The organism is Enterococcus sp. 9E7_DIV0242, from assembly GCF_002140975.2.
Taxonomy (GTDB): Bacteria; Bacillota; Bacilli; order Lactobacillales; family Enterococcaceae; genus Enterococcus_L; species Enterococcus_L clewellii.
On record NZ_CP147247.1, the window covers coordinates 460,681 to 576,023 of the forward strand.

The following is a 115,343-nucleotide window of genomic DNA, read 5'->3' on the forward strand; positions in this document are numbered from 1 at the left end:
AAAAGCTGGATTTTCTCGTAAATATCTCATTCTAAATGAAGTCCTCAATGCTGTAACCCACGGCATCGGCTTTGGCTTAAGTATAGCAGGTCTTGTCGTACTACTAGTCAAGGGGGCTCATATGGGATCAGCACTGCATGTTGTTTCTTACGCCCTATACGGTTCCATGTTGATCTTACTCTTTTTATCGTCCACATTGTTTCATAGTTTGATTTTCACGAAAGCCAAAAAGGTTTTTCAGGTGTTTGATCACAGCTCCATCTTTTTGTTGATTGCGGGCAGTTACACTCCTTTTTGCTTACTTAGTGTGAATGGTTGGTTAGGCTGGACCTTGTTTGGTTTGATTTGGGCAATGGCCATTTTCGGTGTCGTTTATAAATCAGTGACATTGCATAAGCAAGACACGGTTAAAAATGCATCAACAATCATTTATATCATCATGGGCTGGCTCTGTCTGATTGCGGCAAAACCATTATATGACAGTTTGAGTTTTACTGGCTTGTCGTTACTTGTTGCCGGAGGCGTCGCATATACGCTAGGCGCACTGTTCTACAGCTTGAAAAATGTTCGTTTTATGCATGTTGTCTGGCATCTGTTTGTTATGGCAGGAGCTGCATTTATGTATTTTTCAATCTTGTTCTTCACATAAAAACGCTCATTAAAAGAGGTGTGATTTTGGTAGAAACCAAAAATCACACCTCTTTGTTTATTCACATTTGCAGAAATCAATTAGTTTTATCTTTTTTGAAGATGGTAAGTTTCAAAAAATATTGATTCAGCTTACATAATACAGAGCAACATCAGAAAACTGTCGTTCCTCTTAGCGTGATTACGTAGCTTCTTTCTTTACTAGTGAAGCCGTAGTTTGCCACTATTACTTCGCATACCCATTTGGATGCTTCTGTTGCCAGTTCCACGTATCTATACACATTTCTTCGAGCGTATACACTGGCTTCCAGTTAAGCATTTGCTCGGCTTTTTCAATAGAAGCAAAGGATTCTGCAATATCCCCCTCACGTTTCGTTGTATATTCGAAAGGAATGTCTCTTTCCGTTACTTTTTCGAAGGATCGAAGAATTTCTAGAACAGAGTATCCTTTCCCACTTCCCAGATTAATGGCCTCGAATCCAGCTATTTCATTCGGGGACTCCAATAAATAGTTCATGGCCGAAATGTGCCCTTGAGCCAAATCATCAATATGCAAATAGTCTCTGATACTAGTGCCATCAGGCGTAGGGAAATCATGGCCCAAAACATGTAGTATTGGCAGCTTTCCAAGCGCGACTTGAGTAATATAAGGGGCCAGATTATTTGGTAATCCATTCGGATCCTCACCTAAATCTCCGCTTTTATGCGCACCCAAGGGATTGAAAAATCGTAAGGCTATCAAATGCCAGCGTTGATCTGAAACGGACAGATCCTGCAAAATTTGCTCGATCATCTGTTTGCTTTTTCCATAGGTGTTGACTGGCGAACAGCCATCTACCTCTCTAATTGGCAGTATTTTGGGTTCCCCATAAACCGTAGCTGATGAACTGAAAACTAAGTTAAATACTTCATTTTCCTGCATAACAGTCAGCAAGCTCAACATAATCTCCAAATTATTTCTGTAATAAGCTAACGGGATTTTTGAAGATTCTCCTACCGATTTATATCCGGCAAAATTAATGACACCTGAAATGTCATTCTCATCGAATATCGTTCTGATCGCTTCTTTTTTAGTAAGATCGACTTCATAGTTTTTGACCTTCTTACCAGTAATAGCCTCAATAGCTTGGATCACTGCTGCATTTGAATTGCTAAAATCGTCTGCAATCACCACATCAACATCTTGTTCTAATAGCTTGACCGCCGTATGTGAACCGACATACCCTGCCCCACCGGCAATTAAAATTGCTGCCATTATTCTTGCCTCACTTCCTGTATTTTCTTGGTGCCCTTCTGAGAGAATTACTTAATTAGCCAACACATCCCTCATACAACTCATTTTATCGAGTTTCTCTAAGGACAATTAGGAGATATCTCATAGAATAATAAAGAAATTCTATTTTTGCGAACGAAATTTTTCAACGTATATCACTTTTATCAACAATATATTTGTTAAAGTATAACGTCTTTTTCGTTGCTCTATCAACTGATTGGAAAAGGAGGAGTGTTCTTTTATTTTTTATAAGCAAAAAAATGGAGGTTTCCACTTTACAAACCGAACAAACATTCGTATAATAACATTACGAACAAATGTTCGATTCTTTTGTGAGGTGATGAAAAATGAAAGCAGTACGTCGTGGCGGGTTCATATTTTTTGTTTTATTTATTGGTATTTTTCTAGGTACGTTGGGCTTAAAAGCTGCATTGCTGATCGTCGGCCCACTATTTATCATATGGTTTATGCTATGGGATGAAAAACGCTATACGCAACAACGTAGAAGACAGGAAGAACGTTATACTGTCTATCGAAAATATCAATAATTTACTTGGTTGATCACCGAGTCTGTATTGACAGACATACTACTGTTCCAGTCTAATCAGTGAAGCTTCTAACTAGTAGCCCCCTACTAAAACAGAAGTACCGAACTGTATTTTTTCAGGTGCAGCATCAATCAAATTCAAATAGAGAAGAGAGCCTGAGGTTTTATTATCTCAGGCTCTCTTCTCGTAGTATAATTTTAGAAGTAGTAGCTTAAAGGCAGCTGTTTCTATTAATAATCCATTAATGTAACGATCTCGTAATTAGCAATTTTATCTCTGCCATGTAAATCAAGCAATTCAATCAGGAAGGCACAGCCCACTACAACACCGCCCAATTCTTCAACCAGTTTTGTCGTTGCTTCAATGGTTCCACCAGTTGCAAGTAAATCATCACAAATCAGAACTCTTTGTCCAGGCAAGATGGCATCCTTATGGATAGTCAATGTATCTGTCCCATACTCTAAGTCATAAGTCACTTCAATTGTTTCACGAGGAAGCTTCCCTTTTTTACGGACTGGCGCAAAACCCACACCTAATTCATAAGCAACTGGACAGCCAACAATAAAACCTCTGGCTTCAGGTCCGACAACCATATCGATCCGTTTTTCCTTTGCATAATCGACGATTTGTTTTGTTGCTTCACGATACGCATCTCCATTCGCCATCAAGGGAGAAATATCGCGGAAAACGATGCCCTTTTCAGGATAATCCGGTATGCTGGCAATGTAATCTTTTAAGTTCATGTTATTTTTCCTCCTCGTTCAACAACCACTGTAATAGAGCCTTGCGATCGCTGTACAATAAAAATTCTTCTATTTTAATTTGCTTCAAACGTTTTTGGTAAACCGTACTTTCCGTTAACGGATGGTTTTCAGGAGCTGGTACATTCCTTAAAACGCCGTCTTCTATTGTAACAAATCCTAAATCAAAAAACACCTGAATCATAAAAATTAATAGTTTTTCTTGGATATTCAGAAATTGTGCCACTGCTTTTAATTTATAACGAATGTCAATCTTTTCCTGTTTACGGATCAAAGCATACAGCTTTGAATATTGGTCTCTTGTTCCCATCCCATTCAAATATGCTTCATCAGTAGACAGACCCATGATATAGATACGGCTGACCTCTGATCGAGTAATAAGCTGCTTCATATCTTTCATGTCATCCGGGCAGTCTACAAATACAAGCTGCTCGATTATTAACTCTTGGGTTTCAGTAAAGAATTGTTCCACTGTCGTAAAATGAATAGTGTTAGCAGTTTCGCCCTTGATTAATTTGATACTTTCCTTTTGGAAATAGACAAATATGGTTTGATCTGTTGGAATTTCTTGCTGCTGATTTGTTCTTCCACGAAGATCAAACAATTGCAATTCTTCGATCGCATAATCCTCTGCCATCAGCTGCGGCTTTTTATTCCCATTCCATTCATTGATAGATAGCTTTCCAGCAATACTACAAGGGATGTCTGAAAATTCCTTTGCCTCTTTCCCCATTTGAAAAGCAATAACATCTAAATTGGCTGAGCCATCTGTCAGCTGCAGCTTTAAATGATTTTGTGCTGCCCCTATTTGTCGAACATCAACAGCTCGTACCTGTTTATACGCAAAGCTCGGCATAGGGTTGTCTGTTCCAAACGGTGCAAGTAGCTTCAGTTGATCAATAAAGGGAATTGTTGTTGCTTCAATCGTCAACACTTCATCAATGATCAACTCCTGACCTTGAGAAAGATCCAATTGGTTTCTTTCAATGTAATCAGCTAAATGCGTACGAATCTTCTCAATATTTTCAACTGGCAAGGTCATCCCGGCAGCCATATGATGACCACCAAAGTGTGTGAATAGATCCCTGATTTCATTTAATGCCTCATAAAGATTTAAGGCTGATACGCTTCGCCCAGACCCTTTTGCTGATTCACCCGCTTCGTCGATTGTCAGAACAATAGCTGGTTTTCCTGTCTCCTGCATGATACGCCCTGCAACAATCCCAAGTACTCCTTCATGCCAACCCTTTTGTGCTAAAACATGAATCTGGTCATTTGGATCAAGCAATTCAAAAGCTTCCGTAGTGATTGTGTCGACTATTGTTTTTCGCTCTGTATTCTTTTCTTCAATAAATGCAGCAATCTCCATCGCTTGTTCTTCGTCAAAGGTCGTCATTAATTCAACGCCAGGTGCTGCTTCGCCTAATCTCCCTAAGGCATTAAGACGCGGACCGATGGCAAACCCGATGTTTTCTTCTGATAAGCCATCTTTTTTCAAACCAGCTGAATGGATAAGTGCATCTAAGCCAATTCGATCACCTGATTGGATCATTTTCAAGCCAAGCTGAACCAAAGCACGGTTTTCACCAGTCAGCGAAACAAGATCCGCGATCGTTCCGATCGAAACAAGATCAAGAAACTCGACAGGTACCTCTCCTAACAAGGCAGAAGCAACCTTAAAGGCTACACCTACACCTGCAAGATCTGGGAATGGATACATCCCCTCAGGATGCTTAGGATGAATAACAGCAAACGCATCAGGCAGTTCTTCCGGCAGCTCATGATGATCAGTAATGATCACATCCACTCCCTGCTCTTGTGCGAAAGCTACTGCTTCATGACCAGCTACACCATTATCTACAGTCACAACCAACTGAATGCCTTCTTCGATTTTTTCTTTAAAAACAGTCAAGTTTGGGCCGTAGCCATGAACAAATCGATTTGGCAGAAAGTAATCCACCTCACCTCCAATTAGTTCAAGTGCTTCCTTCATCACCGTTGTACTGGTAATCCCATCCGCATCGTAATCACCATAGACCAGAATTCGTTCCCCCTGTTCAATAGCTTGTTGGATACGTTCAACTGCTTTGTCCATATCATGAATCAAATAAGGATCGTGCAGAGATTCTAATGTAGGCGCAAGAAATCCTTCTAATTGCTCCGCTGTGTGAATCCCTCGTTGCCATAACAGCTTCCCAATCAAAGGACTGATTTTTTTTTCGTTCAGCAATCCATTGAACTCTTCAGAAAAAGTTGGGTTTTCCGGATATCTCCATATGTATTTCGATTTTTTCACATCGTCACTCCTAACCAAGTAATTATATCAAAATAACGATAAAAACTAAAGATAAGCCCATTTGAATTTTTATAAGATGCTCCATTCTACGATAGCCAACTGTTTCCGGCTTTTCATAGCCTCCTTCAATTGTTTTTTTATTTCTTAACTGATTTAGATCAGAAGCAAGGCCAACAGAAGGATCAAAAAAAGAGTCCGGGACATAAATAAATTCCCGGACTCTTAGCATGCCTAATTCCGAATAAACGGTGGGACAGAAGCAACTTCTTCGACAATAAGTCGAAATTCAGCAAAAATTTGTGTGCAATTTTCGTGAATTCCGCCTTATTGCTTGAAGCTGAACACTTCTGTCCCAACCTCTTGTAGTGAAGAAAAAGCCATTTATGTCATGAGATACTGTAAATTGGTAATATAAAAACACAGTGCTTATTTTTTATTTTACTCTGATATAATTAAGTAAAACAGAGTTTATGGAGGTGCTTTATGTTTAATGAAATATGCATTTATGAAGCAAAATTAACAAAGTTAGATGAAATCGAAGAGTTGATGAAAGAAGTAGCTCAGTTCTATTTAAGTCAAGAGGGGGTTATTGATGTTCACTATATAAAACGCACTCATAGGCAAAAGGATTTTAATGCTGTTAAAAAGGGAGAATTGCCTATCCGTCTTACAAGAAACATCGGTAAAGTAACTTATGTATTACAGTGGGTATTGGAAAATGAAGAAACTCATGCACGAGTATCGAAACTTGGTATAGAACGATTTTACAAACGCTGGAACCGGTGTTTAACCACAATGCCTAAAATAATATTAGGAGAAAACATTGTCTAACCGACTAACTCGAGAATTAAAGAGTGTGGTTACGCTGTCGGTCAGTCATATTTAAAGTGTGAGACAATTTTTCTTCTACTTTTTGTCTCACACTTCTATTATATCTATTCACCAAAATTAAAAATTTTATTTACTTTATAAAAGGATAAAGTTGTTTATTTAATAAGCTCATCTTGCTTTTCCAAGGGTATGCCAGTATTGCTTTCAAGAAGATGATCGTATTTTTGCTGCAGCTCAGCCAACTGATTCTCATTGCTACGTTGTGTACGCTCCACAGCTTCTTGAACAAGTCGATCCGTTTCTTCTTTATACATGTCTTTATCTTTGATTAAATCCTTGATGCGTTTTTTTTGATCAAGAATCGTTGTCACAGAAGTAATTACGCCGACTAAAGCACCAATAATCGCTGAACCTAAAATAATCAAAATCAACGGTCCGGATATTTTGGCAAACCCAAAATTGACAGGAACATTCTGGCTGTTCAACACAGCAAATACAACAATCACAAGAACAAGCAATAACCCTACAATCACACGCCACTGATTTTTCATCACGAGCGCCTCCCAAATTTATTTTTTGTTGAAGATGCCGCCAGCTAAATAATCACCAACATGAGGAAGCAATGTGTAGAATCTAGCTGCTGCCTCCATCACTCTAGGACGATTGATTTCACGTTTATTCGTTCCCATGGCTTGAACAATTTCTTGTGCAAGCTTTTCAGGTTCCAAAACGAACATTCCCAAAGACTCAAGGTAGTTTCCTGAAGGATCGGCTTGCTCAAAGAAGTTTGTTGAAATCGGTCCAGGATTTACTGTTGTTACAGCAATTCCCAAGGGTTTCAGTTCCAAACGAAGTGCATTTGAAAACCCAAGAACTGCGAATTTTGTTGCAGAATAAATAGATGTTCTTGGTGTTGCCATTTTAGCCGCCATGGATGCAATATTAATGATGTGTCCACGTTGATTTTCCGCCATTTGAATCGCTATCTTTTGTGTAAAGACCATCATCCCAAGAACATTCACATTGAACATACTTCGTGCAACGGCCATATCCGCTTCCAGAAAATCATCAAAAACACCAAAGCCCGCATTATTCACTAAAATATCAACAGGTCCTACTTCATCATTGATTCGCGCAATCACGTGCTCAACATTATCAGGATCAGCAATATCTAATTGAAATGAATGCGCTTCTTTTCCGCTAAGCACTTCACATTGTTCTTTTACTTTTCCAATAAGGTTGATTCTTCTTGCGCAGACAACAACGATTGCCCCTCGACGTGCTGCTTCATAACAAATTTGTTCGCCCAAGCCTGCAGAACCACCCGTTACTACAACAACCTTATCCGTTAAATCCTGCCAAAATCTCATGCTTACTTCCCCCTATTTTTCAGATTCATTAAATGGAATATCAACAATATCCATATCCTTCACAGCTTTTACAAAAGGAAAGAGTTCCTTTGCTTCATTTTCCAAGTTAATAATGTCTTTTGTCAAATATCTAGCACTGATATGCGTCAACAACAGCATATTGACCTTTGCTGCACTAGCGACTTCTGCCGCATGGTGACTCGTTGAGTGGAAATGAGCTCTAGCCATCTGACCTTCCTCTTTGTTGTAGGTACTCTCGTGAACAAGTACATCCGCGCCTTTAGCCAGTAAGACACTATTCGCAGTTTTTCTCGTATCACCCAAAATAGTAACGATCCTGCCCTTTTTCTTTTGACCAACGAAATCTTTCCCATTGACTACCTGTCCATCTGGAAGTGTTACTGTTTCGCCACGTTTGATTTTTCCATATATAGGACCTGACGGAATGCCCAACTCTTTCAGTTTTTCAACCTGCAGTTCTCCTTCATGATCCGCTTCAACAATACGATAACCAAAGCTTAAAATCCCATGTTCCAAAGGCAAGCATTCCACAGAAAATTGGGCGTCTTCAAACACTTTCCCCCCCTCTGTCAGCTCATGATAAACGATGGGGTAAGAAAGGCGTGTCTTGGAAACGGTCAGTGAAGTTTCGACAAATTCTTTGATTCCAAGAGGGCCATAAAGGTCTAACTGCTCGTCGCCTCCTTGAAAAGAACGACTACTCAGCAGACCCGGTAATCCGAAAATATGATCCCCGTGCAAATGGGTAATAAAAATTTTTTCGATTTTTCTTGGTCGAATACTACTCTTTAATATTTGCATCTGTGTTCCTTCGCCGCAATCAAACAACCAGACAGCATTGATTTCATCTAGCATTTTTAAAGCAACACTACTTACATTACGATGTCTTGCCGGAACTCCGGCACCTGTACCCAAAAATTGTAATTCCATTGATTCCCTTACTTTCCATTAGATTTCTTTCTCCATTTTAGAAGAAAGTCCGTATATTAGCAAATAAAAGTTTATCCTTTCAACGGTAAGGTGACCGTAAAGGTTGTTCCTTTTGGCTCAGTGTCTGAGACCGCCATTTTCCCATGATGAGCTTCAACGATCCATTTTGCAATTGCCAAGCCAATGCCATAGCCTCCGGTCTTTCGATTCCGCGATTGCTCTCCTCGATAAAATCGGTCAAAGATTTCCTTTTTCTGTTCATCGGCTATCCCTATGCCATAATCCACTACTTGAATAATCCATTCGTTTTTGTCAATTTTAGAAGTTAGCTCCAATGGGTCCTTTTCATTTGTATACTTTAGCGCGTTATCCAATAAAATCACTAATAACTGTTGGATTTTTTGACGATCGATTTCTGCTTGACCATCCTTTTGTAAGCGAAGTGTAAGCTCTTTGTTTTCAGCCTGAGCCAGCTCTTGATAAGGAGCCACGACTGTTTCCAGGAAATGATTGATATTGATTGGCTCTTTTTCCAATATAATGGCATTGGAGTCTGAACGTGCCAACAAAAGTAAATCATTTGTCAACTGCCCTAATCGCTGCACCTCGGTTAGTGAGGTTGCGATTGTCTCCGATTCCTCAAGAATCGTATGATTTGGTTTGGTAAACAGCTTTTCCAGCTTTGCTTGGATGATCGTCAACGGTGTTCGAAGCTCATGAGAAGCATTTTCCACAAACTCCTGTTGTTTCCGCCAAGACACCATGATTGGCTTCATCGACCATTTCGATAAGAAATAACTCAAAATAATGGACAATACACCAAAAATGACCATACAAGCAATCAAAATTTGCTTCACTCGTTCAACCGTTCCTTTGATAGGATCTGTGTTTGTCAAAATTTGAATATAAGCGACATTTTTTGTATTGTTGTTCATTATAGGCACCATGATTGAACGAAATTGTAACTTTCGATCATTGCTGTCTGTTATCTCAATGTTAGTCACCGTTTCCAACTGATCTGTAGAAAACTGAATATCCTGCAAGTCGTTGTAACGCGAACCCAGGCTTTGTTCGTTTACGATTTCTCCATCTGCTGTCCAAAGAATCACTTGCTGTTGAAAGTTATTTGGTGGTGTCTTTGTTCCTTTTTCAGAATCAAAAAAAGTATTATTTCCGGGAAACTGACCTGTCCGGTCGATTTCCAGCATTCGAATCTGTCCCTCTAAAAAGGTTTCATTTCCAGCAAGATGATTCAGCTCTGTATCTACACTTTGATAAATAGAGGTCTGCAATAGTTGAAAAACAATAATGCCTAAAATCAAAAAAATACTTGCAAAGGAAATCATGTTGACAATAAAATAGCGTATTCGTTGGTTACCATTGCCTTGCTTTTTCATGTGTCTTGTCCTTCCTCCGGTTGAAACAGATAGCCAACATTCCTCAAGGTCTTAATCCATTTATCCAGTTCAAAAGGCTTTAAGTGTTTTCTCAAATTGCTCATATATACTTCTACCACCGTTAAGGTCGTATCTGACTGAAAGCCCCAAATTCGATCAAACAGCTGGTCCTTAGTAATAATTCGTCCTTTATTCTGTACTAAATAGAGTAACAAATCAAACTCTTTTCCCTGAAGTTGGATTTCCTGTTCGTTATAACGAACTTGCCGATTATCAATTTCAATGCACAGCTGCCCAACAGTTAACTCATTTTTAGGATTCAATCCCATCGAGCGACGAATCAACGCTTGCGCTCGCATCAATAGCTCTTCTCTATGAAACGGCTTGGTGAGATAATCATCGCCACCGTTTTTGAATCCGTTGACCTTATCTGCCAAACCATCTTTGGCCGTCAAGATCAGAACAGGGGTGTATATTTTCTTCTCTCGTAATTTTGTAAGTACTTCTTCACCGGAAAGACTGGGCAGCATCAAATCAAGAACGATCAACTCATAGACTTCCCGTTCTCCCTCATAAAGTGCCTCTTCGCCATCATAGACTTGCTCTACCTCACCTATTTCCGAAAGAATTTCTTGAATACTATCCGATAAAACCTCATCATCTTCAACTAAAAGTATTTTTAACATTCCTGTCACCTTCGTTCCATTATTGTTTTATGTATAAATACAAAAGATGAGACAACTCTAAACTACAAATTGTCCCACCCATTTGATTGATGATTCATCCATAAATTCTAAGTCGTTCTAAAAATCAATTTGAATTGCCCTTCTTTTCGCCTTCATCCAACCAAGCATCAGTTGCTGTCTCTTGCACTTTCTTCTCAACAGCCTTTGCTTTCTCGATTTCCTTTGTCACATCGTCATAATCAAGACGTGTGATTTCCCCGCCTAACTCATTCATTATCAGCTGATTTAAGGGACGATTGTCCTCTTCTTCTCCAATCAGGATCAAGCCTGTTTGTCCATCAGTGATTTTCTCTGTCATAAATTGAAAAACAGATTGTGCGCCCTGAATTTCCTTGGCATCCTGTGTTGCACCAATCAGGCTTCCGGCAAACCATCCTAGTAATATACCTAAAGGCCCACCTAAAATACCGATGACCATTCCGATTAAACTATCTTTAGAGGTATGATCGTTTCCTGTAAAATCTAAAAAATCATTGATTTTAAACTGATGTGCGCCTTCACTGGTATGTGTAACAACAGCCATCTGTTCGCCTTTGATCTGACGTCCCGCATGCAGTTTTTTAATTTCGGAAAATGCTTGGTAAGCTTGACTTTCTACATCAAAATTCATGATGATGACACGTTTAGACATTTTACCACCTCATTTGACTTATTTTCTTTATTCTATCAATAAATCGCTGGTTTGGGAAACGAAAATCATTTTTTACTCATTACTATCTTCCTTTAAGTTAGCGAATACTCGTACCTAAAATTGATAGGTTTCATTTCGTGTAATTTAGGCTCACTTTTCTGGTTTTCCTGCTTATCCAACAATCACCATCCGCCACCAGGACCGCCGCCCATTTGATTATTCGATGCCGCGGAACCATCCTGAGAAACAGAGGTCATTTGCCCGCTTAATGTTAAATTGCCTAGCTCAGAGCCACCTTCATAGCTGCCTTCTTGATACAGACCAAACACTGATGTACCGGAGCTTGTTCCACCAGAAGATAGGGTGAGGGTTTCACCGGTAGTCATTTCAGGTGTACTTACAACCAAATGTTGGAATTCCTTTGTCGGCTGAAATGTAGCAATCGTTTTTCCACTACTGTCTTTGAGGTTGATGATCGTGTCTGCACTTTGTGTGGAAGTAAAGTAAATACCCACTGTAGCCTGAGCAGAGCTATCACTTACACCCATAGCCATACCATTGCTTCCGCTTGCTGCAAGTGTTCCACCATCCATAGAAAAGGTTCCTTCGTAATCCAGCGCACCATTCCCGCCATTCACAGGTCCATTAACAAGCAATATCCCGCCATTCATACGAATGTCACCATTACTGTCAACTCCGTCTCCTTCAGCTTCGACATAGATTGTCCCACCGTTGATTTCCAAGTATTTGCTGCTGTCAGCGGCTTCCGGGCCGCCGCCAAAGTTATCACCACCGAATGCACCGGACTCTCCGTCACTACCGCCGGCAGCATTGATACCATCATCTGAAGCATGAACTTCTATCGTGCCGTTATTGATCGTAACAGTTGATCCTTCCAAGCCTTCATAGGACTCAGCAACTGTGATTGTCCCATTATTGATCACCAAATCCGTATCGGCATGTATCCCATCATCGCCGCTATTCATCGTGAACGCACCGCCATTGATCGTCACTGCACCGTTTCCGTGAATACTATCATCTGCAGTATTAAGCGTATAGCTTCCTTCATCAATTGTTATAGCACCAGAAGCTTTCAGCCCTTTGTAGCTTGCAGTAGCATCAATTGATGTATCTGTACTACCTTGAGCAGTCTGAATCGTCATAGTCGCTGTAGCAATAGACATACTTGTTTCAGCTTGAATACCATCCGTTCCTGTGGTCAGAGTAAATGACCCGTTATCTATACCAATCCAGCCCTTTGTTGCATCTGTTGCATTATCAGACTGAATCCCGTCTCCTTCCGTCGTGGTAATGTTGAATGTGCCACCGGCAATCGAAATGGAGTCTTTTCCTTTGATGCCATTATTCTTTGCAGTAACATGGATATTTCCATTTGTAATAACCAAATCATCTTTACTTTGTATTCCATTGTTATACTGTCCGTTGACGGTCAATTTTCCGGAACCATTGATTGTCAGATCATCTTTGCTGAAAAACGCCGCATTTGGATCGGTCTCATCTGCACTGGCATAGGTATAGTCACTACCATCTGTCAACGTATTTTCAGAGCCCTCTGCCAGTGTCGTAATCACCTTCTCCGCCTGTTCCACATAAATGGCAGCAGAATCATCATTTGTAATAGTTACACCATTAAGTACTAGCTTGACAGTTGCTTGAGCTGCGGTCACCTTGATTTGACCTTCATAGTTTCCGGATAAAATATAGGTTCCTCCAGCACTGATTGTCAGTACCTGACTGCTCTCCGAAGCACCTGAACCGGAAATTTCGCTACTTGTTCCATTTAATTTAATACTGGTTGCACTAGCTTCGTCATAGCTATCATCAAAATCTTCCTCATCATATGTACCGTACTTCGTTTCATCAATACTCGTTGTATTGACTGAAGTTAACTCATTTGAGCTTTCCACCTGACTATCACTTGATGTGAGCGAAGCTTGCACCGTTTGGTTGGTTGTTTCATTGGAGCTTGTATTTCCATCTGTTTTCTGACACCCGGTAAAAAGGAGCAATGCACTGGTTATCAACGATAGTTTTATCGCCATTTTTTTCATTTCAGTCACCTACAATTCATCTTTATTGGTTGATACTTTCCCAGACACAATCGTCAAATTCCCATTTCTAACACGCAAGGCATCCATCAACGCTTTTTCTTTTTGAGCATCTTTTAGTGTTACATGGTACCGCAGCTCATACAAGCTCCCCATATTTGTTGTTTTTACAGAATCCAAATTGTGATTGTATGTAAATTCTTTGAACAAATCATCAAACAAATCTGGATAATCGAGATCCTCTGGTATCGTGATTTTGATTTCCCGCTCGGCAACCTTATTCTTTTCACCAAAATGACTGGCGTTCAAAAGGATTAAGGTGAGTGCAATCACTAGTGAAAATAGAATGACATAACTGATAAATCCCATTCCTGTCGCCAACCCAATACCCATTGACCAGAAAACACTGGTAATTTCTCGTGCCCCACCTGCTACCGAACGAAAACGAATCAAGCTGAATGCCCCCATAATTGCAACACCAGTACCAAGATTCCCATTAACAAGCATGATCACTAACTGAACCAGGATCGGCAAGATAACTAATGTAATAATGAAATTCTTTGAATATGTACTTCGATACATATGAACGCAAGCAACTAATAGACCTAATGCAAGCGACGTAAGAATACATAAAAACAAACTCATTAAATCCAGCTCCACTGAACTTTCCGTAAATAAACTAGACAACATGACAAAATTCCTCCTTAGAAAATAAATAACGCTGGTATGTCTGGGCATACTTGGAAAAAGAGGAAGGGTAAATCTTTAGCTCTCCCAGAATCTCTGAAAACCACAATGGATAAGCACCTAATGCTTTGACCTCCATCAATACATCGATTTCCGGTGCCACACGTTCACCTTCTGCACCTGAGGTAATATCCAAAGCCTCTGTTCGGTAGCGAATATTGAAGTCAAAGGTTACTCGAAAGTCTTCATCTTGCGGATAAAAGAATGCCCGTCGATCATACGCGATCATCACTTTCGGCTCCAGCTTCTTTCTCAAAACAAGCCAGTCGATTTCTTGTTTAATCTGCGTATCCTTCGAACTGCTGAACTGAAACCTATTTTTCCGAGTTTCAAAAAATTCAGATGCTTGAGCATACGGTACTGTTACTCGCCGCTTGTAAACAACGCCCTTGACTTTCTTTTTTATTTCCAAGTAAACATTGGTATGCTCATTTGGAATACCATAGCTTCTCAAACGAAATTTCTCTTTGAATACTGGTTTATTGATGGAATGACGAATCATTTCGAAATCTTCGGTATCAAAATAAACGGAAATGATTGTATGTAACCCGTATTCATCCTCTTGCATGTACTGATTCATTTTTTCAACAAGGCTGTCATATGCTTCATAGGATAATTTATATTTCTTTTCTCTTCGTTGAAAGCAGTTTTTAAGTTTGACCATGTTCTATCTCCTCCTGTACATCTTGGAGTATAAAAAAAGCAACATAAATCAAGCTTAAAAACATGAAAGTCACATGAAGAAATCTTCATAAAAAATTGTCGTTTCCTAAAATCGATCCATCTTTTTTAATAATGTTGTTTAGAATTGAAGTGTACCAATATCGCATCCTATCCATTGAAATCTTCTGATAACTAAAAAACCGCCAAACACATCGATAGAAGGATTCGATATATCTGGCGGTTATTAGAAAACAGCTTGTTTATTATTCAACTTTTTAAAGGAAATAGATAGACTGCGGCGTGGGTTTGATTACTCGCTCGTTTACTTCCAGCGTTTTAGCGTAGCTAAATAGGTTCGGGCCTGTACCTTGATACGAGTCTTTTCTTCTTCTGTACCAGCTGCTTGATACTCTGGAGAGTAATCCAAACCGATTTCTACATACTGGTCGATTGTTAAATCATTAGTGAAGGCACCATCTTTGAAACAAAATATGCAATACTCTTCTGATAATGTAGCATCTACATTTGTTCCCTTTTGCTCATCTTGTTCAATACCCATTCCACAACTTTGACAAATTTTCATTTCCATTCCTCCCAATGGTTTGTTAAAAATACTATAGCAAAGCAGACAAAACAATGCAAAAGAGCCAAGATTTCCTTACTTTGAAAATCTCAGCTCTTTTAAAAATAATTTATTCTACGAACTCAAATTCAAAACCGCCGATACGAACAATGTCGCCATCCTTGGCTCCACGAGCGCGAAGTGCTTCATCTACACCCATACCACGTAGCTGTCTTGCAAAACGCATCACCGTTTCATCATGTTCAAAGTTAGTCATCTGGAATAATCGTTCCAGACTTTCCCCTGTTAGAACCCAGGCGGCATCTGAATCACGATCGATCGTGAACTCAGGACCTTCTGGATTAAAGCCATAACGAACAATTTCTTCTTCCACTTCATCTGCGTACAGAGGAAACTCAGAAGTAACATCCAGTAAATCGGCTGTTGCATTTAACAGTGGCTCCAATCCCTTTTTGGTAATCCCAGATATCGGAAAAACTGGAATCGGGTCAGCAAACTCATCTTCTTGTTCCTTCGCAATTTCTTTTCTGAACTTCTTCAAATTCTCTTCAGCCTCAGGCATGTCCATCTTGTTTGCAACAATAATTTGTGGTCTTTCCAACAAGCGAAGATTGTGTGAGGCAAGCTCCTTATTGATCGCCAGGTAATCCTCATACGGATTTCTGCCTTCCATACCGCTCATATCAATAACATGAAGAATAACTCTCGTTCTTTCAATATGACGTAAAAACTGCGTTCCAAGCCCGACACCTTGCGAAGCCCCTTCGATCAGTCCAGGTAGATCAGCCGCTGCAAAGCTGCGACCATCACTTGTTGTGACCATTCCGAGGTTTGGCACCAATGTCGTAAAATGATACGCACCAATTTTCGGTCTTGCTGCAGAAATAACAGAAAGAAGTGTTGATTTTCCTACAGAAGGAAAACCGACCAATCCCACATCAGCAAGTACTTTCAATTCAAGCTCGATTTTTCTTTCTTGTCCAGGTTCACCATTCTCGGCAATTTCCGGTGCAGGATTTTTAGCAGAAGCAAAACGAGTGTTTCCGCGTCCGCCACGTCCGCCTTTAGCCACCAATAACTGTTGCCCATTATCGACTAAATCTCCAATCAAAGCACCTGTTTCTGCATCGCGAACGGTCGTTCCAGGTGGCACTTTCACGATCAAATCATCTGAACCTCTTCCGTGCATACCTTTACTCATACCGTTTTCCCCTGGTATTGCTTTGAAATGACGATTAAAGCGGAAATCCATCAATGTTCGAAGTCCTTCTTCAACCATCAAAATGACATCACCACCGTTACCACCATCACCACCTGCCGGTCCTCCGTCAGGTACATATTTTTCTCTTCTAAATGCAACCATTCCGTCGCCGCCTTTTCCGGCCTTGACATCAATGGTTACCTGATCTAAAAACATGGACATATTGTCGTCCTCCTACTCAATAAATAATCTATGAACTGTCCTATCGCTGTCATATTAGGGAGTCATTTGCTCGAAATAACACATAGATACTTACACTATCATTATTTGATAGAACTTGCAAGAAGCACTTTCCTATTACCTACATATGTTTAAACGCTGTCTATCGTTCAAAAATCTAGTGTAATTATAGCATAAATCCAGCCTGATAAAAAACAACTTTGCTATTGATTTTATGTGAATAAATGGAAATTCCAATTAATGAAAACGTTCCCGATGGATACGAAGAGCACTTTCTCTATCTGCTCATTGCCAAAATTGCCACCATTTTCCTTTGTATAGCTGATAGCAGCAGAATGTAGTATGAAAAGAAGGCCTTGCCCTCACAAGCGGGTATCTATTTTCTCCATTGATTTTTACTTTTGATCAAAAGCTTAGTATCAAACCTGTTTTATCTGATGATAAATAGTTCCTAAAAGTAAAAATAGTCCTATTCTTGCTTAAACATCTAATTTTTTTACAAGAAGAAGCCTTTGATTGTGTAATTTAACTTCCAAATTTTCACTTATAATTAGGTCATAAAGGACTTATAATGGTATGAAAGGAATGTATCCGCTTTCTGTCGAAAGTCATTTTTTATTCCCTGAGTACCGAATACTATTCAGATAGAGGTGTGTTTATGGAAGACGGAGTCAAACGCGAATCAAGTTCACTCATTTCAAAGAAACAAAAATTGGATGCCAGCTTTACTAGGCAGGGAATCACAAGTGGTATTCTTTCGGCAGTCACATTCGGACTGTACAGTACCATCTCAGCATATGCAATGACGCTTGACCCCTTGGTCGGAGTTGTCAGCGTGTTTGCAGCACCATTTGTTGCCTCGGCTATCAATGATACGATTGCTGCCATTTGGTTACTGATATTCAATATTGCCAAGGGACGATTAAAAGAAATCGGTCGAAGTCTGGCAATTATTCCAGGATTAATGGTTATTTTGGGCGCCTTGTTTGGCGGACCGATTGCCAATGGTGCTTACTTAGTTGGAATTGCCTCAGCTGGAGCAGCAGCAATCCCTATTTCGGCTCTCTTCCCTATGTTTGGTGCAATTTTTGCCAGAATTTTTCTTAAGCAGCAAATTTCTAAACGTGTTGGTATCGGTATGGCCATCTGTATTGCCGGAGCAATTCTAATTTCGATGGACGGTGGCGGTTCTGTTGGCACGGATTTCACCTTCGGAATCATTTGCGCATTCATTGCAGCAATTGGTTGGGGGATGGAAGGCGTATTCTCAGCTTTTGGCATGTCAATGATTGATTCAAATATTGCGATCAATATTCGTCAAGCTGTATCAGGAATTGTTTTTATTGTAGTTGTTTTGCCAATGTTCAATGCCTTCGACTTGTTCCTTGATGTATTAGCAGCCCCATCGTTAATGCTGATTATTGCGGCAGGTGCCTTATTTGCAGCTTCCTCCTTCCTTGCTTGGTATGTAGCAAATAGCAAGGTTGGTGTAGCCACTGGGATGTCTTTAAACAGTACGTATGTCTTATGGGGCGTTATCTTTTCCGCAGTTTTCCTAAAGACAAGCTTAAGTCCAATGATGATTTTGGGCGCTGTAATCATTACTGCAGGTGCCATCATTGTATCTGTTAATCCATTAGACTTTATCAAGAAAAAGGAGGGGTAAAACGATGCTATTACCTATTCGTTCACGTGTTTTGCATTATATTGCCGTGACTGGTGTCTCCACTGTAGATTCAGTTATGGAAGGACTAAAAGAAGAATATGGCACAGAAAGACAGTTCACTCAACCAAATTTCGTTGAGCATATGCTTTCTCTGAAAGAGAATGGCCTAATCGATGAGTTATCTTATGATTTAGATCAAAATAACAATTTACAAATCGAGTATGATATCAATGAAGAAGGCATCAATACAATCAATAAGTATTTGCCAAAAAAATGGCGGTTAGATCCAAAATAGGCGGAAAAACAGGACGGGAGCACCTCTCCTTCGAGTAGATGTTCTCGTCCTGCTACCTCTTCAGCTGCCAGCACCAATATGAGCATTCTTTCGATATTTGTTCGGCGTGGTACTCATTTGCCGATAAAAGACACGATTGAAGTAAGATGGGTCGTTGAACCCACACTCACTAGAAATACGGTATGACGGGTAATCGGATGTTTCTAACATTTTACAGGCGTAATCGATGCGCAAATTGTTTACATAATCTGTATATGAAAGACCGACCTCTCGTTTAAATACTCTACTGAAATATTGGGGATTCATGTATACATGAGCTGATACCTTTTGTAAAGTAATCTTTTCCTTATAATTCTCCTGAATAAAATGAAGAGCTTCTTTTATGAATCCCTGGATTTCAGTTAGTGCAACTACTTCTCTTTCACAATCAGTAGCTGTACTTTTCTTGCTATCAGAAGCCTCCTCCATCAATTGGTGAAGTATGGCAGTTATTTCCCTGGGCTTTACAGGCTTTAACATATATTTTGACACATTCAAATCTATCGCTTTTTGAGCATAAGAAAAATCTGAAAAAGCTGATAAAATCACAGCTTTTGCGTCTGGTAGAAATGTACGTATCTCCTCTAATACACTCAATCCATCTTTTTCCGGAATTAAGATATCAAGGAAAAGTATTTCCGGACAATGCTGTCTCGCTAACGCGATCGCTTCCCCTCCGGTTGAACAAGATAATACAACATAATTCGCATTGACTTCTTCCATTACGATTGCTTTGAGAAAGTCCCTCTCCAACATCTCGTCTTCAACAATTAAGATCGCTCCCATTTATCTCTTCACTCCTTAATTATTTTTCGGTATTTTGATTGCAACAATACAGCCGCCATAGTTCGATTTTCGTACATCTAATCCATAGGAAGCCCCAAAGTGCTGTTTCAATCGATTATCAGTACTTCTAAAACCAAGGCTCATCTTATCTTCCTTACGTTCTCTAATTGATTGCAACACGTCCACCGGAAAACCATTGCCATCATCTTCCACGTTGATTAGGATATCTTCACCAATAACCTCTGCATAGATTCGAATTGTGCCACCGTCTCTTTTGGGCGTAATTCCATGAATCAGTGCGTTCTCAACAACAGGCTGCAAGGTCATATTCAATATTCGTTCAAATCGTAATTCATCAGGAATAGTTATTTCATATTTCAAGCGATCCTTGAATCTTACTTGTTGGATATACAAATATTTTTCAATATAATCAATCTCAGCTTCAATCGTATGCAGCTGATTTTCCTGCTTTAATGTGTACCTTAAAAGATCCGATAAGCAATAGATCAGCTCCTCAGTTGTATGAGAATGTTCAAAATAAGCAGTTCGAGCAATTGAATTCAATGTATTGAACAAAAAATGAGGATTAATGACCAAAGAATTATTCTTTGTTTCCAAATCGACAATTTTCCTCTCCAGTAGCTCCTTCTCAATCGATAACCGTTCTATATCTGGATTTTCATTCAATACCTTTTCTTTAACATCTAAAGCAATACTATTGGCAACATGGCCGCAAATTTGCTCATATATCCGAATTTCCTTTTCATCAACTGTTGCTAAAGCAGCTAAGGCTTTGGCAATCATTTCTGAAGAAACCCCAGTTTCCTTATTCAACTTAGATACATCAAACAAATATTTTTTATATTCCGTTTCAGTGGAAAAAGCCTGTATACCAATAATATAGCCGAGAATCTCCTTTTCTATAACTACTGGCATATAGACATTTTCTAATCCATATTCACATACATATCGATGCCCTTTTTCGTTTTTCAGGCATTTCAAACAATGGTCACAAACTCTATTGGGAGATTTATGACAAACAATTTTGCAAAAATCAGGGATTGGATTGAATTCCATTAAAATTTGACCTTGTGTATCAATAAGGATCAGAGAAATACTGGAAATAGGAACAACACTGCTGTAACGACTGAATAATCGATTATCAACCAGCTTTTGCAGTGGATTTTCTTTCATAGTCATAGGTGGCACCACCTTAAGTAATTCTTGATTAGTTATAAAGTAATATACTAAAATTTCGGTATTTTCCATTAAAAAAATTTGAAAGCAGGACTTCCTTGCTGCTTCGGAAAAAACACTCAGAAAACATCGATTTGTAAACGTTTGCGCATACATATAACATACTATATAATTATTTGAATTTCAAACGCATTTCTATTAATAATTACTAATAATAAATAACGAGAAATCATGTGTTTTCCAAGTAGCTTAAAAGGCTGGAATATTGTTTGTTCCAGCCTTTTGAGTTTTTCAAATTCTTCTTATTCTATTTGATTATCCTTTAGGCGTTGGTAAAATATTTTCTACTTCGCCATGTGGACGAGGAATAACGTGAACAGATACAAGTTCACCGATTCTTTGAGCAGCTGCAGCTCCAGCATCTGTTGCTGCTTTCACAGCACCTACATCACCACGAACCATAACCGTTACAAGTCCTCCACCTACAAATTCTTTACCAATTAATACAACGTTTGCTGCCTTAACCATTGCATCTGCTGCCTCGATTGATCCTACTAATCCTTTTGTTTCGATAAGTCCTAATGCTTCTGATTTCATAATAGTTCCTCCTGATTGTTTTTAATAATATATACTTTGGATTTAGAATTTAATCCCATAGCATTCGCTTCTTCAACGTCTAGATGGCACTCTAGACGAAACTCTTTGCTGACTCGAATCACTACGTTGTCAAAAACACCGCCACGTTCACCGTTCAGCTTAATCATGACACGTTCTCCATCAGTCACCTTATAAAATTGTGCATCTTGTGGTGACATGTGGATGTGCCGTTGGGCGACAATAACGCCCTCTTCTATTTCTACACTACCGGCTGCTCCAACGATCGTAATTCCCGGAGTACCGCTGATATCGCCTGATTGCCTAACTGGCGCCTTCACGCCAAGCTTGAAACAATCACCAGTCATTACCTCTACCTGTGAGGCAGGACGAGCTGGGCCTAGAACACGAACTTTCTCAATAACTCCTCTAGGTCCGCAAATCACCACAGTTTCTTTACAAGCATACTGACCAGGCTGTGATAGCTCCTTCAGCTCAGTCAATTGATACCCCTGGCCAAATAATTGATCGATATCCTTCTGTGATAAGTGAATATGTCGATTGGATATACCTAAGGGAATACCCTTGTCTTTTGAAGCTGTTTCTACCTGTAATATATCAATAAATAGCTGCAAGAGATCTTTTTGATTTTTCACCTTGATCACTCACCACTTTCTTTGAAAAATGAAACAAGCTCTTTGATAAGAGATTCCATATCGGACCCTTGATTACCTGCCGTCTTTTGATTGGTTGAACAACTACTGGTAGCATAGGGATTCTCTGTCTCTTTGATCCCACAAGCAATCCGTTTAATATTGATCAAATGCTCCGGAGTAACATTGTCTGAAGTAGCACTGCCGCCCCAGGTACCACATCCCAGTGTGAATGCTGGTGCAATAGCTGTACTAGCTCCCACGCCCCCTTGTGTTGAACCTGTATTTACAAGGATTCGGAAAACAGGTTTTTCAGCAAATTTCATCAACAGTTCTTTATCTTGGGTATGGATAGCAAAGCTATGGCCTACACCCCCATTATTTAGAAGAGCAATACTGATCTCGCACGCTTCTTCCCAATTTTTGACTGTATAAAAACCTAGAACAGTTGTCAGTTTTTCATAAGATAGCGGATAGCCTTCTCCTACGCCAGTTTGTCTTCCCAATAATACTTTTGTTCCATCTGGAATAGATATTCCTGCCGCTTCAGCAATTACTTGCGGCGAACGACCAACCAACCTTGCATTCATTGCATGTCCTTTAACAAACAGCTTTTGTGCTACTTTAGCAGTTTCTTCTTCTGTCATGAAATAGCCGCCTTGGCGTTGGAACTCTGAAATAATCTGTGATTCCATTGCTTCTTCTACAATGACAGTCTGTTCCGATGCGCAAATTGTTCCATTGTCAAATGTCTTACTAGCAATAATATCAGCAACAGCTTTTTTCACATCTGCCGTCTTTTCAATATAACTTGGTACATTTCCCGGACCAACACCTAATGCGGGTTTTCCAACGCTGTAGGCTGCTTTTACCATTGCCGCTCCACCTGTTGCAATAATCAACGCAATTTCTTCACTGCGCATCAGTTCATTTGTCGCTTGCATTGATGGCTTGGATATACAGCTTACTATATTTTCCGGTGCTCCCGCTGCAACCGCAGCATCATTCATTAATTGAGCTGCTTTCAGTGTTGCTTTTAGTGCGGATGGGTGAGGAGAAATCACAATACCATTTCTTGATTTAAGCGAAATAATCGCCTTATAGATAACCGTTGATGTAGGATTCGTTGACGGAATGATCCCCATCAGCAAGCCCATCGGCTCCGCAATTTCAATGATTTTACTTTCAGGATCATCCTTGATCACCCCAACAGTTTTCATATCTTTAATAAAGGTATAAAGCTCTGTAGAAGCATGATGGTTTTTGAAAATCTTATCTTCCACTTTTCCAAAACCAGTTTCTTCTACTGCCATTTTTGCCAGAATTACCGCATTTTCTTCAGCTACTGAAACCATCTTTTTAATAATCTGGTCGATTTGTTCAGCGGTATAATGCGCAAGCTCTTGTTGTGCTTTCTTCCCTTTTCGAGCTAATGTTCTAGCCTCTTGAATCGATTCTAAATCGTAATCATAATTTTCCAAGTGCCCAATTCCTCCTTTCTTGATGCTCCTTACTGATTTTTCTTACTGCTTTTTATCTGTCTGTTCTTTGCGTACTTCTTTCAAACGCTTGATCAATGTCGCTCGATTCGCTTTTTGAATTGTCTTGGCAGGTAGTTTCAGTTCCGTTGTTTCTTCTGCCAGCTTTCTCAACTCGCTTATGGTAAGTTTTGATAACTGTTCATCAGAGTAATCATCAGAACCCGCAGCTACTGGCACTTCAGTTTCAATCGGTGCTACTATTTCAACAGCCGATAAGTCAGTCTCACTTTCTTCTGGATCTCTATCTTCCGTTACATCTTGGATAACCTCAGCAGACTCCTCTGTATGTTTATCGGCAAATAGAACATTGCCAATCTCCGTATGCGGTCGTGCAATGACATGTCTGGAAACCAAATGATCTTGCCCAAAAGCCAATACTGCTGCTTCTCCAGCATCTACAGCGGCCTTTACAGCACCAACATCACCTGAAACGGTCACAGTGACCAATCCTCCACCGACAATTGTCTTTTCAATCAGCTCGACTTGCGAGGTCTTCAACATAACATCTGCAGACTCAATCGCTGGAATCAAACCTCTAGTTTCAATTAATCCAATTGCTTGCACAAAGTGATCCTCCTTTCCTTCGATTTTGATCTCTACTCTTTTCAATTATTAAAGCTGATAATCTTGATTTTCTTCTCCATTTTTTCTATCTATGAATCAAGAACGGATATAAAAAATTTTGGTATGCTCTGTTGCTGAACGTTCCAACTGAGTTCCAATTGGAATGGATACAAGATCCCCTTCTTGAGCTTTGTAGGCTTTTCCGTTTATTCTTATAATAAGATTTCCTTCCAAAACAAGATTCAACTCTTCTGATTTGGTTTTGATAGAAAAGTCTGTTCCCTTGATTGTTAATAGGCCTGCTTCTACTGTTTCATTGTCATTCTTGAATAGAACCTGCCCACATATCTGCTTATCATTTTCCTCAAGTGGTGTCATTTTGACCGTTTTTCCATGAATAATTTTCACTCCAGAGTCATCCTGCTCAAATTCATAGGGTTCTTCCTTCAAGGAAGCCATTAGAGCATATAGAATATCTTTATTAGTCAAAAGTTGTAACATGTCATTCACTAGTTTATTTGAATCAAATGGTGTCATTGTTTTAGTGCTTATTGGGTCTGGTTCTTGCGTGATAAAACGTATGCCCTTTTCTTCGGCAAAATCGATAGCCGCAGGCGTGACAATTGTGTCATGTGTCAACACACAGGTCTCTGCTTTTTCAACCAACAGCTGTTCTATATCAGCTATGGAAATAAGTTTTTTCAAAAAATATCACATCCTTACAGTTAAAAGTGACAGTCCTCATCGATGATACCAATGACAGCGGCATCGATTGGCAGTGTATTTTCATCAAAAATTCTACCAGCAGAAGATCCTTGGCAAATAATGACCCGATCGCCAATACCGGCACCAATCAAATCAACAACTATCAATCGTTTACCTTCACCATCTTTATCGATTACTTCAGCCAACATAAATTTTAATCCATTCAATGATTCGATTTTTCTTGTTGCCCAAACATTATCCACTAATTTTGCTGCCAACATTCTAATCACAGCCTCTGTTTTTTTTCATTTTCATTTTGATATTGCTTATTGCAGTTTCTACGGATGCGGTATCTCCTAGCAAAGCAAGCAAAACCATATTTTGAGGACAACTTCCTCTAATATCCACTGCAGTAATTCCGGCAGCTTTTTCAGCAAGATCAGCTACATAGACCATATCGATCAGCTTTCCTTGTATCAGTCCAATGGCATCACAGCCTGTTAACAGCTCTTTACTTGCTGAGCTACTCATACCCATTCTTCTGCTAATGATGTCTAGTGCTCCCGCTGAAGGAGATTGAATGATTCTAAAATCCATTGTCTTTCCCCACTTTCTTAAACGAGTAGCTCCTGTTTGCAGCTTAATGCGATGCCCAATGGTGTAACAAACATTGGATTTTCCGGTTTATACGTTGAAATCCCAGTTTTTGCTTCAATAATTTGTTCGATACCAGTTAAGCAACACGTACCTCCAACAAGATAAATTTCATCTACCTCATGGCCCTCTATGGCTTGAGTAACAATTGTTGAAACCTTCTCGATTACCGGTTTAAGTACTGGTAACAGTTCCGCATGATTGTCTTTGTTTCTTTTAAAAACATCAGCTTCCTCAAACGGTAGCTTATATGCGCCGGAAACAACAAGAGAAAAATGCGTACCTCCTGTAGGTTCGTCGGCTACTTCAATGACCTGACCATCCTTTATTATTGTGATCCCCGTCGTTCCACCACCTATATCTACAATTGCTCCATTTCGGATATGCAGGACTTCGTTAGCGGCAGTTGGTTCATCCAATAAAGCAGTGATTTCAAAGCCTGCCCCTTCTACCACATGACGTATGACTCCATGATCCAATGAAATAGTGCCTGGCGGTAATGCGGCTGCACAGTTAATTAATTCTGTTTGAAGTTTCTCTTCCAGGTCTTGCTTTAGCTCGGAAACAATCCGGATAGCACCCAAGTAATCAACGATCATTCCATCTTTTACAACATCCGCGAATCGATAGGCACCGGCAACAGGTTTCTTATTTTCGTCAAGTACAGAGAGAACAATACAAGAGGTTCCTAAATCAACACCCGTATAATAGCACTCTGAATCTGTCCTTTTAGGATGTACAATTACTTGCTCAAACTCAGCAATCAATGTATCACAATACTCAAATATTCTTTGTTTCTCCTGTCTTGTCATTCTTTCCCACCTATCGCTTTATGAATCAGCTCTTCTAAAACAGTGCACATCAGTTGAAGCTTTTGTTCAATAAGAAGGAGCTGTGCTTTTTCCGTTTCTTCTTCCTCATAACTTTTTTCAATTAGTTCAGCTCTGAATAGATTCAAATCTGCCAGAAGAAAATGTAAAAGAGCAATTTCTTTCCCTCTAGAGGATTGAATATGGAAAGCAGAAATCGTGTGCTTCTGTTCTGGTTTTTTTGCTGTGTCAGATAAATGCTCTAACATTTTACCGTCTTCGTTGCATAAATTATTGAGTGTGTTGCTTAGAATCATCACCTTTTCAGCCGTATACATATCTTCATCTGTCAGAAAGCTAATAATAAGGAGGAAAGAAGCCGATAATTTCTCAAGCTTCGGTTTTAAGTAAGTAGATAGTTTTCGGCAGTTCGGCTTTTCGCTCTCTGTTTTTTTTGGCAATGGCTTCATCTTTTTTCTATCAAAAATCGGAATATTCCGATCTAAAAGAAATTGTCTGGCTTCTGGAGTTAGACGCGTCCCTCGCTCCATTTTATATTCGGTGAAATGAGCGCGTCGGTAATTCATCCGCAGCTCAGTTTCTGTGATAAAATACATGATCGACAACACTCCTTTCTAAGTAAGAAATCCCAACAACCTTTCTCTAAGCTTTACAGATGCTCTGGAAGAAAAACATTCTAGGACAATCATTTCTTTCACTCCAGCAGTCTGTAGGAAGGCTGCTGCTGTGCTAGAATCCTCTGATTTCGAAGCACCAGTGACAAGTCCGATTACCGGACAATTGAACGACGCTGCGAAATTTGGCGGATAGAATGTTTCCTGAGCTTGAGCATCTTCCAAAAAGAGGACACAACAGGCAGTTTGAGCAAGCGTCAAAATATAACGATACATTGACACGTTTTCCAAATATTGCGCGGGCACATCAATCGTACACTCTCCGTAGATTGCATCTTGCTTCTTTTTTAACGGTCGCTTTGTTCCATTCAACCAATTAGCAATCGAAGATTTCCCACTACCTTGCGCACCAATAATCATGATTCGTTTTCTCATGTCTTGGTAACCGGAACAACGGTGAAATTTAGCATTTCATTCAATACACTGTTTACCTCTCTAATAGCGGCTTCAACACTTGCTACATCTCCCGTGATAACTAATGAGCCTGTGAAACGATCAAGAAAACCAATATCCACTGCGGATGCTTTTGTCGCAACATCCGCAGCAATGATTGCTGTCTCTGAAGGGGTAAAGGTCATCAGACCTACTGCATCACCAACCTCTATGCCTAATCGCTCACAGATATCTGACATCGGAGAAGCTAAAACGTGCGCGAGTGTGACTTGTTTCCCCGGAACTGATTCTTGGATGATTCGCTGCATATTCATTTCGCCTCCTAATGTCGAATAACTTTTACCGGAAAATCATACTCTGAAATTTGTTCTTCAATCACATCAAGGTCTTCTTCCGTCATGCTCAAATCCTGCGTAATTGGGTAGATTCGATCTAGCTGGTCGTATTTATTTACGCCTAGTTTATGGTATGGAAGCAAATCGATTCCTTGAAAATTTCGCTTCTCTTTGTAAGGCATCAAAAATTCAATCGTTCGTCGAATTGTGTCTGGGTCATTATTCAACCCCTTCATCAAAGGCATACGAACTTTTACGTTATACCGTTTACGAAGCAGCTCTTCCATATTTTCCAAGATACGTTCATTTCGAACACCCGTAAGCTTTTGATGTATCTGAGAATCGATATGCTTCAAATCGAATAGGAAAAGATCGCAAAATTCAGCAATTTTCAACAACGACTTGATTGGTGCATGACCGCAGGTTTCGATGGCTGTATGAATTCCAGCATTTTTACATTCCATTAATAAATTTGTCGCGAATTCTGGCTGCATTGTTACTTCTCCGCCACCAAGGGTCACCCCACCACCAGAAGTCTGATAAAACGGGATATCTTCAATTGCGACTTCAAGCAATTCAGAAATCAATTTATCCTCTCCGGAAATCGTAAAAGCCTTTTTAGGACAAACTTTTTCACAAGCTCTACATCCGCCACAATCGATCGTTCGATCAATATAATGACCCACTTCAGGGTCCATTTTATGAACGTTTAACGGACAAACCTTTACACACGCACCACAATCAATACATAGCTTTTTTTGAAACATCACTTGATATTTTTTTTCAATGCTTTCCGGATTTGAACACCACTGGCACCTTAGCGGACAGCCTTTGAAGAAGAACAAGGTACGAATGCCCGGACCATCATAAATCGAATATTTTTGAATATTGAATATTCGTGCTTTTCTTTCAATGTGAATCATTTTTTCCATGTGCATCACCATGTTCTTTTCTCATTTTATGTTAGAAATGCTCCAACATCGTACGGCTGATGATTTCATCCTGTACTTCTTTACATAGTTCTGTAAAGTAAGCACTGTAGCCGGCTACTCGAATAATCAAATCACGGTAGCTGTCTGGATCTTTTTGAGCTTCTTTCAGTACTTCGTTATCAACATAGCTGAATTGCATTTCTCCGTTGCCCAATACTGAGGCTGTACGTAACAAAGTAATCAATCCCTGGCGACCTTCCGGTGTTTCCAAAATACCTCGTAACAGTTTGAAGTTGTGCACCATACCAATATTCATTGATGCTACATCCATTTTAGAAACGGACTTGATGATTGCTGTAGGTCCCTTTTTGTCTGCTCCTTGAGTTGGACTGATTCCATCTGAGAGCGGTGCCCACGCTCGGCGGCCATTTGCTGACGCACCAAGCATTTCTCCAAACGGTGTATTATTAGAAATGGAAAGTGTACCATGACTGAAAACAGAGTATAGTGTTTTATATTGTGAATGGATTTTTTCAGTCCAATTCACGATATCTGCAGCAATCAAATCTGCATAGTCATCATCATTTCCATATTTTGGTGCATCAAGGCAGTCACGATGCAACTCTTCATTCCCTTTGAAGTCTGCTTTCAACCCATCACGCATTTGCTCAAGCGTATATTTCCCTTCATCAAATACTAATTTTTTGATTGCTGCCATAGAATCTGCATAAGTACCCAATCCAGACCAAATCAAGCCAGGTCCCCAGTTGTGTACACACCCGCCAGCAGTAACATCTTTTCCGTTTTCCATGCAGCCTTCCATCATTAAGGACATCAATGGCTTCGGTGCAACGTCACGGTGAACCCGTTGGCTGATAACTGTTCCAACAGCTGATAATTGCGTAATATAATGAATTTGTTTTTTCACAGCTTCTTCAAATTGCTCATAGGTTTGGAAATTACTTAACTCACCTAGATCCAATCCTTGCTTGGAGTTATGCCATAACATCCAACCACGGTTTAGGACGAATTCAATGGCAATTGGCCATTGTGTATAGCCGGTTGAAGTCCATTGATATAAACGACCTGATTTCTGTGGCTCTACACACCCCATCAAACAGTAGTCGCGAGCATCTTCCATACTGAAGCCTTTTGCTAGCATCATCTTGATATGGGAATCATCAAAATGACAAGCAGGGAATCCAAGTCCGGCACGAACTACATCTACAATTTTTTCTAAATATTTTTGTGGTGATTGATTATGGATACGACAAGCAAGAGATGGTTGGTAAACACCTACATGACGAACAGCGTCCATCAATAGATAGGTCAGATCATTACATGCATCGCCGCCTTCACGTTTCACGCCACCTACACACATATTTACAAAAGGTTGATACCCTGCAAAGAACTTAGACCCGCCTTCGCTTGAAACCCACATCATTTCAGAGCATTTAATCAAGAATGCACCTGCAATTTCAAATGCATCAAAGTCCGTTAAGCGACCTGCTTTTTTATCTGCTTCATAGAAAGGATAGATATATTGATCGACACGCCCAACAGATAACCCTGTTTGATTTTCTTCAACCATGAATAAGGATTCAACAGTCCAAACAGATTGCAACGCTTCATGAAAAGTTGTTGGCGCATTGGCAGGCACTTTCGCATTGATTTCACCAATTTTTTCAAGCTCTTTTTTGCGAACAGGATTTGCTTCTTTTTGCGCTAACTGATACGCGTAATCAGATAAGCGTTTTGCATAAGCCATGACACCTTCTGTTGTATCAAGAACAGATTTATAGTAATAAATACGATCAATATCTTCCGGATTTTCCATAGATAATTCAGCCAGATGGTCTCTCGCTTCTTGTTGAATATCCTTCATCCCTTTTTTCATTAGAATCACATCGTATCCAGGGTTTGAATCACCGCCACCATTGATTTGATGATAAGACAGATCACTGACAAACGCTTCTCCTGAAAATTCCCATAATCCAGCTTCACGATATTGTTGTTCACAGATTTCATCTAGAGAACGACCTTCCCAATAAGGGAAAAATTCTTCCTTCATCAGCCGTTTATCTTCATCTGAAATATAAAATGGATCTTGAGGACGTTCATGAATCGTATCCATCTCGTCTCTAGTCCAACGCCATGCGATATCTGGTGAAAAGGCTCCTGCTCTTGGTGCCCCACAAGGATGACCAACAATCAATTCGTCATCTTGAATTAAGAGAGGTGCTGTTTCACAGGCTTTTCTAAATGCTTTTGCTCTTAACATTATTGTTGGCAGACCGGGATTTTCTTTTGATACTTGTGTCACTGCTTTGGCACGATGAGTGGTAATACTTGGAACAGCGGTTAAATAGCTATCTTTTAGGCGTTTTAGTCGTTGCGTCATTCCTTCTGGATACGTTTCAGGGTTTGACGATTCTACTGCTACAGAAGAGTTGCTCACACAATTAATATTTAGGCCTTCCCCTGGATTCTCCAGTTCTTGGGAAATCCCTTGAAACAACTTCAGCATAGCAGCCTTTTCTTCTGGTGACATGTCCTTTGCTACATTTGTGAATTTCTCTGAAATATCTTTAATATTCATTTCTTTCCCTCTCATTCCATTACTATTTAATAGACTTTTGTATATATATCCCGTAAATCGCTAATAGAAGGTATCCGTGGATTCGTTGGTGTGCAACGATCTATAGCTGCTGCTTCAGTCATGTAGGTCAAACTTTCTTCATATACATTCTGATCAGTAAGTAACTCCCTAAACCCACTTTCAATCCCCAGTTCTTTCTTCAATCCTTTGATTGCATCTATATAGCTCACGACACCTTCTCTGGTTGTTCTAGCTGGAAGATTGAGTATTTTTGCGAGCTTCGCATACTTTTCAGCAGCCAATGTATCTGCTGCACCTTGAAGCTCTGCGTTGTACTCAATTACTGCTTCAAGTAATAGTGCATTACAACGACCATGAGCAATATGAAACTTTCCGCCCACAGCATGCGATAAGCTATGAGTAATCCCTAAGCCCGCATTTGTAAATGCAATACCCGCCATACTGGAGGCATTATGAACGCGATCTCTAGCGTAAGAATTTTTTACATTCTTATGAAGCATGGGTAAATATTCAAACACCAGTTGAATCGTTTTCTCAGCCAATGCATCAGTAAAATCTGTTGCATTAGAGGATACATAGGCTTCTGTCGCATGAACAAGAACATCGATTCCTGTGTCAACTACTACTCTATTAGGGATGTTCTCAATACATGTCGCATCAAGAATCGCTAAATCAGGTGCAATGTATTCATCCACAAGACATACTTTGTCGGCGCCCACAGTAATTACAGAAAAATTCGTTACTTCAGAGCCCGTGCCGCTTGTAGATGGAATAGCAACAAAATAAGGGCGCTTTTTCTCTGAATCAAGAAATTGAGTTGCCGAAATGAGGATTCCTTTGGCTGCATCAATAGCAGAGCCGCCGCCTATGGCTATCAGGATATCCGGATCAGCTTTTTGAAAGGCTTTGAGTCCTTCTGCAATCACTTTTGTATCTGGATCAGGACGAATGCCAGTGAAGCTTTCCGTTCCAATCTGTCCCTTACGCAAATAGTCGATCACTTGACTCAAAAAACCTAATTCCGCCATTACCTTGTCAGAAACAATAAAGGCTTTTTTCCCTTTAAGGTTTTTCAATTCTTCTAAAGATCCTTGGTTGGCTATAATTTTTGTTTTCAAACTGAATGAATCAATTATTTTACTCACCTCTTTATTCCATGATGTCGATCATACGTCGAATCACATCTTCAATCTCATCAAAATCGGTTTTTTCAATTTTTTTGCCAGTCTTTGTGGCAAAGCTATCTAGTGGCTCGTCAAAGCAATCAGATATTTGCCTCACGCCATACCCAACCTTACGAATGTGTGTCAAATGACGAGGCGAAATGTTATCTGATGCTTCGTCATTTCCTAAAGCAACACTCCCCAAAGTCATGGATGGGAATAAATTTGTAGTTGCTCCCATACCACCAAATGTAGAAGGCGTATTGACAAGCACACGAGAAACAGGTTTTTTTAGAGCAAACTCTCGGATAACAGCTTCATCTTTTGAATGAATGACCAAGGTATGACTTCGGCCGTTTTCCACCAGAAGCTCAATACACTTTTCACAAGCATGTTGCCAGTCATCTTCTACATACATAGCCACAATTGGACAAAGTATCTCTTGTGTAAATGGATTAGTTTCTGAAATATATTCTTGTTCATACACTAGGAGCTTCGTCTCTTTCGGTACAGCGATTCCTGCAGCTTTTGCTAGTGAAATTGCTGATAATCCAACCGATTCCGAATATATTTTCTTAGTCTGATCGAATAGAACTTGCTCTAGCTGCGTAGCTTCATATCGGTCGATAAAATACGTTCCTTGTTTAGAAAACTCTGCCTTTACCTGTTCAACAATCGGACTATCCACTACAATCGATTGTTCAGCTGCGGAAACAATCCCATAATCAAATGTACGACTCGCTATAATGTCTTTTACTGCTTGTCTTACATCACAGGAACGCTCAAGAAATACTGGTCCATTGCCACTTCCGCCATAGATGAACGGCTTAGCAGCAGATTTTACAACTGGCAATAGCTTGGGGACACCTGTAACGATTGTTAGAGCGGAATCTTCATGATTTATCAACTCTTTTGTTCCACTTAAACTAACCATCTGCATACATTGAATCGTTCCATCTGGCAAGCCTGCCGCAATTCCTGCTTCAGCCAATATCACCATCGTTTGCTGAATGACTCTTTTGGCCCTTGGATGCGGAGCCACAATGATTGGATTCCCAGCCTTGATAGCAATCAAGACATTATGAATCACAGTTGCCGTTGGACTGGTAGCAGGCGGAACCGAAATTACTGGTCCAATAGGGATACCGATATCCATTGTTTTATTGCGCGCATCTTCACATAGAACACCCACGTAACGCTCGTTCCTTAATTTTTTAGGTAAATAGTTACAAACGAATCTATTTTTTATTTTCTTATCCGCTACACAGCCATAACCCGTTTCTTCTACTGCACTTTCCGCCAGCTCATCACTGTGCGTTTCAATTGCCTTACTCAACTGTTCAACAGCATGATCCAATTGAGACTGAGAAACCTTCAACAGCGCAACTGCTGCTTCTCTTGCACGCTCTATACAAATTCTGGCCTCTTGAATGGATAAGAGGTCATTGTCCACTTTATACATTCATTCACCTCTATCCTTACTGCCTGAATAAACTAAATTTCAAAACCATATCTGGCAATAATTTTTTCAATATCTTTATGGGGGCTAGGAATCACATTATAGCTATACACCTCTGCGCCCATATCATTGACAGCCGCGACCCCTGCCTCAACAGCGGCATTTACTGCTCCAACATCTCCCTTAACCAATACAGAGATGTAGCCAGACGCCACGTTTTCATAGCCAATCAGCTCTACATCTGCTGCCTTACACATGGCATCTGCTGCCTCCATCACAAATACCAGACCGAATGTTTCGATAAATCCTAATGCATCTGTCATTCGTATTATTCCTCCTCTTTATCCTATTCAGCTCTTATCTATATCATGTGCCATAACAATATGACCAATTGGTCGAATCGGTCGTGGCATAACATTGGCTGCTGTCAGCTCGCCAATCTTTTCTGCCGCTTTTGCTCCTGCCTCAACAGCCGATTTTACTGCCGCGACATCCCCTTTAACCATGACTGTCACAAGTGTCGAACCAATATTTTCATACGAAACAAGCTCTACATCCGCCGTTTTCAACATTGTATCTGCCGCTTCGATTGCCGGAACCATTCCTTTAGTTTCGATCAATCCAAGTGCTTCATCTCCGTGATACTCCATCTTGTCTATCCCTTCCTCTCTCTTACTTCATAGCAGAACAGAGAATCGATAACAGCCGATGATTGCTTCGGATTATCTTGCCATGTCTGCTTCACTGATTTCATACTATCATGCAGAATCCTCAAAGAATGGCAGATTCAATAGATGATTTTGCATTATTGTAACCGATTACTTTTCGTTAATTGTAAAAATCGGATTTTTTTGTACTTTTAAGATTTTTTTGACTTTTTACATATTAATTGACTGATCTTGCGAGCAGCATGTCTCAATGTAGCAACATGAGTTTCCAGCTCTATATTGGCTATTTCTGTGCAAATAAATCGCTAATCATAGCTCTAACTGATACAGTCATATAGAGCATCTGCCGCTCATTTCACGCTTTTTCTTCATTAAATAAACAGTTTTCTGATAATAACTGAATTTTGTTTCAAGCAATCAAATCAAAAGAACGTCTAGGGTCACCTCTTTTTTTTACTGAAAAAATAAAGTATAATGGCTTCATTGACACTATTTACAGAAATCAAGATTCTGTAGCTTCAATGAATGAATATCGCTGTCCTTTTTGATGAGAAATTGTGATTTTATGAACGATTATCAGCTGAAACGATAGCTATAAAGTTCATTCTTTCCATTATCTTAGGATGATTAAATAAAACAAATCGACACAATAATTGAAAGCGTTCCTTCGGAATAGTCTTTCTTAATAATTTTGATAGGATGTTATTTTATGACAACTCATGATGAAATGAAAATTGAACAGCAAAACATCGAACTGATCATCCAAGAAAAGCTGCGTGAAGTCTTTAAAGATAACACGCTTTATTTTGACCGCTCTATTTTTGCAGGAGGGTTGACCAATTACAACTATATTATGACGATTGCTGGTGAGGATTATGTTATTCGCGAACCAGGCAAGCTAACAAAACAGATGATTGATCGAGAAATTGAACAAATGAATAATGGGATTGCTTCAGAATTTGGGGTAAATTCTGAATGTATCTACTTTGATGCAGAAACCGGAATCAAAATCAGCCGCTTTATTCCGAACAGTAAAAATCTGGCACAGTCTGATCCTTTTTCTCAGGAAAGTCTGATAGCTGTGGCTCATTTGATGAAAAAAATCCACACAAGTCCTGTCCATTTCACCAATACATTCGAATGGTTGGAGGAATTAGAAAAATATGAAGAAATCATTGAACAGCTCAAAGGTAACTTGTTTTTTGATTACTATGCCCTTAAAGAAAAGCTGTTAACTTTTTTTGCAGACCATCTTACTGAAGCTGTACTAGTTCCTTGCCATAATGATACCGTTCCGGAAAATTTTCTGGCTGCTGACGATGGACGCTATTACCTGATTGATTGGGAATACTCCGGACTGAATGATGCAAATTGGGATTTAGCTGCCTATATCATAGAAACACGACTTCCCTCTGCTTCCATTGACACATTGCTTAATATGTATTACCCAGAAGGACATTCTGAGCAAGATATATTGAAGATAAAGGGCTATATTATGGCTCAAGACCTTTTGTGGACTGTATGGGCACTTATCAGACATTACTGCGGCGATAATTTTCTGGATTATTGTGATATGCGTTATGAACGATTTAGAAAAAATATTCTCGAGCTTTCAGACACCACTGAGTATCCTTTGTACAAAATGGTCCATGTAGAATAAATACTTTCCCTCTTTCTTCACTCTTCAGAGAAAAGAAAGAGGGATTTTTTTACGTTCCTTTATCCATGAAGTCACATAATTTGATGTTTTGTCGCTTCTTTCTTTTAAAAAAATGAGTCGGTGGTTTGGAGGTGTATCTTTTGACAAAAATTTAGCGGGGGCGCAAACTATAAGATGTAAGTGCAATACAAATGAAGGAGGAATTTTCATTATGACAGTTAAAGTAGGTATTAATGGTTTTGGCCGAATCGGCCGTCTTGCTTTTCGACGTATTAAAGAGGTTTCAGATGATATTGAAGTGGTAGCAATCAACGACCTGACCAGCCCAACCATGTTGGCGCAGTTGCTCCAATTCGACTCTACTCATGGAACATATCCTGGAACAGTCACTGCAACTGAAAACTCCATCGTTGTTGACGGTGAAGAAACACGCGTGTATGCAGAACCGGATGCAAGTAAAATTCCTTGGGCAAAAGAAAATGGTGTGGATATCGTACTTGAATGTACTGGCTTTTATACATCAGAAGAAAAAGCGAAAGCCCATTTAGACGCTGGTGTAAAACGTGTTGTTATCTCTGCCCCAGCAGGAGCAATGAAAACAATCGTTTATAATGTAAACGACGACACATTGGATGCCGGAGACAAAATAATTTCTGCTGGCTCTTGTACAACGAACTGTTTAGCTCCAATGGCTTACTTCCTGAACAATGAGTTTGGTATTGAAGTTGGAACTATGACAACTGTCCATGCGTATACATCTACACAAATGCTATTGGATGGTCCTGTGAAAGGCGGCAACTTACGTGCTGCTCGTTCAGCTGCTGACAATACTATTCCACATTCAACAGGTGCTGCAAAAGCAATTGGTCTGGTAATTCCTGAATTGAACGGGAAGTTACAAGGACATGCACAACGTGTACCGGTAGTTGATGGTTCACTGACTGAACTTGTCTCTATCCTTAAAACAAAGGTAACCGCTGAACAAGTCAACGAAGCAATCAAAAAACATACTATCGATAACCCATCCTTTGGTTACGATGATCGCGAAATCGTTTCAGGTGATGTGATTGGCACAACAGAAGGATCTATCTTCGATCCAACACAAACTGAAGTAACTACAGCTGGTGAGTTCCAATTAGTGAAAACAGTGTCTTGGTATGACAACGAATATGGCTTTACTTGCCAAATGATCCGCTTGTTAGAAAAATTCGCTAACCTGTAAAAATAGCAAAAAAGTATGGTCGCCATTTTTAGCGACCATACTTTTTTATTCAGAAACAGATAAAATCGAGACATCTTCTAATTTTATCTGGCCATATTTCGTCATATTTCATAAAAACTTGAAAATACGTCCTATCATCCAAAGAGCAGTTGTTCTATAGTTCGATCTGATAGCAATCAATCTTTCTTTTTTTTCTGACATTCACGACATATCCCGTGAAAAGTAAGACGATGATCCTTAACCACAAAATGATAACGTTGTTCAATGATCTCCTCTACTTCGCCCAGAAGGTCCTCTTCCACCTCTTCAATGTTTCCACATTCCAAACACAAAAGGTGATGATGAAAGTGTTTTGCCCCTTCTTTTCTTAAATCATAGCGAGCAAGACCATCATTAAAACTGACCTTATCGATCACCTTTAAATCTGTTAAAATCTCTAAGGTACGGTAAACCGTAGCCAACCCGATTTCAGGACTTTTTTGTTTAACTAAAAAATAAATCTCTTCTGCTGACATATGATCTTTCTCATTTTCAAGTAGTACCAATAATGTCGCTTCTCGCTGAGGGGTCAATTTAAACCCAGATTCATGTAATTGTTGTTTTATTTTCTTTAAAGCTGTCGTTGCACTCATAAGAGAAGACTCCTTATTTATAATAATTATAATCTGAATAGAATTTCTGTTCTTTTAAATTATAATAAGTATAAATTAACTCAAAGATATTTGCAAGTGATTCTCAATTAGAAAAAGGAATCTTTAATCTTTCAACAAGATTGTGTAGCCATCCTCTTGTTTGATTCGTTTACCTTTCAGCAACTGTCCTAGAGCACGTTTGAATTGACCTTTACTTATCCCAAAGGCTTGCATGATTTCTTCCGGCTCTGATTTATCTGTAAAAGGAATCTTTCCTTCTGCAGAACGCTCAAGAAATGTCAGGATCATCCCTGCATCGCCTTCAATTGCTTCATGAGCTCTTGGCTTCAAAGAAAGATTCAACAACCCATCCGGACGGACACCAATAACACGTCCGTTAATTTGCTCTCCTAAACGCGGTTCTTGAAACCGCTCGGAAGGATGAATAAAACCGATTTTCAAGTCATCTGTCAACACATAGGTACCAGCCATTTTCAATCGATAAACCGTTCCGGAAACATTTTTGTTTTGCATTTCTGGACCACCAGGATGAGCCATCGCTTGGAAATGCTTCTCTTCTGCCAACTCTCCCCAAATACGTCCTTTATCGTCTACTTTCAGCGCAATCATCAATCGATCACCCTTTTTAGGCCACAACTCTTTCATTGTAGATAGCGCATCAAGTGATACCACAATGTCTTTATCTTCTAATCCAATATCAACAAAGACGCCTAAATCTCTTCTTACTCCAGTAACTGTACCGAACGCATATTGTCCTATTCGACTACCAGGAATCACAGTCGTCATTACCGGCTCTTGCTTTTGATTCAAATAAGCAAAACCTTCAACTGCCTCTCCGAGCTGATGCTCGCCTTCTTCTTTCGCTAGACGAAAAGTTACGCCATTTTTTTGAAGAAAATAGTACTGATCATTTTGATCAATGACCAATGCTGTAAATATATTTCCTAATAATTCATTCATTTTCATTTTCCTTTCTCAATTTAAAAAATGAGTCTTAGCAATGCAATTGTCACAATACCCACAATCACAGTTTTCATTAAATCCTTTGTTCGAACAGCTACAAGCAGCGTAGGAATACAACTGATTGCTTCAAGCAGCTTAACTGTTGGAAATTCGCCATCTTTGTAAACTAATACACTTTGAAGCAACAACGCTGTTAAAATACAAATCGGTATATATGACAGAAAATCTAGTAGCGGCTTTGGAAACGTTACTTTTTTAGTTAGTGCAAACGGAATGACTCGAGGTAGCCAAGTAACAATTGAGCACCCTAATATGGTAAGCAACACATAACTATTCAGCATCAGGTATCGTCACCCCCACTCCACAGCCAATCAAAGTAGCAACCAAAACTGCCACTTCCGGTGAAACAAAACGCATAAGTACATACAATGAGATACAAACAGAAATCAAAACAATCATCGTTTTTTTCATTGATTTTTTAATTGCTGTATCAACCTGTAAAACAAACAATCCGGCGAACATAGCTACCAAGGCAAAGTCCAAGCCCAACATATTTGGGTCCGGAATCCAATTTCCCAGCATTGCTCCCACTACGGTTGAACCAATCCAAGCCAAATAGGCTGTGATATTCAATCCATGCGTCCAGACGGAACTGATTTTATGATCATTTGCAATAGCTGTCATTAGTACTCCATAGGATTCATCCGTCAAAAGACTGCCTATCCCAACGTTCGTTACCAACGGCTCTTCAGAAAAATAGCTGGCTACTGACATACTCATCAAAAAATGTCTAAGATTCACTAGAAATGTTGTCAGAATAATTGCTGAAACTGGTGCTTGAATCGCCAACATTCCGCAAATAATAAATTGTGCACTCCCTGCATACACAAGAATAGACATCAAACCGACTTGAAAAACAGATAGTCCAACACTTTTTCCTACTACACCTGCCGCAATGCCGATTCCTGCATACCCGAGTACAGTTGGCAGACATGCATAAAAGCCTTCCCGAAATGTTTCATACCCCTTCTCCGTCATAAAAGTGTTTCCCTCCATTCATTCCCCGTAATTCTATTTGATAATAGAACAAGAGTCCGGGACCAGTTAGTGTTCCCAAACTCTTTGCTCAAATGAACAATTGTTCGAATAGAAGCAGCCTGAATTAACTGCTCTCTACTATATTCTCTTATTCGTTGCTTTTACTCACTATAGGTGTCGAAATGACTGGATCAACGTCCGGCATTTCTTGACGCATTCCCCTTAAACCAGCCTGTTTGCGCATTGATTGTTACAAGATACGTGCCATCAGTCTTATACAAGTTATAGTAGCCTTGGCCGTTAACGATTCTTGCCGGCTCCAAATAATAGCCGCCATCAACAATATAGCCACGTTCCATACAGGTTGCGAGAACTCTTTCTTTGACCCCGGCTGCCCAAATCCATGCAACGTTAGAAGTATCTGCTACGTGCTCAGGAATCACTGTGTAAACTGGGGATGTATAAACACCATTACTATCCGGACCAGTAAACGTACTTGGATCTACGGCAGTATTTGTCTCTGCTGACGGAGCATTAACTACAGCTGATGACTCCTGATTAGAAGCTACTACTTGATTTGCTTCGGAAGCCGCCTCGGTAGGCTGTTCCACCACTGGTTCTGAGCTTGCAGCTGTATCTCCTGCAAGAGCGATCTTCGCACTATCAAGAGAAGCAGTCAACGTTTTTTTCAACTCTTCATTTTTCACTTTATTGACTTCTGTTACCGCTGCCTCGTAGGTTTCTTGCGACAGAAGGGATCTAGCCTGACCGTCTTTATAAATCACATCAACCGCATTTTTTGCTTTTTCAAGCTGAGTATATTGTGCTTGCGCTTGATCGATTGCTTGATTGATCAGTTTAGAAAATTCATCTGTACCCGTTTCTTTTTCCAAAGTAATCTCTTTGTCTGAAGCGATAGCTTCTTCTTTATAGCTACTTCCTGATATTACCGGTGAAACATACAATTCATTCACTTTAGTAATAAGTGCTTGTTTCTCTTTGATTGTATTCAGCGTCTTTTCCAGATCAGTATAGCCATCTTCTTTTTTCAGCTTTTCTAAATCTTTTTCAAGACTTTGTGTGCTTACAGACACCATTTCTGGTTTGAGATAGGTTTGCTTATCATCTGTAAAATAGCTGTTTAAGGTTGCTTCAGTTTCTTCGAAAAGGCTCTTCTTCGTATCCTCTACCTTGGTTTCTTGCTTCGGTGCGTCGCCTTGATTTTGTACATAGTACCAGCCGCCAGCACCTAATGCCAGCACGGCTGCAGCTGCCAGAGCGATTGGAAGTTTCTTTGTTCTCTTCTTCTCCTCCTTTTGGCTGTCTGTAGAAGGCGTTTGAGGTCGTTGTGCATCATCAAGTGTAGCAAATTGAGATCTCTTTTTTGGTCCTAATTCTGATGGCAGGATATCCTTTTCCTCAAAAAATATGGGGGCCGCATCCATCTCAATTTCTTCCGGTTTTTTACTTTTCGAAGGAATAACAACAGCGGTTTGCTGCTTTTCCTCAGCGTTCGTTGATTCTTCTAAAGCTTGTTCTTCTGAATAACCCTCATGATCTGCCTCTTTGACCGAGTCTTCTGACTTGTCCAAAGATGACACCTCTTCATTTGTAGTTTCTTCGGCTGTATCAACGGATTGATCCGCTTTTTTGTCCTCTGTTTCTGTCTCTATTTCTTCATCACTCGTTGAATCATCCGCTGACTTCTGTTCTTCTTTATGAGCGTTGATATATTCTTTCAAACTTGCTGTACCCAGCGAATCTGTTTCACTCTTTTCCTCTTCCACATGATCCGCTGAAATATGCTCGGTGGATTCTTCATCCGGAGTGTCATTGATTTGATCATTAGACACCTGTTCTTCGCTTATGGCTGAATCATCTGGTTGTTCATTTTCTGACTTAGGCGCAGCTTCTTCCACAGGAGCTTCATCCATTTCTTTGTCAGAAACCTCTTCTTTAGGTATCTCTAAAGGGGCTTGTCCCTGTTGTTCGTTGAACAGGTTCATAACATGACCGATACTAAGGTCCTTCAAATCAGCCCATTCGATATTCTCATTCTTTTCATCAGCTTCAAAGTGAGAGGAAGTGTTTTCAGTTTGATGCGTTGAATCCTCCTGCTCAACTACTGCAGCCTCATTTTTATTATTTTCTTTATCCTCTGAAAATTCAAAACCGCATTCAGGACATTTCATCTCATTATCATCAATTTCATTTCCGCAATTCGGACAATGCTTCGTCATTTTTTCGCCTCACATTCTACTTTGCCAAGTAAATCTAATCTATCACAAAAATAGGATTGTTCCAATATGTACGAGTTAACTTTTATGTTACGATTTCGTGAAATTCCTTTGTGCATCAAAGGATCGCTTGAATCGACACAGCCAAACACTCACGAGTGACTGAAAATTCCCCTCCTAGCTCAAAACATGCAAAAAAGGGCAGGAAAAAATCAAGTTGAAAATTCTCCTACCCTCTAAACTTGAATAAATAATGGAATAATGGTTGAGACGCATTGATACACTGAGCAACTTCAAAAAATTACTAGAAACTTTTGGAGCTCTCTGTCATTCTCAGCAACTCAGAGCATGTAGTCCAATCTTCGTCAAACTGGATATGACCTGTGACTTTTCTAACGTCGACAAATCCAAACTTTTTAAAAAGTGGTTATTCTAAAAAGTCTTTTAATTGTTTAGAGCGTGATGGATGTCTCAATTTGCGTAATGCTTTTGCTTCGATCTGACGGATACGTTCACGGGTTACACCGAATACCTTCCCAACTTCTTCCAGTGTTCGTGTTCTTCCATCATCAAGTCCAAAACGCAATCGCAAAACATTTTCTTCACGGTCCGTTAATGTATCAAGAACATCTTCCAACTGCTCTTTTAACAATTCATACGCAGCATGTTCTGCCGGACTGGTCGCATCTTGGTCTTCAATGAAATCCCCTAAATGAGAATCATCTTCCTCACCAATTGGCGTTTCCAGTGAAACAGGCTCTTGAGCAATCTTAAGGATCTCACGAACTTTTTCAGTTGGTAAATCCATTTCAGCACCGATTTCTTCTGGTGTAGGTTCTCTTCCAAGATCCTGTAACAATTGACGTTGAATACGAATCAGTTTATTGATCGTTTCAACCATATGCACAGGGATACGAATTGTACGTGCTTGGTCAGCGATTGCACGGGTAATTGCCTGACGAATCCACCAAGTCGCATAAGTAGAGAACTTGAACCCTTTACGGTAGTCAAATTTTTCTACAGCTTTCATCAAGCCCATGTTTCCTTCTTGAATCAAATCCAAGAACTGCATACCACGTCCTACATACCGCTTAGCAATAGAAACTACTAAACGAAGGTTGGCTTCTGCCAATCGTTGTTTCGCTTCTTGATCGCCCTCTTCTATTTTTAATGCAAGGTCGACTTCTTCTTCAGCAGTCAACAACTGAACCCGACCGATTTCTTTCAAATACATACGTACTGGATCATTGATCTTTACACCTGTTGGGGCAGATAAATCTTCCATTTGAGCTTTGGTCGCTACTTTTTCGTCTTTTTTCAGGCTAAATTCGCTTGGATCACCATTTTCGTCAACCACACTGATTCCGGAATCTTCAATTTTTTGAATCAATTTTTCCATCTCTTCAGCATTTAATGTAAATGGTGTTGCCAACTTATTGGTCAGATCATCATATAAAACTGTACCTTTTGGTTTGTTTTCTTTGACAAAGCCTGCAACTGCCGCTTGATATTTCTTTTCTGTTTCTTTTTCCATGAAAGAAGGCCCCCTTCATATTTGCATACCTACTCATTATATAACAACTACTTATAGTTTGTTAATCATTTTATTGGATATTATCTGGTTTTTTGTCTTTTTTTTGCTAAAGTGATCAATTCCAAGGCTAATTCGTCGACACGCACACGATTTCCTAGCCGTTCTGCTTCTCGTTTTTCTATATTCTTTTGCTGAATCTGCTCTTCAATATCTGAATGATCGATGACATTCAATAAATCGCCCAACTCTCTCTCTGAGCTTTCCTCCGACATTTCTTGATAAGAGATATCAACAACCAGCTTTTTCAAGCCATCATCCTGAAGAAATTCAAGAAACTGAGCCAATACAAACTCCGGATAAATCGATAGAAAACCATCGATAAGCAAATAAAGTTCCTGATAGTGTGTATGAGCAAATGCAAATTCTCGCTGTTGCACCATCGCTCGAACACTGCTTTCATTCATCAAACGATAAAGCAACATCCGCTCCGCTTTTTCAACTTTAGAAAAATGCTCTTTATTCTGAAAAGAAGCAGTTGGCATTTCCTCTTCAAACGACGGTGGAAATTCGGGTGGTTGCTGCTGTCCTTGATGACTCTGATACTGGCGATTGTCTCTGGATACCTGCCGCTGCTCCGCTTCAATCATTCGCAGCTGCTCTTCAAGACTTTGACTGGAAAGGTGGAACTCCTCTGCCAAAAGAGTTAGGTATCGATCTTTTTCTAATGGCGAATCCACATTTGCCAGCTCTTGAAGCATAGCATTTACGTAATCCAGCTGTTCCTTTTCGTTGCTCATATTGCGAGCAAGTCTATGGTAGCGCATCTTGAATGCAAAGACTGTTTCTCTGCCATGCAAAGCTAACTCACGAAAAGAGTCGCGCCCATATTTTCGAAGATAATCGTCTGGATCAAGCTTTTCCGGAATGTTCACAATACTGAGTTTGAATCGACTATGATCGCTCAACAGTGAAATGGCTCGATTGGTTGCTTCTACTCCGGCACTGTCCCCATCGTAACAAATGACAAGTTCACCAGCTGCTCGCTCTAGCTGTCTAATTTGCTCATTTGTAAGGCTTGTACCCATCGAAGCGACTCCGCTTTTTATACCAGCTTCCCATGCAGCAATGACATCCATAAACCCTTCAAAAAGAAAGACCGTATCTTCCTTACGAATTTCCTTGCGCGCCCGATTAAAGTTGAAGAGCGTGTCCCGCTTATTAAACAACTGTGTTTCAGGACTATTCAAATATTTCGGCATATCATCGCCGGAGAAATCTTCTGTCTTTAGCAGTCTTCCGGAAAATGCAATGATTTTCCCTTTTGCGTCCCAAATTGGAAACATGATCCGCTGATAAAAACGATCAAGAAATTCGCCGCTGTCTCTTTGAATAAACAACCCTGATTCTTGAAAAAGACTGGCATCTACTTTTTCATTTGAAAACACTTGACTTAAAAAATCACGTTTTTGTGGAGCAAAACCAATTTGAAACTCCTCAATAAGCTCTTTCGTCAAGCCCCGCTCTAAAAGATAGTTTAACGCCGGTTCACCGATTTGTGTATTCAACAATACATGATGATACAGCTCAGCCGCTTTCTTATGAAGCTCCAACAATTTATGCTGTTGACTGTTCGGTGCACTTTTTTCAATATGGTCGGATAAATTGATTTGTAGAGGAATCTGCTCCATATCCGCAATTTTCTGCACGGCTTCTGGGAAACTAATGCCTTCGATTTCTTGAACAAAATTGAAGACACTGCCACCTTTTCCACAGCCAAAGCAATGAAAAATTTGTTTATCTTCTGCTACAGAAAAAGAAGGTGACCGCTCTTCATGAAACGGACATAGTCCCATATAATTCTTACCGGATTTTTTCAATTGAACATATTGACCAACGATTTCAACGATATTTGTCCGTTCTCTTACCTCATCGATTACCTCTTGAGGTATTCTTTGTGCCATTGGTCTCACCTCCAAAAACAAGATACCTGTGTTCTGAGAACAATCACTAAATGGAGTATGAGAAACAACCTCCACTCAATCCTTGTACCAGATTCGAACAAACGGCGGGACAGAAGCAGTTCTTTTGGAAAATAAGCCCATTACATCAAAAATCTACACGACAATTTTAGAATAGTCTTATTTGTTTCCCAAAACTGAACACTTCTGCCCCGACCTCTTTAAAAGACACAATTACACATAGTTAATTGTATCACAAAATCAAGTTATTTCAAGCTTTTGCACTCGGCGAAAAGGATGTTCACGGCACGAAGGCAACACATTTCTTTGAAACGAAAAAAGTCCAAAAGAAAAGAAGCCAAGTGAATCAGCTTCTATCTCTGCTCTATTTCATTTGATATTAAAGCTCACTAATCGTCAAGTTGCTCTTTTTCATTTTATAAAAACCAATCAATACGCGAACAATAATATTGATTGCCATCATTGCTACAAAAATCGGCAAGGTTGTTGAAGTTAAGAAGCCAACTTCAAGAATATGGTGGAACAGCATTGCTGCCACGTAAATCCCGCCAATTGTTGTAACAATCAGGAAGATACGCAGCGGATTTAATGGCAAACACGCACGAACCACTGCCATACAGCTGATTCCGATCAGCAAATAATACATCAGAGTCGTCGTATCTAAATGACTGAATCCTTGGTTTTCTCCAATCAAGTAAACCGCCACAATATTGATAACAACTAATACAGCATTCACTGAAGCATTGCGTAATGCTGTCGGCAAAAATTTCCCTTGTACCTTGCGTTTATCTGACTCAAAGGATAAAAAGAACGCCGGATATCCTTCGATTGCCAAATCGATCAAGGTGATTTGAATCGGGATAAACGGAAAGGCAATAGCGGTCAATCCACAAATAACTGACAAGATCAATGAGTAAATAGTTTTGATAAAGAAGACACTGGCTACACGCGTCACATTATTCACGACACGACGCCCTTCAAACAATACATCTGGAAGTGTTGTGAAATCTGAATCTAGCAACACCAAATTAGAAATCTGACGTGTCGCACCATCTCCCTCGGCCATCGCAATACTACAATCTGCCTCTCTTAATGCAAGCACATCATTTACGCCGTCACCTGTCATAGCAACTACACGTTGATTATCTTTCAGCTCTCTTACCAGTGTTCGTTTCTGTTGTGGAGAAACTCGGCCAAAAACCGTGTACTCATGAACTGCTTGGCGTACCTCTTCTTCTGTTTTTTTCGTGGATAAATCTATATAAGATTCATAGCCTACAAGGCCTGCTCGACGTGCGATGTTTGAAACAGTCACAGGGTTATCCCCTGAAATTACTTTGATATCTATCCCTTCTTCTCGAAGGTAAGCCAACGTTTCATTGGCATTTTGGCGAATAGGATCATCGATTTCCAACAGAACCAATGGCTCCAAATACGGTAATGTTCCGTCATCATCCAAGATGCCCTGCTCCGCAATCCCAAGCATCAAGGTACGATAGCCTTCTTCTTGCGCAGTGAAGACTTCTTTGGGTAAACGATCTTCGCTGAAAAGTTTTTCAGGCGCACCAAGAACGACTGTTCCGATCTCGTTGAATTGAATCGCTCCCCATTTTTTTTCAGAGGAGAATGGCATCGTCTTAACTGCACCATAACGATTGGATACCTCAAAATGGTCTCGAATCGCTTGCATAGTAATGTTATTATCTGTGCTTTCCGCTAAATAGCTTCCAATGATCAAAGGTAAGCTTTCATTAAATTTAGGATTTAGTTCATGAACATGCTGCACCTTCATTTTACCCTCAGTGATCGTCCCCGTTTTATCCAGACATAATGTATCAACATGCGCTAACGTTTCCATAGCGTACATATCCTGAACCAAAATACGTTTTTTGGCCAGTTTGATTACGCCCGTCGTTAAGGCGATACTTATCAGCAGAACCAAACCTTTAGGAAGCATTCCCAAAAGCGCTGCTGCAGAGGCGACGACCGAGTCTTTCATTCCAGATTCACGAATGAAATAACCTTCAATAAACAAAATGATCCCCAATGGAATAATGACAAAGCTGGTAAATTTCGATACTTTACGGATCGAACGAATCAGCTCTGAGCGAATAGGCTTGTGTACTTTGGCTTCCGAAGTGATTTTTACGGCATAGTTATCTGCACCAACATGAATCACTTGTGCGTACACCTGACCACTGGATAAAAAGCTCCCTGATAATAAAACATCGCCATCCATTTTAACAATCAAATCAGATTCGCCCGTCAGTAACGCTTCATTTGCTTCGGCTTTTCCATCAATAACCTTCATGTCAGAAGGCACTTGTTCGCCCGCAGAAATCAAAACGATATCATCCATAACCAGCTCATCTGTTCCGATTGACTGTTCTCGTCCATCACGAATGACTGTCACATCTTCTTTTGCTACGATAGACAGTTTTTGTACCAGATTTCGAGCATGGATTTCCTGATAAATCCCCATCCCCATATTAACTAAAATAATCGCTAAAAATGCTAGGTTTGAATACGCTCCTACAGCAAATAGAAAAACAGCAATGGCAAAATTCAAAAAGTTGAACAACGTCATGACATTATCATAGATAATATCCTTTGTTGATTTTGCGACGTTTTCCTCATAGTCGTTCTGAAGCCCCTGTTGCTTTCTACTCTCTACTTCTTGCGCAGTCAGCCCCTGCTTCAGCTCAAATTTATTTGACGACACATAATCCCTACTTTCTCTTACTCATCTTAAAATTGCACCTTCTCTAGTTTACTTGTTCATAGAAAGAACTTCAAGAAAATCATGAAAATAACTTGAAAAAAGGCATGTATGCTTAAGTTTTTTTTAGGTATTCCTCTTCTTATTTCTCTGACGTCTCTTCTTTCCCTTTATTCTATAAAATTATGCTATAATGATTCGTTAATTATTCGCTTCAATAAATGGAATAAACGAAAGTAGGTTGATAAAATGAGTAATGTAAGTAAATTTGAAATGATGGCTAAACGCTACGATTCTGAGGATCGTTTGGCAGTAGCAACGATTATTGCAAACGAATTAAGAGAAAAAATCAGCCCTCATCACTATGAAACAGCCCTCGATTTTGGTTGTGGAACAGGTTTAGTTGGTTTACAGTTGACCGATCTTTTCCAACAAATGATCTTTACAGACCCCTCTACTGGCATGATTGAACAGGTTGAAAAAAAGCTAGCTGAACAAAAAATCACTACTGTTTCTGCCATGAACATTGATTTACTTTCAGAATCAGAGTCCAAAACAGCAATTCAAGTTGACTGCATCTATATGTCACAAGTATTGCTTCATATCTCTGATACCAAGCAGGTTTTTGAAAAGCTGAAGCCTCTTATTAAGCCAAATGGTCGCTTACTGATCGTTGATTTTGATTTGACTGCTACTGTTCAATCGAGTGAAATTCATCCAGGTTTTTCTCATGAGCAACTGACTACTTTAGCAGAAGCTGCCGGATATAAAACTATCACTATCACAACCTTTTATCACGGAAAAAATCTTTTGATGAACCAAGATACTTCCATGTTTATTATGGAAGCAACTGTTTAAGGAAGAGAACGATCAAACCAAAAAGGAAATTGGCGGTGTCCATCCTCTAAACGAATGGCAGTGCCGTTCACTTTCTGTTTCGGGAACACTGTCTATTCGTTATTAAGAGTGTTTGTCTCACCGTTTATTCGATTTTAGGTATAGAGGCGTGTGGGATTGAAATACGTTCCACACGTCCTTCTATACTGTTTCACGGGACACAGGCTCCCTCTTTTACCTCTGAACAGCTAAAAGGAATGACTTCTGTATGATGCAGAAGTCATTCCTTTGTCTAACTCGTCTTTAAATAGCTATCTTTTCTATAACATCTCATAACATAGTTTTTTTCATCCTACAATAACCTAAACACTTCTTTATCCAAACCACTTGATAAATCGTTGATTCATTTTGACGATATCTGCATAAAACATATTCCCGCCATTTTTATAGAGAAATCCGCCGTTGTGAAAAATCGATTGCAGTCGGTAATACGGATAGGTTTCTGCATCGCTATTTCCAAGCAATGGAGACAAGAATTCTTTTGAATACTCCTCCGAAAGTGCAAGGGTGTTCTTCCCTCCATGCTCCTGCACAAAACGAATATATTCCAATCCGTAATTATACGCTTGAACTGCGGTCCATAAATCATTTCCAGCTTCCTTATTTTGCTGGATCGCTTCAGCTAAGAATTTGACCCCGTAGGCAATACTCTCCTGAGGATCATCAATCACTGCCTGTTGGCCGTAGACACTTTCGCTGCTCTGCATCAAATCAGCTGCTTGACCCTTGGATTCCGTGTAAATGATTGCCAAAACAGTATCTTTATATTCAGAAATTCCGTTTGCTTCTACTGCCTCAGTTACCTGATTGTCATACTTGATAACCTGCTGAACATTGCCGTAAATTTTATACCCTATATATAGTAAACTGATGATGATTATGCTAATAAAAATGATGCCTAATCTTTTTATGATTTTCATAGTGGTTTATAAAAGCCTCCAAACCTTAGAGCAATATTTACTTATCATACTTTACTCTGAAAAAAATAGCTTATTTCGAAATTATTCTTTAACATTCTTTAATAAACATTCCGAATGCTCGCTTTCCTCCATATCATTTTTCAAATTTCTGAAAAATGGCTATACTTGAACCAGTAGGTGATGAAAATGGCAAGTGAGAAGAAATCTATTACGACAGCGGATGGCAGTAAACTTTTTTATGAAGTCACCGGTTCCGGCTTCCCCCTCTTCCTACTTCATGGGAATGGCGGCAGTAGTGAATACTTTCTGTATCAGGTTCCAGTGCTCAGCCGTTTTTTCAAAGTATATACTGTTGATCTTCGTGGCCACGGGCGTTCAACGAACACACAATCAACTCTTACCTTCAATTTATTGTCTGATGACCTTTATCTTATCATAGAGAAAGAGAAGATTCACTCTCTTGATATTCTCGGCTTCAGCGACGGAGCAATTATTGCTATGCGCTTTGCTGCGGATCATCCGAAAATGGTTCGACATTTGATTTTAAACGCGGGAAACACTCTAGTCAACGGACTAACTTACATGGCTAAAATGGGTGTGTTGCTTGAATATCTCTGGTTTCGTACTCTTGGCGTGTTTCCTCGTTGGCGAGGACGCGCAGCAATCACAGCCTTGATGTTGAAAGACACAGGAATCACCTCGAGTGATCTGCAAAGAATTTCCGCAAAAACGCTAGTAATTGTTGGAAAAAGAGATGTAATTAGGCTGAAACATTCTATGTATATCACAGACATGATTCCCAACGCAGTATTTGTTTTGGTTTCAGGTCAAGGACACCTTTTTGCACAGAAAAACCCAAAGTTATTCAATAAACATATATTATCATTTCTTTTAGAAAAGCAGGTGGATTTATGAAAAAAATCATCCAATGGGTCCAACATAGACTGGGATTCATCAAGATAGTCTTTATTATTTCTGTTCTTTTTATTGTAACCAGCGAACTGTTATCGATTGGAAAAACACTTTCCTTTGACCAGCTTAAAACCATTTTTTTAGCTCTTCCAGTCTGGAAGATTATTTTAATGTTACTGGTTGGATTACTGGCAGTGACACCTATGTTCGGCTATGACATCGTTCTTAATCGAACCTTGGAGCAAAAAGTCAAAAAAAGCTATTTGTTCGAAACTAGCTGGATGATCAATTCGATCAACAATATCGCCGGTTTCGGTGGCTTAATCAGTATTGGGCTTCGGTCAGAGTTTTACGGCAAAAATACCGATGGCAAAAAAGTCGTCAAAGCACTCTCAAAAATTTTGATTTTTCTGTTGTCCGGTCTCTCGATATATAGCTTCCTTGCCTTTTTTCTGGTCTTATTTGGTCCTGATACAGGCTTTCTCAGCCAGTACTCTATTTGGCTGATTGGCGGTGGCTTATATTTTCCTGCCATCATGCTACTTACAACACTCAGAAAAGATGAGTATATTGGTGATATACCACTTACCTCGCGTTTCCAATTGATTCTTACTTCCTTTTTGGAATGGACAGGAGTTTTAGTAACATTCCTATTGATTGGTAAGCTATTAGATATTTCTTTTCACCCTACCCAGATCATCCCTTTGTTCATTGCGGCTTCGGTCATCGGAATTATTTCAATGATTCCCGGTGCCTTAGGAAGCTTTGATATTATGATGATTTTAGGGCTCTCAGCTTTAGGGAATATTCCCAGAGAGACTGTCGTTGCATGGCTGCTTTTGTATCGACTCTTCTATTATATAGTGCCATTTTTGATTGGAGTCGTTTTTTTCCTAAAAAATTTAAGTAGCAGCCTAAATGATCGCTACGCCGGAATCCCAAGAGAGCTGTCGATTGAGATCAGCCATAAGTTACTGGTGGCACTGATGTATTTCTCTGGAATCATGATCGTTCTTTCTACAACGATTCCAGAAGCCTTCAATCAATTTCATTGGCTGAAGGAGCTCAATCCTTGGTCGTTTCATCTACTAACTCAATTTCCGGCAGTTCTTTTAGGATTTTCTTTGTTGATTATGGGGCGCGGTATTGCTGCAAAAGTCACCCGTGCCTATATTCCAACGATCGGCTTAATTTTATTAACACTTGCTTACACGATTTTTAAGGACTTGAGTTGGAGTGTCATCTTCATTTTAATCGTGCTATTACTCTTTGTTATTTTCTCTAAGAAGGAGCTTTACCGGAAACAATTGGTCTATTCATGGGAAATGATAACAGTCGATGGAGTTATATTTGCTGTTTTAATGATTCTCTATATAGCAATTGGTGTTTACAACCTTCCGACCTTTCCACATCATAAGCACCATATCATTTCGTTCTTTCTTTTCCCGTCTGAGCGAGTTTGGTTGTCCGGATTTCTAGGAATTTTAATTACAGCACTATTCATGTTCGTCTTTATCCGCTTCCTTCAAGGGAAAAAACATACGATCGGGGAACCTCTAGATAGAGAACGTGCTTCCGCTCTATTCCAGACTTATGGAGGTAATGCAAATAGTCAGTTGCTTTTTCTTAATGATAAAGAGATGTATATTTACAAAAATAGCGCTGGAAATGAGACGGTTCTACTACAGTTCAAAACCTTCAACAACAAATGTATTGTTATGGGAGATCCATCTGGCGCAAAAGAAGATTTTTCTGCGGCTATTGCACAGTTCATTCAAGAAACGGATGTTTGGGGCTACTTGCCCGTGTTTTATGAGGTATCTGAATCACTCGTCCTATTACTTCATGAGTTTGGGTATGACTTCATAAAAATGGGTGAAGAAGCACATGTAGAGCTAGCTGATTTTACGCTCTCCGGTAAAAAACGCAGAGCAGATCGTGCAACCATGAATCGATTTGAAAAGGGACAGTATCAATTTGACATTCTGTCTCCCCCGTTTCTTCCAGAAACTCTATCAGAACTAAAAACAGTCTCCGACGAGTGGCTAGGCAATAGAAAGGAGAAGGGATTTTCACTGGGATTCTTTTCAGAAGACTATTTACAGCTATCTGACATTGCCGTTGTCAAAGATAACTCCGGTGAGATCATTGCTTTCGCCAACATTATGCCCACCTACACAAAGCTAGAAGGAACCATTGATTTGATGCGTTATAAACAACGAGCGCCTTCTGGGGTCATGGACTTTCTCTTTATTTCTATTTTCAACGCTATGAAAGAAGACGGAATTACCTATTTCAATATGGGGATGGCTCCCCTTGCTAATGTAGGCACTTCACGGAAAAGCTTTATTCAGGAACGCTTCGCTTTTCTTGTCTATAAATTCGGCGCTAGCTTCTACTCCTTCCAAGGGTTGAGAGCCTATAAAAACAAGTACGCCTCCACTTGGGTGCCTCGCTATACTTTGTATTCTCGTGACAGCTCGATCATTTATGTCATGATTGCTCTTTTGATCATCGATAATGCACCGATAGATGCTTCTGGTAAAAAAAGTCATGGCATCAAACGCATCTTAAAAAATAGATATCAACGGTAACTAAAAAGGAAATCACTCACAATGTTCGCCATAGAATGGGCTACTGTGAGTGATTTCTTTTTCTAACGCTATTTCTCTATTGAAATGGAAAGCTCCTGATTTTTACAGGCAGTTCCCGTAATACTTACAAAATGATGACCATCCGCAGCTCGTTTGGCCAAAACAGTTAATCTTCCCTCTTTTTGCACATGCTTGCCTTGTAGAATGGAAATCTCCTGTTCTGATTTTTCACGGTAGAGATGATCCAACAGGTATGCACCCATTACGCCAGATGCTGTTCCAGTAACCGAATCCTCTGTTGTACCTGAAAATGGTGATGAAAAATGTCTCGCTTCATATTGATCTGCTTGCTTAGTGGAAAGGGCAAACGGATGGATGGAGGATTTCGGTATTTCTTTCAGTATATCAGGAAAATGCTTCGTTTGAGGCACCATTTTATCTAGCACAGCTGGCTCCTTAACTGGAACGATCAACGTCCATGAGCCTGTATTGCCATAAACGATTGGCATTTCCGGTTCTAAATCAGCTTCAAGAATACCGATTGCCTGACAAAGTGCTTCTTGATCTCCTTCAAACGCAGTGAACTTCGCAGGCGCTTGCTCCATTGTCATCTTCTCTGTTTCTTTCTCATAGCTGACAGTGATGATTCCAGCTTGTGTTTCCACTCGCCAATCTCGATCAGTGTTTTCCTGCTGTGAAAGCAAATAGACAGCCCCCATCGTTGCATGCCCACATAAAGGCGTCTCATGACCGGGTGTAAAATACCGCAGCTTGACATCACCAACTTGACTCGTACAGACAAAAACACATTCGTTAAAGCCTACTTTTTTAGCGATCTCCTGCATTTGTTCCGTTGAATAATCATCACCTGATAGAATCACACCGGCCGGATTTCCTTGTCCTGGAATCTTTGTAAACGCATCTACTTGTACAACTCGACACTCCATATACACACCTCTTTATTTTTTGACTGATTATAGCATACATACCAGATAAAATCAGGAATTGCCAGAGAATAATTTGCTATAATAGAATTGACAAGTGGTCACACACTACTCGAATAATTGATTGCTACGGAGGTATGGAATGAAACAAGCCGCAAACATCGTTACAGGCCTACGCCTGCTGCTCACTCTACTCCTGCTTTTTACGGAGCCTCTTAGTTTTATATTCTTTTCTCTTTATTTAAGCTGCGGCATTAGTGATATGCTAGATGGGTATATCGCTCGAAAAACAAATACAGCCAGTTCAACTGGGGCTATTTTAGATAGTATTGCAGATAGCCTTTTTCTTCTTGTAACAGCAATCAAGCTTCTACCAGTGTTGCACCTACCTACTTGGCTTTTATGTTGGACATTGTTTGTCCTAGCGATTCGCCTATTGTCCTACCTTGTTGGTTTTGTAAAATACCGACAGTTTGTCAGCCTACACACTTATCTCAATAAGCTAACAGGATTATTGCTATTTCTTTCTCCGTTGCTCTATCTTTTTTTAAGTATCAATATTCTAGGTATTATTCTTGTTATTTTAGCAGTCGCATCAGCCTGTGAAGAATGTTGGATAACCTTCATATCAAAGACAGTGGATAGAGACAGAAAAAGCTTATTTTTTCATTAAACAACTAGAATTCAAAAAAACTCAAACAAAAGCAAGGAAATGTTGTGACCCCCAAAAGTTAGGTTTTCAGGTTTAACATTTGGGGGTCGGCTCAGAATTTCGCTTTGTTTGAGTTTTTCTTATTTATTTTTCTATTTCTGTAACAATCCCGGAGCCAACTGTTCGTCCGCCTTCACGAATAGAAAATGTGGTCCCTTGTTCAACGGCAATTGGATGGATCAATTCCACATCAATCGTCACATTGTCACCTGGCATAACCATTTCAACCTCGTTTGGCAATTCAACAACGCCAGTCACATCGGTTGTACGGAAGTAAAATTGTGGTCGATAATTCGTAAAGAACGGCGTATGACGTCCACCTTCTTCTTTTGTCAAAACATAAACCTCTGCTTTAAACTTTGTATGCGGTGTGATGGAACCTGGTTTAGCAATTACTTGACCACGTTCGATTTCATCACGGTTGATCCCTCTAAGAAGAATCCCAACGTTATCTCCAGCTTCACCATAATCAAGCGTTTTGCGGAACATTTCGATTCCTGTAACGACTGCTTTCCGAGTTTCCGGCTTGATTCCAACAATCTCTACTTCATCGTTGACCTTTACTTGTCCGCGATCGATTCGCCCTGATGCTACTGTTCCACGGCCTGTAATCGTGAACACATCTTCGACTGGAAGTAATAAAGGTTTATCTGTATCTCTTTCAGGAGTCGGGATGAATGCATCCACTGTATCCATTAACTCCATTATTGCCGCTTCTGCTTCCGGATCTCCTTCAAGTGCTTTTAATGCAGAGCCCTTAATCACTGGAATATCGTCTCCCGGGAAATTATATTCTGTCAATAGTTCCCTGATTTCCATTTCCACCAAATCGATCAACTCATCATCATCAACCAAATCAGTTTTATTCAAAAAGACGATCAAGTGCTTAACGCCTACTTGACGAGACAATAGAATATGTTCTCTTGTTTGAGGCATGGGTCCGTCTGTAGCCGATACCACCAGGATGGCTCCGTCCATTTGTGCAGCGCCTGTAATCATATTTTTCACATAATCCGCGTGTCCAGGTGCATCAATATGAGCATAGTGTCTTTTCTCTGTTTCATATTCTACATGAGCCGTGTTGATTGTAATGCCACGTTCACGTTCTTCTGGTGCTGCATCAATACTAGCATAGTCCTGCGGGTTTGCCAGGCCTTTTTTCCCTAATACTGTAGTAATTGCAGCAGTCAATGTTGTTTTTCCATGGTCAACGTGACCAATCGTCCCAATATTTACATGGGCTTTGCTTCTGTCGTAATGTTCTTTTGCCATAATATGCAAACCTCCTGTTTTTATTTGTAAGGTCGGGCTAAACATGCTATTTCGTTTGACGTTCACTGACCTTTACTTTTCAAATTATATACCTTTTTTAGAATATGGCAACAAATATGCTTACTAAAAATAAGTTTCTGTTTTTTGCTATTTTCATGAAATGAGCCATATAAAAAAGAGGTCAGTGCCGAAGCGGTTAGCTTCAAGCACCAAAAGTAGGTACTTTTCATCATCTGTTCTGCTCAAAAGAGCACTCACAGTGATTCTAAGCAATAAGACGGAATTTACGAAAATTGTTCCACAAATTTTTGCTAACCAAGTAGGTATTGTTCATCATCTATTTTGCGTACAAACTAGTGATTCTCAACAATTTTGGCTTATTGTCGAAGAGCCTTGAAACACAGTGGTTTACCACTGATGCATTCTCGCTTGTGGCTCGTCGCAGTTTAGGGCCTACGAGTGTTGAGCGGACATCGACACAGCTCGCTGCTAGTAGTTGCTGCCTCTGCGATTACTCGAGGCAAAGCAGGACATTTGAACCGCTTTTCTGACCCACCGTTTATTCGGAATTAGGCATGCTAAGAGTCCGGGAATTTATTTATGTCCCGGACTCTTTTTTGTCACTAATATATTTAGCTTGTATACTCGTCCTTTAGTAACGCATACTCATAGGTATCCTGCCAAATCGGTACACCTTGTTCGTCTTTCCAAAAGTACACATTCTTTTTCAGTACGCCTTCTCTTCTCATGCCAACACGCTCAAGCAAATGCCAAGATGCTTCATTTTCAGGATTACACAAAGCGGTAATCCGATGTACGCCTAATTCAGTAAAACCATATTCAATCACTGCTTTCACACTCTCAGAGGCGTAGCCTTGTCCCCAATACTGGCGATTGAACACATAGCCGATCATCCATGTATCAAAAGCCCCTTTACTAAAGTATACATTACCTATGACTTTTCCATTTCCTAGACATACTGCGAAAAACTCAGTGCTTTCAGCTCTTCGTACAGCTTCTTTCATAGCTTCTTCCTTTGAAAAAGCTTTATAAGGTTCATACTTTACTACCTCTTTATCTGACAAGTACTCATACAAATCAGAGCTATCGGTTTCCTTAAATTGGCGTAAATGCACTCGTTCTGTTTTTAATTCTTTCATTTTTATCCCTCTTTATTCAGTAATTTTGAAAAGAGCTTTCCATATATCTAATGCGTAATATAAAACTATCTATTCAAAAAATTTTTATACTAACATTGAATGACTTATCCGATATCAATAAAAAGCCCCCACATTATGTATAACTCAAAAAACTCATTTTGGAAGAGGGGGATTAATATCAAAAATTTTATTATTTTGAAGTAACTAATTTGAAAACTTAATTAAAATAGAAAAAATGACACATGATAGTAGCCTCTTGTTTTTACAACTTCATATTTCATTAAAATAGTCTAAAAAAATATAGTAACGTCATATGTTTCATTAGTATTAGATTTTTGTAATTTTCAGTGAGATATAATTTCTGATTCATTCAGTCTAAGTCTATGCAATGTTTGCCTCTAATCAGTTAAAATACTTACTATTCTAAATTTATCTTTCTTTCAAACATACTTATTATGGTTTCATTGTGAGTTATTAATATAACTGTCTGATCCATTTTCAATATATTCTCAACTATTTTCATTTCTGTATTTGAGTCTAAACCAGAGGTAGCTTCATCAAGTATCAAAATTTTAAAATTATGGTAAAACGCTCTTGCTAGTATTATTCTCTGTTGTTGACCAATAGAAATATTGGTTGCACCTTCATACAATTGAGTTTCTAAACCATTTGAAGTTTTCTGTATAAAATCACTTATTTCAGCTATTTGACAACATTTCTTTATCCTATCTAGGTCATATAAGTCATCTTCTAGAATTATATTTTCTAATATTGTTCCTTTAAACAAATATGGTTTTTGAGGGACATACAAAATATGCTTTCTGAGCTCATCTTTGTCTATGAACTTTATATTTAAATCACCAATATGAATATCGCCTTGGTTTGGTTCAACAATACCTACTAGCATTTTTGCAAGTGTAGATTTACCTGATCCACTCTTCCCCACTAAAACTATTTTCTCTCCTTGTTTAATTTTAACTGTTAAATTATTAGTCATATTTTTTGTATCAATATTATATCTCAGTTCCTGTATTAAAATATCAAAATTTCCCATTTTATTATTCATTAGATTTTCGTTAGAGATATCCATAATATCATTCAAACGATCATTTGAGACTACTGCAGATTGATATTTTAATTGGAACATTAACAGATTGTCTAAAGGAATAGAAAACATCATGTACATAGAACTATAGGCCACTAAACTTCCTAACGACATTCGATTATTAATTACTAAATATCCTCCTAACCACATCGTAAACAAAATTATAGTGGAGTAAATTATTCCTTTTGATACTTCTTGCATATAGCTTATTTTGGATAGTTCTTTACTAGATACAATATACTTATCTAATTGTTTAGAAACTTTACCATAGAAGTGATGTTCTTTTCTAAAGCTTTTTATAGTTTCCATACCATTTATCATTTCTATATAGACAGATTCAAAATTACTTAATTCAGTTAAAACTTTCTTCCTCTTTTTTTTATACGCTTCGCTAAAATACAAGGTCAAAGGAATATATATGGGAATTGATATCAATGCAATTAAAAACAATTTGAAGTTAAGAAACATTAAAACTAGAGACATGATTATTAGCATCAAAATGTCTACTATAAAATCTACTAAAAAACTTTTGAGAAAGTCAATTATGATCTCTATATCATTTACTCTCGAAATAATTTCTCCCGTCTTCCTATTATAAAAAAAATCTAAAGGCAGTTTCAAAATATGTTTAAGAAATTCAGAGTTCAACTCGAAATTCATTTTTTGAGACAAAGAATAAACAATTACATTTTTTAAGTAATTCATGAAACTTCTAAATACTAAAATTAACAGAAGGACAATAAACAATTTGTGTAACATACTAATATTATTTTTTGGAATTACTTGATCAATTAAAAATTTCTGATAGTATGAGTTTGCTATTCCTACTGCAGAAATAAAAAGTGATACAAAAAAAACAAATATAAATGTTCTTTTTTTATCAACGAATAACTTTAAATATGAAAACAAGCTAAACGATTCAACGATTTTAACTGAATAATCTTCTGATGGAAAGATATCAATAATAATTCCAGACCATTTCTTTACAAAATCACTTTCTTTTAGCCTCTCTTTTCCTGTAGCAGGGTCAACGAAATAAATATATTCCCCTTTTTTTTTGTAGCATAATACATAATGTTCAAAGCCATTCTCCAATTTGATATGTGCTATAAATGGGTTTGAAAAAAATTCTTTACTCATTATTTTTTTCGAAACATTATAAACAGATACTTCTAGTCCTAAAGCATTTCCACACTTTTTTATTCCTAGTGCTGAAGTTCCTTGAGTACCCGTTCCAGACAAAACTCTTAGAATATGTATAGGTACTTTACTGTTATAATAAGTTAATAGCATATACATGCATGCAACACCACAATCCGTTTCATCTTGTTGTAAATATGGGATAATTTTTTTTTTCAATAATACTACTCCTTTTACTGAATTTTTGTTATTATTTATTTATGAATAGGAGGATACATTATGACACTTTACAATATGTATATGTCGGATTATCTAAACCAACATATATCAAAAGCAAGCATTTTAGACGTTTTTTCTCTTCAAGAATGGATTAATAACTTAAATTATATTATAGAGTTTGATTCCAATCTAGTAGAATTTTTAAAAAATCATAAAGCACATTTTTCCACAAATGAAATAATTGATGTCATAAACAATATTAGTAAAAAAAAATTGCCTAGCATCACGTTTTCTATAATATGCAAAAATGAAGAAAGATGTATTGAACGTTGTATTAATAGTATAGTAGCAATTTCTGATGAGATCATTATTGTTGATACTGGCTCAACTGACTCTACAGTAAACATTATTGAAAAATTGAATAACTCAAAAATAAGACTGTTTCACCAAAAATGGACCGATGATTTTTCGCTACCAAGAAATTATGCTATTTCAAAGTCTACTAGTGAGTTCATTTTTTTCATAGACGCAGATGAATCATTAGAAGACACATCAGACACCTCAAATCTCAAACACATACTTAGACAATGCGATTTTCTTTGTGATTACATTCCGATTGCGTTCTGTCCTAAAATTATTAATCATGATGAACAGGAAATAGTAGCTGTTAGAAGAATTTTTAGAAAAAGAGATAATTTCTATTTTTTTGGCTTCGTTCATGAAGAACTTAGAAATAAAACCCTTAATCCCTATGTTGCATATGTATCATTAGATATACATATTGAACATGATGGATACAAGAATGAAGTCATAGAAAATAAAAATAAAAATAAAAGAAATTCTGATTTACTTAAGTTAATGTTGAAAAAAGAACCTGAGAATGATAGATGGAGATATTTCTATTTAAGAGATAGTATCAAAAATGAAAGCTACCAAACATTAGAACATCTTTTCTGGAGTTTTTTGTTAATAGACTCTTCTAAAATTTTGTCCTTAGATAACTTGCGAATAACAGAATATACTTTCTCAGTACTTATACATTTTTTAGGTTATTCCTCTGAAAATGATTTAGAAACATTTCAACTATTATTAAATTTTTTAGAGATTAATTATCCAGATCATCCTGATGTTGTCTACTATTCAACATTAAATAAAATTTTTCTATTAAAGAAACATCAATCACAGATGTTAAAGGATATCATGAAATATAGGAAAGAAAAGTCAGCTACTAATATGTTTGGTTCTATTCACTCCCAAGGTTATCATATTGATTTTCTAATTGGCCTTTTACTTTTAGAGAATGGCAAAGAGACAATGGCAAATGAATACTTTCATTTTCTAAAAGATAAGTTTTTACCCTCACATTTATTAAAAATGTTCAAAAAACAATAGAAATACATTTCAACAAGTGATATAATTATATTTATAAAAAGAGGAGGTAATTTGATATGGAAAAATCAAACGAATTGTTACAAAAAATTGAAGATGAAATGCAATTGGAAGATATTAACGGAGGCTGGAATGCAGGTCCTTCTATGGTTTGGGGAGGGATTATGGATTGGGTTACTGGTGGTTGTGCATGGCCTTGGGGAGTTCCATCGGGTTCTTCTTCTGGTGGTAACAGTTGGTGTACTTCTAGATAATACAAATGAGGCGACCTCCAAAAAGATAATTTTGGAGGTCGCCTTTTTTATATGTTCTAAAAGAAATTATGACAAACTCTTTGATTTTCTGAGCATTATATTCCATTAAAGTTATTATGATCTTAACAGCTCCCCACCCACAACTTTTTTATAGGCGGGGATTCATATTTTATGAAGTTTCTTCTTAAAATGTATCTATTCTACAACTGTTTGACCAATAGTTTCGTTTGCCTTCACAGACTGACCAGCTTTTGTCAGATCATAAGAAGAAACAATATCTTGATTTGTAAATACAACGATCAAATCAGATTTCTTTCCTGCTTTTTCTAATGCAGACAAATCGATTGTTGCAATTTTATCTCCGGCTTTCACTGTCTGACCTTCAGATACGTGTAAGGCGAAAGGCTCACCCTTCAATTCAACAGTATCTAATCCCATGTGCAACAACACTTCGATGCCAGAATCAGTCAAGATGCCCATTGCATGTTTTGTTGGGAAAATATTTGTGATCTTACCGGCGACAGGAGTAAACACTTCTCCGTTTGTCGGAAGTACTGCAAATCCGTCACCCATCATTTTTGCTGAGAAAACATCATCACTCACTTCGCTGATAGGAACAACTTTTCCATCAGCAACAGCATAAAGATCATTTGAACCACCTGCAACTGTTGCTGATGGAGCTACAGCTTGCACTTCAGACTTTTTTGCTACTTCACCTGTTGGTGCACCTGTCAGACCACCTGAATTATGCAGCTTTGTCATTTCATCAGCAACGAATTGTACTTCTGTTCCAACAATTACCTGAATGTTTTTATCATCAATGACTTTCACGCCAGGTACACCTGTCGCTTTGATTTTAGCTTGGTCCACAGTATTTGTATCCTTCACTGTCAAACGTAAACGAGTCGTACAGTTATCAATAGAAGTAACATTTCCTTGTGCGCCTAGGCCTTCATAAATTCTACGAGCTAATGAAGCAAATTTGTTGTCCCCTTCAGCAACATCTGGCGTTTCTTCTCCATCTCCTTCTTCACGTCCTGGTGTCATCAAGTTGAATTTTTTGATGACAAACAGGAATGTGAAATAATAGATAACTGCCATAACTAATCCAAGTAATAACAACATATATGGCTGATTTGCAATCGGAACTCTTAAGCTAAGTACAAAATCAATTAATCCCGCGCTAAAATTAAATCCTGCAGTCCATTGAAATGTTGCAGCGATAAACATAGAAATACCTGTCAAAATTGCATGAACGACATAAAGTGGCCAAGCAACAAACATAAACGCAAATTCTAAAGGCTCAGTTACACCTGTAAAGAATGATGCAAATCCTGCCGCCATCATCAATGAAGCTGTTGCCTTTTTCTTTTCAGGGCGAGCACATTGGTAAATAGCCAGAGCACCAGCTGGCAAACCAAACATCATTACTGGGAAAAACCCAGCTTGATACATACCTGTTATTCCCTTTACTCCTTCACTTGCCCAGAATTTACCAATATCATCAATTCCTGCAATATTAAACCAAAACACATTATTTAGCGCATGATGGAGACCCGTTGGAATCAATAAGCGATTAAACAGACCGTATAATCCTGCTCCGATAGCCCCCATACCTGAAATAGATTCCCCAAACGAAACTAAACCTGTGTAGACAGGAGGCCAAACGAAAATCAAACCTGCTGAAAGTAGTAACATTGCTGCAGCTGTAACAATTGGAACCAAACGTTTACCACTAAAAAAGGATAACGCCATCGGTAATTTTACACTACTAAACCGATTATACATGGCTGCCGCAACTAGACCTGCTAAAATTCCTATAAAAACATTTTTATTATTTATAGCAGAAAAAGCAATATTTACATCATCTTCAGCAATACCTTGAAACATTGCTACTGATGCTGAATTTACAAGTGTCATAGGAACTAAAAACGCAACTAAACCACTCAAAGCTGCTGAGCCATCCTTGTCTTTAGACATTCCTAATGCTAACCCTACAGCGAATAAAATTCCTAAGTTATCCAAAATTGTACTTCCAGCTTTAATAAGAAAAGCTGCTAAAATATTATTGCCTCCCCATCCACTCGGATCTATCCAATAACCAATTCCCATAAATAGTGCTGCAACTGGTAAAGTTGCGACTGGAAGCATTAGAGAGCGACCCATTCTTTGCATGTATTCTTTCATAATACACAACTCCTTCGTTATTTGTTTTTGATCATACGTAACCGCTCAATGTGAATGGCTAGATAGCCCAGTTCTTCACTCGGCACTTGATAATGAAAATTCTTCATCAGCAATACCTGGATTTTCTTAGCGATTTCATAACTTTCAGCATATTTTTTTCGAACAACATCTAGGATATCATCATCCAGTACCGCGTAATGATTTTGCTCGAAGCGATGGATGAACAGACGTAAATGATTTGCTAAACGAGAATAGCTTAAGCTCATCTGTTCAGAATAAACATCAATATCCAGTTCTTTTTCAATCAATCGTATAATTTCAGAAACAATCGTAACCTCGCGGATACTCTTACTGTTATCTGTTCGTCCACCACGAGCACTGTGGATATGGATAGCGATATACCCCGCTTCATCATAGCTAAATGGCAACCCCAATGTCTGAGTCAGATAATCAACCGCCCATTGTGCTATCGCAAACTCCTCACTATAAAGAATCTCGATTTCATGCAATAGCTTATTACGAACGATGATATTATTCTGAATATTCTCAGCAGCAAATGCAATGTGATCGCTTAGGCCAACATTGATATGGGCATTCAATTTTTCACCAAGAGTCGTCTCAGCATACTTAATGATTTCCTCTGTTGCGAAAAAATATTTTTCATCGATTTGTGATAACAGGACTTGAAGCTTTTTCAATCCTTCCGGCTCCATCACAAAAATCCGTTCAACCTGCTGTGCGTGCAGCAAGTCATTCTTCTTTTTGTTAAAACCGACACCCTTACCGACTGCAACTTTTTCCTGTCCTTCGTCAAGAACAAGCACTGCGTTTTGATTCAATACTTTTTTTATTTTCATAAACATTCCTCTTCTGCAGAAGTGTTTGCTTTGTTTTCATCCTGACTATAGACGCAAAAAAAGCATAGAACAATCCCATATAATAGTATGAACAAGCCATCCCTATACGAAATTCTTCCATGCCTAGTATTATCCAGTCACATGAAAACATATTTACAATGTGTTAACATCCACAAGTTTACAAATTTCTTAATAATTTGTCAACCTTTTTAGAGTTATTCTTTATAAATTATTTTTTGATTCCTAAAATACGGCGTTTTCTGTGCATTAATACAGCTCTTTTCCTCATCTGTGAAAGAGATTCTCATTTACAAAATGGTAAAAAGAAGGTATCATAAACGATAGCTAAGGATAAAGGAGTCGAGAAGACAATGAGCGAAGAACAAAAATGGTCTGCTGAGGAAATTGAAGGGATCAAAGAAGAGATTTTAACAGCGCTTGAAACAGTAATTGACCCTGAATTAGGTATTGATATTGTAAATTTAGGCTTGATTTATGAGATAGAATTTGAAGAAACCGGTGATACAGTCATCAAAATGACTTTGACAACAATGGGTTGCCCTTTGGCAGACATCCTGACAGAACAAATCCATCAGGCTGTAGCAGATATTCCGGAAGTTAAAAACGTGGAAGTGAAGCTTGTTTGGTACCCAGCATGGACAACCGATAAAATGTCTCGTTACGCACGGATTGCATTGGGTATCCGTTAAGAGCGCTACAACAGCATTTACAGCAGTTTTCCAACAGTGAAAATCAGTAATTCCCAGTAAAATAAATAGTGTTTATCAGTAGTCCAACAGATACCATAAAACCTCTTGGACAACAGATAAACTGAACAGCCTTCTATGCCGTTATTTGTAGTTATAACAGTATAGGAGGCTTTTTATTATGGCTGAAAAAATTGCATTATTAGAACTCTTGCCAGAGTTTACCTTCACTGACAAAGCAAGAGGACTCTCTGCTGGAACCATTGCTAAGCATAAAAAAGTATTGTCAGTGTTTTTCAAATTTATTAACAGTAATCATCAGGTCATGTACTTAAATGAGGTGAAACTGTTTCACGTCAGAAGTTTTGTTGTTGATCAGCTAGAATCTGGATTAACTGAGAGCTATGTAAATACCTTTATCAGATCAATCAGAGCTTTCTTTGTTTTCTGTGAGAATGAGGGCTATATTGACCACACTGAAAATCCGTGCACCAGACTCAAATGGCTGAAGGAACAGAAGAAAGTTATTAAAGCATACTCTGATACAGATGTTAAGAAGATGTTGAAATATGTCTATGATCAAACCAGAGTACACCAGAAGAACAACAAAGGACTTGCCAGCAGATACTTTGCTGAAAGAGACAGGTTCATTTTAATGACTTTGGCTGATACTGGTTTAAGAGTATCAGAGCTGTGTAATCTGACTGATGCTACTTTCAATGAATCAGGGATAACTGTGGTTAGAGGTAAAGGAAAAAAGGATAGATTTATGTATACTAGTGCTATTCTGATGAAACAGAAAATGAAGTATGACAGGATAAAGAAACAGTATTTTGAAGCAAAACCTACTATTAAATGTCAGGACTATGTATTCTTGACAAAGGACGGGAACAGAATCACTGTGGATATGGTGCAGAGATCCATTAAAAAGATTGGAAAATTAGCTGGCATTGATGAAACTGTTAGGTGCAGCCCTCACACCTTCAGGCATTACTTTACTCAGGCTCAAATTGCAAACGGCGCAAGTATCTATACCTTGCAGAAGCTTCTAGGACACTCTTCTGTCAAAACCACTGAGATATACCTAGCTTCTTTACAGAATCATATTATTTTAGATGAAGGAAAGGACACCAGCCCCCTCATGAACATTGGCAGCAGATATACAACATAAAATGGAGATAGAAAAAAATGTAGCTAGAATAAAAAATATATTTGTTATGTTTTAACAAAAAGAAGCGTTCTTTTGACCATCATTACTGTTCTAATTTATTAAAAATGACTAAAGCGTGTTATTTAAAAGAAAAAAAACACTATATATAAGTTGATAGAAACCAAAATTTCTGTATACTTGTTAATATAAGTTGAAAAGGGCTAATACTCCAGCAGAGATTGGAGGTTGAATGCCCATGGATCTATACCAATCAGCAATGTTTATTATTGCTCTGTGTAAATTCAGTTTGGAGCTCTACGACCGCTTTAAGACGAAATAAAAAGACTCTCATCCACTACCGCCAAGTAGAAAAAATGGATAAGAGGCAAATAAAGCTGCTGAGCCTAGCTCAACTTATTCTAACCAGTGTTCGTAGCACTGGTTTTTTACTGTTTTAAAATACACTGACATTCATACTATTTATTAATACAATTTTGTAACTATTCATACACTTTTAATGCATTGATAAATCTGTATATATTTATACTAAGATACTGCATTGTAAAAGTCAATCAATTTAGCTAATTTTTTAGCTTACGAATTAGCTAATATTTTCACTGTCATTTTAACTTACATTTTAAATAAATACAAGTAGATTCCATAAGTTATATAGGTTTTACTTTTTAATCAATTTGCAGAAGTTAAAAAAAGCAATTTTTAGACAGCATTTCTGTAAGCTAATTTGTTCGCTAATCTTTAACTAATTTTGACAGTTAAATAGACAAAATACAGAGGAAGAAAACAGCCAGAGCAGTTATTCTACTTTGGCTGTTTCATGCTGTATTCAACTGCGTTATTGCTACTGGAACATTCTGGATTCAAACCGTCTATTAGCCCTCTTTTTGTACAAAGGAGACCCTCTATACTTGTGACATAAAATTTGCTATCATTAACCTTAAGTTGAGCAGTTGAATACATGAGACCTCAGTTGTTGTACTGGGGGTGATGTCATGACAGAATACCAAGTAATTACATTGATTTTTGCTGCTTGCACTCTGTTGCTGAAGTGTTACGACAGTTTTAAACAAAAGTAACAAGCTCTTACCTGCTACCGTAGGAAGTAGAAACAGATAAGAGCCGTATTCTCAGCTGAGCTATCCAGTTAAGAACTGCTCAACTTATATTAAGTCAGTGTTGGTAGCACTGGCTTTTTTACTGTATTATTAATAGTAATATAATAGTAATATATAGGGATATCCTTATAATAGAACATCAATTTAAGAAAGTCAATTAAGGTAGAAATTAATTAACGGTCAAAAAACAGACACTCTTAGCAAAATGACATACTCCAATTGTTTTCCTTCTACTTCTGCTTTTACTTCTATTACAACTACAACTCCTACATATTTTTCCCCAACTTCTTTTTAGTTGTTGCTAATATATCTGGATGCACTAGCTCCAAACTCTTCACAACATTTACATGATGTTGGCAGTTAGGATGGAAACACTGCTTACTATCTTTAATCTGTTGAAAAGTTGGCAGTCCTGTTGTTTTACCATGAAGACTAATCAGAACATGCTCCCATTTTCCACAGTCATCTGTAGCTCCGTGGTGGCTGATCCACGCCAAGTCTTTCCCTTCTGCTGCAGCCAGTTCTCTATTTGTTTGCCAGTCTACTTCTGCAAGATTACTATTTAATACAGTGTCTACATATCTATCTAACTGCCATTCTCTGCCTAAGCTGTCAACTAATGCAACAAAGCCATTATTTTGTATCCTGTCTGTCAGTTCCTTTCTACTAAATTGTTGAAGAAGTTGCTTTTTATTCTCTTCATTTCCTCCACTGAAATAGCCAAAGCGTTCTTGAATTAGTCTGTCAGTATACTCAAATAGATTAATCTTTGCTGTATCTCCTGCCAGAGTCAGTTGTTGCTGAATTTCTGAGATAAACTGCTGAACAAATGAACTACTCTTAAACTGTAAAGCATGTGTTCCACCAACAGATTGATAAAACGCAACTGATTTCTTCTCAAACTCTTTGGTAAATAGTGTAAATATATCTACTTGTATCTGTTCATCTAATGTAGTTAGCTGTTGAAATATGAAAGCATGTAGCTCTTCTTGATTTAAAACAGAATGGCACTTGTCAATACTAAGTGCAACATCTTAAACAAATCTTAATAACATTCTTAATGGTTTTCATTATACAATTTTGTTCCGCTTTTTTAAACGGTTTGCTTGAAAATGCTTTTCATTGAATAACATTGTTTTATATTTTAGCGTACTCCAAATGGAATTTATGGTTTGCTGACTTCCATTTGAACAGTTTTCTTGGCCGATTGTTGATTTCATTTGTTGATTGATCGATCTTTAACTGGGATACTTTATTGAAGTCTGTAGGCTTTGGAAAATACTCTCTTAGTAGTCCATTATGGTATTCGTTTGATCCACGTTCGTGTGGCGCATATGGGTGCGCATAATATGTTTTAATACCATAGGTATCTTCCATGTGTTTTACATTATGGAAGTTCACGAATTCAATACCACGATCACAGGTAATTGATTTCACACCTGAGGGATACATTTCAACCAAGCGTTCCATAGCTGCCAACATACAAGCACCGTCTTTTCGAGTCATTTTAATGGCCACATAATGCCGTGATTTACGTTCTACGAACGTTGCTAGACAAGTTTCTACACCACGCTTAGAGAGTACTGTATCAGCTTCCCAATGACCAAAATCAGTTCTTAGAATAGTTGCTTCAGGTCGATCAGTGACTAAGCGATTCTCATAGAATTGTGGTGATGGAGTTTTCTTCAGTAATCTACCGCTATATTTTCTCCGGTATCTCTTCCCTTTCAGTCGTAGCTTCTTTATTGGAAACTTGATCAAACCAGAATAAATCCAGTTGTAGATGGTATTTGTAGATACATTGATGCTGCGTACACTGTTTGCTATCTGTTCTGGAGAGTATTTCTTCTTCAAGTATTTCAAAATAGTTTTTGTATTATGTACAGTTGCTTTTGTAGTTGTTCCACAGTTTCTTTTTCTCATGCGAGCCAAATTACCAGCACTTGAAGCCTGATAGCGCAATGCTGCCAGGCTGTTTGCTTTTCTCTCTTCGCTGTTTCTCCGGATTTCTCTGGAGATTGTTGATCGATGCCGGTCTAAACGTCTTGCTATCTCAGCCTGAGACAAACCTTCGTCTAAGTATGCTTCGATTTTTCCTCGTTCCTCAGCTGTTAAATGTTGATAAGTTGACATGAACAATTACACTCTCCTTTTGTATAGTTTAAATTACTTTGCTGCCGGAATAAAAGGAAGCCTGGTATAACAGACTTCCTTTCCTTTACATGAATAAGAGTCTTACCAAATAGAGAACTAACAGATTATTTCCTATTTTTCTCATAGGTTTTCAAATTCTTTCCAAATCTATAAACCAAAAACAGTGAACGTAAGTATAAATCAACGGCTATAGATAGCCAAATTCCTGCAATCCCCATATTCAATACTTTCGAAAGAAGAATAACTCCCACCACTCGGACACCCCACATTCCAAGGGCGGTACTATACAATGGTGCTTTAGTATCCCCCATTCCCTGAAGAGCACCTGTGGTGATTAAACTTATTGCCAACCCTGGCTGAGCGAAAGCATCAATTTTTAAAGCAATAATGATTTGTCGAATAGCTTCCTGATCGTCAGTAAATAAAGAAGCGAAGAATGGTGCGCCAAAGAAAAGAATCACACCAAGGGTTGACATGACGATTACCCCATATCTTACAGATGAGTAAGCATATTCCTTCGTCTGCTTATAGTTCTTAGCACCGATACTGTTTCCAACCAGAGTAGTTGCTGCTGTCGCTAATCCATAACCAGGCATGTAAGTAAAGCTTTCAATGTTCCCGGCAATTGAATGGGCAGCGAATGTCTTAGCGCCAATACTGACAATTAAACCAAAATAAACAACCTGTCCCAGTCGCATAACCAAACGTTCTAATGCAGCTGGAATAGAAATATCGATCAGCGGTTTGAAATTGCTCTTTGAAAATAAGTTAGGTAAATCAATTGGACTTTGGGACTGTTGCACCTTTCTGTAAAGCAGTACACAACCAATCACTCGTGATAGAACTGTCCCAATCGCTGTACCCAGTACACCTAGAGCTGGAATTGGACCAAACCCAAAAATCAAAATGTAATCAATCACGATATTCCCAATATTTACTACAACACTTATTTCCATAGGTGATTTTGTATCACCAGTTGCACGTAGGATGCTCCCAAAAATAGTCATTAAAGCGATAAACACAGAAGCTCCCCCAACAACCAGAAAAAACTGCATTCCGGAATCTAAGACTTCCGCTGATGCACCCATAATCCCTAATAACGGGCGGCCAAACAGGATGGAGATCACACCTAAAAAAAGCCCGATCAAGATGGCCAAGATCACCGATTGGTTGGTAATAGTCTGTGCTTCTTTTCCCTTGCCGGCACCAATTTTTTGAGCGATCAACGCAGATGTTCCTACTCCTAAAGCAATAAACAACGCTAGATACACGTTTAAAATGGTATTCGCGACACCAACGGCTGTTACAGCTAATAGTCCGATTTTGGAAATCATAAGAGTATCGATGAAGCCAACAAGTGTTTGAAGAACATTCTCTATAGTTGCTGGTAATGCTAAGCAAATGATTTTGTTTTCCTTCCATGTATTCATACATATCACCTACTACTTTCCTAATTACAACATTTTACTGTATTGCTGAATGGCCCGTCTAAGACTTGCGAGCTCTTTTTCAGTCTGGCCTGATTGAACGGCGTCCATAAATGTGTGATCGGCATGAGCTTCTAAAAGGATCTGACTGACTTTTTGAAGAGCAGATCTAGCAGAATTCAATTGGATGATTACTTCGTCGTAAGGACGTTCTTCAATAATCATGTTTTTAATTCCACCTACCTGTCCTTCGATTCTATTGATGCGCTTAACTAAATTACCTACTTCATGATCTGGATGATGTGACATATAGTTCACTCCTTAATTAATATATAGAGCATACCCCTATACCCTATATGTTAATACGAAGCTTCAGTAATTTCAAGCTTCCTCATTCCATAACAAAAATACCCAACAGAGGCATGGTGAATGTTGCACTTTATTCTGACATGTAGGAGTTGACAGCATTCATCAAACTGCTTAAAAACCCATTAATATCAGCGTTTACAGATGCTTTCATAGACTTCTGATAAACTGAATATAAACACCCTGTTTTATACACTCCATGAAAACATTGTTATTACAGCGTTTATACATTCACTGTATATTTGCAGTATGAATAAAGTTGCAGCTGTTAAATAACAGATCTGATTCATACAACCTATTTACTTTTTCTCCTTACACAGACAGCAGCGTTCAGGGATAATTACTGTTAACTCAGCAACAGCTATCTGCAAGATAGATTCTGATTGAACCCTGAAACCACAGTGTTTCTAAGTAGCCCCTGTTTAAATCAGAGGGGTAACAAAAAGAGACTCCCCTATTGTTACTGGGTAAGCCCCTTACTTTTATCAGTCCCTCTTTATGCCATAGCTCTTCATCAGTTCCTCAACAGTTTGCTTCCTGTTATCCATGATTGTGGCAGTAGTCTCAACCTCAGAAACCTGCTTAAGTATGCCTAGCTTCTTCATAATTAATTCTGCAGTCTTTACCTGTGTACTCTCTTTATACTTAGATGTAGGACTCATAACCTTTTGCATCCAGATGAATAAATCTGGAGCCAGAGTATCCATTTCTTCTACAGCTCTCTCAGTTAATTTCTTCTGAAACAGCTCTTCACGCTTCCACATGTAAATAGTTTTAGCGTTGATACCTAACTGCTCAGCAATTTCTTCATGAGTCATTCCAACAATATCTTTATATAGAAGCAACTCAATACACTCTAACTGGGTATCTGACAGATGATCAGCTTTATATCTTTTTATAGTCATCCATCTTCAACTCCTGTAATTGCTCTAATTTCAGACAAAAACTCCACAGACTTCTGTTGTTTATCAGAAAGTAATTGTTCAGCTTCTTCAATATACTGCAAACCTTTCTGAGCCTTTGTAATCTGACTAGAAGCAAAACCAGACTGATACCTGTAAATCATATGCTGTTGTAACTGTCTCTCTAGCTCCTCTTTATACTCCATTAGACCTACTTTGATTTCAGTAACCGTCAGGCTATGCTCTGAAAGACTGGAAACATACTTTTTAGGCTGTTGCTTAAGCTTCTGCAATTCAGCTTGCTTTGACTGCCTAACTTCTTGATGGACAGCAGAGACCTTTTCCAGCCCTGCTGCCATTTCCTGTAATACTTCAGCCATTGTTTTCCCCTCTCTTACTGGAATAACAGATGATTAAATTCTGCTTTCTCTCCTGCAGTTGGTTTTGTCATCCTAATTCTTGCAAAATTGACTCTTCTAATAAAGTTGCCGTCTGGAGCCTTTCTGTGTTCAGCCCCCTCATAGAAACAGCAGTCTCCAGCATACTTTTCATATTGTGCACTTAACTGGTCTACTTCAATGTTCAAATGCCCAACAACAGTATAAGTTGCTTCCCAAGTTATCAGACTGACATGTTCTTTGTATGGCTCAAAGTAGCTCACACAATCATTGTATAGCCTGTAAATTGCCATATGAGCAGCTTCAAATAATGGTACTGACTCATTCTTTCTTAAATCCTTAATCAACTGGATCTCTTCTTTAATTGTTGCAGGCTTTCTGGTGTCCTTCTTGAAGTTAACCATTGCAGAAATCTCTTCTAAATTAGTAACCTTATCCAGTGAGTTTACTTGAATTTCCTCAGCATCAGCCAGCTCTGTTCTCAACTCCTCAAGCCTTACCTCATATTTAGCAGTAAACTGATCAAGAGCAGCTAAGGCTGCCACAGCTGCCTGTTTGCTTTCAATCTTAATCTCATTCACATCATAATTCAGGTTGTTCTGAAACTTCAATGTCATCCTCTGCATCCTCCTCTTCTTTTTCTTCCTTATCTCCCTTGACTGCTTCTGTCAGTTGATCATATGCTTTCAAAAGCTCCAGTTTTTCATCAATGCGGATCATCCAGAAATCAGTATTTACTAAATGAACCTCTTTTTCTATCTGCTGTAGAATCCTTTCTGGTGACTGTTTGATTTCTTTTAACAAATAAGAAGCTAAAAACTTTTCTGGATCAGTAATCCTGAAATAATCTTTATTACTCATTTTCTTCTGTAGCCTCAGGAATGCCTTCTGTATCTGGAAACTGTTCTATTGCTTGATCTACAGTGGCATAGGGGTTATTTGTTAGCCAGTCCTGCACCTCTTTAATTTCCTTTATATTGTTTAAACAATCTTTCCAATTGTCATATGCGTGATCTGTCTGATGTTTATATTTTGCAAACTTAACACCTTCTCTTGAGTTAAATGATTCTGCATGACTCAGAAATGTTTTTAAATCCTGCGTATCCACTAAATTGTATTTACCAGACTTAAGTGCTTCTACTCCGTCAGCATAAGGCATAGCAGTAAGTTCTTTAGACTGAGAGAATTTTTTCCTTTGTCTTTGGTGAAAAGCATTCCATCCCTCTTGTCGTTCATTTCCTTCTTTGACATGATCAACCTCTTTGGCATCCATTCTTTTATATTCAGGTAGTTGCTCATTTTGATCTGCAAGCCCCATTGCCATTTTCTGTACTGCCGTTAATTTTTTTTCATTGTTTTGTTGCATTAAACATTCTCCTTTTCTACTTTGCTTTCTTCATGTTTTTTTAGCTAGCTGCAAAAACTTTTATAATTCAGTCCTACAACACGGCAGTATTGACTCTTGCTAACACATGGATAGAGCCCTTTAATTAAAAACCACTGCATAACATAAAACTCAGTCCCCACTCTCTGAACTACCTTTGCTGTAAGTTCCTTGTCCGTCATTCTAATAAATGATGTTGCCATTTCATTTCCTCCCTTCTAAATTACTTAGGTAAATCAGGTTAAGTAAATTTACCTATTATTTCCCTATCTATATAGGTAACTAGAACAAGATTTTTAAGGGTATTAACAAAAAAAAGTTAGATAATTTTACATAATTTGAACAAAGTAAAAAGCCAGAGCACCATTTTGATAGCTCTGACTGATTCATAGTTATTCTGATTTCTCTTGCGTGACTCTTTCTTTAGGAATATTTAATTTCTCTTTTATTGCAAAATAGCTCATAGTATCTTCATCCAACCCTGTCAATTCTCTTTTTTGGCGTGCCTTCTCTTGTGTTGGTGTAAGGAACTGCAGTGGCTCATCTTTTTTCTTGTATTTCTTCTTAATGTAGTCAGCAAGGATATAATTTGCCATGCAGTCTAAAACTCCATGAGTAGGGAATTTGCTATATTGACTAAAAAATAGCTCTGTGACTGACTCTATCTCTGCTTTCCTGTCTTCCGCTGTGCCAATATCTTCTATATCCAATTTTGCTAATGCTCCCTGACTATATGCTTTCAAAAGGAAGCCCTGAGCTTCTGTGCTGTTCATCTGCTGAAACTGCTCCAATGTCTGTGTTGCTGTTAGAATCACTTAATTGATTTCTCCTGTGTGCTTGTCATATTATCATCTATCCTTTCTGTCTTTTTATTCCACTTGTTTAATACACGTTGAAGCTTCTTTTTCACCGCATTCACGGCTCCTAATACTGCCTGAACAGTAACCCCTAAAACAGAAGCAGTTTGACTGAGATTTAAGCCTTTTTCCCAATGTAGTGTGACAATTTTTTTCTGATGTTCCGTCAGATTTGCCAGTTTTACAGCCCTTTCTGCATCAATAAGAATATCAATATACTCATATTGCCCTTTTTCTGCCTTGTACCTGTACGCTGATTCATTTGAGATTGCTGCAATAATTTCATGCAGTTTGTAATGGTGTGACTGGAATTTTGTCAATTAATATTGTTCTCTCCTTCTTGTTTATACCAACTATTTAACACTTGTTGAATCTTTCTTTTTGCAGTATTGCATCTGTCAATTACCCCAACATGACTAATACTTAGGATTCTTGCTGCTTCATGTGTTGAAAATCCGTACTTGTAGACTAACAGCAACGCCTCCTGTTGTTTGATAGATAATTTTGCCTGTTCTATACAAAGCGTTGCATCAACAATTGAAATTAAACTATCTGTGCATGAGGGTTCTCTATCTTGTCGGAACTCATCAGCATGCTCAACAGAATATAGAATGCCTGCTACCGTGTAATTGTTATTGCATTCCTTTATCCTCATTCTCCTCCTTTCAATGGTAAGCTTTCACAGAAAAATAATTACGTTATTTAAAACGCTGGTATCCTTTATGTGTAAGCATTTAATTTTTTTTCGCAGTTTTTTAATAAAAAAGTTCATTTTCTGGCTTACCAATCACCACAAATTACACACTAGTAGATGAAAGAGAAAAACAGCTGATATACTGCAATCACTGTTAACTTGTTAAGTTACTGCTGATTGATTGCCAACTACGTTGGGACTACGGCAAGTAAACTTGCCTTGTCATAACAGAAAATATGAACTGCAATAATACTGAAAAGATTAAACAGTGAATATAATCTGTATAGACTGTTACCTGTTTAAAGAAATATTTGCTGTTTAATCTTGCTGAGTTGGAAGCTTGAAAAGCTGACAACAAGGCGTAAGCCTTTATAAAAGTATTTTCTTCTGTTTTAATTCTCTGTACGCCTTCCTAACTGTTGGTAAAGTGTATCCAGTTAATTTAGCAATTTGAGAGACTGAAGGCGGTTCTCCTGCTGTTACACTGGATGCACAGTGAGCTAAAAGGACAACATAATTTCTGCCACCAACTTCAGCTATTGTTTCATCTAGTATTGTTGTGATATCTGTAGTGAGACACTCCCTTTCTGTAATTTCTCCTGTGGTAATGTTAACTTGCTGCAAATTCTGATAACTTAAAATTTCTGTTTTGATAAGCATGATCCTTTCTACTATTTTTTGCCTTACACATATACAAGTTCGTAAATAGTCACCAGTTGGGACACATAAAGAAAATATTTTTCTGTCCCCTATCTTTCCTTACGTAATAACAACTGAAAAACGGGACACTGATTTGAACAGTTTTCTCCTTTCACTACTAAAGACAAGATTTAGACCCTCATTGAGACAACTAAATGAAATTTTTTTTTACATCTCCTACACTTTAAGACGTATTTCACTGCTCATATGGGACACTTTTCAGGAAATCTTTTTCAGCTCCTATACTTTTCCTTAGTCCATTTGCACAACAGATTGGGACAGATTATAAAAGTATTTTTCAGCTCCACACGTATACATAGGCAAATACTCCTGTATTTTGAGACAACTTATAGAAAAAAATTTACTTTCCTACTTTTATAATTTCGTTATTATGCTCAGGTTGGGACAACAAGCAGATTTTTCTGCCTCACATTCTTAAAGACGAAATTTGGTTACTGATTGAGGCATTTTGAAAGAAAAAAAGATGCGCCATTTTTGGGAACATCTCATATCACTGCTGAAACACAGCAAAAAAGCCAGAGGACTCTGCAGAGAATCCATCTGGCTTATTCTGTACTATTCTGTTGTGCTGGTTCTGTTGTTGTACCGTAAAACTGTATGTGTTCTGGAAGAGACTGAGTTAAGCTGCTGATCTATCTAACTATTATTTAAGCTTTTTAGCAACCACAACACATGTTCCAAGGTCTCATTATCTAACTCTGTCAAATTCATATTAATATCCGCTAAAAGTTGTTGTTGATCAGAACTTTCATATAGAAATTCACTAACTGAAATATCTAAGTAATCACAAATAGTATACAGCATTTGGATTGATGGCATGGAACGTTTGTTTTCTATAGAATTGATATAATTTTCATTCTGACCAATGGCAATACTCATTTCTCTAGCACTGACATTTTTCTTATTTCTAAAGTAATTCAGTCTATCTGATAAAAATGTTTCAAAATCAAGCATGAGCATTCCTCCTTTACTACACTATTCTACATCATGAAAACCAAGAATATACATCTTATAAAATAGTAATTGCATTGTTAAACAACTTTAAATATTGTATAATTCAAGAAAGACATTTTCAAAAAGTGTGAAAGGAGGAATACTTCTGAAAACAAAGAATGAGCAGCCAATAAAAAGTGTATCACAGCAGGATATCCACTCTTTAGTTGATCTGTTGACTCAACTGAAATCATGGACTGCACCACTTAAGTTAATTGAGAATTATTTCAGTGATGAATCACGTCCAGTTAACAAACAGAAATTAGCAAATGAATATTATGCTTATTCAAAGATATTCAAAGCTTTTCATTGTGATCTTGACCATATTATTGAACAGTCAGAAACACAACTGAATGAGCTGAAAAGCAGACGAAAAATGGAAGTATAATAAAAATGAGGAAGAACAGTGATCAGCTGCTCTCCCTCTTCTTTTATGCATTATTAACTTCTTCTTCTTCAAGAATACTTATATACTCTAGATGAGTAAGTAATTCAACTCCCCCATTACTTAGCACGTATCCGTTAACAGTATCTTCATACTCACCCTTAAAGTCAAAAATCTCAACCTCTTCTGACTCAACAATTCTATATTGTATTAATTTAGGAATTGCCTCTTTAAGAAGAGTATCATTTATATTTTTGTATGCTTTTGGCTCAACCAGAATATGACCTTTAGTTAACATGACTTCTTTCAAACTTGTTTCTCCATTAACATTTATCTTATTCAATAGTTTTACGAGAGCATTAATATTATAAGAACCAATTTTCTCTGTTTCAATAATACTGGCAGCTTCTTTCAGCTCAGCAGCCTCTTCAGTTTTAGCCAGTGCTTTCTTGGATAACTCAGTATTTTCTTCTCTCAACTTCTCCAACTGATCAAGAAACTCTGCACTAACCCACCCTTTTAGAGTATCCTCATACTTTTTGTTGATTCTGTTCATTGCACCTAAAATTGCACCTTCAATTTGATCAAGATTATCAATATTTTTTACTATTTGGTCTTTCACATCACTTTTGAATGTTAAACGCAACTGAAAAAGGGGCCACTGGATGATTCAAAAAGGGGCCAAAAATTAGTTTAGCCATTTCTTTGTATCTTCTACACGAAAAGATGGACCACTGAGATCCAACACATGAGCCCGATGGGCCAAACGGTCCACCATTGCTGCTGTAAGCATTGGATCTTTAAAGGTTTCTTCCCAGCGATCGAAGGACAGGTTCGTCGTGATGATCATCGAGCCGGCAGTCGTTCGATTCGAGAGAAGATTAAAGAGAATCTCGCTTCCTATTTGATCAAATGACACATAACCTAATTCATCTAGAATAACTAAGTCGTATTTGCCAAACCGGCGCTTATAAAAATTCAACTGGTTCGCACTCATGGATTCTTTTAGTTCGATGACCAAGTTAGGGATATTCGTAAAGAGGACACTTTTTCCGGAAAGACAGGCTTCCATTCCGAGAACAGTTGCTAAATGGGTTTTCCCAACGCCAGGATTGCCCATTAAAATAAGATTCTCTTTTTGATCGATGAATCGTAATGTTTTCAACTCTTTGATTTGTTTCTTCATTTTCACTTCTAAATGACTGTCCATGTAGTCATCGAACGTCACTTTACTTGGCAATTTTGATTGACGAATCAGTGTTTGAATCCGATTGTTTTGCCGCTGTTCAATCTCTAACGTAAGCAGCTGTGTAAGAAACTCCTCAAAATTTTGATCCAGGTCGATCGCTTGCTGGAGTAAAGTGGAATAGTTTTTCTTCAGATAAGGTAATTTTAATTGCTTGGCATATGCTTCGATCATTTATTGGCCGCCTTTCTCACTTGGTGGATCAGATTATATTCCTGCAGTTGGTTTCTCGCTTCATTTACCGCTCGACTAGGTGGTGTTTTAGAGACCTTATGGTCTTTCAACGCTTCTTCTTCTAACTGGATGATCAATTGATCCAAAGAGATACTTAAATGATTTTCAATAAATTGAAGAAATCTACGCGGGGTCTTTTGATAATACTGAAGAAAACAATGCCGCAACTTAGGTGTCTTCTTCAAAACAAGCGAGTGTTCCAATGACTTAGGCTTCCGTAAAAAAGTCGTTAAATAATGACGAATATCGATCGAGTATTGCTTTTCTCCCTTCTGAATAAGGTGTGTCGCGATAATCTGGCTGGAACCGACAATTTTCAGTTCATTGAGATAACGTTTCACGATGACTTTCTGACCAACCAGATAATCTGGAACGGAATAGTAGTTGCCATTCACATGGACAAAACTATATTTATCTACGGTTTGCTTTGTAGTGATACCGTAGTCATAAAATCCTCGGAGCGGCTGTAATTGTGCCTGTTCCACAGCGATCGTCGAGTCTAAGTTTAATTCAAGTATAGCTTGATCTAAATGTTTTTGGGCATGTCCAATCGATTCAAACTCATACTGTTTTGTGAACGCTTTTCGGCGTAAAACCTGCACACTTTTCTCTACGTGTCCCTTTTCATGGCCGCTGAAGGGATTGGTCACCACTGGCTCAAAGCGATAATAAAGAGCCATTTTCACTAACTCGTCATTGAGTTCCTTCTCATGTCGGCCGACAAAGCGTTTCACTACGTTTCGCATATTGTCATAAACAACCGTAGAGTAAACACCCTGAAGCTGTTCAAAGAAACAAATATGGGCATCCAAGAAAACCTGTTGGTTGGCAGATTCATAGAGCTTTCCCCAGCGGTAACCAGAAGCTGGGCAAGAGAATACCGCGATCGTCAATGTTCTCTTTTGTTGGTTGATCAGACATTTTACTTCACCAAAATCAAACTCGGTTCGATAACCCAATGGGTAAAGCTGCTTGATATACGCCTCTTTTTTTGCTTGAAGTTTTTCTCGAATATATGGACGTAATGTACTCTGTCCAATATCAAACCCTTCTGATACCAACATTTCGTGAATCGCTACAGTGGTCAATCGTTGTTTATGAGGACCAAGCTGTTTGGCTTTTAATTGATCAAATGCGAGAATTTCTTCGACCCGTTGGTCGATTTCAGGTGTATATTTTCTAGGTTGCCTATTCTCTGTTTGATAAGTTGGTGGAGCCGTTAACTGCTCTTTTTTTATCGGATTGGCAGGATCTTGTTCCAATGATCGTTGTGCTGCTTGATACTGCCGCCAGTAACGACCAACAGTTTTTCGATTGAGACCCAGTTTTTTCGCAACAGAACGTTGAGAACGGCCACCTTCCAGCAGACGAATGATTGTTAATTTATCCATAAAAGTTATCACTCCAAGACCTCCAATAAGTAAATTGATTCTTTACTTATTGTGAGTTAGTAGTGGTCCCTTTTTCAACCATCGTTTCTATGAAAAGTGGCCCCTTTTTAAACTAGCATAAACATTGAAATCTTTATATTTCTGATTATTAAGCTCATATTCAAGCCCATCAACCTCATCAGTTGGATCTGAAATCTTTGCTTTTAAATATTCATCTGTAAGAACTAGTGCAAACATTGGTTTTCCTAGTTTCTGTGCTTGCCTATACTCCCACTCAGTATAACTTTGACCAGTCTCATCTACAGAACCATATCTGCCTCCCAACAACAGCATGTATACGTCTGACTCTTCAATCCATTCTTGAATTAATTCCTTTTGAGAGTCATCACCAGCCTGAAAAAGCTCCATTCCTGCTGGGATATCTCCAGATGATAAAATTGCTTCTACAGCTTTCTGTCTCTCTTTTTTCAAATCAGTATAAGTTGATGAAATGAATACCTGTAATTTACGCTCCACAGTCTAACCCCTTTTCTATTGTTATTCACTTTTGATTATAGCAAACTGTAGGAAATATTTCTGCTTTTAAAGGCAAAATAAAAAAGCTAAAGTAATCTGCTGAAGATCACTTTGGCTTATTCTGGTATGCTATTTCTGTTTTCCAGCTGTAATAGTACCTGCATTCAGTGATAAACAGAACTAAAATGTTGATTATGCTTGATCTTTCTTTTCTTCATGTACTTCTTCTACTCTATACCCAAATGAATCTTCATCTGAGGAAAATATATTTGAATCAAGAGTTATATTGTCTGTTTTCCTTGATAAAGCATTGCCAATTGCTTCATAAAGCTTCACTGTTTCATCAAATGACAAGTCCTTTACGTATTCCATAATCATTTCTGTGTTAATTGTTTCAGCAGTCTTAGAAAGGCTCTGAGAGGCTTCCGAGAGCTTATCTGTACGCCCTGCTAAATAATCTGTAGGAACGTTGAATAGGGTTGCTAACCTTATTAATCCTTCTACAGTTGGGTATGCCTGTCCAGATTCATAAGACCGTACTGCTCTATCTGTAATACCTAAATGTTTAGCAATATCAATCTGCCTAAATTCATTTTTTTTCTTAGTTCTTTCAGTCTCTCAGAAAATTCCATTCAATCATCTCCTTGACAGGAAGTTTAATACCTGTTCAATATTAAAGTAAAAGCCAGTGTTAGAGCACTGACCTTTACAACTGGTTACAGAGTTAACTGCACCAACTCAATACAGTTATTATAGCAGTTTTCTCTGTGGCTGACAATCAGACCACAGGAGGAGAAAGAAATGACAAATGTAAAAACAACAATGAACACTGTAAAAATGATATTGGATTGTTACGCAGACATCACAGCTGGTGAAGCTAGGCACTGTAAAAACTCAGAAAGCCTGTTCTATAGTGATCAACTTACAGAGGTTACTACAGTTAATTTAAAAGGCTCTCAGATGCTTGTATGCAACATGATAACAGCTAATCTGGTAAATGTTCAGTATTATAGTAATGATTGCTTAGAGGCTGAATTGGAAGCTTTCAGTACACGGAAAGATTTACTGCTCCATGCTGTTCAGACTATAGAAATAATGACTGATTGATAGAGCAATTATAGATACGTTGCCTCAAAATTGAGGACATCTTTTTATAGCGTAATTAAGGAGGGCTAACAGTGAGATGCTGTCAGTCCTCTTTTTCTTCTGGACAAAAATGTCCGCCTGCAGATTTACAGACAGAAATGTCTAAAACTTAATCACCTTTTAGCTCCTCAGATACTTCATTCATCCAATGTCTGGTTGCTTTTACTCCTTCATCTGGCATATCAATGTACTTAGCTATTTCAAGTAAAAGTAATTTTTCACGGTTTCCTAGCTTCATAAAATTCCCTTCACCAGTTAAGTCATTAGGTCTTTCAAAAATTAAAGTAGTATTCTCAGATAAGACATCTTCTAACTTTACATAATCAATTTTGTTAGCATTATCTATATTCCGTCCAATCAAAGTATCTATTCCTACATTAAAAAAATCAGCAACTTTAATTATTTTCTCAATAGAAGGCATTGAGTTTTTCCACCGTCCTATAGTACCGTTACCGAATCCACATATCTTTTCAATTGTAGCTATGGTAGTATCATGCTCTTTTGCTAGTTGAAGTATTCTGTTATGAAGGTTTAATGAAGGAAGCTTCTGGGTTAACATGTCACACATTCTTCCATTAGCAATCATATACTCAGTTTTATTAGTACTCTTTAGCTTGTCATGAAGAATCATTATTTCTTCTCTATATTTATTATAATCCATTTCGTCCTCCTGAATACGCTTTTTTTCTATTCTTCTATTGACAATAGATAATTTACGAATTATACTAAAATCAACAATTAATCTAATTCATAAACATTTTAGCATATTTACGATTTTTAGTAAATCAGTCCACAGCAGTATCTGCATAAAAAAAGAGCAGAAAGCTCAAAGCTCTCCACTCAATTAGATTATTACAGGTTGAAACCTGCTACAATAAACCCTAGACAAGTTTATTATAACAGAATTTCTCCTGATAATAAAATAAATTTTTTAGGAGGTATTCAGATGAATACTACAGCAAACGTCACCAGCGCACCACAGATCACCACAGGAACAGAAGGACAGTTACTCATGCCAGTTGAATTGGGCTTACAGCTAATTAGTCAGCTCCATATTATTCAACAGGTAAATGCAGAGTACTTGCAGCAAGAGTTATCTATTGAAGATATCATTGCAGAAGCAATCTCTGAACCCTACAAAGAGGCTGTTAGTGAAGTTCAGTTTCAAGAAACTCATAGACTCCCTTCAGAGGCTGTTACAGCCATTCTGTCAATTATGCAACAACTTGCATGGGTAATTGAGTATGAACCGTTTGAAGGCTATCTGAGGAACGTGGCAACACTCAGCAGCACTAATATACGTGTATCTATGTTGGAACTAAGCAAGAGCCATGTACTTGTCCAGATCAGTAATGACGGTATTATTGTACAGTGTTACAGAATCCCTATCAGCAAAGTAAGAAAAGCATTTATTTTATATCAACAGGTTACTGATAGATGGTGTGAAGCCAACCTCTTTGAACTGTTGGATCAACTGGAAATGAACAGTTACACTCAATCATAATATATGAAAAAAGAAGGCAAGCAGATAGCAACTGTAGCCTTCTTTTTTACTGACAAATTCCAAGTTAAAATACTGTTGTTATCTGTAGTCCACAGAAAATATTGCTGTTAAAATTATAGTATGATATGATGAAATCACTATAGAAACGGTAGAAGAATGTTGATATTACTGGGATGGATTGATTTTACAGCATGGACAACCGATAAAATGTCTCGTTACGCACGGATTGCATTGGGTATTCGTTAAGACTAGGATAAAAATACATTCTTTCAATAAAGTGAAAAGATGAGCTGAGGCTATTTCCTCGCTCATCTTTTTTATTATCAATTAAAATACCGCGATTTTTAAGATCTCCTCTTATTAATAATGTTCAAAATATTTTTTGAACGAAGCAAAATCTCCTCCACGCAAATGAGTACTATACAGCATTCCCCAGATTTCAACTTTGTCTATTTCTTTATGATCTATAACCTTATCTATTTTAATTGTTGGATGATTTTTCAACAAATACGCTTTTACTTTTTCAGCGTTTGTTCTTTCTGTTTCTCTCATTGAGTAATGCCTCCTTTGAACCGACCATTGTTCACTTATTCCTTTAAATAAAAAAACAGTAGACTTTTCTTTTGAAAAATCCACTGCGTTTCTTAGCTTTGCAACAGCACTAAGCTTTCTTTTTGAATACAGCTTTCAGTAATAAAATTCCGGATATGATTGTTATTACTGCCTTTAAAAGTTGAATTTTATCAATTTTGTTTCGCTTGTTCATAACGCATCCCTCCAGTATTTACTCTACCTTCATTTTATAGCCTGTATAAATGAAATACTAGTAATAGGCAACTAAAAAATAGAAATTTTGCCTTTTCTTATACTACTGTCGCATTTTTATCATCAATTTATGATAAACTACCCTGCCAAACCATTCACGCGAATCTCATGATTTGATTCAATGAATACTTCAATCGAATGATAAGCAAAATAGTCTGGACGACAATTAACGTACAGAGATAAAGAAAACTTCGACAAGTCTTCTTCAAAATCAATCCCAAGACTATTAAAGAACAAACTATTGGAAAAGTCTTGCGGACTAATTGGCAGTTGCACCTGCTGTCCATCCTCCATTTCATAGCATTCTTCCTTGCCTTCGACTTCCTGAGCGCTGCTTGCCCAGTCTTCTGCTAAGTCAAGCATGCCTCCAGTGATTAAAGCAGTAACAATTTTGTCTTTGTTATTTTCCAGCCAATCGATCTCTTTGCTGACGATTTTTACTAAGGAATGTTTCTCTTGTAGTTCTAATGTATCTAACGGTTTTTCCAGAGAAACAGAAAAAATTGTTTGCTTCCCCCATAAAATAACTGGAAATGTGTAGTAGTTTGTCAGTTGCTCTTCTTTCTCCCACTCATATAATGGTCGAACGAAAACATGATCTTCCATTCTTTAGCCTCCTTTTTTACCGAGGTATTCTATGTTTGTCTTTTCATTTTTGAGTCTCTTTTACTTTTTAAACCTTGGTGAAAAGTTTGTGTAAACGAGCAAAAATCCTGTTGGAATTATAATCAGCCAGCCGAACAAATCATTGATTATCGGAACCCAAATCAGTAAAATACTAAGGAGCGATACATATAATAGGAGGATTCCTACAGCACGACCAAGGGCTTCCCCATTTACCGAGCGGCGCTTTTCAGCTCCCATTGTGTTATAGCCAGCTATTAACATCAACCATTTCCCCCTAAGTAGTTGAATCCCAAAAATTATCATTATTAGAGCAACACCTAACTGCACCGTCAAATCACTGTTCATCTCTTCAACCTCCTTTATTAACTACTAAAATTATAGCACAAAGCAACCAAAGGAGAATTCGTTTTCATCCATTTGAAAATAACATTTACCGAAATGAAGATCAATGGTATGGTTAACTGAAAAGGTTGCATAAAAAAGGAGGATTCACATGAAACAATTTATAGTCTGCGTCACCCTATTACTCTTACTATCAGGTTGTTCCAATTTCGACACTACGGAAAACAAGGAGACACCAGTAACCGCATCAACCAGTCATCATATTGAGCCAGATACAGGTGTTGAATTTGAATTTGTTCCAGACAAACAACTGCTTAAAATCGCGAACAACTCAAAGAAATTAGTGACTATCAATAGATCTGAAACAGCGTTTTTTAAGAAAGAAGGAACAAACTGGATCGGAGAAGTCGGGGGCCGCGGTGCAATTTTTATGACCCAAAATCTTCTGCCAGGAGAAACCTCCGAAGATATGTTTCAAGTGCCTTTTGATACGGGAACAATCAAAGGGGTTTTTAGCTATAGTATCGATCAAGAAGAGTACACTAAAGAAATTGTTTTTGAGAAATAACTCCTCTTCCGATTCGCTTTGAACAATTCTGCTCATTCAACTGCTCTTACTTATTACTATGATTTTTGTTTATTCACTAATCGCTCGTTTCCTCGTTTGAAATTTCCCGTTACTTTTGCTAAAAGTAATTGGTTTTCTTCATTTGTACCAACGAGCAATTTTTCTACTAATTTTTGTGCTTTCTTTCCCTTAACAATCATTATTTGCTTATTATAATAAAAAATAAGAAGCTTGTTATCTTTGCCTTGTTTAAATGTAAATGCTTCGTCTTCAACTAATTTATCTAGTCCCAACTTTTCTCCTCCTAAAGATGTTACTTAAAGACCTATACATCACCAGAACCGGAGCACACCCCTCTTAGCTTTCCGGACATCCTTTAATGAAACCAGTATTTTTCCATTTGTTGTAAGAGGTTTTGGGTAATTGGATAACCAGAGCTTTCGCCAAGAACTGCATCTATACCACAAAACGGACAGAGTGCCGGTCCTGTTTTATCAGATATCCACTGCGTTATTTCACGTGGATGAACTATTTTAAGACAGTGAAAACAGCCACAGGTAGAATCCTTTTCCAGTGTATTTTTATGGTTTGATGTGGATTTATGAGCAGCTATATAATCTGGTAGCAAACAACATCCTCCTCTCCATTTTTTCTACGAATACGTTCCTGACTGAGTCATAATTGATTTTAATGTTATCTAATTTCGTCTTATGCTATAATCCACTCATGAAAGGGGTTTTAGCTATGAATCATTTCGAAGAATACCTTACCAGCATCAACGATCCTGAGCAACGAGAAAAAATGACTGAGCTGCTCTCATGGATTATTGAAGAATATCCCACATTGGTTCCGGTAATCAAATGGAACCAACCGATGTTTAGTGATCATGGGACCTTTATCATTGGATTTAGTGTTTCAAAAAAACATTTTTCTGTTTCCCCGGAGGTTAAGACCTTAAATCATTTCAAAACGGATATTGAAAATGCAAACTATGACCATACAGAAAACATTATCCGAGTGAAATGGACACAGGCAATCGATTATGCGTTATTGAAGAAAATGATTGATTTTAATATTACTGACAAAGCTGAATTCACTAAGTTTTGGAGATAATTGGTAGAACATTTTCACTTTTGCTTTTTTTTCGGAATATCAGAGTTACTATCTTCTATCGCAAAAATCCTTGTGTCATACTTCTTTACTCACTGGTTTCATTAAAAGTATAGCATACAGCATCCATTTAAATAGGACAGTTTAGCGACAAGTGAAGCGATAATCAACAATAACATAATAAAAAATTGCCCTCTAAGTTGAGTGGACTGTCAAAGATTAGATGATTTATCTAATTTTTGATGTCACTTCATACGAAGAAGGCATTTTTAATATACGCTAAATAGTGTTTATTTCGCTGTAACCTCACTGGATGAGTCACCATTTTTATGCAAGATACTGGCATTTAAATAAATAAGACCTGCTAATAATGAAGGAGTAATCAGAAACCCGAATTGAGGCTTCAAAAGCATCAACAATGGAAGCAGCAGATATAATAACACATTCAACAAGCTGATATACCATTTTCTGAAAACGTAATAGATTGAAAGATGAACTACATCTTTGATCGATGCTCTCGGGTTCTTTACCTGAAAATACCAACAATTGATGCTCAACGCAATTCCTACTATTGCAACAAGCAGAAAGAACGGAATCAGCCATTGCCCATTTGTTACTTTTGAGAAAAAGAAAATGTCCACTACAGCAATGATACTTCCTAACCAGCCGGGCAACCACATAAGCAAGCCTCGCACTCCAAAACGTCGGTAACCTATCAAGAATTGACGAACCGGTGAAACATCCTGATCCTGTTTAAATCGATCAATAACAGAAAACAGCGCACCCATAGCCGGTCCAAAAAATAAGAGACTGACAGTAAATGGAACGATATTGCGACTATCCACTGCTAAAAATACGACAGATAGAAAAAACGGACTTGTTACTAGCGTAAAACATATGCTACTCAGTAAGAAAATATACGCCCATCGAAACATCTTCATGTATATGTTGTTATCAAAAGTCTGTTTTCGAAGCATTTCTCTCTCCTTCTTTCTTTTAGCCCTTCATACCTGAGGTTGCGATTCCTTCGACAAAATATTTTTGCATAGTTAGAAATACGAATGCAACTGGAAGAATCGAAACAACAGAGGCTGCCATGATCAACGCATATTCTGCATCAAACAACCCGACAAACATTTTCAAACCCAATTGAATCGTCTTATTTTCTGTAGAAGACAAGTAGATGAACGGTCCCATGTAATCATTCCATGTATTCACAAAGGTAATGATCGTTAAGCTTGCCAATGCAGGCTTTGTTAAAGGCAAAATAATTTTTCGATAAATCCCCCACTCCGTCAAGCCATCAATACGTGCGCTTTCACATAGTTCGTCAGGAATACTGCTGTAATATTGCTTCAACAGAAACACGCCGAATGCACTGAATGCTTGAAGCAAGACCAAAGACCAGATTGTGTCGGTCAGGCCAATCTGACGCATCATGATAAACTGCGGGATCATATAGGATTGCCAAGGAACAGCAATCGTTGCGATATACGCTAAAAACAAGGTGTCTCGACCGCGAAAGTGCATTTTTGAAAAGCCGTATGCTGCAAAGCTAGATGTCAGCAATTGGATCAGGGTGATAATAATACTTAAAAAGGCCGTATTTTTGAAAAATGTCACAAGTGGGATACGTTCCCAAATCACTGAATAATTCTCAGGGTGCCATTCTTTTGGAACCCATTGGATTGGGATAGTAAATACTTCATTGTTCGTTTTAAACGAAGCTGACAGCATCCAGATAAATGGAACCAGTGTGATCAAAGCTAGCACAGTCAGCAAGCCGACTAATAAAATCCGTCCGATCCCAAGCTGTCCTTTCGCTTTTTTTTCTTCAGTTTTTCGTACAGTTGCTTCCATAGTTCATACCTCCTTCTTACCGTTCTCTTACTTGATTCCACTTGAATTGGACGATCGTAATAGATAAAACAATGACAAACAATACCATAGCAATAGCTGAAGCATAGCCAAAATTGAATTTCACAAAGGCTTCATTGTAGATATTGTAGACCAACACGTTCGTTGCTCTCCCCGGTCCTCCGGCAGTCATTACCTGTACCAAATCAAAGATTTTGAAGCAATTGATAACTAGCATGATTGTTACAAAGAAAGTAGTTGAACGTAAAGACGGCAGTGTTACATTCATAAATTGTTTCCATTTATTCGCGCCATCCATTGAAGCTGCTTCGTAAAGTTCTTTCGGAATACTTTGAAGCCCAGCTAGATATAAAATCATATAATACCCCATTCCTCGCCAAACACTGACGATCACGATTGCTGTCAGCGCCCAATCTGAGCTAGAAGTCCAGCCGGGAGGATTCTCGATAAAGTAACGTAAAAATTGATTGATCGGTCCCATGGTTGGGTGGAAAAGCATATTCCAGACAACAGCTATTGCTACAAGAGACGTAACATAAGGGAAGAAAAAGGCCGTTCTGAAGATTTTCATACCACGAATCTTTTGGTTCAACAGAATGGCTAAGCCCAAGGAAGCAACGAGTGTCAGCGGAACTACGCCAATAGTATATAGAAATGTATTTTTCAATGAAATCCAAAACGTCTCATCACCAAGCATTTTCGTAAAATTTTTCAACCCGACAAATTCAGGAGTTGAAAAGGAATCCCAACTCATAAAAGCCAAAATTAGAGAAAACGCAACAGGGATCAGTGTAAATAGGAAGAAGCCAATAAAGTTGGGTGCAATAAATGACCAGGCAATCAACGTATTTTTACGTTTCAGTCGTCCAGCCGCTTTTGTTTTAGGTGTGATTTCCATAGAAATATCCATCAGACAGTTCAACTATTTCTATTGTCTGACAGCGGTCCCCCTTTCTTTTTAAAAAGCAGCGGTTCGCTTCTTCGACTTCTGATAGTGGCGAAAACTCCCCTCATCTGTCCATTCGTCGAACCGCTTTTCTTTTACTCAGTTTCTGTTTTTACTCGTTTTTCCATATTTTTGATTCCTTCTTTTGGTGTTTCATCATTGACTAAAATCAAATCATGTTCTTCTTGAAGGATTTTATCGATAGCTGGTCCATTTTTATCCACCGGGAATTCAATTGCAACATTCTCCGGAGTGAAGGCTGTTTTGGACACGTCATCTGATGGCATTCCTTCACGAGAGAAGTATAAATCGTCGATAGCTTCTGTTTTGTATGATGGAACAACCCCAACCTCTGCTAAAACCTTTGCTCCTTCTTCTCCAGAACAGAAATCCAGAAACTTCTGAGCTGCATCCTGATGTTTCGAGTTTTTATTCACTGCAAAGGCCGTTGGAGAACCAAAGGTATCAATGGCTTTCCCAGCTTCTTTTTGAGGGATTTGAGCAATGCCCCACTCTACATCTGTTTTGCCCTCGTCCTTATTTGTCAGCAAGCCACCCATGTACCAAGTGCCCATATACATCATTGCTGTTTTTGAATTTTCAAATTGCGATTGATAGGTTACCTTTGTTGATTTGGCTGTACCAAAATCCATTTGCGCTTTTGCGTCCTGCATACGTAACGCACGATCATAGTAATCAGTCATATATCCATAGCTTGGATCAAGCAAATCACCATCATTTTGTGCGGCAGCTATTGCTTGAATCGTTGAACGCCATGTATGCTGATAAGCTCCGTAGACCTGCTCATCTGGCTTAGATAGTTTTTTGGCAATTTCTTCATATTCGTCCCAAGTCAGGTTATCGGGATAGTCAATTCCTGCATCATCAAACATTTTTTTATTGTAGTATAATACCCAAAAGTCTGTACGGTATGGCTGCGCATAGGTCTTGCCATCTACTTCATACATCTCATAGCTTGCCGCTGCCGGATCTATGTCGATATCTTTGATATGATCAGTCAGATCAAGTAACTGGTCGCGTAAGGCATAATTAGAATAAGACAATAAATTCTTCATGGTCAAAATATCCGTTGTATCTCCGGAAGATAACATTGTCGTAAGCTTTGTATCATAGTCGTCTGAAGCAATATCTACAGGCGTTACTGTGATACCGGGATTGGCTTCTTCAAACGCCCGGAACAGTTTTTCAAATTCAGGTGTCGTATCATAATTCCACGTAGTAACCTTTAGTTCGACATCGCCATCAGCAGCAGTAGACTCCTTGCTTTTCTCTGCGTCCGAACCGCCTCCACAGGCTGTTAATCCAGCAACTAACCCTAATAACGCAACAGCAGTAAGACTTTTTTTCCATAATTTCATGTTAAGACCTCCAGTATTTTTTTATCTTTAAGTTGGTTAAATCATTGAGAGCAATGTTTTCCCGACCAGTTTCTACCAATAGCTGTACCAGCTGATCGCCAATCTAGTCAGAGCTTCTACATAATAATAGTCGCCCCAAATCATACACTCATCTACACCCTTGTCTGAGTTTTTATCGTATACACCATGAAGCAGCAAGCCGTTGGAATCGGGTGTATTTTGAGTTGTATAATGATCCGACAATGACTTCATGATAGTAAGCGCTGTCTCTTGATAGTACGCCTGTTTTTCATCAGAAAGAGGCAACTGTTTGGCTAATTCCAACAATCCACAAACAGCGATTGATGCAGCTGAGCTATCACGTTCTTCACCACTGCCATCATTGAATACAAGATCCCAGTAACAAACCTTATCCTCCGGCAGCTCATCGATAAAGTAATCTGCCAAATGCTTCGCAGTTACAAGAAATGATGCATCTCCGGTGTAAAGATAGCTTAATGTAAACCCATAGATACCCCACGCTTGACCTCGAGCCCAGCACGAGCTATCAGAATAGCCTTGTGCCGTTTTTCCATCCAAGGCCTCTCCCGTTTCTGTGTCAAAGAAATACGTATGGTAGGTTGTATAGTTTGGTCGCACAATGTACTTCTGCGTTTGCAAAGCATGAGCATATGCTGCATTCTTATAGCTTTCATCGCCAGTCACTTCAGATGCAAAATACAACAGAGGTAAATTCATTAAACAATCAATGATCATTCTACCCCGCTCATTCGGATCGTCTAAATTCCCCCACGCTTGAATAATTTTTGCTTTTGGAGAATACCGCTTCATCAAAAGGTCGGCGGCTTTAACTGCCATTTTTTTTGACGCTTCATTGCCATTCACACGATAATCTGCAATTGCGGACAAGATATAAAGAAACCCAATATCATGTGTTTCCAGTTCTATTTCTTGCTCCAATCGTTGGTTAAAGACAATCATTTGGCTATTGATCGTTGTGTCAAAATCAGCTGAACCCGTTAATTCCTTTGACAAAAATAGCATGCCGATCCAAAAGCTCGCTGTCCAATCCGTATTTTCTTCTGGTTCATAGCGTTGATTCTTGCTCGCTGCCGGAGGTACTAGCACCTCAAACTCTTGTTGATTGTCTCGAATTTTTCTCAAGACATAATCGATTTCCTTCGGCAGCCAGAAAAGGCTGTCTTTGACTGACACTGTTTCCATATTTTCCTCCTAGTGATCTAACACAACAGCTTTCTTTTTCTCCGCCTGTGTAATGATGATCTGTTTTTCTTCTACAACAATACTTGGTTCCTCCAATACTTCATCAACCAATCTACCACTGATAATTGAAATCAATACCTGTTGTCCTTCTTTTACATATCCTTTTAGATGAGGAAGCATGGTCACCGGATAAAACAAATTGGTATTGGGTTCTGTTCGCACGATATCCGCCTGCTCAAACCCCAAAATACCTATAACGCTCGAAAGTCCATTAGGCGTTTCGTACGAAGCACGTTGGCCATCAATCGCTGGCACGACCGTCTCATCAAGCGGTAGACTGAATCCGCCTTCATAAACGTTCAATGAACGCCCGCTATTGATCTCATGGATGCGAACATGACAGTTTTCCAATGGAATAATCGTACTTTTTATTGCTACATCTGCCCATGGCTGCCACTGATGAATCACCCGATCCTCTAATATTTCATAGGCAATGTCCTGATCTTTACTTCGAAAATAGCAATCATTTTCTGCCAATGCCAGACAGCTGTCAAAAGCTCCTTCATAATAGAGATAATTGCTCTTTGGTACACTAAATCCAAAACGTGAAGAGTAAACAAATTTGCTGTATTTGGCACTCGCATGATTTTGAAAATGAAGAAACTGCCCTGCAGGAAACACCTGTAAATGCGCTCTATTTTCATTGTATTGATAGAAATTCCGACTTTCCGGTAAGCTCAATGGATTCGTCTGGATGTGAAGGGGTAAGGCTTCTGCTTCCCAGTAGGGATGATCTTTAGGAACAGCCAGCAGTATGAATGTTTTAAACGACCAGTAGGGAGAGCCCGGTGCGTTATAGCCCTCTGCAAAGGTCAAGTTTTGGTAATGATACCCCACCGAAAGCAAGCCATCCGTTGTAAAAATTTCATGATTCATCCATGCTCTCATGTGTCGACTGATCAAGCCTTTTATTTCTCCCCATGGCAATGCCTCTACCTCTGCAAAAACCAATGCACTGAAAAAGGACACTTGCGCAAAGCGGTATGTCAGGCTACGACCAAAAGGAATCGCTTCACCTGTGCTATCAAACCAATACTTGAAGCTTTGGGCAAATTCTATTGCTCGCTCCTTCATTTTCTTCACTCGTTTTGGGTCTTCTTCTGCCATAAATTTACAATAAAGCAGACTATAGTAATGGATAGCAAATGAAATATAGTAATCGACCTGTGTCTCAACTCCGTCAAAGTACCACCCTTTTCCGACGTAAAAAGTATCTATGATTGCCAAGTCCTGATCGATTATTTCTTGAGAATACGGCATATGACATTTTTTCATGGCAACATTGACTAAAATACGAAAGAAATGCCAGTTATTTTTAGGAATGGTATGTTCATTAGCCTGAATCAGCCAACGATGTAGATTCGTTTGTTCCTTTTTATCCAGCCTGTCCCAGGTTTTCTCCTTATTTAAAAGTAGAAAGGTACTAAGTGAAGCCATCTCAACTATTAGCTGATCGAAATTGGTCACGTCTCCCCAATAAGCAGCATGTTCAGGATTTGTCCCTACTTTGATCCCTTCTAAATAAGTCTCAAGCATTGGTGATTCTTGTTCCGTAAGATATGGTCCCAATCCCCATAAAGGTCTAAGAAATGCTTCGACTTCCCGCCTTGATTCTGTATATACCGTCCCATGGCTCCCCAATTTCAAGTGCCCGCTGTCACTCTTTTTAAAAAAGGGAATGACTGGTTCCAATAAATCCTGAAATCCCTGACTCACCTCTTCCTTTGTTTCAAATGAATTTGTCTTGATTCGCTCATTCAACATTTCTGTTCCCATCCTTTTCAATCAAAATGCCTTTAAGAAACCCATAATACTCCCCATAAACAGTGACATCCTCACCTACCTCAAATGAATTTTCCTGCTCATTAAACACTTGATACTGGCTGTCTCCATTACTCAAAATAAAGCGGTCCCCTTTTTTCAACTGTTGCTCGCCACTGTCACTTTTAAGGATTGTTCCGCTAATCTGGACGAATGTATTCAAAGGAACTTCTCCCTCTTGAAATTCTTGCTCAGAGTATTGCGCGGCTTTCTCTTTCAATTTTTCTACTGCTTCATTACTAAAGGACGCTTGCTTTTTTGTTTCCTGCTTATTGGAAGAGCAACCGGAAACTAGAGTGAACAAGACAAACGGTAAAAGTATATATCTCCATTTTCTTCTCATAAATCCCCCTCTCTTCATGTAAAACGCTTTCTTTAGGAAAATTTTACTATTTTTTAGAAAAACAATCAAGCTTTTTTAGTAAAAACTTTTTTTAAGACTTGATTTTTTTTACTAAAAAGAAATATACTAGGGTATAGAGAAAAATTATTTTAAGAGGAGGTATGACTATGGCTACAATTACAGATATTGCACAGGCAGCTAATGTTTCTATTTCTACCGTTTCTCGTGTATTAAACTATGACACCACTCTTTCTGTTACGGAAGAAACAAAACGGAAAATTTTTGAAACGGCAGAAAATTTGAACTATACAAAATACAAAGCAAAAAATAAAAAACGCAACAGTCAATATGCTGAAGCTGAGCTGGCGGAAAAGAAGAATGAACGTTCCATCGGCATCATCCAATGGCGTACTGATGATGAGGAACTGGAAGACATCTATTACATGTCTATTCGCTTTGGTGTAGAAAAACGAGCAGCGGAGCTTGGCTACGACATCATTAAGCTTTCTCAAATCGACGAGCAATCCATTAAAGCCGTTGACGGTTTGCTTGCTATAGGAAAATTTACGCAAGAAACGTTGCAACAATTACAACAGCTGCACCCTAACTTGTGCGTGATTGGAAGTAATTTTCCATTGGAGGATTATGATTCTGTCAACACAGATTTTGGACAAGCAACAGAGCTGGCTCTCACGCATTTATTTGAGCTTGGACATGAAAAAATTGCATTCATCGGGGCAGAAGAAAGTCAAAACCTACATGGCTATCGTCGCTATAAAACACCAACAACAAATATGTATTTAGACATGATGACTAGCCAACACTTTTTTAAAGAAGAGTACTTTATTTTGAAGGAAAACAGTCGTTTAGATGTAAAAACAGGTGAAAATATGACCGAACAAGCACTGAAGGAGTGGAAAAAGGATTTGCCAACAGCAATCTTGGCAGCCAATGATGCATTTGCCATAGGGGTGATTCATACCTTGACCGCTCATAAAATCAAAGTTCCTGAGGAAGTCAGTGTGATGGGTATCAATGATTTGTCGATCTCTCGTTATGTTTCCCCGCCTCTTTCTACCGTCCATGCGTTTACTGAGGAAATGGGTGAAACCGGTGTGATGACTCTGCACGAACGCTTGGAGAACCCCGGCGTTTCTCGCAGGATCTTTCTAAGTACAGAGTTGATTATTCGAGAATCTACCGCTCCACCTAGATAATAGCTAAACGTCTCCTACTCAAAGCAAGGCTGGTCGCTTTGAGTAGGAGACGTTTATTTTTCATCAAATCTGTTCTGAGTTTCCTAAATCCGGACAATCAGTCAAGGTAATCGCTTCGTTCCACTTTCCCTCTGATTCGAAAACGATGATCTCATTCTCCCCTTTTCTCAAGAAAGGTGCGGGAATATACAGCCGCTTCTGTGGTCCACGCTCCCAAAAACGGCCAATATTATTGCCATTGACCATTACAAACCCTTTTCCCCACCCCGTCATATCGACAAAGGTGTCTCCAAGCTCCGTAGCTGAGAAGTGAAACTGATGAAATGCCGGCTGGTTCTCTTGCCATTCCCTTGAAAAATCAAGTGTAGTCAAGTCCTCCATAGGTAAACTATAAATATCCCATTGCGTTTGGAAAGCACCATTAATAATGACCCCATCCGTAATGCCCTTCTCTTGATGCATCATTTTTACAGAATAATTCACACGTCCCATGTTCTCAACCAATATCCCCAGCTCAGTTTCTTCTGCTGTCAATTCAAACATAATCTTCTTTCCAAGCTCTAAATCGTATTGCGTTGCCAGCGGCTGATCATTCAAGAAAATCTGAGCTCGATCCATACAGCCGATCAAACGAAAGTCCTCTATTTGGCGCGCACGACCCATTCGACTTCGATAAAAGATATAGCCAAAAGCCTGATCCAACTTTTCCATTGCTACAGGATAATTTGTGGCAACTTTAGCTGACAGCAAATCAAGATTAGCAAATAACGCCGTGCGTTCAGCTACCTCAATAACGCCATAATTCTTTTTCGTGATTTTTGTTGAATACTCGATTTTAGGGATTTCAGTATACTTCCCGATCACCTGTTGGAATTTCCAAAATTTCTCTGTAATATCTCCCCATTCTGTCAACAATGCATCATAGTCATAGCTTGTAACATCTGGTGCTAGCTGTTCATAGTAATTCGCACCATTCGTAAAACCAAAGTTTGTTCCTCCGTGAAACATATAAATATTGACAGAACCTTGAGCAAGAATTGCATCCAATTCTTTGGTTGCTTCATCGCTATCTGTCACATGGTGTGCAGCATCTCCCCACGCATCAAACCAGCCAATCCAAAATTCCATAACCATCAGTGGTCGTTTTCTTTCGTGGAACGCACGCAGATGTTGCAAATGCTCCGTAACCTTAGAGCCGCAATTGATTGTCGGTAAGGCATACTCAGGAATCGATCCATTTTCCAACATGTCTCCCCACGGACCATCGGAAGTAACTAATGGTACCGTAATTCCCAGTTGACGCATCATTTTTGCTGATTTCTTTAGGTATTCCTTATCGTTGGCATAACCGCCATACTCGTTTTCAACTTGAACTAAGATAATCGGTCCTCCGTTGGTGATCTGAAGATCAACAATTTCCGGTAACAGCCGATGATAATAGCGTTCAATTTTTTTCATGAATGCAGAATTATCAAAACGGACCTTGACTTCCGGATCATTCATCAGCCAATAAGGCAGACCACCAAACTCCCATTCAGCGCAAATATAAGGCGCTGGTCTTAAAATGACTTTTAATTCAAGAGCGGCCGCCAGCTCGATGAATCGACGAAGATTTAATCTCCCATCAAAACAAAATTGACTTTCCTGCGGCTCATGTAGATTCCAAGGAACATACGTCTCAACTGTATTACAGCCTAATGCTTTCAATTTTTCCAAGCGATCCTGCCAATACTCCGGTACAACACGAAAATAATGGATGGCACCTGAAATTACCTTATAGGGTTGATCATCATAATAAAATTCATCCCGACTTTCAAATGTATGCATGTCTTTGCTCCTCTTCTTTTGATCCTCTTCTATTTCTTTTACTAGCCATTGAACTTTTACCACAAGATTTGACTACAATCGTCTAAATAGGTTGCTCTATATCTAAAAAAATAATAGGTCCCCCACCTTCGTTATTCATTCAAGCTTAGGGTTATGCTGATTTCTCCTTCTCGTTCTAAGGTGTAACCTGCCTGAATTTGATAGACAAGCTGTTCCTTGCCATCATGATCGTTGTATTCTTTTTTCAGCACTTGGATATCCGTAGTTCCCAGTTCGAGCAGACATTGCTGCTCTTCACTTTCCAAAATGACCTGTGTTCCCCTCACAAGCGGTGTCTCAGCAGTAACAAAGTTTTCAATCACACGATTTTTTTCTGTTTCAAAGCTAAAGCGGTCACTTAGTCTCACCGTTTTTTGATACCTGTCGATTTCAAAAGAACGTTCAAAATTTGTCAATTCTTCATTTTCACTATATGTGTCCTGTAAGGTCATTTCCAGAACCATTCTTTCTTGGTGTTGATTCAGACGTACGTGTTTAGCACCAACTGCTCCTGGTTGCTGTTCCTTGCCATTAATGATTGGAAGATGGTGACTTGCAGCAGCGGTTGGAAAATAACTGTAACGCTTTTCTTCTGAAAAATAATCCCGTGTATATTCACCTGCGCCAAGATCTGTCAGAAACAACGTTTTCTGATCACCAAAAATGAAATGCCCTACATCTATATGGTTATGGCTTTCCTCATTCGTTCCGCCTTTTGCCGCAAAGAAAAAGCGAGATTCCTCTTCTCTGACAACCAGCCATTGTGCATCCGGAAAGTAATGAGTAACAGATCTTTCTTGTTCAGCAGATGTGATTTCTTTCGTCCATTGCAAATTTCGCAAGAGCGGAGCAAATCGATAGCAGTGATCGAACTCAAGACCGTTCGCTTCTTGAACTCTGGGTGTTGCTACATCAAAACACTCACTGCAGAAGCTCAACAAGCCACTCGGCAGCTCTGGTTTAGCATAATCAGAAAACGAGACATAGTCTTGCTCATTGATGCTCATAAAAGCTGGGAACGTAGCAATGGCTTTCACTTTAGGAAGCTTTAAATAATACTCATCGTTTAGAAGCACTGCCAGCCGCTCGGCGTAATAAATGAAATAGCCAAAACCATAGCCCCAATAATCAACGCCTTCAACACAAACGCCATCTTCACCAAACCCTCTTAAATAGCTTTCCATCGATACATTCAATCGCTTAACAATCTTTTGTAGACGTACACTTTCAAGGGGCATCATAGATAGCGCTGTCATTCCGATGCAACCGGCAATCACTGCACTCCAATTATTCTCTTTCTCTTCCCATGCCCACTTCTGAGCCTCAAAAGGATGAACGATTCTTTTTTCTATTTCTGTTTGTACACGTTGAATAACAAACGGGGACAATTGCGAGCCAACCAGCGAGATAATTTCAGACAAGGTCTGCCCTGTTTCTGCAGCAAAAAGATCAATACAAGTCGTTGCAGTCTCATCAAAAGCACCATTTTCAATCGACAAATGGGCGGGTAATGCCCACGTGTACTCATTACATATTTCCCAAATGATTTGCTCTAAAAGCTGTAGCGTTTCTGCAGAACACTCTTCACAATAAACCGCTAAAGCCATGACTGCAAGCTGACGTCTCCGACTAAAATAAGCCTGTTCAAAGGTCAGTCGATCCCCAGATTTTAAATAGTCCTCGTAACCTGAAACAGGAAGCGAAACCACCTGTTGTTCCAACAAATACTCTTGTGCCGCTTGTTTAATCTCTTGCTTCAATTTTTGTGTACCGATCATAAATCACACACATCCTTTTCTTTTACTTACCTATCCATTCATCTTTTTCTCTAGCTTAACTATTTTACTAAAATTTTACTAATAGAATACCAGAAAGAAATCGTTTTTCCAACTATAAATTTCAATCTCATAGAAATTTATTCACAAAAAAACAACGTACATTACCTCCCTCACTGAGTGAGGTAATGTACGTTGTTTCACTTATTTTCGATAAAAGATCAGTCACAGTCTAATGATATCAAATCGTCATACGTTTCTCTTCGAATGACCAGCTTATCTTGCCCGGCTTCAACAAAAACAACTGCCGATCTTGGATTCCGATTATAATTACTTGCCATAGAGTAGCCATATGCACCCGTACTTGTCATAGCAAACAAATCACCTGAGACTAGTTCGGGCAATTCAATATCCTTTATCAGAATATCGCCAGACTCACAGTATTTCCCAACAACTGCAACCCGATCCTTGTTCTCTTCACTGATTCGATTTGCGAGTAAGCCTGTGTATTCCGCACTGTATAAAGCAGGACGAATATTGTCGCCCATCCCACCATCTACAGCAACATAATGACGAACCTCCGGAATGACCTTTTGTGCCCCCACAGTATAGAGCGTAGTGCCGGCTTCAGCAACAATACTGCGGCCTGGTTCAATCCATATTTCAGGCAATGGATAATCGTTCAATGAACATTGTCCCTTCACTGCCTCAACAATCGCCTGTACGAATTTCTTCGGTTCAAGCGGCGAATCATTTTCCGTATATTTTATCCCAAAGCCGCCGCCCATATTTAATATCTGTGCGACATATTCATGGGTTTCCTTCCATTCCTTCAAGATGCCAATCATCCGTTCAACGGCAACCAAAAATCCTTCAGATGAAAAAATCTGAGATCCAATATGGCAGTGAATGCCTTGCAAGTTTAATCCTTTAGACGCTGTTACGATTTCCATTGCTTTCGTTGCCTGACCACTGGCTACATCAAAACCAAATTTGGAATCAACCTGACCGGTCAGAATATAATCGTGCGTCTCAGCATTGATCCCAGGCGTTACCCGAAGCATGACCGCCTGCTCAATATCCCTCGCCGCCGTCAGCTCTTTTAAAAGCTCAAGCTCATAAAAATTATCCACAATAATGGTCCCGATCTGGCTGTCCAAGGCTAACTCAAGTTCTGATTTCAATTTGTTATTCCCGTGAAATTCAATATTAGCAGGTGACATCCCACCTTTTAGTGCAGTATATAGCTCACCGCCCGAAACGACATCACAGCCTAGGTTCTCTTCCTCTAACAGCTTATACATCGCCAAACAGCCGAATGCTTTACTAGCGTAAACGACCTTATTCTTTACTCCAAGCTCATCAAGTGTCTGCTTGAATCCTCTAGCTTGCTCCCGAATATGTGCGACATCATAAATAAACAGTGGTGTTCCATACTTTTCAGCAAGCTCTGTTGTATCACAACCACCGATCTCCAAATGGTCATTTTCATTGACTCTTGCTGTACCAAATAATAACGACATTTTTTCACCTTCTTCATTTTCGTTATCAATGATAATAACATAAAAATGAAGAACTTCCTATTTGTTTTTTCATTTAGCTGTAAGTATAGCTGCTCGTGAAAACCACCCATTGCATCTTGTAGGAGCCTCTAGAAATTACTTTATATCCAACTTCTTACTTTATCACTCGAGAAGGTTTGGTTAGTATTTATAACCGAATTTATCTTTTTTAAAACAATTATTGATTCATTTTACTACCCGGTCTTTCATTGCTTCGTTCCCTGAGCGATCGTCAGTAGAGCCGCAGGAATGCGGTACGGTGAGCACGAAACATAGTCGATTGGCAATTGTTGGAGAAAACGAATAGATTGGGGATCGCCACCGACTTCTCCGCAAATACCGATTTTCGCCTGCTTCGCTGTCTTTTGAATATTCGTCACTGCCAGCTTGATCAATTGTCCAACCCCCTCTTCATCTAAGTGTTGGAATGGATCATCCTTCAATAACTTTTTATCCACATATTCACCTAAAAATTTCCCGGAATCATCTCGTGAGAAACCAAAGGTCAGCTGAGTCAGATCATTCGTTCCAAAACTGAAAAAGTCTGCGTGCTGTGCGATGCGATCCGCGAGCAGACAAGCTCTAGGTGTTTCGATCATGGTACCGATCTTATACTCAAGCTGTGTCCCATCTAACACCTCTTGGATGACTTTATCTAAATGATTTCTAAGCAGCGCCATCTCCTCTTCTGTGCTAATCAGTGGAATCATGATTTCCGGAACGGTTTCAAACTTATTTTCTTGATTCACTACTACCGCTGTTTCAATTATGGCTCGTACTTGCATCTCATAGATTTCAGGGATCGAAACAGCTAAACGACAGCCACGATGACCAAGCATCGGATTCTGTTCTTCTAACTCATTCATTCGTTTGCGAATCTGGGCAGGTGTTCGGTCGGATGCAGCAGCCAACTCTTCGATTTCCTTTCCAGTCCTTGGAAGGAATTCATGTAGCGGTGGGTCCAACAGACGAACCGTACACGGACGCCCTTCCATTAATTGAAAGATTTTCCTAAAATCCTGTTTTTGATACTGCTTTAATTTTTCCAATGGCGCTTTTAAGCCTCGTTGGTCTCTGGCAAGAATCATCTTTCTCATCTCACTGATGCGATCTTCGCCAAAAAACATATGCTCAGTCCTTGCCAGCCCGATACCGTCAGCTCCCAGAACTAAAGCAGTCTTGATATCTTCCGGCGTTTCTGCATTAGCATACACCTTTAACTGATTGATTTCTTTCGCCCAACCGAGAATCTTTTGCAGCAGCTCCTGTTCATTTCCTTGCTTCATCGCAATCACGCCACTGTAAATGGTTCCTGTTGTTCCATCTACAGAGAGTGTATCTCCTGCTTTAAATACGTGCTCACCACAAATGATTTGCTCTAGAAACTCGTCCACTTGTAATGCCTCGCAGCCTGCAACACAGCAGACACCCATGCCTCGTGCCACTACTGCCGCATGAGAAGTCATCCCTCCTCTTGAAGTGACAATGCCTTCGCTGACTACCATCCCTTCAATATCCTCAGGAGACGTTTCTTGCCGAACCAAAATAACCTTCTCTCCTCTTAACGTCGCAGCTTTTGCACTCTCGGCAGTGAAATAGACGTTCCCACTCGCAGCCCCCGGACTGGCCGGAAGCCCTTTAGCGATTACTTGTGCCGCGTCCAGTTCCTTTGGATCAAATACTGGATGAAGTAGTTGAGTGATCATCAACGGCGTGATTCGTTGTAAGGCCTCTGCCTTCGTCAGCACGCCTTCTTCTACTAAATTGATAGCTATATTGAACGAAGCCTTGGCGGTTCTTTTACCATTTCTTGTTTGAAGAATATATAGCTTCTGGTCTTCGATGGTAAATTCAATATCCTGCATGTCCTTGTAGTGAGCTTCTAATCGTTTTCCGATCCCTTCAAACTCCTTATAAAGATCTGGCATTGTTTGCTTCAGTCCTTCAATTGGTTGAGGCGTTCGAATGCCCGCAACGACATCCTCCCCCTGTGCATTGAGTAGAAATTCACCGAAAATACCTCTTTCTCCAGTCGCTGGGTTTCTCGTAAACGCAACGCCGGTTCCGCTTTCAAAACCTGAATTACCAAAAACCATTTCTTGAATATTTACGGCCGTTCCTAAATCATCGGAGATTTGATGCAAACGGCGATAGGTCCTCGCTCGCTTGTTATTCCAAGAGCGAAATACTGCTTCTACAGCTTGAAAAAGCTGCGCTATAGGGTCTTGAGGAAATGGTCGATGAAGAACCTCTTGATACACTCCTTTATAGACGTCCACAAGATATTGCCAGTCTTCCATCGTCATGTCCGTATCTTCCAGATACCCCTTTTTCTTCTTATAAAACGTCAGCTGATCTTCAAAACGATTTTTATCGATCCCACAGACAACATCCCCAAACATCTGTAATAAACGTCGATAGCAGTCATAAGCAAAACGACCATTCGATGTTTTACTCGCCAAAGCCTCTACTGTCTCATCATTCAACCCCAAATTTAAAATCGTATCCATCATGCCTGGCATTGAAAACTTTGAGCCGCTTCGAACAGAAACCAATAGTGGGTTATTTTTATTGCCAAATCCTTTTTCGGTCTTTTGCTCTAAGTTGCTGATATGCAGCTGGATTTCTTTTTTTAATACCGTATCCAGTTCTTCCTCTTTTGCCAAATAGTCAATACACGCTTCTGTTGTTATGGTAAATCCATTTGGTACGGGTAAGCCCAAGCTGGTCATCTCCGCTAGATTTGCACCCTTACCTCCTAGTAATGCTGTCTGTTCCTTTGTCCCCTCTGAAAAATCATAAACAAAAGTCATAATCGTCCTCCTATATAGTGTAACACATTATATTTAAAACGAATTATATAGTGTAACACATATCGTGTCAACCCATTTATGATACATTTTATTTTGACTTGCATTTATATATGACCACATATATAATATATAGTATGTCACATTAAGAGAGTAGGGTATGCGTAATGAACTTAACTTCCAGACAGCTGGAAATCATTAAAATCGTGAAGGAAAATCAACCGATCAGTGGCGAATCGATTGCAAAAACACTTGGTTTAAGTAGAGCAACGCTTCGCAGTGATCTGGCTATTTTAACTATGACTGGTCTACTTGATGCACGACCGAAAGTTGGTTATTTTTACACAGGTCAAACAGTTGAGCCGTTGCTCTATGAGAAGCTCTACAGAAAAAAGGTGAAGGATATTATGATCCCACCACTTCTTATTCCGCAATCAACAACCATCTATGATGCCGTTACAAATCTATTCATGTATGATGTTGGTTCCCTTTATGTAAAGGATGATCAGGAAAAACTGATTGGGCTGCTGTCTCGAAAAGATCTGCTGCGCGCAGCAATCAGCAATCCAAATACGGAAAAAACACCTGTAGCGGTCATCATGACCAGAATGCCAAATATCACAACCGTGACGGGCGAACACACTATTTTAGAGGCCGGAAATTTATTGCTCTTGCATAGTGTTGATACACTGCCGGTTATTGATGAGAACGATCCAACCAAGGTGATTGGTAAGCTGACCAAAACCAAATTGATGGAATACTTTATCCTTGCAGGTAAAGATATAGAAAATGAAAACTATTAGGAGTGTTTAATAATCATGACGAAAAAAAATGTAAAAATTTATTTAGTGTCCGATTCTGTAGGAGAAACTGCACAAAAAATCATTTCAGCGGTTTCTGCGCAATATCCTGATATTGATATGAGAGATATCCAGCGCTTTCCTTTCATTACCGATGAAGAAGTACTCCAACCTATTTTAAAAGATGCTTTACACGACAAGGCAATCGTTGTAACAACTCTTGTAAATAAAGAGCTGGTAGCCTTAGTCAGAGCTTTCGCTGCAAGGACCGGCTTGCAGTTTGTTGACTATATGAGCCCACTCAGTGAAATCATTGAATCTACATTTGGCATCGCTCCTCTTCAAGAACCTGGTGCCTTGCACAAATTGAACGAACAATACTTCAATCGTGTGGCAGCAATTGAGTTCGCTGTTCGTTATGACGACGGAAAAGATCCAAAAGGGTTTCTTGAGGCTGATTATGTTTTGCTTGGTGTTTCAAGAACATCGAAAACACCTTTGAGCATGTATATGGCCAATAGAAATCATAAAGTAGCGAATCTTCCTTTGATCCCGGAAGTTCCTCTTCCAAAAGAACTGGACATGATCGATCCGAAAAAAATCATCGGACTAACGACTTCTATGGAAAGTTTGAGAGATATCCGTAAATCCCGCCTTCATTCATTGGGCTTGAAAGAGGATTCAGCTTATACGAACTGCGATAGAATCAAAGAAGAACTTGCTTACGCAAATCAAGTATTTGACAAGTACAACTCCGTCATGATCAATGTTGAGAAAAAATCAATCGAAGAAACTTCTTCTATTATCGAAAATTTGACCGAAGTATAACGCGCATCTCATTCGGTGCAAAGACAAGAGAACGCTGAGGAGGCAGAGAATTGAAACAATTATCAAAAAACGAGTTGATTGCTGAGATCATCAACCTAGAAGCCATTTTGAATCTGCCGAAAGGAACAGAGCACTTTGTCAGTGATCTTCATGGTGAATTTGAGGCCTTCGACCACATTTTGCGAAACGGCTCGGGGAGTATCAAGGAAAAGGTTCATTCGATCTTTGGAAAAGTTCTTTCTGAGGAAGACATCAATTCTCTTTGCTTTCTGATTTACTATCCTAAAGAAAAAATTCAGCTTTTGAAGCAAGAACAACCCTTGACTTTCAGCTTTTGGTATCGTACGATCCATCAGCTCATCACGTTGGTTCGTTTTTGCTCCTGTAAATACACACGTTCAAAGGTTCGAAAAGCTTTACCAGAAAAATATGCCTATATTTTAGAAGAACTGATCTACCCTTACGATGAGGAAGCAGATAAACAGGAGTACTATGAGCGTATCATTGAAAAAATCATTGATTTAGACGAGGCAGAATTTTTTGTTTCTGCCTTATGCTTCCTGACCCAACGTTTAATTGTGGATCATCTACATGTCATTGGTGATATCTACGATAGAGGGCCTCACCCAGATAAAATAATCGACAAGCTGATCGATTATCATTCTGTCGACATTCAATTCGGAAATCATGATATCATCTGGCTTGGTGCCTTCTGTGGATCGCAAGCCTGTCTGGCCAATGTATTAAGAATCTCGGCACGCTATGGGAATTTAGATTTGCTGGAAAATGCATACGGCATAGACCTTGAACCCCTCAAGCAGTTCAGCCGAAAACACTATGACCATAATTTGGCCTTCAAGCCAAAAAGCAATCCGTACAATAGCTTAACGAAACAAGAAAAGATCGATAGTATGCTGATTCAACAGGCAACAGCCGTGATTCAACAAAAATTAGAAGGACAAATCATCCTCAGACGTCCGGATTTTAAAATGAACGATCGGTTACTGCTAGATAAGATTGATGGCAGAACTATTACAATTGGGCAAACGTGTTATCCGCTGATCAATTCCTGTTTTCAATTGGTCGATAGCCATGATCCATATACTCTAACGCAAGAGGAAGAAAGAATAGTTACCGATCTACTTCAGCAATTTCAACAATCCAAACGTCTGGAAAAACATATGTCCTTCTTGATGGAAAAAGGAACACTTTACCTTAGTAATAATCAAAATTTATTGATCCATGGCTGTATTCCTCTGACTGAAAATGGCGCGTTTCAAACTGTTTCTTTTAAAGGAAATGCGTATTCCGGGAAAAAATTGTTGGACTACTTTGATCGCAGCGTCCTATCTGCATTTGAGAATCGATCTAGCGCCATCGAAGAACTGACGGATATAATTTGGTATCTTTGGTGTGGGGAAGGCTCTTCCTTGTTTGGTAAAAAAGCAATGAAAACCTTCGAGCGCTATTTCATCGATGCGACTGAGCTTCATACTGAAGAGAAGAATCCTTATTACCGGTTGCGTGAACAAGAGGTGATTTGCCAAGAGCTGTTAAAGGAATTTCAAGTAGATCCTGACATCGGCTGTATCATTAATGGGCATACGCCAATCAAGGTCACAAAGGGAGAAACACCTGTCAAAGCAAATGGTAAAATGCTGGTGATCGATGGCGGATTTTCAAAATCGTATCAAAAAATAACTGGTATCGGCGGCTATACACTGATTTATAATTCTTATGGCATGCATTTGGCTGCACACAAGCCGTTTACAAAAAAAGATACTGCAATCATCAATGGTGATGATATCGTATCAAGCAGACAAATTATTGATCGAAAAGTCGAGCGAATCAAAGTGAAAGATACAACGATTGGTGAAAGCTTAACAGAAGAATCCTCGCTTATGCAAGAACTATTAAATGAACAACTAAAAACGCAAGAAAAAAGAAATTGATGCTTTCTTTTTTCTTGCGTTTTTTTGAACAAGGGCTAAGCGGTTTCTTCTTGGTTGTTTTGTTTTTCTGTAAATTGATGGTTTTTAAGCTCATAGACTGTATCACAGGCATTTGCTACATCCTGTTCATGGGTAACGATGATGATACATTTATGCTCCTCATGCGCAACCTTTTGAAACAGCTTGACGATATCCTCTGATGTCTTTTCATCCAGATTCCCTGTTGGTTCATCAGCAACAATCAATTCATGGTCACAGCAAAGGGCTCGAACAATCGCTACCCGTTGCTGCTGACCACCTGAAAGCTGTGTCACACTTTTTTTCGCTAACGCTTCATCAATACCAACCGTTGCCAACTGCTCCAATGCGTAAGCCTTCTTATCCTCTTTTTTCAAACCCGAAATTGCCATTGCTGTCAATACATTATCCAAAGCGGACATATATGGCAATAGATTGTATGCCTGAAAAATAATCGATACATCATTTCTACGATAGTTTCTTAAGCCAATATTTTTCAGCGATTCTCCATTGTATTGAATTGTTCCGGTTTTGGGTACATCTAGTCCGGATATTAGCGAAAGAAACGTCGTTTTCCCAGAGCCGCTAGCACCTAGAATTGCATACATCTTTCCCTTATGAAACGCTAAATCTATATCTTTATATAAATAATCCTGCTCGTTGGTATACCAGTAGCCAACATTTTTTGTTTCAAGCATAGTCATTCTCCTTCTAGGTTGTCAGTATTTTCCGTGGTTGTAGTCGAATGATTCCAACTGATGATAACAGTATTGAACCAAAGCTGATCAGTATACCCACACCCGCTAACATGATGATTTGGTCAGCAGTGACAGTAATGTCCATTTCTTCAATTTCTTGTGCTGCTTCTTGGGAGCTGGCACCGATACTGCCAAAATTACCTCGACCGCCTTCATTCATACCGTTGTTTCCATTTGTTGCAGTTTGTGCTGACTCTGTTTGCTGTTCAAGTAATTGTTCTCCAATAACATTTCCAACGATATTTCCGCTAAAGGATGCCACAACTAGCGCAAAAAGCATACAAACTAATATTTCTGTGAAGAATTGCATGATTACCTTCACTCTCGCTTCCCCCATTGAAAGCAACACACCAATTTCATATCTTCTTTCTCGAATTGTCATCATAACGATCAAGGTCAAAATAATCACACCTGCTACTGCGACAAGTACCACAATATTTGTCGCGAAGCTAGCAACGTTATTCAGTGGTTGCAGCATTTGCTGATACATTTGATCATTTGTCTGTAAGCTAAATGTTTCTGTATCGATCAATGCTTCTGCTTCCTCTACAAATTGATCCATGTTTTGAGGATCTGACAATGTATAACTTGCTGAATCGATCGTGCCCTCGGAATCATCGCCTTTTAGCGTATTTGCAAAAGTATACGAGCTGTACAGCGTATTTGCCGGATTCAAGAAGTTGAACATCATTCCCATACTGCTACTGCTCTCTGAGGTTTCGTAAATCCCTTTGATCGTTACTTCATATGTAGTCTCCTCATCATCAGGACTCGTAACTGTGAAGGTATCTCCCACACTTAGCTCATTTGCCTCCGCAAGGGTTTGCTCGATGACCACATTATTCGTCCCTTCATCATCAGCTGTAATAGCCTCTCCTTCAACAATACTTGAGGTCCCTTCAGAAAATCCCGAATACATGGATAAATCCATAACTCCAGTTACCTGAAAATCACTTTGCAGCATTGCAACGCCACCACCTGCATCTCCACCGCCCATCATTTCGCCTCCGGGACCACCACCCATCATGCCTTCATTTTGCGTCTCGGTAGTGGATGAAGTCGTTGTATCCTCTGAATCATCTGAGCTGGAAATCGGGGTAATGTCATCTGTTGCACCCGCAGAAGATGATGAAATAAACGAATAGCTTTTTACATTATCTAAAGCAGCAATTTTTTCTGCTTCCTCCAAATTTACAGGAGTTACAGTGAAGCTACCAGGATCTGGGCGCTCACTTCCATCCTCACCTTCAGAACGCTCCATACCGTTTTGGCGATTGGTCGTTAATGTAACTGTTGCACCGACACTCTTCTTAGCGTTTTCGGTTGCAGACAATGCCGCACTGCGAATCGTCAGACCCGCCAGAACAAAAATCAAAATAGCGGAAAATACCGCACTCAATAACAATGTCCTCCCCTTTTTTGCCTTCATACTTAATAATGCCCGTCTTATAAAATCCATATAATATCCTCCTAGCCAACTAATCATGTCGGAACTAAGGCGTGTCAGAATCTTTTCGCGGTTTTCGAAAGGTCAAACACGTCCCATGCATTACTTTATTCCTGTCAACTTAAATAGAGCTTAAAATGATCGAACTATTCAGAGCTCTATCCATAAGAGAGATTAGATAGTGTTTTTAAAGTAAATACTTCTATTTATTTTTCCCTATACAAAGTCACATGTAAAAAGTAGCTTTGGCACAACCTCTTGCAAAAAAATACGAAAAATGATTAAATGGAACTGTCTCAGAATTATTTTAGAGAGGAAAAAAATAGTGAAGAAAAAGAAAATAGGCTTTTACAGTACGATTTTCTTTCTTTGTTTCTTTTTGATTGTCACGTTCTTTTTTTCTACACATACCTTTGATTATGCAGTTGAGCAAAAGCTGCCTACTCATTCAACAACAGATAGCCAACCAACTACTTCGCCATCAGACGAGACGAGTACAACAATACAGAGCACTGTAGCAAGCTCAACAACTGAGTTTGACCATACACCATCGTCATTGGTAGCTAATCAAGTAGGCATACCTTCTTCCGATGATCAATCGGTAATTGACACAGGTATTCACCCTCCATTGGCACAGGTAACGGCTGCTAATGATGAGGAAGCTCTTATTGAAGTAGAGGAAAATATTGCTGAAAAAGAATTCTATGCCAGCGTACAAAAGGTACTCGATAAAGCAGCAGCTTCTTTCGATGGCACGATGGCAATTACCTATATCGATTTGGCAACTGGTCAGGAAATTTCTGTTAACGAGAAAAAGGAATTCTATACAGCAAGTACGATCAAGGTGCCTTTAGCTATGATGGTTGCTGATAAAGTAAACGAAGGAGTCCTCAAATGGAGTGATAAAATCACCTATAAAGAGGAATCGGATTATGAAGAAGGAACAGGTCAGATCATCAATAACATCCAACCTACCTACTCCCTCCAGACCCTTCAGGAATACAACATTACTTATTCAGATAACATTGCGAAGAATATGCTTTATGGCTTATTTGGCGGGAATGATCAAGCAAAAAAACAGCTATATCGCTACTTTTTCAATCGAGAAGCGAATGTGGCGGACACGCAGTTTTCATCCGCAGATGGTGCAGCAATTCTTCTTAAGTTGTATGAAGAAAAAGAAACAAACAAGGAATATCAAAAAATCTATGAGTATATGAAAAAAACTGTTTTCCACGAACGAATGGAAACTTCTTTAACAACGGGCAAGGTTGCACATAAGATTGGTTCTTACGACGATGATATCCATGATATGGGCATTCTTGAGTCTTCCCATCCGTTCATCCTTTCGGTCTTCACTAACGGAAAGAAGGGGAAAGAAGCCATTTCCGCACTTACCGACCAATTGTGGACACTACAAGAAAATAGTTATCCAGTTTCACAATAAAAGAAACGACCTGCAATTTACGCAGAACGTTTCTTTTTTTATTTCTCTTTTCAAATGTTTTAATAGCATAACCATTGATAATGATTATTATTACAGATTAGAATCGGAATAATATAAAAACCTTGATAACAAGCGTTTATTCTAATTGATAACTACTATCGTTCTCAATTAGACATATTTATTATCAATTAGAACGAATAGTATGTTATGCTCTAATTGAGGAGGCGTTGATCATGAAATTATCAAAAGAAAAACAAGCATTGCTGGCTACTGCCCTATGCCTTATATTCATGCTTACTGGACTAATCATGGAAATTAACCACTTAGCATTTTATCCTGTTGCATTTGGTTTAGCCATTTTGTTTGGAGGATTTAAACAAACGAAAGAAGGAATTATTGACACAATTGAAAACAAACATTTAAACGTTGACTTGTTGATGGCTCTGGCTGCCATTGGGGCTTGTATCATCGGAAATTGGTTTGAAGGAGCCATGCTGACCTTCATCTTCTGCCTAAGCGGAGCTTTAGAAGAGTACGCAACCAATAAAAGTAAAAAAGAAATTTCCAACCTAATCAACCTACAGCCTGAAACGGCACTAAAACTCATGGCAGATGGTCAAACACAGGAATTGCCTGTCAACAACGTACAAATCGGCGATCGCTTGCTTGTGCCAAAAGGAGCGAGCATTCCAATCGATGGCCAAATGATAGAAGGCAACAGCTCGATTGATGAAGCAGCTGTCAGTGGCGAATCAATTCCTGTAGAGAAAACGAATGGCGACGAGCTATTTGGCGGAACAATCAATCTAGGAGAATCCTTCACAATGAAGGTGACTAAAAATAGTGAAGATACTCTATTCGCCAAAATTATTCGCTTGGTAAATGAAGCCCAAAACACACCTTCACAAACAGCTACTTTTATTAATCGTATCGAAAATATCTATGTCAAAATCGTCTTGATCATCATCCCTTTGATGATCCTTATCCCCTACTTCTTTCTAGGTTGGAGCTGGGATGAGAGCTTTTATCGTGGAATGGTCCTGCTTGTTGTTGCTTCCCCGTGTGCCCTCGTAGCTTCGGCTACACCGGCTACACTTGCAGCTATCTCAAATGGAGCGAGAAATGGTGTCCTTTTCAAAGGAGGCGTCTACCTTGAGAATCTAGCTGAGCTACGAGCGATCGCCTTTGATAAAACGGGTACTCTGACCGAAGGAAAACCAACCGTAACAGATGCCGTTTTTCTGTCTGAAAACAAAGAAGGACTGGACATCCTACTGTCTATGGAGCAAAATTCTACACATCCACTAGCACAGGCAATCCTTACTTATTTTAGAGATGATGCAGTTCCTTTAATCGAAGACCTGACAGTTCGGAATATTGTTGGCTTCGGTATGGAGTCTACAGTTTCAGGAACAACTTGGCGAATTGGTAAACAAAGCTTTGCGGAAACCGCACCATTCTCTGAAGACATGCTCCAAGACATTGAAGCACTGCATGAGGAAGGAAAAACCGTCATTTATCTATTCAAAGACGATGCACTTGCTGCATATTTCGGTTTACTTGACCTGGCAAAACCAGAAGCGGAACAAGTTCTTTCTTACTTCGTAGAAAATGGTATTCACACAACCATGATCACTGGGGATCATTTGAAGACCGCTGAAGCAGTTGCGAGTACCTTGTCTATCAATGAAATTCACGCTAACTGTCTACCAGAGGATAAAACCAAGTTAATTAAGGAGCAAAAAGAGAAATATGGTGTAAACGCAATGGTCGGAGACGGAATCAACGATGCACCCGCTCTGGCAAATGCTGCAATCGGTGTAGCTATGGGAGAAGGAACTGATGTCGCAATGGATGTCGCAGATGTCGTGTTAATGAAAAACGATTTGGAAAAGCTTCAGATGAGTCATCTTTTATCCAAAAAATTAAAGAAAATCGTTACACAAAATATTATTTTCTCCGCAGCTGTTATCCTATTGCTGATTTTTTCTAATCTATTCCAAGTTATTAATCTCCCACTTGGCGTGATCGGTCATGAAGGAAGTACGATTCTAGTCATTCTAAATGGCTTGCGACTCCTTCGAACAATTCCAATTGCTGAAAAGGAACAGACAAAGTCAGACAAACGAAAATCAGTCCTTGCGGAAAGTCGCTCATAATTTTTTGAAATCGCCTTATTGTACTCAACAAAAAGGACTGTGACACAATTATGCCCTAGTCCCTAGAAATCGAATAAACGGTGTTTTCAAATTAGCTCCTTCGACAATAAGCCGAAAATTTATGGAACAATTTTCAAAATTCTCGGCTTATTGCTTGAAGCTAAGCGCTTTTGTCACAACCTATGTTTTTAAAGCTTTTCCTCAAGAATATCTGCAATTCGTTTTGAGGCTAGACCATCTCCATAAGGATTACTAGCATGACTCATGCGTTCGTACGCCTGAGGATCTTCCAGCAATTGCTTGAAATTCTTGTAAATTGTTTCTTCATCTGTTCCGACAAGCTTGAGTGTGCCTGCTGCGATTCCTTCCGGCCGTTCCGTTGTATCCCTCATAACAAGAACGGGTTTTCCTAAGGATGGAGCCTCTTCTTGAATCCCACCGCTATCCGTCAAAATCAGGTAGCTTTTAGCCATGAAATTATGGAAATCAACGACCTCTAATGGCTCAATCAAATGAATTCGATCATCTCCGGAAAGGTATTTAGCTGCCGCTTCCCTTACCTTAGGATTCAAATGGATCGGATAAATCGCTTTGACATCCTGATGCTCATCAACAATCCGGCGAATAGCTCGAAACATATGCTCCATCGGTTCACCAAGATTCTCTCGACGATGCGCAGTTATCAGGATCAGTCGGTCCTCTCCTACCCAATCAAGCTCTTTATGTTGGTACGATGGCGTAATTGTAGTTTCTAACGCATCGATTGCTGTATTCCCAGTTACATAGATATCAGACGCAAGTTTGCCCTCTTTCAACAAATGATGCTTTGCCGTTTCTGTCGGAGCAAAATTAAATTTACTGATAAGCCCTACCGCTTGACGATTAAACTCTTCCGGAAAAGGAGAATAAATATTGTACGTTCGTAAACCAGCTTCCACATGTCCAACAGGAATCTGTAAATAGAAGCAAGCTAACCCTGTTGCA

The 115,343-nt window shown here is 38.8% G+C and carries 114 protein-coding genes and 1 pseudogene (2 of these 115 only partly in view); 26 read left to right on the forward strand and 89 right to left on the reverse strand.

The features are described from left to right. On the forward strand, positions 1-649 hold the 3' portion of the coding sequence (trhA, locus tag A5888_RS02225) for a PAQR family membrane homeostasis protein TrhA (protein ID WP_086347632.1). The gene continues 5 nt to the left of window position 1, outside the view; only the last 649 of its 654 coding nucleotides appear in the window; its start codon lies beyond the left edge, outside the window; the stop codon is at positions 647-649. 225 nt (positions 650-874) lie between these two features. Here the strand turns inward: trhA and galE are convergent, their stop codons facing one another. Next, entirely contained in the window at positions 875-1,903 is a 1,029-nt protein-coding gene (gene galE / locus A5888_RS02230; protein ID WP_086347633.1) for a UDP-glucose 4-epimerase GalE, read from the reverse strand. Positions 1,904-2,268: 365 nt separating this feature from the next. Here galE and A5888_RS02235 point away from each other — a divergent pair, with 365 nt between their 5' ends. Continuing rightward, positions 2,269-2,469 carry a hypothetical protein gene (locus tag A5888_RS02235; protein WP_086347634.1) on the forward strand — a complete coding sequence of 67 codons (201 nt, stop codon included), beginning with the start codon at positions 2,269-2,271 and terminating at the stop codon, positions 2,467-2,469. A gap of 230 nt (positions 2,470-2,699) precedes the next feature. Here A5888_RS02235 and A5888_RS02240 read toward each other — a convergent pair whose 3' ends face one another. Together A5888_RS02240 and recJ are read right to left on the reverse strand one after the other, a co-directional pair. Further along, positions 2,700-3,212, reverse strand: a complete 513-nt coding sequence (locus tag A5888_RS02240; RefSeq protein WP_086347635.1) for an adenine phosphoribosyltransferase — start codon at positions 3,210-3,212, stop codon at positions 2,700-2,702. 1 nt (position 3,213) lies between these two features. Next, positions 3,214-5,526, reverse strand: coding sequence for a single-stranded-DNA-specific exonuclease RecJ (recJ, locus tag A5888_RS02245; protein WP_339101883.1), 2,313 nt, complete (start codon positions 5,524-5,526; stop codon positions 3,214-3,216). Between the two features lie 483 nt (positions 5,527-6,009). On the opposite strand from recJ, the gene A5888_RS02250 reads away from it, so the two are divergent. Beyond that, the gene (locus A5888_RS02250; protein WP_086347637.1) at positions 6,010-6,357 is read left to right on the forward strand and encodes a hypothetical protein; all 348 of its coding nucleotides are present in this window, start codon (positions 6,010-6,012) and stop codon (positions 6,355-6,357) included. 155 nt (positions 6,358-6,512) lie between these two features. On the opposite strand, the gene A5888_RS02255 is transcribed toward A5888_RS02250, so the two are convergent. The 11 genes from A5888_RS02255 to obgE all read right to left on the reverse strand — a co-directional run bounded on the left by A5888_RS02255 (position 6,513) and on the right by obgE (position 16,937). Then, the gene (locus A5888_RS02255; protein WP_086347638.1) at positions 6,513-6,908 is read right to left on the reverse strand and encodes a LapA family protein; all 396 of its coding nucleotides are present in this window, start codon (positions 6,906-6,908) and stop codon (positions 6,513-6,515) included. 18 nt (positions 6,909-6,926) lie between these two features. Beyond that, complete coding sequence (locus tag A5888_RS02260; RefSeq protein ID WP_086347639.1) at positions 6,927-7,727, reverse strand: SDR family NAD(P)-dependent oxidoreductase; 801 nt, start codon at positions 7,725-7,727, stop codon at positions 6,927-6,929. 12 nt (positions 7,728-7,739) lie between these two features. Beyond that, a complete protein-coding gene (gene rnz / locus A5888_RS02265; RefSeq protein WP_086347640.1) occupies positions 7,740-8,678 on the reverse strand; it encodes a ribonuclease Z in 939 nt (312 codons plus the stop codon). Between the two features lie 71 nt (positions 8,679-8,749). Next, positions 8,750-10,075 (reverse strand): sensor histidine kinase, encoded by a 1,326-nt coding sequence (locus A5888_RS02270; protein ID WP_086347641.1) that lies wholly within the window; start codon positions 10,073-10,075, stop codon positions 8,750-8,752. Next, on the reverse strand, positions 10,072-10,761 hold the full coding sequence (locus A5888_RS02275) for a response regulator transcription factor (RefSeq protein WP_086347642.1): 690 nt from the start codon (positions 10,759-10,761) through the stop codon (positions 10,072-10,074). The genes A5888_RS02270 and A5888_RS02275 overlap by 4 nt, the downstream gene beginning before the upstream one ends. Positions 10,762-10,885: 124 nt before the next feature. Then, positions 10,886-11,452: a DUF1269 domain-containing protein gene (locus A5888_RS02280; protein WP_086347643.1), complete on the reverse strand. Its 567-nt coding sequence runs from the start codon at positions 11,450-11,452 to the stop codon at positions 10,886-10,888. 182 nt (positions 11,453-11,634) lie between these two features. Continuing rightward, the gene (locus A5888_RS02285) at positions 11,635-13,524 is read right to left on the reverse strand and encodes a carbohydrate-binding domain-containing protein (protein ID WP_086347644.1); all 1,890 of its coding nucleotides are present in this window, start codon (positions 13,522-13,524) and stop codon (positions 11,635-11,637) included. 9 nt (positions 13,525-13,533) lie between these two features. Then, a complete protein-coding gene (locus A5888_RS02290; RefSeq protein ID WP_086347645.1) occupies positions 13,534-14,211 on the reverse strand; it encodes a DUF4956 domain-containing protein in 678 nt (225 codons plus the stop codon). Then, complete coding sequence (locus A5888_RS02295) at positions 14,201-14,932, reverse strand: polyphosphate polymerase domain-containing protein (protein WP_086347646.1); 732 nt, start codon at positions 14,930-14,932, stop codon at positions 14,201-14,203. The genes A5888_RS02290 and A5888_RS02295 overlap by 11 nt, the downstream gene beginning before the upstream one ends. A gap of 321 nt (positions 14,933-15,253) precedes the next feature. Beyond that, the gene (locus tag A5888_RS02300; RefSeq protein WP_170924679.1) at positions 15,254-15,514 is read right to left on the reverse strand and encodes a zinc ribbon domain-containing protein; all 261 of its coding nucleotides are present in this window, start codon (positions 15,512-15,514) and stop codon (positions 15,254-15,256) included. 109 nt (positions 15,515-15,623) lie between these two features. After that, complete coding sequence (gene obgE, locus A5888_RS02305; RefSeq protein WP_086347648.1) at positions 15,624-16,937, reverse strand: GTPase ObgE; 1,314 nt, start codon at positions 16,935-16,937, stop codon at positions 15,624-15,626. A gap of 676 nt (positions 16,938-17,613) precedes the next feature. On the opposite strand from obgE, the gene A5888_RS02310 reads away from it, so the two are divergent. Together A5888_RS02310 and A5888_RS02315 are read left to right on the forward strand one after the other, a co-directional pair. Next, positions 17,614-18,621, forward strand: a complete 1,008-nt coding sequence (locus tag A5888_RS02310) for a DMT family transporter (protein WP_086347649.1) — start codon at positions 17,614-17,616, stop codon at positions 18,619-18,621. Positions 18,622-18,625: 4 nt separating this feature from the next. Continuing rightward, a complete protein-coding gene (locus A5888_RS02315; protein ID WP_086347650.1) occupies positions 18,626-18,916 on the forward strand; it encodes a hypothetical protein in 291 nt (96 codons plus the stop codon). 60 nt (positions 18,917-18,976) lie between these two features. On the opposite strand, the gene A5888_RS02320 is transcribed toward A5888_RS02315, so the two are convergent. The 19 genes from A5888_RS02320 to A5888_RS02410 all read right to left on the reverse strand — a co-directional run bounded on the left by A5888_RS02320 (position 18,977) and on the right by A5888_RS02410 (position 34,705). Next, positions 18,977-19,741 carry a response regulator transcription factor gene (locus A5888_RS02320; protein ID WP_086347651.1) on the reverse strand — a complete coding sequence of 255 codons (765 nt, stop codon included), beginning with the start codon at positions 19,739-19,741 and terminating at the stop codon, positions 18,977-18,979. A 15-nt stretch (positions 19,742-19,756) separates the two neighbouring features. Next, entirely contained in the window at positions 19,757-20,941 is a 1,185-nt protein-coding gene (locus A5888_RS02325; RefSeq protein ID WP_339101884.1) for a histidine kinase, read from the reverse strand. Positions 20,942-21,253: 312 nt separating this feature from the next. After that, complete coding sequence (eutM, locus tag A5888_RS02330) at positions 21,254-21,535, reverse strand: ethanolamine utilization microcompartment protein EutM (protein ID WP_086347653.1); 282 nt, start codon at positions 21,533-21,535, stop codon at positions 21,254-21,256. Further along, entirely contained in the window at positions 21,532-22,188 is a 657-nt protein-coding gene (locus A5888_RS02335; RefSeq protein WP_086348330.1) for a phosphate propanoyltransferase, read from the reverse strand. Before A5888_RS02335 ends, eutM begins: the two co-directional genes overlap by 4 nt. Before the next feature lie 5 nt (positions 22,189-22,193). Next, complete coding sequence (locus tag A5888_RS02340) at positions 22,194-23,666, reverse strand: acetaldehyde dehydrogenase (acetylating) (RefSeq protein WP_086347654.1); 1,473 nt, start codon at positions 23,664-23,666, stop codon at positions 22,194-22,196. Positions 23,667-23,708: 42 nt separating this feature from the next. Beyond that, positions 23,709-24,290: a BMC domain-containing protein gene (locus A5888_RS02345; protein WP_086347655.1), complete on the reverse strand. Its 582-nt coding sequence runs from the start codon at positions 24,288-24,290 to the stop codon at positions 23,709-23,711. 96 nt (positions 24,291-24,386) lie between these two features. Then, a complete protein-coding gene (locus A5888_RS02350; protein WP_086347656.1) occupies positions 24,387-24,995 on the reverse strand; it encodes a hypothetical protein in 609 nt (202 codons plus the stop codon). Between the two features lie 20 nt (positions 24,996-25,015). Then, positions 25,016-25,276, reverse strand: a complete 261-nt coding sequence (locus A5888_RS02355) for a EutN/CcmL family microcompartment protein (RefSeq protein WP_086347657.1) — start codon at positions 25,274-25,276, stop codon at positions 25,016-25,018. Position 25,277: 1 nt separating this feature from the next. Then, complete coding sequence (locus tag A5888_RS02360) at positions 25,278-25,592, reverse strand: BMC domain-containing protein (protein ID WP_086347658.1); 315 nt, start codon at positions 25,590-25,592, stop codon at positions 25,278-25,280. A gap of 17 nt (positions 25,593-25,609) precedes the next feature. Continuing rightward, complete coding sequence (eutJ, locus tag A5888_RS02365) at positions 25,610-26,461, reverse strand: ethanolamine utilization protein EutJ (protein ID WP_086347659.1); 852 nt, start codon at positions 26,459-26,461, stop codon at positions 25,610-25,612. Then, positions 26,458-27,075 carry a hypothetical protein gene (locus tag A5888_RS02370; RefSeq protein ID WP_086347660.1) on the reverse strand — a complete coding sequence of 206 codons (618 nt, stop codon included), beginning with the start codon at positions 27,073-27,075 and terminating at the stop codon, positions 26,458-26,460. The genes eutJ and A5888_RS02370 overlap by 4 nt, the downstream gene beginning before the upstream one ends. Positions 27,076-27,093: 18 nt before the next feature. Further along, on the reverse strand, positions 27,094-27,528 hold the full coding sequence (locus A5888_RS02375) for a EutP/PduV family microcompartment system protein (protein ID WP_086347661.1): 435 nt from the start codon (positions 27,526-27,528) through the stop codon (positions 27,094-27,096). Next, positions 27,525-27,854, reverse strand: coding sequence for a BMC domain-containing protein (locus A5888_RS02380; RefSeq protein ID WP_422389731.1), 330 nt, complete (start codon positions 27,852-27,854; stop codon positions 27,525-27,527). Before A5888_RS02380 ends, A5888_RS02375 begins: the two co-directional genes overlap by 4 nt. Before the next feature lie 14 nt (positions 27,855-27,868). Then, positions 27,869-28,819 carry a choline TMA-lyase-activating enzyme gene (cutD, locus tag A5888_RS02385; protein ID WP_249274431.1) on the reverse strand — a complete coding sequence of 317 codons (951 nt, stop codon included), beginning with the start codon at positions 28,817-28,819 and terminating at the stop codon, positions 27,869-27,871. Positions 28,820-28,844: 25 nt separating this feature from the next. After that, positions 28,845-31,412 carry a choline trimethylamine-lyase gene (cutC, locus tag A5888_RS02390; protein WP_086347663.1) on the reverse strand — a complete coding sequence of 856 codons (2,568 nt, stop codon included), beginning with the start codon at positions 31,410-31,412 and terminating at the stop codon, positions 28,845-28,847. Between the two features lie 26 nt (positions 31,413-31,438). After that, positions 31,439-32,578, reverse strand: coding sequence for a 1-propanol dehydrogenase PduQ (locus A5888_RS02395; protein ID WP_212647155.1), 1,140 nt, complete (start codon positions 32,576-32,578; stop codon positions 31,439-31,441). A 4-nt stretch (positions 32,579-32,582) separates the two neighbouring features. Further along, positions 32,583-34,058 (reverse strand): aldehyde dehydrogenase family protein, encoded by a 1,476-nt coding sequence (locus A5888_RS02400; protein WP_086347664.1) that lies wholly within the window; start codon positions 34,056-34,058, stop codon positions 32,583-32,585. A 32-nt stretch (positions 34,059-34,090) separates the two neighbouring features. Further along, positions 34,091-34,378, reverse strand: a complete 288-nt coding sequence (locus A5888_RS02405; RefSeq protein ID WP_170924680.1) for a BMC domain-containing protein — start codon at positions 34,376-34,378, stop codon at positions 34,091-34,093. 27 nt (positions 34,379-34,405) lie between these two features. Next, on the reverse strand, positions 34,406-34,705 hold the full coding sequence (locus A5888_RS02410) for a BMC domain-containing protein (RefSeq protein WP_086347666.1): 300 nt from the start codon (positions 34,703-34,705) through the stop codon (positions 34,406-34,408). A gap of 727 nt (positions 34,706-35,432) precedes the next feature. Between A5888_RS02410 and A5888_RS02415 the strand changes: the two genes are divergently transcribed. Together A5888_RS02415 and gap are read left to right on the forward strand one after the other, a co-directional pair. After that, complete coding sequence (locus A5888_RS02415; protein ID WP_086347667.1) at positions 35,433-36,383, forward strand: choline kinase family protein; 951 nt, start codon at positions 35,433-35,435, stop codon at positions 36,381-36,383. 211 nt (positions 36,384-36,594) lie between these two features. Next, positions 36,595-37,605, forward strand: a complete 1,011-nt coding sequence (gene gap / locus A5888_RS02420) for a type I glyceraldehyde-3-phosphate dehydrogenase (RefSeq protein WP_086347668.1) — start codon at positions 36,595-36,597, stop codon at positions 37,603-37,605. A gap of 176 nt (positions 37,606-37,781) precedes the next feature. Here gap and A5888_RS02425 read toward each other — a convergent pair whose 3' ends face one another. From A5888_RS02425 to A5888_RS02460, 8 genes are all read right to left on the reverse strand, one after another. Beyond that, entirely contained in the window at positions 37,782-38,237 is a 456-nt protein-coding gene (locus A5888_RS02425; protein ID WP_086347669.1) for a Fur family transcriptional regulator, read from the reverse strand. A 123-nt stretch (positions 38,238-38,360) separates the two neighbouring features. Beyond that, entirely contained in the window at positions 38,361-39,218 is an 858-nt protein-coding gene (locus tag A5888_RS02430; RefSeq protein ID WP_086347670.1) for a CvfB family protein, read from the reverse strand. A gap of 20 nt (positions 39,219-39,238) precedes the next feature. Beyond that, positions 39,239-39,562, reverse strand: a complete 324-nt coding sequence (locus tag A5888_RS02435) for an AzlD domain-containing protein (RefSeq protein ID WP_086347671.1) — start codon at positions 39,560-39,562, stop codon at positions 39,239-39,241. Beyond that, positions 39,552-40,259: an AzlC family ABC transporter permease gene (locus A5888_RS02440; protein ID WP_086347672.1), complete on the reverse strand. Its 708-nt coding sequence runs from the start codon at positions 40,257-40,259 to the stop codon at positions 39,552-39,554. The genes A5888_RS02435 and A5888_RS02440 overlap by 11 nt, the downstream gene beginning before the upstream one ends. Before the next feature lie 191 nt (positions 40,260-40,450). After that, the gene (locus A5888_RS02445) at positions 40,451-42,499 is read right to left on the reverse strand and encodes a cell division site-positioning protein MapZ family protein (RefSeq protein ID WP_086347673.1); all 2,049 of its coding nucleotides are present in this window, start codon (positions 42,497-42,499) and stop codon (positions 40,451-40,453) included. Between the two features lie 424 nt (positions 42,500-42,923). After that, the gene (gene rpoD / locus A5888_RS02450; RefSeq protein WP_086347674.1) at positions 42,924-44,030 is read right to left on the reverse strand and encodes an RNA polymerase sigma factor RpoD; all 1,107 of its coding nucleotides are present in this window, start codon (positions 44,028-44,030) and stop codon (positions 42,924-42,926) included. A gap of 80 nt (positions 44,031-44,110) precedes the next feature. Continuing rightward, positions 44,111-45,991, reverse strand: a complete 1,881-nt coding sequence (dnaG, locus tag A5888_RS02455) for a DNA primase (protein ID WP_086347675.1) — start codon at positions 45,989-45,991, stop codon at positions 44,111-44,113. A gap of 397 nt (positions 45,992-46,388) precedes the next feature. Then, entirely contained in the window at positions 46,389-48,731 is a 2,343-nt protein-coding gene (locus A5888_RS02460; protein ID WP_086347676.1) for a cation-translocating P-type ATPase, read from the reverse strand. A 246-nt stretch (positions 48,732-48,977) separates the two neighbouring features. Between A5888_RS02460 and A5888_RS02465 the strand changes: the two genes are divergently transcribed. Continuing rightward, positions 48,978-49,586: a class I SAM-dependent DNA methyltransferase gene (locus tag A5888_RS02465; protein ID WP_086347677.1), complete on the forward strand. Its 609-nt coding sequence runs from the start codon at positions 48,978-48,980 to the stop codon at positions 49,584-49,586. Positions 49,587-49,939: 353 nt separating this feature from the next. Here the strand turns inward: A5888_RS02465 and A5888_RS02470 are convergent, their stop codons facing one another. Next, on the reverse strand, positions 49,940-50,545 hold the full coding sequence (locus A5888_RS02470) for a lysozyme family protein (protein WP_339101885.1): 606 nt from the start codon (positions 50,543-50,545) through the stop codon (positions 49,940-49,942). A gap of 186 nt (positions 50,546-50,731) precedes the next feature. On the opposite strand from A5888_RS02470, the gene A5888_RS02475 reads away from it, so the two are divergent. Together A5888_RS02475 and mprF are read left to right on the forward strand one after the other, a co-directional pair. Next, on the forward strand, positions 50,732-51,460 hold the full coding sequence (locus tag A5888_RS02475) for an alpha/beta fold hydrolase (RefSeq protein WP_086347679.1): 729 nt from the start codon (positions 50,732-50,734) through the stop codon (positions 51,458-51,460). Further along, a complete protein-coding gene (gene mprF, locus A5888_RS02480; RefSeq protein ID WP_086347680.1) occupies positions 51,457-54,051 on the forward strand; it encodes a bifunctional lysylphosphatidylglycerol flippase/synthetase MprF in 2,595 nt (864 codons plus the stop codon). Before A5888_RS02475 ends, mprF begins: the two co-directional genes overlap by 4 nt. Positions 54,052-54,119: 68 nt before the next feature. Here mprF and A5888_RS02485 read toward each other — a convergent pair whose 3' ends face one another. After that, positions 54,120-54,998: a PhzF family phenazine biosynthesis isomerase gene (locus A5888_RS02485; protein ID WP_086347681.1), complete on the reverse strand. Its 879-nt coding sequence runs from the start codon at positions 54,996-54,998 to the stop codon at positions 54,120-54,122. Between the two features lie 139 nt (positions 54,999-55,137). Between A5888_RS02485 and A5888_RS02490 the strand changes: the two genes are divergently transcribed. Next, entirely contained in the window at positions 55,138-55,668 is a 531-nt protein-coding gene (locus A5888_RS02490) for a CDP-alcohol phosphatidyltransferase family protein (protein WP_086347682.1), read from the forward strand. A gap of 123 nt (positions 55,669-55,791) precedes the next feature. Here A5888_RS02490 and tuf read toward each other — a convergent pair whose 3' ends face one another. The 3 genes from tuf to A5888_RS02505 form a co-directional block, all read right to left on the reverse strand. Beyond that, complete coding sequence (gene tuf, locus A5888_RS02495; RefSeq protein WP_086347683.1) at positions 55,792-56,979, reverse strand: elongation factor Tu; 1,188 nt, start codon at positions 56,977-56,979, stop codon at positions 55,792-55,794. Positions 56,980-57,611: 632 nt separating this feature from the next. After that, entirely contained in the window at positions 57,612-58,139 is a 528-nt protein-coding gene (locus A5888_RS02500; protein WP_086347684.1) for a GNAT family N-acetyltransferase, read from the reverse strand. Positions 58,140-58,557: 418 nt separating this feature from the next. After that, the gene (locus A5888_RS02505) at positions 58,558-60,603 is read right to left on the reverse strand and encodes a peptidase domain-containing ABC transporter (protein WP_339101886.1); all 2,046 of its coding nucleotides are present in this window, start codon (positions 60,601-60,603) and stop codon (positions 58,558-58,560) included. A gap of 60 nt (positions 60,604-60,663) precedes the next feature. Between A5888_RS02505 and A5888_RS02510 the strand changes: the two genes are divergently transcribed. Both A5888_RS02510 and A5888_RS02515 read left to right on the forward strand, forming a co-directional pair. Next, the gene (locus A5888_RS02510) at positions 60,664-61,995 is read left to right on the forward strand and encodes a glycosyltransferase family 2 protein (RefSeq protein WP_339101887.1); all 1,332 of its coding nucleotides are present in this window, start codon (positions 60,664-60,666) and stop codon (positions 61,993-61,995) included. 56 nt (positions 61,996-62,051) lie between these two features. Beyond that, positions 62,052-62,246 carry a hypothetical protein gene (locus tag A5888_RS02515; protein ID WP_339101888.1) on the forward strand — a complete coding sequence of 65 codons (195 nt, stop codon included), beginning with the start codon at positions 62,052-62,054 and terminating at the stop codon, positions 62,244-62,246. A 195-nt stretch (positions 62,247-62,441) separates the two neighbouring features. Here A5888_RS02515 and nagE read toward each other — a convergent pair whose 3' ends face one another. Next, a complete protein-coding gene (gene nagE, locus A5888_RS02520) occupies positions 62,442-64,433 on the reverse strand; it encodes an N-acetylglucosamine-specific PTS transporter subunit IIBC (RefSeq protein WP_086347685.1) in 1,992 nt (663 codons plus the stop codon). 17 nt (positions 64,434-64,450) lie between these two features. Further along, positions 64,451-65,290: a PRD domain-containing protein gene (locus A5888_RS02525; protein ID WP_086347686.1), complete on the reverse strand. Its 840-nt coding sequence runs from the start codon at positions 65,288-65,290 to the stop codon at positions 64,451-64,453. Positions 65,291-65,661: 371 nt separating this feature from the next. Between A5888_RS02525 and A5888_RS02530 the strand changes: the two genes are divergently transcribed. Together A5888_RS02530 and A5888_RS02535 are read left to right on the forward strand one after the other, a co-directional pair. Further along, positions 65,662-66,000, forward strand: coding sequence for a metal-sulfur cluster assembly factor (locus A5888_RS02530; RefSeq protein ID WP_086347687.1), 339 nt, complete (start codon positions 65,662-65,664; stop codon positions 65,998-66,000). A gap of 178 nt (positions 66,001-66,178) precedes the next feature. Continuing rightward, complete coding sequence (locus A5888_RS02535) at positions 66,179-67,168, forward strand: tyrosine-type recombinase/integrase (protein ID WP_086347688.1); 990 nt, start codon at positions 66,179-66,181, stop codon at positions 67,166-67,168. 1,378 nt (positions 67,169-68,546) lie between these two features. On the opposite strand, the gene A5888_RS02540 is transcribed toward A5888_RS02535, so the two are convergent. The 15 genes from A5888_RS02540 to A5888_RS02610 all read right to left on the reverse strand — a co-directional run bounded on the left by A5888_RS02540 (position 68,547) and on the right by A5888_RS02610 (position 78,136). Beyond that, positions 68,547-69,299, reverse strand: coding sequence for a phage minor capsid protein (locus A5888_RS02540; protein ID WP_339102073.1), 753 nt, complete (start codon positions 69,297-69,299; stop codon positions 68,547-68,549). A 118-nt stretch (positions 69,300-69,417) separates the two neighbouring features. Then, positions 69,418-70,413, reverse strand: a complete 996-nt coding sequence (locus A5888_RS02545) for an IS30 family transposase (RefSeq protein WP_086347690.1) — start codon at positions 70,411-70,413, stop codon at positions 69,418-69,420. Positions 70,414-70,538: 125 nt separating this feature from the next. Next, positions 70,539-71,864 carry an MATE family efflux transporter gene (locus tag A5888_RS02550; protein WP_086347691.1) on the reverse strand — a complete coding sequence of 442 codons (1,326 nt, stop codon included), beginning with the start codon at positions 71,862-71,864 and terminating at the stop codon, positions 70,539-70,541. Positions 71,865-71,888: 24 nt separating this feature from the next. Beyond that, positions 71,889-72,170 carry a metal-sensitive transcriptional regulator gene (locus A5888_RS02555; RefSeq protein ID WP_086347594.1) on the reverse strand — a complete coding sequence of 94 codons (282 nt, stop codon included), beginning with the start codon at positions 72,168-72,170 and terminating at the stop codon, positions 71,889-71,891. A gap of 542 nt (positions 72,171-72,712) precedes the next feature. Next, a complete protein-coding gene (locus A5888_RS02560; RefSeq protein ID WP_086347692.1) occupies positions 72,713-73,132 on the reverse strand; it encodes a phBC6A51 family helix-turn-helix protein in 420 nt (139 codons plus the stop codon). Further along, positions 73,129-73,509 (reverse strand): hypothetical protein, encoded by a 381-nt coding sequence (locus A5888_RS02565; protein WP_086347693.1) that lies wholly within the window; start codon positions 73,507-73,509, stop codon positions 73,129-73,131. Before A5888_RS02565 ends, A5888_RS02560 begins: the two co-directional genes overlap by 4 nt. Positions 73,510-73,523: 14 nt before the next feature. Further along, positions 73,524-74,144, reverse strand: a complete 621-nt coding sequence (locus A5888_RS02570; RefSeq protein WP_086347694.1) for a hypothetical protein — start codon at positions 74,142-74,144, stop codon at positions 73,524-73,526. Then, positions 74,110-74,388, reverse strand: coding sequence for a hypothetical protein (locus A5888_RS02575; RefSeq protein ID WP_086347695.1), 279 nt, complete (start codon positions 74,386-74,388; stop codon positions 74,110-74,112). Before A5888_RS02575 ends, A5888_RS02570 begins: the two co-directional genes overlap by 35 nt. Further along, positions 74,381-74,893 carry a hypothetical protein gene (locus A5888_RS02580; RefSeq protein WP_086347696.1) on the reverse strand — a complete coding sequence of 171 codons (513 nt, stop codon included), beginning with the start codon at positions 74,891-74,893 and terminating at the stop codon, positions 74,381-74,383. Before A5888_RS02580 ends, A5888_RS02575 begins: the two co-directional genes overlap by 8 nt. A 44-nt stretch (positions 74,894-74,937) precedes the next feature. Beyond that, entirely contained in the window at positions 74,938-75,114 is a 177-nt protein-coding gene (locus tag A5888_RS02585) for a hypothetical protein (protein WP_339101889.1), read from the reverse strand. Between the two features lie 189 nt (positions 75,115-75,303). Beyond that, positions 75,304-75,726, reverse strand: a complete 423-nt coding sequence (locus tag A5888_RS02590) for a hypothetical protein (protein WP_086347697.1) — start codon at positions 75,724-75,726, stop codon at positions 75,304-75,306. Further along, positions 75,723-76,088, reverse strand: a complete 366-nt coding sequence (locus tag A5888_RS02595; protein WP_086347698.1) for a sigma factor-like helix-turn-helix DNA-binding protein — start codon at positions 76,086-76,088, stop codon at positions 75,723-75,725. The genes A5888_RS02590 and A5888_RS02595 overlap by 4 nt, the downstream gene beginning before the upstream one ends. Next, positions 76,085-76,423 (reverse strand): hypothetical protein, encoded by a 339-nt coding sequence (locus tag A5888_RS02600; RefSeq protein ID WP_086347699.1) that lies wholly within the window; start codon positions 76,421-76,423, stop codon positions 76,085-76,087. Before A5888_RS02600 ends, A5888_RS02595 begins: the two co-directional genes overlap by 4 nt. 408 nt (positions 76,424-76,831) lie before the next feature. Continuing rightward, entirely contained in the window at positions 76,832-77,122 is a 291-nt protein-coding gene (locus tag A5888_RS02605; RefSeq protein ID WP_086347700.1) for a hypothetical protein, read from the reverse strand. A 696-nt stretch (positions 77,123-77,818) separates the two neighbouring features. Continuing rightward, a complete protein-coding gene (locus A5888_RS02610; protein ID WP_339101890.1) occupies positions 77,819-78,136 on the reverse strand; it encodes a helix-turn-helix transcriptional regulator in 318 nt (105 codons plus the stop codon). A 127-nt stretch (positions 78,137-78,263) separates the two neighbouring features. Here A5888_RS02610 and A5888_RS02615 point away from each other — a divergent pair, with 127 nt between their 5' ends. After that, positions 78,264-78,563 (forward strand): hypothetical protein, encoded by a 300-nt coding sequence (locus A5888_RS02615; protein WP_339101891.1) that lies wholly within the window; start codon positions 78,264-78,266, stop codon positions 78,561-78,563. Positions 78,564-78,606: 43 nt separating this feature from the next. Here A5888_RS02615 and A5888_RS02620 read toward each other — a convergent pair whose 3' ends face one another. From A5888_RS02620 to A5888_RS21465, 6 genes and pseudogenes are all read right to left on the reverse strand, one after another. Beyond that, positions 78,607-79,206 (reverse strand): hypothetical protein, encoded by a 600-nt coding sequence (locus A5888_RS02620; RefSeq protein WP_339101892.1) that lies wholly within the window; start codon positions 79,204-79,206, stop codon positions 78,607-78,609. A gap of 42 nt (positions 79,207-79,248) precedes the next feature. Next, positions 79,249-79,980, reverse strand: coding sequence for an IS21-like element helper ATPase IstB (istB, locus tag A5888_RS02625; RefSeq protein ID WP_086347227.1), 732 nt, complete (start codon positions 79,978-79,980; stop codon positions 79,249-79,251). Continuing rightward, complete coding sequence (gene istA / locus A5888_RS02630; RefSeq protein ID WP_339101893.1) at positions 79,977-81,431, reverse strand: IS21 family transposase; 1,455 nt, start codon at positions 81,429-81,431, stop codon at positions 79,977-79,979. The genes istB and istA overlap by 4 nt, the downstream gene beginning before the upstream one ends. A gap of 87 nt (positions 81,432-81,518) precedes the next feature. Further along, on the reverse strand, positions 81,519-81,947 hold the full coding sequence (locus A5888_RS02635) for a DUF4062 domain-containing protein (RefSeq protein ID WP_086347701.1): 429 nt from the start codon (positions 81,945-81,947) through the stop codon (positions 81,519-81,521). 192 nt (positions 81,948-82,139) lie between these two features. Beyond that, positions 82,140-82,319: a hypothetical protein gene (locus A5888_RS02640; RefSeq protein ID WP_249274400.1), complete on the reverse strand. Its 180-nt coding sequence runs from the start codon at positions 82,317-82,319 to the stop codon at positions 82,140-82,142. 138 nt (positions 82,320-82,457) lie between these two features. Continuing rightward, positions 82,458-82,526: pseudogene (locus tag A5888_RS21465) on the reverse strand (hypothetical protein); the annotation flags it as partial. 222 nt (positions 82,527-82,748) lie between these two features. Between A5888_RS21465 and A5888_RS02645 the strand changes: the two are divergent. Then, positions 82,749-83,054, forward strand: coding sequence for a hypothetical protein (locus tag A5888_RS02645; RefSeq protein WP_086347702.1), 306 nt, complete (start codon positions 82,749-82,751; stop codon positions 83,052-83,054). A gap of 148 nt (positions 83,055-83,202) precedes the next feature. Here A5888_RS02645 and A5888_RS02650 read toward each other — a convergent pair whose 3' ends face one another. Then, the gene (locus A5888_RS02650; protein ID WP_339101894.1) at positions 83,203-83,754 is read right to left on the reverse strand and encodes a helix-turn-helix transcriptional regulator; all 552 of its coding nucleotides are present in this window, start codon (positions 83,752-83,754) and stop codon (positions 83,203-83,205) included. Between the two features lie 285 nt (positions 83,755-84,039). Here A5888_RS02650 and A5888_RS02655 point away from each other — a divergent pair, with 285 nt between their 5' ends. Beyond that, positions 84,040-84,597, forward strand: coding sequence for a hypothetical protein (locus A5888_RS02655; RefSeq protein WP_339101895.1), 558 nt, complete (start codon positions 84,040-84,042; stop codon positions 84,595-84,597). Between the two features lie 360 nt (positions 84,598-84,957). On the opposite strand, the gene A5888_RS02660 is transcribed toward A5888_RS02655, so the two are convergent. The 3 genes from A5888_RS02660 to A5888_RS02670 all read right to left on the reverse strand — a co-directional run bounded on the left by A5888_RS02660 (position 84,958) and on the right by A5888_RS02670 (position 86,394). Further along, entirely contained in the window at positions 84,958-85,149 is a 192-nt protein-coding gene (locus A5888_RS02660; RefSeq protein ID WP_339101896.1) for a hypothetical protein, read from the reverse strand. 351 nt (positions 85,150-85,500) lie between these two features. Then, entirely contained in the window at positions 85,501-86,028 is a 528-nt protein-coding gene (locus A5888_RS02665) for a DUF2262 domain-containing protein (protein WP_086347704.1), read from the reverse strand. Between the two features lie 60 nt (positions 86,029-86,088). After that, complete coding sequence (locus tag A5888_RS02670) at positions 86,089-86,394, reverse strand: DUF3784 domain-containing protein (protein ID WP_086347705.1); 306 nt, start codon at positions 86,392-86,394, stop codon at positions 86,089-86,091. 148 nt (positions 86,395-86,542) lie between these two features. Here A5888_RS02670 and A5888_RS02675 point away from each other — a divergent pair, with 148 nt between their 5' ends. Beyond that, on the forward strand, positions 86,543-86,959 hold the full coding sequence (locus A5888_RS02675) for a hypothetical protein (protein ID WP_086347706.1): 417 nt from the start codon (positions 86,543-86,545) through the stop codon (positions 86,957-86,959). 56 nt (positions 86,960-87,015) lie between these two features. On the opposite strand, the gene A5888_RS02680 is transcribed toward A5888_RS02675, so the two are convergent. Both A5888_RS02680 and A5888_RS02685 read right to left on the reverse strand, forming a co-directional pair. Further along, positions 87,016-87,252 carry a hypothetical protein gene (locus tag A5888_RS02680; protein WP_339101897.1) on the reverse strand — a complete coding sequence of 79 codons (237 nt, stop codon included), beginning with the start codon at positions 87,250-87,252 and terminating at the stop codon, positions 87,016-87,018. Between the two features lie 83 nt (positions 87,253-87,335). Further along, positions 87,336-87,587 carry a cytoplasmic protein gene (locus A5888_RS02685; protein ID WP_086347708.1) on the reverse strand — a complete coding sequence of 84 codons (252 nt, stop codon included), beginning with the start codon at positions 87,585-87,587 and terminating at the stop codon, positions 87,336-87,338. 116 nt (positions 87,588-87,703) lie between these two features. Between A5888_RS02685 and A5888_RS02690 the strand changes: the two genes are divergently transcribed. Next, a complete protein-coding gene (locus tag A5888_RS02690; RefSeq protein WP_086347709.1) occupies positions 87,704-88,072 on the forward strand; it encodes an iron chaperone in 369 nt (122 codons plus the stop codon). A 287-nt stretch (positions 88,073-88,359) separates the two neighbouring features. Here the strand turns inward: A5888_RS02690 and A5888_RS02695 are convergent, their stop codons facing one another. The 7 genes from A5888_RS02695 to A5888_RS02725 all read right to left on the reverse strand — a co-directional run bounded on the left by A5888_RS02695 (position 88,360) and on the right by A5888_RS02725 (position 95,720). Further along, positions 88,360-89,046, reverse strand: coding sequence for a DUF624 domain-containing protein (locus A5888_RS02695; RefSeq protein WP_086347710.1), 687 nt, complete (start codon positions 89,044-89,046; stop codon positions 88,360-88,362). A 19-nt stretch (positions 89,047-89,065) separates the two neighbouring features. Continuing rightward, positions 89,066-89,929: a carbohydrate ABC transporter permease gene (locus A5888_RS02700; RefSeq protein WP_086347711.1), complete on the reverse strand. Its 864-nt coding sequence runs from the start codon at positions 89,927-89,929 to the stop codon at positions 89,066-89,068. A 16-nt stretch (positions 89,930-89,945) separates the two neighbouring features. Beyond that, positions 89,946-90,845: a carbohydrate ABC transporter permease gene (locus A5888_RS02705; protein ID WP_086348333.1), complete on the reverse strand. Its 900-nt coding sequence runs from the start codon at positions 90,843-90,845 to the stop codon at positions 89,946-89,948. Between the two features lie 143 nt (positions 90,846-90,988). Continuing rightward, positions 90,989-92,272, reverse strand: a complete 1,284-nt coding sequence (locus A5888_RS02710; RefSeq protein WP_086347712.1) for an ABC transporter substrate-binding protein — start codon at positions 92,270-92,272, stop codon at positions 90,989-90,991. Between the two features lie 72 nt (positions 92,273-92,344). Then, positions 92,345-93,487, reverse strand: a complete 1,143-nt coding sequence (locus tag A5888_RS02715; protein WP_422389743.1) for a glycoside hydrolase family 88 protein — start codon at positions 93,485-93,487, stop codon at positions 92,345-92,347. Between the two features lie 18 nt (positions 93,488-93,505). Further along, positions 93,506-95,320 carry a DUF2264 domain-containing protein gene (locus tag A5888_RS02720; protein ID WP_086347714.1) on the reverse strand — a complete coding sequence of 605 codons (1,815 nt, stop codon included), beginning with the start codon at positions 95,318-95,320 and terminating at the stop codon, positions 93,506-93,508. Next, positions 95,310-95,720 carry a hypothetical protein gene (locus A5888_RS02725; protein ID WP_086347715.1) on the reverse strand — a complete coding sequence of 137 codons (411 nt, stop codon included), beginning with the start codon at positions 95,718-95,720 and terminating at the stop codon, positions 95,310-95,312. The genes A5888_RS02720 and A5888_RS02725 overlap by 11 nt, the downstream gene beginning before the upstream one ends. Before the next feature lie 167 nt (positions 95,721-95,887). Between A5888_RS02725 and A5888_RS02730 the strand changes: the two genes are divergently transcribed. Next, complete coding sequence (locus A5888_RS02730) at positions 95,888-96,937, forward strand: LacI family DNA-binding transcriptional regulator (RefSeq protein WP_086347716.1); 1,050 nt, start codon at positions 95,888-95,890, stop codon at positions 96,935-96,937. A 63-nt stretch (positions 96,938-97,000) separates the two neighbouring features. Here A5888_RS02730 and A5888_RS02735 read toward each other — a convergent pair whose 3' ends face one another. The 4 genes from A5888_RS02735 to ppdK form a co-directional block, all read right to left on the reverse strand. After that, positions 97,001-98,764, reverse strand: coding sequence for a glycoside hydrolase family 35 protein (locus A5888_RS02735; RefSeq protein ID WP_086347717.1), 1,764 nt, complete (start codon positions 98,762-98,764; stop codon positions 97,001-97,003). Positions 98,765-98,895: 131 nt separating this feature from the next. Next, positions 98,896-100,581, reverse strand: coding sequence for a heparinase II/III domain-containing protein (locus A5888_RS02740; RefSeq protein WP_086347718.1), 1,686 nt, complete (start codon positions 100,579-100,581; stop codon positions 98,896-98,898). A gap of 218 nt (positions 100,582-100,799) precedes the next feature. Continuing rightward, positions 100,800-102,101, reverse strand: a complete 1,302-nt coding sequence (gene lysA / locus A5888_RS02745) for a diaminopimelate decarboxylase (RefSeq protein WP_086348334.1) — start codon at positions 102,099-102,101, stop codon at positions 100,800-100,802. Positions 102,102-102,346: 245 nt separating this feature from the next. Then, on the reverse strand, positions 102,347-104,953 hold the full coding sequence (gene ppdK / locus A5888_RS02750; protein ID WP_086347719.1) for a pyruvate, phosphate dikinase: 2,607 nt from the start codon (positions 104,951-104,953) through the stop codon (positions 102,347-102,349). A gap of 164 nt (positions 104,954-105,117) precedes the next feature. Here ppdK and A5888_RS02755 point away from each other — a divergent pair, with 164 nt between their 5' ends. Genes A5888_RS02755 through A5888_RS02765 form a run of 3 tightly spaced genes read left to right on the forward strand, consistent with a single transcriptional unit; the run spans position 105,118 to position 108,530 of the window. Next, the gene (locus A5888_RS02755; RefSeq protein ID WP_086347720.1) at positions 105,118-105,753 is read left to right on the forward strand and encodes a helix-turn-helix transcriptional regulator; all 636 of its coding nucleotides are present in this window, start codon (positions 105,118-105,120) and stop codon (positions 105,751-105,753) included. Between the two features lie 15 nt (positions 105,754-105,768). Beyond that, a complete protein-coding gene (locus A5888_RS02760; protein WP_339101898.1) occupies positions 105,769-106,578 on the forward strand; it encodes a pyruvate, water dikinase regulatory protein in 810 nt (269 codons plus the stop codon). Between the two features lie 50 nt (positions 106,579-106,628). After that, positions 106,629-108,530: a fructose-1,6-bisphosphatase gene (locus A5888_RS02765; protein WP_086347722.1), complete on the forward strand. Its 1,902-nt coding sequence runs from the start codon at positions 106,629-106,631 to the stop codon at positions 108,528-108,530. Positions 108,531-108,565: 35 nt separating this feature from the next. Here A5888_RS02765 and A5888_RS02770 read toward each other — a convergent pair whose 3' ends face one another. Together A5888_RS02770 and A5888_RS02775 are read right to left on the reverse strand one after the other, a co-directional pair. Next, a complete protein-coding gene (locus A5888_RS02770; protein ID WP_422389732.1) occupies positions 108,566-109,246 on the reverse strand; it encodes an ABC transporter ATP-binding protein in 681 nt (226 codons plus the stop codon). 13 nt (positions 109,247-109,259) lie between these two features. Further along, positions 109,260-110,765 carry an ABC transporter permease gene (locus A5888_RS02775; RefSeq protein WP_086347724.1) on the reverse strand — a complete coding sequence of 502 codons (1,506 nt, stop codon included), beginning with the start codon at positions 110,763-110,765 and terminating at the stop codon, positions 109,260-109,262. 313 nt (positions 110,766-111,078) lie between these two features. Here A5888_RS02775 and A5888_RS02780 point away from each other — a divergent pair, with 313 nt between their 5' ends. After that, positions 111,079-112,200 carry a serine hydrolase gene (locus tag A5888_RS02780; protein ID WP_249274401.1) on the forward strand — a complete coding sequence of 374 codons (1,122 nt, stop codon included), beginning with the start codon at positions 111,079-111,081 and terminating at the stop codon, positions 112,198-112,200. 233 nt (positions 112,201-112,433) lie between these two features. After that, positions 112,434-114,359: a heavy metal translocating P-type ATPase gene (locus A5888_RS02785; RefSeq protein ID WP_086347725.1), complete on the forward strand. Its 1,926-nt coding sequence runs from the start codon at positions 112,434-112,436 to the stop codon at positions 114,357-114,359. Positions 114,360-114,547: 188 nt separating this feature from the next. Here the strand turns inward: A5888_RS02785 and wecB are convergent, their stop codons facing one another. After that, positions 114,548-115,343 carry the 3' portion of a non-hydrolyzing UDP-N-acetylglucosamine 2-epimerase gene (gene wecB / locus A5888_RS02790; protein WP_086347726.1) on the reverse strand. Its footprint extends 302 nt past the window's final position, so only the last 796 of its 1,098 coding nucleotides appear in the window; its start codon lies beyond the right edge, outside the window; the stop codon is at positions 114,548-114,550.

What these genes read in the sequence shown, in the direction of transcription:
- mprF (WP_086347680.1), top strand. Translation starts at nt 51,457, where the DNA reads ATGAAAAAAATCATCCAATGGGTCCAACATAGACTGGGATTCATCAAG.
- A5888_RS02645 (WP_086347702.1), top strand. Translation starts at nt 82,749, where the DNA reads ATGACAAATGTAAAAACAACAATGAACACTGTAAAAATGATATTGGAT.
- A5888_RS02785 (WP_086347725.1), top strand. Translation starts at nt 112,434, where the DNA reads ATGAAATTATCAAAAGAAAAACAAGCATTGCTGGCTACTGCCCTATGC.
- A5888_RS02445 (WP_086347673.1), bottom strand. Translation starts at nt 42,499, where the DNA reads ATGACGAAGCATTGTCCGAATTGCGGAAATGAAATTGATGATAATGAG.
- lysA (WP_086348334.1), bottom strand. Translation starts at nt 102,101, where the DNA reads ATGTCGTTATTATTTGGTACAGCAAGAGTCAATGAAAATGACCATTTG.
- A5888_RS02650 (WP_339101894.1), bottom strand. Translation starts at nt 83,754, where the DNA reads ATGGATTATAATAAATATAGAGAAGAAATAATGATTCTTCATGACAAG.
- A5888_RS02290 (WP_086347645.1), bottom strand. Translation starts at nt 14,211, where the DNA reads ATGTTGTCTAGTTTATTTACGGAAAGTTCAGTGGAGCTGGATTTAATG.
- dnaG (WP_086347675.1), bottom strand. Translation starts at nt 45,991, where the DNA reads ATGGCACAAAGAATACCTCAAGAGGTAATCGATGAGGTAAGAGAACGG.
- A5888_RS02525 (WP_086347686.1), bottom strand. Translation starts at nt 65,290, where the DNA reads ATGAAAATAAAAAAAGTATTGAATCAAAACGCAGTGCTTGTTCTTGAC.
- A5888_RS02550 (WP_086347691.1), bottom strand. Translation starts at nt 71,864, where the DNA reads ATGAATACATGGAAGGAAAACAAAATCATTTGCTTAGCATTACCAGCA.
- A5888_RS02430 (WP_086347670.1), bottom strand. Translation starts at nt 39,218, where the DNA reads ATGAATGAATTATTAGGAAATATATTTACAGCATTGGTCATTGATCAA.
- A5888_RS02300 (WP_170924679.1), bottom strand. Translation starts at nt 15,514, where the DNA reads ATGAAAATTTGTCAAAGTTGTGGAATGGGTATTGAACAAGATGAGCAA.
- A5888_RS02485 (WP_086347681.1), bottom strand. Translation starts at nt 54,998, where the DNA reads ATGGAGTGTCGAGTTGTACAAGTAGATGCGTTTACAAAGATTCCAGGA.
- A5888_RS02755 (WP_086347720.1), top strand. Translation starts at nt 105,118, where the DNA reads ATGAACTTAACTTCCAGACAGCTGGAAATCATTAAAATCGTGAAGGAA.
- A5888_RS02500 (WP_086347684.1), bottom strand. Translation starts at nt 58,139, where the DNA reads ATGAAAGAATTAAAAACAGAACGAGTGCATTTACGCCAATTTAAGGAA.
- A5888_RS02735 (WP_086347717.1), bottom strand. Translation starts at nt 98,764, where the DNA reads ATGCATACATTTGAAAGTCGGGATGAATTTTATTATGATGATCAACCC.
- A5888_RS02725 (WP_086347715.1), bottom strand. Translation starts at nt 95,720, where the DNA reads ATGAGAAGAAAATGGAGATATATACTTTTACCGTTTGTCTTGTTCACT.
- nagE (WP_086347685.1), bottom strand. Translation starts at nt 64,433, where the DNA reads ATGAAAGAATACATGCAAAGAATGGGTCGCTCTCTAATGCTTCCAGTC.
- A5888_RS02325 (WP_339101884.1), bottom strand. Translation starts at nt 20,941, where the DNA reads ATGACTATGAAAGAAAATCCACTGCAAAAGCTGGTTGATAATCGATTA.
- rnz (WP_086347640.1), bottom strand. Translation starts at nt 8,678, where the DNA reads ATGGAATTACAATTTTTGGGTACAGGTGCCGGAGTTCCGGCAAGACAT.
- A5888_RS02545 (WP_086347690.1), bottom strand. Translation starts at nt 70,413, where the DNA reads ATGTCAACTTATCAACATTTAACAGCTGAGGAACGAGGAAAAATCGAA.
- A5888_RS02570 (WP_086347694.1), bottom strand. Translation starts at nt 74,144, where the DNA reads ATGACATTGAAGTTTCAGAACAACCTGAATTATGATGTGAATGAGATT.
- A5888_RS02375 (WP_086347661.1), bottom strand. Translation starts at nt 27,528, where the DNA reads ATGAGAAAACGAATCATGATTATTGGTGCGCAAGGTAGTGGGAAATCT.
- A5888_RS02705 (WP_086348333.1), bottom strand. Translation starts at nt 90,845, where the DNA reads ATGGAAATCACACCTAAAACAAAAGCGGCTGGACGACTGAAACGTAAA.
- A5888_RS02415 (WP_086347667.1), top strand. Translation starts at nt 35,433, where the DNA reads ATGACAACTCATGATGAAATGAAAATTGAACAGCAAAACATCGAACTG.
- A5888_RS02425 (WP_086347669.1), bottom strand. Translation starts at nt 38,237, where the DNA reads ATGAGTGCAACGACAGCTTTAAAGAAAATAAAACAACAATTACATGAA.
- A5888_RS02600 (WP_086347699.1), bottom strand. Translation starts at nt 76,423, where the DNA reads ATGAGGATAAAGGAATGCAATAACAATTACACGGTAGCAGGCATTCTA.
- A5888_RS02610 (WP_339101890.1), bottom strand. Translation starts at nt 78,136, where the DNA reads ATGCTTGATTTTGAAACATTTTTATCAGATAGACTGAATTACTTTAGA.
- A5888_RS02310 (WP_086347649.1), top strand. Translation starts at nt 17,614, where the DNA reads ATGGAAGACGGAGTCAAACGCGAATCAAGTTCACTCATTTCAAAGAAA.
- gap (WP_086347668.1), top strand. Translation starts at nt 36,595, where the DNA reads ATGACAGTTAAAGTAGGTATTAATGGTTTTGGCCGAATCGGCCGTCTT.
- A5888_RS02690 (WP_086347709.1), top strand. Translation starts at nt 87,704, where the DNA reads ATGAATCATTTCGAAGAATACCTTACCAGCATCAACGATCCTGAGCAA.
- A5888_RS02740 (WP_086347718.1), bottom strand. Translation starts at nt 100,581, where the DNA reads ATGATCGGTACACAAAAATTGAAGCAAGAGATTAAACAAGCGGCACAA.
- A5888_RS02250 (WP_086347637.1), top strand. Translation starts at nt 6,010, where the DNA reads ATGTTTAATGAAATATGCATTTATGAAGCAAAATTAACAAAGTTAGAT.
- tuf (WP_086347683.1), bottom strand. Translation starts at nt 56,979, where the DNA reads ATGGCAAAAGAACATTACGACAGAAGCAAAGCCCATGTAAATATTGGG.
- A5888_RS02695 (WP_086347710.1), bottom strand. Translation starts at nt 89,046, where the DNA reads ATGCTTCGAAAACAGACTTTTGATAACAACATATACATGAAGATGTTT.
- A5888_RS02575 (WP_086347695.1), bottom strand. Translation starts at nt 74,388, where the DNA reads ATGAGTAATAAAGATTATTTCAGGATTACTGATCCAGAAAAGTTTTTA.
- A5888_RS02665 (WP_086347704.1), bottom strand. Translation starts at nt 86,028, where the DNA reads ATGGAAGATCATGTTTTCGTTCGACCATTATATGAGTGGGAGAAAGAA.
- ppdK (WP_086347719.1), bottom strand. Translation starts at nt 104,953, where the DNA reads ATGACTTTTGTTTATGATTTTTCAGAGGGGACAAAGGAACAGACAGCA.
- A5888_RS02360 (WP_086347658.1), bottom strand. Translation starts at nt 25,592, where the DNA reads ATGGATTTTAGAATCATTCAATCTCCTTCAGCGGGAGCACTAGACATC.
- A5888_RS02770 (WP_422389732.1), bottom strand. Translation starts at nt 109,246, where the DNA reads ATGCTTGAAACAAAAAATGTTGGCTACTGGTATACCAACGAGCAGGAT.
- A5888_RS02710 (WP_086347712.1), bottom strand. Translation starts at nt 92,272, where the DNA reads ATGAAATTATGGAAAAAAAGTCTTACTGCTGTTGCGTTATTAGGGTTA.
- A5888_RS02270 (WP_086347641.1), bottom strand. Translation starts at nt 10,075, where the DNA reads ATGAAAAAGCAAGGCAATGGTAACCAACGAATACGCTATTTTATTGTC.
- A5888_RS02565 (WP_086347693.1), bottom strand. Translation starts at nt 73,509, where the DNA reads ATGGCTGAAGTATTACAGGAAATGGCAGCAGGGCTGGAAAAGGTCTCT.
- eutM (WP_086347653.1), bottom strand. Translation starts at nt 21,535, where the DNA reads ATGAAATCAGAAGCATTAGGACTTATCGAAACAAAAGGATTAGTAGGA.
- A5888_RS02315 (WP_086347650.1), top strand. Translation starts at nt 18,626, where the DNA reads ATGCTATTACCTATTCGTTCACGTGTTTTGCATTATATTGCCGTGACT.
- A5888_RS02655 (WP_339101895.1), top strand. Translation starts at nt 84,040, where the DNA reads ATGAATACTACAGCAAACGTCACCAGCGCACCACAGATCACCACAGGA.
- A5888_RS02490 (WP_086347682.1), top strand. Translation starts at nt 55,138, where the DNA reads ATGAAACAAGCCGCAAACATCGTTACAGGCCTACGCCTGCTGCTCACT.
- A5888_RS02410 (WP_086347666.1), bottom strand. Translation starts at nt 34,705, where the DNA reads ATGGAGTATCACGGAGATGAAGCACTTGGATTGATCGAAACTAAAGGA.
- A5888_RS02355 (WP_086347657.1), bottom strand. Translation starts at nt 25,276, where the DNA reads ATGTTGGCAGCAAAATTAGTGGATAATGTTTGGGCAACAAGAAAAATC.
- A5888_RS02295 (WP_086347646.1), bottom strand. Translation starts at nt 14,932, where the DNA reads ATGGTCAAACTTAAAAACTGCTTTCAACGAAGAGAAAAGAAATATAAA.
- A5888_RS02640 (WP_249274400.1), bottom strand. Translation starts at nt 82,319, where the DNA reads ATGGAATACGTAAAGGACTTGTCATTTGATGAAACAGTGAAGCTTTAT.
- A5888_RS02585 (WP_339101889.1), bottom strand. Translation starts at nt 75,114, where the DNA reads ATGGCAACATCATTTATTAGAATGACGGACAAGGAACTTACAGCAAAG.
- rpoD (WP_086347674.1), bottom strand. Translation starts at nt 44,030, where the DNA reads ATGGAAAAAGAAACAGAAAAGAAATATCAAGCGGCAGTTGCAGGCTTT.
- A5888_RS02730 (WP_086347716.1), top strand. Translation starts at nt 95,888, where the DNA reads ATGGCTACAATTACAGATATTGCACAGGCAGCTAATGTTTCTATTTCT.
- A5888_RS02760 (WP_339101898.1), top strand. Translation starts at nt 105,769, where the DNA reads ATGACGAAAAAAAATGTAAAAATTTATTTAGTGTCCGATTCTGTAGGA.
- istA (WP_339101893.1), bottom strand. Translation starts at nt 81,431, where the DNA reads ATGGATAAATTAACAATCATTCGTCTGCTGGAAGGTGGCCGTTCTCAA.
- A5888_RS02440 (WP_086347672.1), bottom strand. Translation starts at nt 40,259, where the DNA reads ATGACGGAGAAGGGGTATGAAACATTTCGGGAAGGCTTTTATGCATGT.
- istB (WP_086347227.1), bottom strand. Translation starts at nt 79,980, where the DNA reads ATGATCGAAGCATATGCCAAGCAATTAAAATTACCTTATCTGAAGAAA.
- A5888_RS02320 (WP_086347651.1), bottom strand. Translation starts at nt 19,741, where the DNA reads ATGGGAGCGATCTTAATTGTTGAAGACGAGATGTTGGAGAGGGACTTT.
- A5888_RS02400 (WP_086347664.1), bottom strand. Translation starts at nt 34,058, where the DNA reads ATGTATAAAGTGGACAATGACCTCTTATCCATTCAAGAGGCCAGAATT.
- A5888_RS02775 (WP_086347724.1), bottom strand. Translation starts at nt 110,765, where the DNA reads ATGGATTTTATAAGACGGGCATTATTAAGTATGAAGGCAAAAAAGGGG.
- obgE (WP_086347648.1), bottom strand. Translation starts at nt 16,937, where the DNA reads ATGTCCATGTTTTTAGATCAGGTAACCATTGATGTCAAGGCCGGAAAA.
- A5888_RS02700 (WP_086347711.1), bottom strand. Translation starts at nt 89,929, where the DNA reads ATGGAAGCAACTGTACGAAAAACTGAAGAAAAAAAAGCGAAAGGACAG.
- A5888_RS02510 (WP_339101887.1), top strand. Translation starts at nt 60,664, where the DNA reads ATGACACTTTACAATATGTATATGTCGGATTATCTAAACCAACATATA.
- A5888_RS02580 (WP_086347696.1), bottom strand. Translation starts at nt 74,893, where the DNA reads ATGCAACAAAACAATGAAAAAAAATTAACGGCAGTACAGAAAATGGCA.
- A5888_RS02235 (WP_086347634.1), top strand. Translation starts at nt 2,269, where the DNA reads ATGAAAGCAGTACGTCGTGGCGGGTTCATATTTTTTGTTTTATTTATT.
- A5888_RS02465 (WP_086347677.1), top strand. Translation starts at nt 48,978, where the DNA reads ATGAGTAATGTAAGTAAATTTGAAATGATGGCTAAACGCTACGATTCT.
- cutC (WP_086347663.1), bottom strand. Translation starts at nt 31,412, where the DNA reads ATGAATATTAAAGATATTTCAGAGAAATTCACAAATGTAGCAAAGGAC.
- A5888_RS02530 (WP_086347687.1), top strand. Translation starts at nt 65,662, where the DNA reads ATGAGCGAAGAACAAAAATGGTCTGCTGAGGAAATTGAAGGGATCAAA.
- A5888_RS02405 (WP_170924680.1), bottom strand. Translation starts at nt 34,378, where the DNA reads ATGACAGATGCATTAGGATTTATCGAAACATTCGGTCTGGTATTTGTG.
- galE (WP_086347633.1), bottom strand. Translation starts at nt 1,903, where the DNA reads ATGGCAGCAATTTTAATTGCCGGTGGGGCAGGGTATGTCGGTTCACAT.
- A5888_RS02605 (WP_086347700.1), bottom strand. Translation starts at nt 77,122, where the DNA reads ATGCTTATCAAAACAGAAATTTTAAGTTATCAGAATTTGCAGCAAGTT.
- A5888_RS02275 (WP_086347642.1), bottom strand. Translation starts at nt 10,761, where the DNA reads ATGTTAAAAATACTTTTAGTTGAAGATGATGAGGTTTTATCGGATAGT.
- A5888_RS02285 (WP_086347644.1), bottom strand. Translation starts at nt 13,524, where the DNA reads ATGAAAAAAATGGCGATAAAACTATCGTTGATAACCAGTGCATTGCTC.
- A5888_RS02475 (WP_086347679.1), top strand. Translation starts at nt 50,732, where the DNA reads ATGGCAAGTGAGAAGAAATCTATTACGACAGCGGATGGCAGTAAACTT.
- A5888_RS02470 (WP_339101885.1), bottom strand. Translation starts at nt 50,545, where the DNA reads ATGAAAATCATAAAAAGATTAGGCATCATTTTTATTAGCATAATCATC.
- A5888_RS02560 (WP_086347692.1), bottom strand. Translation starts at nt 73,132, where the DNA reads ATGACTATAAAAAGATATAAAGCTGATCATCTGTCAGATACCCAGTTA.
- A5888_RS02555 (WP_086347594.1), bottom strand. Translation starts at nt 72,170, where the DNA reads ATGTCACATCATCCAGATCATGAAGTAGGTAATTTAGTTAAGCGCATC.
- A5888_RS02255 (WP_086347638.1), bottom strand. Translation starts at nt 6,908, where the DNA reads ATGAAAAATCAGTGGCGTGTGATTGTAGGGTTATTGCTTGTTCTTGTG.
- A5888_RS02670 (WP_086347705.1), bottom strand. Translation starts at nt 86,394, where the DNA reads ATGAACAGTGATTTGACGGTGCAGTTAGGTGTTGCTCTAATAATGATA.
- A5888_RS02380 (WP_422389731.1), bottom strand. Translation starts at nt 27,854, where the DNA reads ATGCAGCGAATCATCCAAGAATCAGTTCCGGGGAAACAAGTCACACTC.
- eutJ (WP_086347659.1), bottom strand. Translation starts at nt 26,461, where the DNA reads ATGACAAGACAGGAGAAACAAAGAATATTTGAGTATTGTGATACATTG.
- A5888_RS02280 (WP_086347643.1), bottom strand. Translation starts at nt 11,452, where the DNA reads ATGTCTAAACGTGTCATCATCATGAATTTTGATGTAGAAAGTCAAGCT.
- A5888_RS02515 (WP_339101888.1), top strand. Translation starts at nt 62,052, where the DNA reads ATGGAAAAATCAAACGAATTGTTACAAAAAATTGAAGATGAAATGCAA.
- A5888_RS02535 (WP_086347688.1), top strand. Translation starts at nt 66,179, where the DNA reads ATGGCTGAAAAAATTGCATTATTAGAACTCTTGCCAGAGTTTACCTTC.
- A5888_RS02660 (WP_339101896.1), bottom strand. Translation starts at nt 85,149, where the DNA reads ATGAGAGAAACAGAAAGAACAAACGCTGAAAAAGTAAAAGCGTATTTG.
- A5888_RS02435 (WP_086347671.1), bottom strand. Translation starts at nt 39,562, where the DNA reads ATGCTGAATAGTTATGTGTTGCTTACCATATTAGGGTGCTCAATTGTT.
- A5888_RS02260 (WP_086347639.1), bottom strand. Translation starts at nt 7,727, where the DNA reads ATGAGATTTTGGCAGGATTTAACGGATAAGGTTGTTGTAGTAACGGGT.
- cutD (WP_249274431.1), bottom strand. Translation starts at nt 28,819, where the DNA reads ATGCACATGGAAAAAATGATTCACATTGAAAGAAAAGCACGAATATTC.
- A5888_RS02240 (WP_086347635.1), bottom strand. Translation starts at nt 3,212, where the DNA reads ATGAACTTAAAAGATTACATTGCCAGCATACCGGATTATCCTGAAAAG.
- A5888_RS02720 (WP_086347714.1), bottom strand. Translation starts at nt 95,320, where the DNA reads ATGTTGAATGAGCGAATCAAGACAAATTCATTTGAAACAAAGGAAGAG.
- A5888_RS02370 (WP_086347660.1), bottom strand. Translation starts at nt 27,075, where the DNA reads ATGTATTTTATCACAGAAACTGAGCTGCGGATGAATTACCGACGCGCT.
- A5888_RS02675 (WP_086347706.1), top strand. Translation starts at nt 86,543, where the DNA reads ATGAAACAATTTATAGTCTGCGTCACCCTATTACTCTTACTATCAGGT.